Origin of the sequence: Marinobacter shunpengi, assembly GCF_045449695.1 — a bacterium.
In the GTDB taxonomy this organism is placed as follows: domain Bacteria; phylum Pseudomonadota; class Gammaproteobacteria; order Pseudomonadales; family Oleiphilaceae; genus Marinobacter.
Window position 1 is genome coordinate 112819 of the sequence record NZ_JBJJKZ010000005.1, and the last position, 106698, is coordinate 219516.

Here is a 106698-nt window from a genome sequence, read left to right on the forward strand (position 1 = left end):
GCCGGTGACCGCCAGGCGGTAGCCGCACTCCTCGGGCGACAGCTTGGGCCAGAGAAAGCCCGGCGTATCATACAGCAGGATGTTGTCGGGCAGCTTGATGGCCTGCTGGGCCCGGGTGACCGCCGGCTCGTTACCGGTCTTCGCCACCGGGCGGCCCGCCAGGGTATTGATCAGGGTGGACTTGCCCACGTTGGGAATGCCCAGGATCATGATGCGCAGGGCCCGGGTGTCGCGGATGCTGTCCGGCACCATCTGCTGGGCAAGCTTGAGAATCGCCAGGGCCTCGTCACGGTGGTTGTGGCTCAGGGTGACGGCCCGTATGCCTTTTTCCTGTTCCAGCCAACGTTGCCACTGTGCGGTGATGTCCGGGTCCGCCAGGTCGCGCTTGTTGAGCACCTTGATGACCGGGGTCTCTCCCCGCAGTGCCGGTACCATCGGATTTTCGCTGCTGAAGGGAATGCGCGCGTCCAGGACCTCGATGATCAGGTCCATTTGCGGCATGACCTGTTTGATCTCCTTGCGGGCCTTGTGCATGTGGCCTGGAAACCAGTTGATGGCCATGGTCTGAGCTCCTGGCGTGATTTGGCGGTTTGGGTGGTTTGCTGGTCTGGATTGTGACAGGGCGCCATTATGGCGGGGAATAAAGAATTTTTCACATTTCTCTGAAAGTCGCTCGTGACGGGGCCTGGAGCAATGTGTCCAGTATATATGTCGTCTTTGACGCTGGTTGCGGGGTGAATTCCGAGGTTGATTTCTTTAGGGTGAGCATGTTCCGATGCGACATCGACATCAGATTAAGAAAGTTACCACGGAGAAATACATGACCTTGATTCGTAACCTTGCCGTAGCACTGATTGCCCTGACCTTTGCGGGTTTCGCCGCGGCGCAGCAGCAGGACCAGGTATCCCAACTGGCCCAGATGGTAGGACTCAGTGATGAGCAGCAGTCAGAAATTCGCGGCATCATGGAAGAAACCCAGGGTGAGCTCCAGGAACTCCAGGCAGAGGCAAGGGAGATCCAGCAGCAGCTCCAGGCGCAGATTGGTCCCGACTATGACGAGGCCACCATCCGCGAAGACGCCGCCCGCCTGGGTGAGCTGAACGGTGAGATGACTGCACTGTCCACCCTGATGCAGGCTCGCATCGACAGCGTGTTCACCGAGGAGCAGCGTAACACCCTGGAAGAGCGCATGCGCCAGATGCAGCAACAGCAGCAGCAAATGCAGCAGCAGATGCAACAGCGCCAGATGCAGCAGCAACAGGGCGGCGGCATGCAGTAAGGCCCCGCCATTGCCCGGACAGTCCTGTTCGGACACAAAAAACCGCACCGCCCCTCCGGGCCGTGCGGTTTTTTTGTGGCAGTCTGGTGGTGTTCCTGGGCTAGTGTCCCGGCGCATTCCTTGCCGCCGGGGCGATGGCTGTTATGGGAGGTTTCCCTCAGGTCCGAAGGGTTTGACCAGCAGGATCAGCCGGGGTAGCAGCATCAGCGCGCCCATCAGGGCCATGAACATGGCGAAGCCGGTGAACAGCCCGAAATAGATGGTGGGCAGAAAGTTGGACAGTACCAGGATCGAGAAGCCGATGATGATGGTCAGGGTAGTGTAGGACATGGCCCGGCCAATGCTCTGGTGGCAACGGTGCATGGTGGCGATGTAGTCCCGGTCCTTTTCGAACTCCACCCGGAACCGGTGAATGTAGTGGATGGTGTCGTCCACGGCGATGCCCACGGTAATAGCGGCCACGGTGATGGTCATCATGTCCAGCGGTATACCCAGCCAGCCCATCAGCCCCAGCACCGAGCCGGCGGCCAGCAGGTTGGGAGCAATGCCCACCAGGGCCAGTGTCAGGGACCGGAACAGCGCCAGGAACATCAGGCTGATGGCCAGGAACACGATGCCCAGGGTGCGGATCTGGGAATCGAACAGGCTTTGCAGCATGTTGTTGTACATCACCGTCATGCCGGTGAACAGCAACTGGTCCTCTTCGAACCCGAGTTCGCCGGTCAGGTGGTTGCGGATTTCCTTCAGCAGCCCATCCCGGCGCAGTTCGGGCAGGGAGTCGATCAGGCGCACGCTGATCCGGGCCTGGTGATGCTCCTCGTTGACGTAGGGGGTCAGCAGGATCGGTTTCAGATCGTCCGGCAGGAACGCCGGTACGAAGGCTACCTGCATGGCGTCCAGGGAGTCGCCACCATTCACATCGGCCAGCAGGCGCAGGGTGGTGGTGATGGACAGTACCTTGCCGGTTTCCGGCAGGCTGGCCAGGTACTCGTGCACCTGCTCCAGGCGCTGCAGTTTCTGCCAGGTAAACCAGGTGTCCCGCAGGTCGCCGCCCTCACAGTCGTCCACGAAGGGGTCGCAGTCGCTGACGAAAGGATCGGTCTGGGACTCCTCCGGCCGCTGCAGGTCGGTAATCACGATATCCAGGGGCGTGGTGCCCCCCAGCTTGCGGTCGATCACCAGCATGCCCTGGTGGATCTCCGTGTCGGACTTGAAGTAGTCGATAAAGCTGTTCTCCACCGACAGGCGGGCCATGCCGGCCACGCAAAGTACCGCCAGCACCAGGGAGCCGATCAGCACGGTGCCGCCGAAGCGCTCGGTGACACGTGCGAAGGCATCCGTCACCGGCAGGCTGCCAGGGGCGAGCTGGCGGGGAGTCGGGTCCGGCAGCAGTGATACCAGCACCGGAAACATCAGGAAGCTGATGGCGAAGGCCAGGGCCAGTCCCAGGGTCATCATCCAGCCGAAGTCGATCACCGGGCGTATGCCGCTGAACGTGAGCGAGCCAAAGGCCACCATGGTGGTCAGTGCCATGTAGAAACACGGCTTGACCATGGCCGCCAGGGTGTCCCGCAGGTGCTGTTTCTGGTCCTGGTCCGGGTTCTCCTGCTGGAACTCCCGGTAGCGCACCATCAGGTGGATGGTCAGCGACAGGGTCATGATCAGCAGCAGTGACACGAAGTTGGAGGAAATGACGGTCACCGGCCACTGCATCCAGCCCAGGTAGCCGGACACCAGCCAGACCGTGAGGCCGCAGCAGAGGATGGGGACCACAACCCACTGCCAGCGGCGGAAGATCACCACCAGGGTCAGTAGCAGGAACACCAGAACGCCAACACCGAAGGTGGACAGGTCGTTCTGGATAAAGCGGATCATGTCCGAGGCGATCATGGGCACGCCACCCAGGTGAATCTCCGCCTGATCCCGGTACTGGTCGAGGATGGCGCGGACATCGGCAATGGTCTGTGCCCGCTCCGCTTCCAGGCGCTCCAGCAGGGCAGTGAAATCATCCGATACCCGCTCCAGTTCCCGGGCCTGTTCCTCGTCCAGCTTTCCGGCCCGCTCCAGTTCCCTCAGTTCATTGCGTCGGAACAGCAGGTCGAAGTACTCGTCCGGGGTGGGCAGGTTCACCTGGATGGCGGTGGTGCTGGCGTCCTCGCTGATCAGCATGTTGGGGTAGAGGGGATTGGATAGCAGGGATTCCCGCGCCCGGTCCAGGGGCACATCGTTCTCGTCCAGGGTCAGTATTTCCGATTCCACCGTGTCCAGGGTGAGGTCGGGGCTGTGCAGTAGGGGGACGTTGAGGATGCTGTTGGTGGAGCCCACGGGCTCCAGGTCAGCGAGGTCATTACGCAGGTGGCGCAGGGTGTCGATGGCGTCCCGGGCGAATAACGCATCATGGGGCCGGTACGTCACCACCAGGAAGTCGTCGGAGGCACCAAAACGCTGGTTGACCGTGCGGTAGTCCTCCAGGGCGCTGTCGTTTTCCAGTACCAGGGACTCGGCGGAGGCATCCAGGCGGAACTGGTGCAGTTTCAGGCTGGCCACCAGCAGCACCAGGGCAAACAGCGCCAGGGTGATCCAGGGGTGCGTCAGTACGAGCCGGTCATAGAACCGATAGAGGGAACGCATGAGGTAAGCAGACTCCATTGCAATAAGGACACGCGAAGTCTGCCACAGTGATCACAAAATTGTGAAAAATCCCGTTAAATTAACTGGCTTCTGTTACCGACACCGCCCCGATATCACCCGCTACTGAACGCGGACCTGACGGGATACCTGCTCCAGCGAGTCGATCAGTTGCTTGAGGCGCTTGCCCATCTCGGCACTGGCGGCCAGTTCCCGGACCATGGTCTCGGTGGTCTCGCGGATGGCCTGGACATCCGCCAGTACTGCGTCCGTGCCGGCGGTCTGGTCGGCGGACACGCTGGCGATCTCGGCGTTGGTGTGGTCGATGCGACCGACCATGCCCTTGATGTCCTCCAGGGCCTGACGGCCCTCCATGGCCTCGTTGACGCAACGTGAGGCATCCGTGGAACTGGTGGTCATCTGGTCCACGGCGGCTTCCATCGCCTGTAGCAGGCGGTCGATGGTGCCCTGGATCTGGTCGGTGGAATCCTGGACCCGCTGGGCCAGCTTGCGCACCTCATCCGCCACCACCGCAAAGCCCCGCCCCTGCTCACCGGCCCGCGCCGCTTCGATGGCGGCGTTCAGTGCCAACAGGTTGGTCTGCTCGGCAATGCCCTTGATCTCGGTTACCGCCTGGCGGATTTCCTGGCTGTTGTTGGCCAGGGCCTGGACCGAAGTGGCGGAGCTGTCGATGGCCCCGGACAGGGTCTGGATGGACTCGGCACTGCGGGCCACCCGGGCGCTGCCGTCCACGGCGGCCCGGTTGGCTTCGTGGGACAGGGTGTTGGCGATGCCCGCCTGCTCGGCAATGCCGGAGAAGCTCTGCAGCATGGCTTCCACCACCTGGGCGGAGCGTTCGGCGCCCTGCTGCTGGCGGGTCAGTTCATCACGCCGGCGTTCGGCGGCGGCAGTGAGTTCCCGCACCTCGCCATGCAGCCGGCTGATAGCCTCCAGCATACCGCTGACCACATCGCCGGTGCGCTGCTGCATGGCGTTGAAGGCTTCCGCCATCTCACCGATCTCGTCGGTGGAATCCACCAGCGCCCGCTCGCTGAGGTTACCGGACATCTGCACGGATACCATGGTTTTCTTCAGGCGGTGGACGTGACGCTCAATGAACGAGATCAGCAGTTGGGAGCCGGCCATCTCCAGTAGCATCAGCAACGCCACGATACCCGCATAGGCCGGGGCGGTTTCCATGAAGACATCCCCGAATGTCTGCCCCGTCAGGGTGGCGGTGTTGTGCATGGCATAGAGCACCAGCAGGCACATCACTGCGAAAACCACAATGTTCAGCAGCCAGAATTTGTATTTGAGACGGGCGTTTTTCAGCAGAGTCAGCATGTTCAACCTGTTGTCGGGTGGTGTCCGCCCGTCGTGTCGGGCGACCCTGGTAACGGGGCAGCGGATAACCATAGCAGCAAACGATGAAAGCCTGATTGCCCTGGATCAGATAAGGAATCAGGTTTCACAAAGTCTTACAAAAAACTTGTCGGCCGGGGCAGAAAAAAATTGAGGGTGATCAGCGAAATATCGGGGAAGGCAGCGGGCAGGCGCCCGCTGCCGAGTCAGGGAACTCAGTCTACCTGGCGGACCGGGATGGCGCTGGTGTCCCGGGGCACCGCCGGAACCGCCAGGCCCAGGTTGTTCTTCTCGAACACCCGGTCGGCCCGGTAGCTGGAACGCACCATGGGGCCGGAGGGGACTTCCATGAAGCCCTTTTCCAGGCCGATGTCCCGGTAGTGGTTGAACTCCTCCGGGGTGACATACCGTTCCACTGGCAGGTGGTTCGGTGTCGGGCGCAGGTACTGACCCAGGGTGAGGATGTCCACGCCGATGGCGCGCAGGTCATCCATGGTTTGCAGGATCTCCTCCTCGGTCTCGCCCAGGCCGAGCATCAGGCTGGTCTTGGTGAGCACGTCGGGGCGATGCTGCTTGGCGTGCTCCAGCACGCTCAGGGTCTTCTCATAGCCGGCCCGGGGATCTCGCACCCGGCGGGTCAGGCGGCGTACGGTTTCCACGTTCTGGGCGAAGACATCCAGTCCGGAATCCACCACCCGCTCCACGTGGGGCATGACGGCATCGAAATCCGGGGTCAGGGCCTCTACCGCCACTTCCGGCGTGCGCGCCTTGATGGCAGCCACGCAGGCGGCATAGTGGGCGGCGCCGCCGTCGTCCAGGTCGTCCCGGTCCACCGAGGTCAGCACGATATAGCGCAGGCCCATGAGTTCCACCGACTTGGCGGTGTTCTCCGGCTCCTCGTGATCGAGCCATCCCTTTGGGTTGCCGGTATCTACCGCACAGAACTTGCAGGCCCGGGTGCAGACGGAACCCATCACCATGATGGTGGCGGTGCCGTTGTTCCAGCACTCGCCGATATTGGGACAGTGGGATTCCTCGCAGACCGTGCTGAGGCGATGCTCATTGACGTTGCGCTTGACCGCCTCATAGCGTTCGCCGCCCGGCATGCGCGCACGTAACCATTTCGGTTTACGTTGCACGGGGGTATCCGAGTTGGCGGATTTCTTGACGCCGTCCTTGATGGCTGAGAATCCGTGTTCGTTACGGAACTTGGAGCCGCTGGTAATGCGGGGCTTGGCGCTGTCGCTCATGGCAAGCGGAGTCTCTGTGGGATGGGTGTATATGACAAGGTTAAGGGCACCAATCCATGGATACAAGCAAGATAGGGGAAATCCCGGTTGCCACTTTGGTCGATCACCCGGAGGTGCAGCGCTGTTGTGCCGCCAGTTCCTCGAGGCTTTCCAGCCAGCGATCAAGCCTGTCGATATCCAGGGCCGAGGCATACAGCCCCTGCTTGGTCCGCCGCCACAGAATATCCTCGGCGGTCACCGCCCATTCGTGGCGTACCAGGTACTGGACTTCCCGCTCATAGAGTGTGCCCAGGAAGTGGTGCCCCAGGTCCCGCAGGCTTTCGCTGGCCCCCAGCAGGCGGTAGCTGTCGGTGCCATAGCATCGGACCAGGCGCGAGGCGAGCTTGTCCGGTAGCCATGGGTAACGGGCTGTCAGGTCGTCCCGGAGCTGCGGTTGGGTTTCGAAATCGCCGCCGGGCAGAACAGCGGTGCGTGTCCAGCGCCCCGAGGCCTGGGGGAAGTACAGGCACAGTTTATCGGTGGCGGCCTCGCTTAGCTTGCGGAAGGTGGTGAGCTTGCCGCCGAATACCGACAGCAGGGGCGTTTTCCCCCGGGGGGCGTCCACCTCGAAGGAGTAGTCCCGGGAGGCCTTCTGGGCGCTTTCCTCCTCGTCGTCCATCAGGGGGCGCACGCCGGAATAGGACCAGACTACATCCTTTGACGTGAGCTGGTGCCGGAAGTAGTGGTTAACGATATCGAGCAGGTAGCGGGTTTCCTCATCGGATATGGCGGCCTCCGAGGGGTTGCCCTCATAGTCCACGTCGGTGGTGCCCACCAGCGAGAAATCGTCCTCGTAGGGAATAACGAAGACAATACGCTGGTCCTCGTTCTGCAGGATATAGGCCTCGGAGTCCCGATTCAGGCGGGGCACCACGATATGGCTGCCCTTCACCATACGGATCATGCGCGGTGCCTGCTGTCCCAGGGTGGAGTCGAACAGGCTGCTGACCCAGGGGCCGGCGGCGTTCACCAGGGCCTTGCTGCTCACCACCCGGGAATCCCCGGTGCGGGTGTCCTGCAGGGTGACCTGCCAGGATTCCGGCCTCCGCTCGGCCCGGACACAACGGGTGCGGGTGAGCACCGTGGCACCCAGTTCCTCCGCCTTGCGGGCGGTGAGCACCACCAGCCGGGCATCGTCCACCCAGCCGTCGGAATACTCGAAACCGCGGGTGATCTCCGGTTTCAGGGGATCAGCCGGGGTGAAGGTGACCGAACGGGAGGCGGGCAGGCGCTCGCGCTTGGCCAGGTGATCGTAAAGGAACAGTCCGGCGCGGATCATCCAGGCCGGGCGCAGGTGGGGCTGATGGGGCAGCCGGAAGCGCAGGGGCCACATGATATGGGGCGCGTTGGCGAGCAGCGATTCCCGTTCCGCCAGGGCCTGCCGGACCAGGCGGAACTCGTAGTGCTCCAGGTAGCGCAGCCCGCCATGGATCAACTTGCTGCTGCGGCTCGAGGTGGCGGACGCCAGGTCATTCATCTCGCACAGCAGCACTTTCAGTCCCCGGCCCGCCGCATCCATGGCGATTCCGGTGCCGTTGACGCCACCTCCCACCACCACGACGTCATAGTTCCCTGTTTTGCCGGTCATCTCTGTGTCCCCGCTGACTGGTCCGTCTCAACGTTTAACAGTATGGGAAAGGCGCCGGTATTCGTAAAGGAAAAACAGGGAAAACAAACGAAAATTTCAGCAAACTGTCATACCACGTGCAGTGCAACCTGGTGCTCCTGCAGCAAATGACGGATTTCCTCCGGCGGGGACCGGTCGGTAAAGACGTGGTTGGCCTGGGTAATGGTGCCCAGCCGCACCATGGCGTTGCGTCCGAACTTGGTGTGGTCCGCGGCCAGGAGTACCTGGCTGGCGTTGCCGATTATGGCCTGGGCCACCCGAACCTCCCGGTAGTCGAAGTCCAGCAGCGAGCCGTCGTCGTGAATGCCGCTGATGCCGATAATACCGAAGTCCATGCGGAACTGGTTGATGAAGTCCCGGGTGGCCTCGCCCACGATGCCGCCATCCCGGTTACGCACCTCGCCGCCGGCGATAATGATGGTGAAATCCTCCCGGGCGGACAGGATCGATGCCACATGCAGGTTGTTGGTCACCACCTTCAGGTTGTTGCGGACCAGGAGGGCACGGGCAATGGTCTCGGTGGTGGTGCCGATATTGATAAACAGCGAGGCGTTGTCCGGGATCATCTCCACCAGGGCGGCAGCAATACGTTCCTTGGCCTCCAGCTCCATGATCTTGCGGGCCTGGTAGGCGGTGTTGACGGTGCTGGAGTCGATACCGGCGCCACCGTGGTGACGGCGTACCCGGTTCTGGCCGGCCAGCTCGTTGAGATCCCGACGGATGGTCTGGGGGGTGACCTGGAAGTGATCCACCAGTTGTTCCGTGGTCACGAACCCCTGTTGGCGAATCAGTTCCAGGATCTGGTCCTGCCGCTGATGCTGTGGCATGTGGTCTCCGGATGTTCGTCATCGAAAAGTCATGAAAGCGTCGGGAGTATAGCCCAATAAGGGCATGATGACGTTAATTCAGTGTGTTAACCGTGAGGGGCAGCGCGGCATTGCCCGTACTGTCTGTTATTCGCCGAGGATGCGCTGATTGTTTGCGAACATACGAACCCTGTACTAGAAACAATAGGATCGTTCACCGAAAACCGGACTCACCCCGGTGGTGAGCATGACGAAAAGGAAAGCAGGCGGAACACTCCAACCTGCATAAGAACAAGTAAGGAAACCGGATGTCGCTGCAACTGGAGAATATCTCCCGTGCCGTGGACGGCGTGGATTATATCCGTGATGCGAACCTGACCTTCGAGGCGGGCTCGTTCAACGTTCTGCTGGGGCGCACCCTGGCGGGCAAGACCTCTCTCATGCGCCTGATGGCCGGGCTGGACCGGCCCGATGCCGGGCGCCTGCTCTATAACAGCAAGGATGTGACAGGGCAGAGCGTGCAGAAACGCAATGTCTCGATGATCTACCAGCAGTTCATCAACTATCCGAACCTGACGGTGCATGAGAATATCGCCTCGCCGCTGCGTCTGGCCCGCATGGACCGTAGCGAGATCGACCGCCGTGTGCGGGAGACCGCCGCCATGCTGCGCATCGACAACCTGCTGGAGCGCTACCCACTGGAACTGTCCGGCGGCCAGCAGCAGCGTACCGCCATGGCCCGGGCGCTGGTCAAGGACGCCACCCTGATCCTGTTCGACGAGCCGCTGGTGAACCTGGACTACAAACTGCGTGAGGAGCTGCGGTCCGAGCTTCGACACCTGTTCCGGGAGCGCCAGTGCATTGCCGTCTACGCCACCACGGAGGCCAACGAGGCCCTGGCCCTGGGCGGCACCACCACGTTGCTCCATGAAGGGCGGGTGATCCAGACCGGGCCGGTGGCGGATGTCTACCGGCGACCGGTAAATACCCTGGCGGCGGAGCTGTTCAGTGAGCCACCCATGAACCTGATGCCCGGTCGGGTCAGCAACCGCAATGTCAGCTTTGATGACATCAGCAGCCATAGCCTGACCCGGGAGCTGGAAGGCCTGCCGGAGGGGGATTACCTGTTCGGCGTGCGCCCCAGCCACGTCGGGCTGGCACCGGCCAGTGACGATGACCTGAAGATCGACATGGAAGTGGAGCTGGGGGAAATCAGCGGCTCGGAAACCTTCCTGCATGTCCGCAACCGGGAACTGGAGATGGTGATTCAGGAACTGGGCGTTCACGCCTACCATCCGGGAGATAACGTGCAGGTCTATCTGCCCATGAACCGGCTGTTCGTGTTTGACCAGCAACATGCGCTGGTCCACACGCCAACGGATACGGGAGGTCTGAATGGCTGAGATCTCCCTGACTGCCATGGCCCACAGCTATAGCCGGGCCCCGTCCGGGCCGGACGACTATGCCATCCGGCACCTGGACCATGTCTGGCAGAAGGGCGGCGCCTACGCCCTGCTTGGCCCGTCCGGCTGTGGCAAGAGCACCATGCTCAACATTATCTCCGGGCTGCTGGCGCCCTCCGAGGGGGAAGTGCTGTTTGATGGCAAGCGGGTCAATGACCTTTCGCCCCGGGACCGCAACATCGCCCAGGTGTTCCAGTTCCCGGTGGTGTACGACTCTATGACGGTGTTCGACAACCTGGCGTTTCCCCTGCGTAACAGCAAGGTGCCGAAAGCCCGGATCCGTGAACGGGTGGAAGAGATCGCCGGCGTGCTGGAGCTGGAAAACCTGCTCGGTCGCAAGGCCCGCAACCTGACCGCCGACGAGAAGCAGAAGGTCTCCATGGGCCGGGGGCTGGTGCGGGAGGATGTGTCCGCGATCCTGTTCGATGAACCGCTGACGGTGATCGACCCCCAGCTCAAATGGAAACTGCGCCGCAAGCTCAAACAGATCCATGAGCAATTCGATATCACCATGATCTATGTCACCCATGACCAGTTGGAGGCCTCCACCTTCGCGGACAAGATCGCGGTGATGTACGAGGGGCGAATCGTGCAGTTCGGCACGCCCACGGAGCTGTTCGAGAACCCCAACCACACCTTTGTCGGTTTCTTCATTGGCAGCCCGGGCATGAACCTGATGCCGGTCGGTCGCTCCGGTGACGGCGTCCGGTTCGGGCAGACGGACATCCCACTGTCGGCGGACCTGTGTGATCGGCTGAAGGGGCTGGACACCGACAACCTCAAGCTGGGCATCCGGCCGGAGTTCGTGGAACTGGCGGAACCGGGGCAGGGTGCTCATGCCGCCGTGGTGGAGGACGTGGAGGACCTGGGTACCTATCAGATCCTCAGCGCCCGACTGGAGGAGCAGACCCTGAAAGTGCGACTGCCTGAAGACACCCGGGTGGAACGGGGTCAGACCGTCCACCTGCATTTTCCGACCCGGTGGCTGAAACTCTACGCCGACGAGTACCTGGTGGAGGAGGCGTCATGAGCAAGATACCGGATAATCGTGCCTGGTGGCTGGTGCTGCCGGTATTCCTGCTGGTGGCGTTTTCCGCCCTGGTGCCGCTGATGACGGTGGTGAACTACTCGGTGCAGGATATCTTCGGCCCCGGCAATGCCTACTATGTGGGCACGGAATGGTTCCGGGATGTGCTGCGGGATGAGTATCTGCGGGAATCGCTGTATCGGCAGATAGGCTTCTCGGCGGCGGTGCTGGCCATCGAGATTCCCCTGGGCATCGGGATCGCCCTGATGATGCCCAAGGGTGGCATCCGCGCCTCCCTGTGCCTGATCCTGCTGGCGATTCCCCTGCTGATCCCCTGGAACGTGGTGGGTACCATCTGGCAGATCTTCGCCCGGGGTGATATCGGTCTGTTCGGCTGGGGGCTCAATGAGCTGGGGTTCAACTACAACTACACCGGCGACCCGGTGGATGCCTGGCTGACGGTGCTACTAATGGATGTATGGCACTGGACGCCCCTGGTGGCTCTGCTGTGCTACTCCGGTCTGCGGGCCATTCCGGAAGCCTTCTACCAGGCGGCGGAGATTGACCGGGCGTCTCGCTGGGCGGTGTTCCGGTACATCCAGCTACCGCGCCTGCGCAATGTGCTGGTGATTGCGGTGCTGCTGCGGTTCATGGACAGCTTCATGATCTACACCGAGCCCTTCGTGCTCACCGGTGGTGGGCCGGGCAGTTCCACCACCTTCCTGAGCCAGACCCTGACCACCATGGCGGTGGGGCAGTTTGACCTGGGGCGGGCCGCCGCCTTCTCGCTGGTGTACTTCCTGATCGTGCTGCTGGTGTCGTGGCTGTTCTTCACCGCCATCACCCACATGGACAAGGACCGGTAGGAGGCCGTCATGAAGCAGAGAGTTCGCTCAAAAGGGGTTGGCATCACGGTTTTTATCGTGCTGCTGATGACTCCCATTTACTGGTTGCTGAACATGTCGTTCAAGACCAACCAGGAAATCCTCAGCGGCCTGACCCTGTGGCCCCATAACTTCACCCTGGATAACTACCGGGTGATCTTCACCGACCCGAGCTGGTACTCGGGCTATATCAACTCCATGATCTACGTGGTCATGAACATGGGGATCACCCTGGTGGTGGCGCTGCCGGCGGCCTACGCCTTCAGTCGCTACCGTTTCCTGGGGGACAAGCACCTGTTCTTCTGGCTGCTGAGCAACCGCATGGCACCGCCGGCGGTGTTCCTGCTGCCGTTCTTCCAGCTTTATTCGTCCATCGGCCTGTTCGATACCCATATCGCGGTGGCCCTGGCCCACTGCCTGTTCAACGTGCCCCTGGCGGTGTGGATCCTGGAGGGGTTCATGTCCGGGGTGCCCCGGGAGTACGACGAGATGGCGTACATCGACGGTTACTCCTTCCCCCGGTTCTTCGTGAAGATCTTCATGCCCATGATCCGCTCGGGTATTGGTGTCACCGCCTTCTTCATTTTCATGTTCTCCTGGGTGGAACTGTTGCTGGCACGCACGCTCACCTCCGTGGACGCCCAGCCCATCGCCGCCATCATGACGCGAACGATCGGCGCCAGCGGCATCGACTGGGGTGTGCTGGCGGCCGCCGGGGTGCTCACCATCCTGCCCGGCGTGCTGGTGGTCTGGTTCGTGCGCAACCATGTGGCCCGGGGCTTTGCCCTGGGGCGTGTGTAAGGGGGGCTTATGCTGGACTGGATGAACTGGACCCAACCCGTTGCCATTTTCTTCGCTGTTATCGCCGGCATCCTGGTGGTGATGTCGGTGTTCGAGATCGTTTCCCCCTGCGTCGAGCGCAAGGGTTTCCTGCCCATCGCCACCACCCGTGGCGACCGCCTGTTTATCGGGCTGTTGTCCGCCGCCTATATCCACCTGGTGTTCCTGGGGGTCAGTGAGGTGTCCCTGTGGATTGCCCTGGCGGTGTCGGTGGTGTGGGGGCTGGTGCTGTTGCGGTGGGGGTGAAACGGCCATGGATCAACCGGTTTCAGGGAGGATGAACGAATAGACAGGAACGCAGACGAACAGGTCCCCGTGACCAGTCAGATCGACAGGACGATATATCGTCGTCACTGCCAACAATAACCATCCGGCCCGATTCCCAGGGGGTCGGAGCAAAGGAAGAGACGAGGTTGGATATGTTGAACAACAAGAAAGATCCGCGACTGCTGCTCCTTGGTGCCGCACTGATGGCGTTAGGAGCAGGCTTCACCGGGTCGGTCAGCGCCGACCAGTATGAAGATGCCGCCCGCAAGTGGGCGAAGGAGTTCTCCACCTCCACCCTGAGCGAAGAACAGCGGCTGGAAGAGCTGATGTGGTTCGCCAGGGCGGCGGAGGATTTCCGGGGTATGGATATCAATGTGGTGTCGGAGACCATCGCCACCCACGAATACGAGGCCAGCCGGTTGGCACAGGCATTCCGGGAGATCACCGGCATCAACCTGACCCATAACCTGATCCAGGAAGGGGACGTCATCGAGAAATTGCAGACCCAGATGCAGTCGGGCCGCAATATCTACGATGCCTACGTTAACGACTCCGACCTGATTGGTACCCACTGGCGCTACGGCAAGGTGGTGCCCATTTCCGACATGATGGAGAACGAGGCAAAGGACTACACCCTGCCAACCCTGGACCTGGACGATTTTATCGGCCTGGATTTCACTACCGCGCCGGATGGCAAACTGTACCAGTTGCCCGATCAGCAGTTCGCCAACCTGTACTGGTTCCGGGCGGACTGGTTCGAGCGGGAGGACCTGAAGGAACAGTTCAAGGACATCTACGGCTATGAGCTGGGCGTGCCGGTGAACTGGTCCGCCTATGAGGACATCGCCGAGTTCTTCACCGTACACGTCAAGGAGATTGACGGCGAACGGGTCTACGGCCACATGGATTACGGCAAGAAGGATCCCTCCCTTGGCTGGCGCTTTACCGATGCCTGGTTCTCCATGGCCGGTGCCGGCGACAAGGGGTTGCCCAACGGCCTGCCGGTGGACGAGTGGGGTATCCGGGTGGAAGACTGTCATCCGGTGGGTTCCAGCGTGACCCGGGGTGGCGCGGTGAATGGTCCGGCGGCGGTCTACGCCACCACCAAGTACCTGGACTGGATGGAGAAGTACGCCCCGCCGGAGGCTCCGGGCATGACCTTCTCCGAGGCAGGGCCGGTGCCGGCACAGGGAAACATCGCCCAGCAGATCTTCTGGTACACCGCCTTTACCGCCAGCATGATCGAAGAAGGCCTGCCGGTGGTGAACGAGGACGGTACCCCGAAATGGCGCATGGCGCCGTCGCCCCACGGTCCCTACTGGGAAGAGGGCATGAAGCTGGGTTATCAGGACGTGGGTTCCTGGACCTTCTTTGACTCCACCCCCGAGGAGCGTCGCCTGGCGGCCTGGCTGTACGCGCAGTTCACCGTGGCCAAGACGGTGTCCCTGGAGAAGACCCTCAAGGGCCTGACCCCGATCCGCGAGTCTGATATCAACTCCCAGGCCATGACCGATGCGGCCCCCAGGCTGGGCGGTCTGGTGGAGTTCTATCGCAGTCCGGCCCGGGTCCAGTGGAGCCCCACCGGCACCAACGTACCGGACTATCCGAAGCTGGCCCAGCTCTGGTGGCAGTATATCTCCCAGGCCGCCAGTGGCGAGGCGACTCCCCAGGAAGCCCTGGACGGCCTGGCGGAAGCCCAGGACAACATCATGATGCGCCTGGAGCGGGCCAAGGTCATGGAGACCTGCGGGCCACGGCTGAACGAGGAAAGGGAGGCCGAGTACTGGCTGGACCAGAACGGCGCACCCAAGCCCAAGCTGGAGAATGAGAAACCCCAGGGCGAAACTGTGCCTTATGATGAGCTGGTCAAGAGCTGGCAGGAAGCAAGGGAGAGTTGATCGGAAAGCTGCTCAGACTGTTAAACCATTGAGGGGCGCATTGTGCGCCCCTTTTTTATGATGGCCAATGGACTTGCCAGGATTTCCGTGGTGCAATGCCGACCATTGCGGTTGGTGCTGACAGGCGTCAGGTTGACCGACCCCCATGGATGTTGTCTGTCTCGACGCCGGAGAGTTATGAAGTCCAGCCTGGTAGGCCTGTTATTGTTGCTGTCGGCATGCCTTGTATCCACGCCTGTGTTGGCGGCGGAATTCCGTGTGGCGGTGAGCGAGAATGCGTCGGATATCATCCGCGTGGAGAACGGTGAGTTGGCGGGAATTGCGGCGCCGATCTATCAGTGCGTGTTCGGTGGCACAGGGTTTGATTTCTCGTTTGTGCAGTTACCGCTGGTCCGTAGCCTGTTCCACCTGGAGAACGGCGAAATCGCGGTGGCCATGCCGCTGGCAAGTTCACCGGATCGTGACCGGTACGGCGTCTTTCCCGGTAACCTCATCGATATCAGGTACCTGCTCCTGTCCTTCCGGGAATTACCGCCAATGGAGGAGGCCGGTGACCTGCTCTATGTGTTGCCCAGGGGGCATCTTGGGGCGCGCTTTGTGGAAAGTGTCCGGACAAGAAGGATTGAGGTGAGCTCCTGGCAGCAGGTGTTCACCATGCTCAAATTGGGCCGGGCGGACTTCACTATCGTGCCCCAGGTAATACTGCCGGACATCCTCCGGGAGGTGGATGAGCCCTTATATACCCAGCCTGCGGGCTCCGTTCCCTCCTCCCTCTATGTGTCCCGGGCTTTCCTGGACACCGGGCTTGAACAGCGACTTGCCGAGAGTATCGACACCTGCCGCGTGCGGTTCGAGGATGAGATACGGCAGAAACAGCGTATGTCCGGGTATCCGGAGGAGGCGTTGCAGTCGCAGGATGACCCGGAGGGATAGGTCGGGAGGAGGCCGCTGGCCCCTCCCGGTTGCTGACTAGCCGGCGGCCTGCAGAGCCTGGTCGATATCGGCAATGATATCGTCCACATGCTCGATGCCGATGGACAGCCGCACCAGGTCCTCGCTCACCCCCGCACTGCGCAGTTCATCCGCATTGAGTTGCCGATGGGTGGTGGTGGCCGGATGGCAGGCCAGGGACTTGGCGTCGCCAATGTTCACCAGCCGGTAGATCAGTTGCAGCGCGTCGATAAACTTCGCCCCCGCGTCGCGACCCCCCTGGATACCAAAGCTCAGGATGCCCGAAGCCTTGCCACCACAGATTTTGTCGCAGGTGGCCTTATACGGGCTGCCGGGCAGGGCAGCGTAGTTGACCCACTCCACCTTGGGGTGATCCTGCAGGTACTGGGCAACCTTCTCGGCATTCTCGCAGTGCCGCTCCATGCGCAGGGCCAGGGTTTCCAGGCCCTGCATGATCAGGAACGAATTGAACGGCGACAGGGCACTGCCGGTGTTGCGCAGGGGCACCACCCGGCAGCGGCCGATAAACGCCGCCTCGCCCAGGGCTTCCGTGTAGACCACGCCATGGTAGGAGGGATCCGGCTCATTGAGCATGGGGAACTTGTCGGCGCTGGCCTTCCAGTCGAACTTGCCGGAATCCACCACCACGCCGGCCACGGTGGTGCCATGGCCGCCAATGTACTTGGTCAGGGAATGCACCACGATATCCGCACCATGCTCGAACGGGCGGCACAGGAAGGGGGTGGCCACGGTGTTGTCCACGATCAGCGGAATGCCGTGTTTGTGGGCGATCTCGGCCCATTTCTGGATGTCCACCACGTTGCCCGCCGGGTTACCGATGGACTCGCAGAACAGGGCGCGGGTCTGGTCGTCGATGGCCTTTTCGATGGCGTCATAATCATCGTGGGCCACCATACGGCAGTTGATACCCTGGTTGGGCAGGGAATGGGCAAACAGGTTGTAGGTGCCGCCGTAAAGCTGGGCGGTACTGACAATGTTGTTGCCAACGGTGCAGATGGTCTGCAGGGCGTAGGTGATGGCCGCCATGCCGGAAGCCACCGCCAGCGCGCCCACACCGCCTTCGAGCTGCGCCATGCGTTCCTCCAGCACCCCGTTGGTGGGGTTCATGATGCGGGTGTAGATGTTGCCCTGCACCTTCAGGTCAAACAGGTCCGCGCCGTGCTGGGTGTCGTCAAAGGTATAGGATGTGGTCTGGTAGATGGGGGTCGTCGCGGCGTGGGTCGTGGGGTCGCCGCTGAAGCCTGCGTGCAGTGCCAGGGTTTCTGGTTTCATGTTGGTTGACTCCTTTATTGGTTTTTTTGGTGTCTGGGCATTAGCCGGATGGTGGAAGAGTATGGCACAGAAATAGTGCTCCATGAGACGACGATGGGCGCCATTGCATCGTAGAACCGGTTGTCTTGCTCACGTATAGTGACCAATGAATTCGGGATTGTCCGATTCAAACAAAAACAATGTCAGGAGTACCCCCAAAATGAAAAACACGTCCATTGGCGTGGGACTGGCCGTTCTGGGTCTGGTCTCACCGTTGTCCGCCCAGGCCACTGATCTCAGGTTCGCCTCGGGTTATCCCCAGGGCAGTATCACCAGCGATGCCCTCGGTGTCTTTGAAAGCCGTCTGGATGAGTTGTCCGGTGGTGAACTCGGTGCCCGGGTGTTCGAGCTGTCGCTACTGAACCTGCGGGAGACACCCTCAGGCATCCGCGATGGCATGGCCGACATGGGTGTGGTGCTGACGCCCTATTTCCCTGGCAATTTCGCCCACACCAATATGGTGGCGGAAGTGTCCATGTCCATCGAGCTGACGGAGGGCGGTTCCGACCAGGCCGGGCTCGTCTACACCGGCGCCATGTCCGAGTTCATCTTCCTGAACTGCGAGGAATGCCGTGACGAGTTCGCGGCCCAGAACCAGCTGTTCCTTGGCAGTGCCGCCACGCCTCCCTATTCCCTGCTGTGCCGGGAGAAGGTGGACAGCCTGGAGGCCCTTGAAGGCAAGAACCTGCGTACTTCGGGCGCACAGTGGGCCCGGTGGGCGGAATCAGTGGGTGCCAACCCCATCACCATGTCGGTCAATGAAATCTACGAAGGCCTGAGCCAGGGTGTGGTGGACTGTTCTGTCCAGTCCACCTCGGAGTTGTCGGTGTTCAACCTGTTCGAAGTGGTGGACGACATTACCGTGAACTACCCCAGCGGCGTATTCAGCGGGGTCGGCTCGGCCAACATCAACCTGGATACCTGGCGCTCGCTCTCCGAGGCCCAGCGCAAGGCCCTGCTGGAGGCCACGGCCATATTGTCGGCCGAGTTCAGTTGGGGCTATGAGCAGGGTGCTGTCGACAACGAGGAAACCGCCCGGGAGCAGGGCATTGGCATCACCCAGGCGACAGACGCCATGAACGCGGATAACCGCGAGTTCATCAAGACCGACCTGAAAACCATTGCCCAGGGCTATTCCGAGCGCTACGGCATCGAAAACGCCGAAGCCCGGATTGAGACCTTCCGTGAGTTGCTCAGCAAATGGCGTGGGCTGATCGACGATGTCCAGACCAGTGAGGAACTGGCGGACATCTACTGGAAGGAAGTGTTCTCCAAGGTTGATGCCGGCCAGTACGGTCTTTAAAGCGCTGATGGGGCCATCCGATAAAGGATGGCCCCATCAGCGTCAGCCGGTGGCCGGCTCCCGGTCCGGGAAGATCGTGTCGTAGGCCCAGGTAAAGACAAAGGCATAGACCAGGTAGAAGAGCACGAAGGCGACATCAACGATCAGTGCCTCCAGCAGGCCAATATCCATCCACCAGGCGATGATGGGCAGGAAGGCCAGCATCAGCCCCAGCTCGAAACTGATGGCATGGAGGAAGCGCATGCCCAGGGACTTATGGGTGGACCCCGTCCATCGCTTCAGTCCGTGGTCGAACATCAGGTTGAACAGATAGTTCCAGACGGTCGCCATGGTGGCGCCAATCACGCCCAGTACACCAGTCTTACCGGTATCAAAGCCGAAGGCCGCAGCGGCCAGGGGTACGGATAGCAGCAGGCCGATCACCTCGAAGGAAACGGCCTGGCGGATTCTGTCTCTGGTGGTTCTCATGGTTGGGAAAAATCAGAAAACGGGTCGTCCCGCGTTCAGGTCCCGGTATGGGTGGGGTCGTCCCCAATGACTGCATAGTTTGTCCAAGTATACTGAGCAGGCTACCTGTCATCCATCAGAAGGAACCACGATATCGGCCAGGGGGTTATCCCTGTCATTCCTGGTCCCGATCGGACCTTGAGACATAGCCGGAGGCCGGCATGAGAGGCTCGTGGAGCCGAAAATGTTTCAAAGAACTTGGATCCTGTTGAGGGTGGGGCTAAGGTTTGAAGCAAATGGCAAAAGCCCATCAATCGCCTTTAACGTGGGGGATAGAACAGCTTGCAGAAAAAACCGGTTGTACATCTTCCCCGAAAACGTCCGCGACAGGACCGGGCCAGGTTCACGGTTCAGGTTATCTATGATGGCTTTGTGAGGATCTGGTGCAGGCAGGGGCCCCAGGCGGTCACCACACGGGCGATTGCAGAGGAAACGGGCTTTGCGGTAGGCACCATTTACGAGTACTTCCCAAACACTACGGCGCTACTGTCGGGGTATGTCCGGCACTGTATAGAGTGGGATATTGAACGGCTCAGGACCAGGGATCAGCAGCAGCGCGATGCAGCCTGGACGGAGCGATTGTTTGACGTTGTGAGGGTAACGGCGGGGGCTGACCCGGAAGCCCCTTACCTGGATCGCGCCATGCTTCTGCAGGAAGGGCAGATAGCCCTGGAGACACATCACCGCCGGGCCTTCGAAAGGCTGTCGGATACCTGGATTGAGATTGTGTCTGGCTGGCCTGACCTGGCCAGCCCGCCCGCCCCTGAAGTCATTCGAACCCTGTTCACCATGGTATGGGGGGCCCGACGCTATCGCCTGCTGGCCCAGGTGGAAGCCCGGGAGCTCGGCGACTGGCTGGACTCAACGTATGACATGTGCCTGAGCCTGATCGGAGCCCCCACCGATCAGGGCAGGACCACGAATGACCCTCATCGGGCCCCACCCTGTTGTGGCATAAACGCCCGATAACCTGCGCGGCCTCTTCCAGACCGTCGCTGAAGCACAGGCTCACCCAGGGGGCGTCCGGATTGCTCAGGGCCTGGATGAACTCCGCCTGCCTGGCGTCCATGGCCGTCAGTACGGCACGTCCACCCAGCTCCCTGACCCGCTTGCGGTAGTGAGGTGCGGCGAAGAAGAAACGGGTCTTGTGATTGGTGTCGTCAATACTTTCATAATTGAATTCCAGGTTGGATGACGATCCTGCATAACAATCGTGCACCAGGTTGCTGCCAAAGTGCTGGTGAATATGCTCTCTCAAGTGACTGTCGCCCGAGAAATCGATGTAAAGAGTGGGGCTGTCGGCATCGATCGACGACAGTTCATCATAGGTAGCGACTGACGGGTAGCAATCCAGTCTTTCGACAAAGGCCCGGTTTCTGTCCGAGGTCAGTCCGATGATCCGGGCATCGGTATTCCCCTGGATGCAGAACGCCGAGCCGAACGCCGTTTTGCTGGAGGCGCTGGAAATGACGATCTGGCGGGCGCCGAAAAAGCCGTTGTCCATCAGGTAATCTGAAAGCATGTACGAGGTGAGGAACAGCGGGCGCAGCAGAATCCGGTAATCGCTTTCCGGAGCGCTGGTATCGGTGCCACCACAGTTGGTGTAGTAGTTGTACGCTGCCGGCAGACCCTGGCGATGGTCTGATACCTCGACAAAGCCCCGCGGGGTGACCTTGTCGATGACGAGCTTCAGGTGCGTGGCCATCGGATAGTATCCAAAGTACCGGTCTCCCACCCGGACGCCATCGGTTGTCGAGGCGATGACGCGGCCAATACCCCATACGGGCATGTGCCCCCAGTCATCCTGGCCGGTGGGGAAGAACTTCCAGTACTCCATGGCATCCCCGAAAGCCGCATAGGTAATGTTGTTCGTTGTCAGGCCAAAGCGCTCAAGTCTGATGATGGCTTCACCCTCGCTTAACTCCGCCTCCATTTGACCGTCCTCGATTCGGCTCTCATGCAGTTGCTCCTTGTGGGTGAGCAACCGCTGAAAGGTCATGGTTTCTGATTGGGTTTGGGAAGTCATGGTCGCAAGCTCTCTTAAACAATGGGCGAGAAGCTATGTTAGCAACGGGCGCCGGCGGGATGGTTCAGGTTTGCAGGTCCTTGAATGGCGAGGCCGGGCGCCCGATTCCTCGGGCACAGGGAGGGGCGTGTTCAGGTTTGGTCAAGGCGCGATGGTGGCTTTTCCGGGTATCTGCTCAAGACTGGGGTGGCTTGGGGCGGTGCATCTGGAACTTCTGGGCGGCACCCACGGTAAAGTAGTCCGCCGGCCCGCCACCGCGAAGCACCGGCTCCGCTGCGGCGGTATCATAGATGCCATCGCGGATCAGGTGCCGGGCGATATGCACGCCAACCACTTCGCCGAATACCATCCAGGTGTCCGCCTTCCGCCCATCGGCACCGGCAAGCTGGAGTACCTGGGACGTACGGCACTCCAGCGCCACCGGACTCTCCGCCACATGGGGCACGGAAATCACCCGGGAGGGCTTGGGTGTCAGGCCGCCCAGGGTGAACTCATCCACCTCCGGCCCCACCTGGGCACAGGTTTCGTTCATGGCCTCACTGAGGGAGCGGGTGACCAGATTCCAGCAGAACTCGCCAGTGGCCTCGGCATTCCGCACCGAATCCTTATAGCCGATACTGGAAAAGCCAACAATGGGCGGGTGATAGTTGAAGGCATTGAAGAAACTGTAGGGGGCGAGGTTCAGCACGCCGTTACCGTCCCGGGACGAGATCCACCCGATGGGACGTGGCGCCACCAGGGCATTGAAGGGATCATGGGCCAGGCCGTGCCCGTTGGCCGGTTCGTAGAAATGGATATCCTCATTCATAAAGCGCACCTGAATGTGACTGGAAATTCTGTAAGTATTCGATAGGCAGGCCAATTCCGATCAACCAGCCATATACTCCCTCTCCCCAACGAGGGACCAGCGAAGCGCAGAACAGCCGCAGGCTGGCCCGAAGGGTGAGGGCCAAAGGCCCGAATAATGGGTCGGGGAGAGGGGGAGCGCCCGCCGGGCGCCTGAGAGCATAATAGGAGACTTAGCCCTTACTCCTTAGATCAGCAACAGAATGGCGGCCTGATCGGGCAAAAAACAACCGCTCAGACATGACCGAGCAACCCAAGCACACCAAAGATAATCAGGTACCCCGCCACGATGTAGTTCAGCAGGCGAGGGAAGATCAGGATACCAATGCCGGCGGCGAGACTGATCAGGGGCGCGAGTTCCAGGTGAAGTGTCATAGTGGTTGAGTCCTGTTGTAGTGGCCCGGGGCCTGCTCGTCATCTACCAATGCAGGCCAGGCTGGAGTTACGGAGAATCCGAAAAGCTCCGCTATAGCCTAGCAAAACAATCGACTATGGACAGTCGGGCTGGAAACAGTCGTTCCTTCCTGGCCATAATCCAGAAATGGACCATGATATCCGGGCACCATCGGACAAGGCAGGCCATCTAGGAGAACCATGACCTCACAAGACGACAGCCAGATCACTAACAAGCAGCGCGAGGCTGCCCTGAGGCGGCTGGAGCGTTTCAGCACGGTCATGGACAGCGCCGTCCGTATCCCGTTTACCCGTATCGACGTTGGGGTAGAGGCCGTGATCGGGCTGATCCCGGTGATAGGCGACGCCGCCGGTCTCGTGCTCTCCAGCTATGTCCTCACGGAAGCCCACCGCATGGGCGCCAGCCGAAGGGTGAAGGCCCATATGATCAAGAACATCGCGATCGACGCGGTGGTCGGTAGCGTTCCGCTGCTGGGGGATGCGTTTGATGTGTTCTACAAGGCCAATATCCGTAATACCCGGTTGCTCAGGGAGGAGTTGGAGCGGCATGCTGGCGGAGGCCGGACCTGAAGAGGGCCCGATCAGACCTTTCCCTCACCGGTCGAGCGATTGCCGTCTAGTAATCAGATTCCCTGGGACGAGGAACGACCGGGCACACATCAAAGGCCTCGGCCTTTGTGCTGCCGTTTGCGTTTTTATAGGGCGCGAAACAGTCGTGGGATCTTTGATAGCGTTCCATGGCCTGCTCATACCGGGCCTCCCGCTCGGCCGGCGTGGCGTTTTCCGGCAGAGGGGGTAGGGGTGGCAGCTTAAGCTTACCGGTGGTGTTTGAGGTTAGCCGTTCTTCCTGGGATTCCGTAGGCTCCGCCTCGCGGCTTCTGTTGCCCTCAGCGGTGCTCTCAGCGGCTTCATGGATACTGTCTGCTATCGCTTCCGCTGCTTCCCTGTCGGCCTGGCTCGGGGCCGTGCCAGAGAGTTCCACGGAGTCAGCCTTGTCCCTCAGATGGGCCGGGACTTCATCGCTGAAGTGGACGTTTCCATCCTCGTCGGTCCACTGATAGATCTGTGCGGTTGCCTGAGAGGTGATGAGAAGGGCGGTAACAGCCAAAGCTCCACAGGGTATCCAGACATTCATGGCATCATCCTTGATTGCTTCTGAAGGGTTAACGATGTTGCTGCCGGGGCCGATAGATCGCGGCCCGCAGGTACGACTATTTTTAGCGCATGTTGGGATTGGTTACAAATCGAGAGGTGGGATCGCTCTGGTCAAACCGACTTCATCGGTTCAACTTCGGCCAGCCAGGTATTAAAAAGCCCGACTCTTGCGAGCCGGGCTTTTCGAATACTGGTAGCAAGGGGCGGAGTCGAACCGCCGACCCAAGCATTATGAGAGCCATGTATACCGGTCGATTTCGATCAATAAGCCTCCAAAACAGAGCGTTAACACCTCTCCAAGTAACAAAGACGGACTATAAAAGACTGTCTGGTGGCCAAGTGGTCAAGCGTTCGACGACGACGCGATTTACTCGTTTTATTACTAGTTTATTGATCAATTTCTGTTATGCAGTCATCGATGATATTGGAGATGAAGTCGCCTCTATATATTCTGGCGCCTCTTGCATTAACTGCTTCTTTTGCGAATCCGAAATATTTCACTTGATCAGATGGTATTGATTCTATCTCGATATTTGCAAAATACTTTCTATTATTATTCTCTATCTCAAGTAGAAATCTCTGCAGTCTTTCAATATCAATCTGCTCTAATTCATATTTTGAAAATTCAACCAATAATGTAAAGGCGTTTGATTTTGTGAGCCAGTAGCTGGTTTTATCGAGCTCAAGGGAGCTATATATTCTTATGGCTCTTGTTATAGCGTTTGTTATCTGCTCTTGTGGCTCAAAGCTACTGTTGTATTTTTCTATGTAATCCGTAACTTTGCTGTTCCTTATAAAGTACTCTGATTCAATTAGTGTGGAAACAAGTGTCATGACGAACTGCAGGTCGTTCATTCTTTTGACGTCGTAATCAGAGAAAATCTCGCTTTCGCTAAAGAATTGTAAGATGAAATTTCTTTCTCTGCTGTTAATGGTTGTGTCGGTGTCTTCAATGCTAGGTTGATAATCAGCATCCACCAACTGTTTGCAGTACATTATAAACTCGCTATCTCCATATTGCGCGTTTATTTTTTCAATGGCGTTTAGTGAGTACTCTGTGTTGTTTATTCTCTTAAAGATGTCTTTTATTATTTCAATATCCATATTTTTGAGGTCTCTCACGGATATAAAATAATTTAGAAACATCTTCTTTTCGTCAGTGTTTAGTGAGGAAAATGCCTTTATTTTGTTCTGGTTTTTGAAGTCACCTTGGGATTTTATGTAATCCACGATCGTTGAGAGACGCTGCTGTCCATCTACAACAACTTCACATGATTTTATTGTTGTGACATCCATCTCCGAGCTTGCGATGTAGACCTCGGGGAAAGGATAGTTTTTCAATATTGTTTCTATGAAATGAAATTTATGCTGCTTTTTCCAGACAAGTTTTCTTTGAAAATCAGGTGAAAGTATTAAGGACTTGGACTCAATTTTGTTATATATTTCTATTATCTTGACGTTTGTTGAAGGTATGCTTTCGAGTAAATCTTTCATGTTTATGCCATTAAGTTTAGAGATAGGTTGAAAATATTGTTTCTATGATATTTCTCGAAGAAATACCAGGATTTGTATATACCTATATTTACTTCTCGTCTATATTTTCTCTCTAGTTCTCTTTTGGTTTTCTCAATTTCAGGGGAGATCTCATAACCATCTGGGAGTAGTTTTGGAACTATCCATCCTTTTAATACATACTTTGCTATCTGATTTCGGTCTCTAGGATCAATTGCAGATTGTAGGTAACAGTCGGTATGGTCGTATAGGCTTACTAATTGATCATCAAAAAGCCGTCCTGATACTATGGCTACATCTAAATCTGATTTTGGTTTGCTATTATCTTCATTAAAGTCATGGTCGAATTTTTTGAAGAGGTAAAGGCTTGATCCAGGACGATCTGGTTTAATGCTGAACCCCAATTTACCTGAGCCCACAAGTACAATATCTCTAATGTGTACGTTCAAGCTTTTTGCAATATCTCGCTTGAAGTGGAATTCTTCATTTATGTCGAAGTGAGCTCTAAAGAAATAACTTTCCCCGTCAATTAAATGTCTTTGAACAACTTCATCTTCTGGTTTGGTCTTGCAGTCTTCGATGAAGTGGTCAAAATAATTTGCCCGATTCTCTGTGTTTGCTGCCATATATTTGTATAGTTGTTTATTTATTTATATTTAGTTCTGCGCCTTTATTGGAGCCATATTTTAATTGCTGCATTTGTGATTGCTATCCCTCGGCGTGACTGTTTAACTTTGATTTCACTTCATCATATTCAGGACTGGTTTGTCCTACCTCTGGCGCTATTTCCCCGCTGACTAGCCAAAGGCTGTACTCGGGGAACAGTTTTACCACAGCTTCAATTTCTTCTGCGCCGAGCCTACTGTGCTCACTTTTGATGTTCTGCCAACGATACCGCTTGATGCCGGTCCTTTCCTCAAACCAGACGGTCGTTCTCTGACGGTTAAAAAGACTAATCAAACGTTCTCGAATCATAGGTAAATTCAAATACTCATTCATTATGAATGAGTAAATATGATCTTTTGTGCCCGTTTATAGACGTTTTTGACCAATGACCATGATAAACGACCAACTAGCAGAACGCATCAAAGACCTGAATTGGCTGAAACTGCAGGAGATTCGCCTTAATCCAGTTGATCTTGCGGTCTAGGTTCCTTGAATCTCTGGCGAAGCGATCAAATGCGCCTGGAATGGGCGGAGTTAACCTGCGGGCGTCACCGTCTTAACATTCTGCACACCGATCTCGGTCATCACTTCAAGGACCTTCGGCATCTCGGCCACGCTTTCACCGGACAGCTGGATAGTCACGGTTTCCGGTTCTCCAAAATTATCCCTGATGACCGCCGCAGCGCGCTGGGTCTCGGAAAAATCGACCTCTACGTCATCAATCAGGAAGGTAAACCCCTCCACCTGTCGTATTTCAAGGAAATTGGCCTGTGCCTGGCCTGGGTCACTTGCGGGAACGAAATCGATCTCGTAGAAGGAGGCCATATCCTGGCAGTTCCACGGTGCGCTGGTGACATCTTCGATCCCTTCCTTGATATAGGGGTAGACGTCAGCGTAATTGCCAATGGTAGTCCGGCCCGCGATTACCGTTTTGACCTCGTCCGTCTCCAGGTCTTCTTCAAGGTTCTCGTAGATGGCCTTCTCGACGTCCGAAAGCCACATGCCCTCATACTCATTTCTCAAGTACGTAGGGTCGAAGGCATCGCATAGGGTATCCGCATCGGTCGTCAGCTGATCTTCTGAGCCACATGCGGAGAGCATCGTGAAGGAAAACGCCAGACAGAGAGTAAACGGTGTTCTGTAAGTTCCTCTCTTCATGACTGATCGCCTGAGATCTCACGATTAAAGTCGATGAAGGACCTGACGATCTTCTCAAAACTATCTTTCAGCGATTCGGGATTGCTCCTGACTTCACGGACGATGGTCATGGCCTCTGTTGAACTGACCGTTACGCCGGAATCCCGAAACATTTCCAGGAACTGCGTGGCGACACCCGCCGCCGCTCCTGGGTTGGACCAGTCTATTTTCTGGATCTCATCGACAAGGGGCTTATGCTTGCTTTTGACGGCTTCGAGGTAGCCCTCGGGAAGGTTGATGGCTGATTTGATAAAGCCAGTACAGAGTATGGTAAATATCGCACTCCAGGCGGTAAATGGCCTGGGAGATACCGTTGCCTTGCCGGCAAGGGCTCCCGCGAGCTGACCCCTGGTTTTTTCGTCACTGGCGACACGATCCAGGGTATTGGCCACTAGCCTTTCACTATCAACTTGCAGCTGCGAAGTAACGAATTGTTCAAGCTTCTCATGCAAAGTCGGCGCGAGTTCTTTGATGCGTTCTCGTTCACTAAGAATCGTTTCCGCCAGTTCCTTCGATGAGCTCATTTTCGATCTGGCCTGCGCACTGGAAACCAGAACGTCTGAACCAACCACCATGATCAACGCCGGTATGCTGGCCGCCGAGATGACTCCCATTATGAAGTACATCTCGTACTTCACTATTGTCTTAATCAGTGACGTTTTTTTCGAAACCTGATAAGCCAACTCTCCGTTGGTTATGTCATAGGCAAAACTATTGAGGTCCTGGATGAAAAAATTGTAGTTATCTGCTCTGCCAGGGGACACTCTGAGGAAGATTACTGAATCGCAGGAAATCTCGTAGATAACACGTTTATCCCCATGCCATGCATGTACTTGTCCGGCTTTCAGGGTGAATTCAGGCAGTTTCCAGCCAAGTTGGTTCGTTGGCCTCATGACCTGTTCATTGTGATCGTCGAAGGGGCGATACTTGTTGATATCTGCCGTAATGTTTCTTGGGAGGGTAGGGCTGATAGCGTGTTGGTTGCAGGCTCTGACCAAAGCCCAGCTTCCGTCTGGCTGCCGTTGCAGCTCGTGAATCCTTTCCATGTGAGCCTCCTAGCCCAGTCTTTTCCCTTAGGGAAGTGCGACAGTGATAGAGCGGGGCAGATGTCCTGACGACTGCTCCATAACACCACAGGTCGTCAGCTTACCAATCATCCGCAAGGTGCGCCACTGGCAAGCAGGGAGGCGGGATAGACCGCAAAGAGTAGTGAAAGCGGGGTTAGTCTTGCTGTCGACATGTCCGTCCGGGCTTTTCGGTGCCGGTAGCAAGGGGCGCAGCATTCAGGCCTGGCGGCCTTCACCTTTTGGGCCGTCGTCGCGTTGCTCCGGTCGACCCGCCTGCCTCGGTTCCACTCCATCTATCGGGCATTAAAAAAGCCCGACTCTTGCGAGCCGGGCTTTTCGAATACTGGTAGCAAGGGGCGGAGTCGAACCGCCGACCCCAGCATTATGAGTGCTGCCAGCCCTTATAAGCAACTGTTTTTATTAGACCAAAGCCGGACGCCCTCGCCCACATATCCCTATAGCTGCGCATTGATGCTCATCGTGTGTCCGCAAAATGCCCACAGTGATCTCCCGAGGCGTGTATGATCTTCGACCACGCGCCGACCAAGGATACCCATGATCATCACCGCCGTCATGCTCCAAGAAATGGAACAAGCCATCGCTCCGGATGCTGAGGCCCAGGTCCGAATTTATCCGGCCGGCTGCGATATTCGAGTGTCATGGAACGGAGGCCTGAGCGAGCTCAACAAGAACATCGCCTTTCAACAAATCGGTGACGTGAACAATATCAGCAACGAGAGGATGCAGGCAGCATGGCAGCGGCTGATCCGGCACTTCCAGGATGTGAAAAACCGATCGCCAAATTCCCCGGAGTAACCCCACGAAACAGGATCGCAGGATTTGAACTTGTGAGGCGGGTGTTTCAGGGGGTGTCTGCGTAGAAAATTCAGCCAGTTACGACATTTTTACCCCCTGAATTACGCTCGCTCACACGAGTTTTGTGCTGGATTTTGTGCTAGCGACATCAATTCCCGCCACCTCCAAGCCCCATCTCCTTGAGCGCGGGCGGATGATGTACTCGCGTAGTTTTACTGGCATATTAAGGGAGCACCTGCCGATCAGGCGGGTTATCCCAAGTTCGCCCCGGATCAGTAACGGGGCCATCAGATACATAGTTAACTGACAGGCCAGCCAGAACTACATTCCCAGTATATGTGTCGTTGCCTGACGTGCCGACCCTGGAAAACTGAACGATAAGGCACTCGCTGTCATTGGACACGGGTGCGTTAATCGTCATACTTACTTTCTGTATGCTGTCCACGGCAGAAATGTCTACTGTCATTAGGCCAGAGCTGATCAGCCCGCCTCCAAAGCCCTGCGCTTCAGGCTTCACCATAACGGCAGATTCAAGTACGGCGTCCTGCCCGGCGGTTCCGCCATCCGCATAAATTAGCGCATCAATGGAGACGATATCGCCTTCTGACCATTTTCTCAGCAGCGGGGAAGGTATGGCTATTTTACCGTCCTGAGCATCGGCAAATGAAATGCCCGCCCCTGCGCTACCGCCAACGATTGCTGGTGACGGCGTTCCGGTGACGACAACGGATGAAATAGGATTGACGGATAAGCTATCCGACATTGCATATCGGAACGTCTCGTAGCGCGACCCGTCATTCCTGTCGAACACGAAATAATCAATTATCGCGTTTCCATCAAGCACTACATCAGAGGGCTCAGAGTTGATGTAGCCGATTGAGTTTCGTGAGTTCACATTCCCCTTAACTGTGCCGTTAAGGTAGCCGACATGGTTTTTCCTCGACGGCCTTGGCTGAGTCCCTAAGTCCCCATCAAACAACAGGCCGTACCCAGATCCTCCGGACTGAACGCCGACATCCACTTTCGCGAAATAGCCGCCATCGTGGTCACCGATGCGCACACCATAACCATTAGCGCCGCCAATACAATTCAAATATTCTGCGTAAGTTCTGGTTGTCCCGATGCTTCCGGTTTCATCCCTGATATCGAGGCCAATACTGTTAATGCAAGCCTCGTTTGATCCCGCCTGATAAGCGTAATATTCGATATGGTTATTGGCAGCAAGGGCATTGTTTCCATCTGTGATTCGAAAGCCGGCCACTGTGCATCGCTCAGCCCAAAAGTAAAAATAACAATCTCTGATGGAGCGAGCCCTTACACCATAATTTAGCGTATTTTCCCCTTTTACGGTGAGCCCATCGATACCCGCTCCATGAATTGTTTCTCCATCCGTTTCCGCCTCGAATAAAATAAGCGTGCCAACAAAGTTACCTATTAAAGCTGTTGTTGGGTTAGAAGGCTGAGAAGCTGTCGTGTCAACTGACCCAAAACCATCACCGGTTAAAATAGATCCATTTTTTACAATTACACCAGAGCTGAATACATAATCGTTCCCCGAGAACCTTAATCTTCCACCTAGCCCTCTGATGTACATATAGTCAAGGGCAGCCTGAGTGCCCACACTTGCATCGCCCCCTTCGGCTGCACCGAACCAGTCAGCACATATGCCCCCGGACGGAGTGATGCCGTCATAAATACGCTGGGCATAGTTGCCATTATTCAGGACGACGTTAATGCCTTCTTCTGGATCACTGGGCGGGGTGCCAGTCTTAACCACAAACGTCCCAGACCGCCCGCCTTCCTCAAGGCTGAACTGATACCCAGAGGAAACGTCATAGGTTTTCATTTCAGTGCGAGATGGAACTCGATGAACGGAGCCGTTCACCATTAACGCACCCCCGGGCTGGAAGAGTTCCTGCCTCAGATTGGCGTCACCAACCGAGACAAACGCCCCGCCTTCGGGCATGCCGGCACCGGTAGTGGTGTACGGCAATTCAGTGTTAGCCGCAGCGCGCCAGAACTCGCCAGACTCCCGGATGATCTGGTTATAGGCGGCCACTTCAATGCCCGCGGCGTAATCGCCCAGAAGCTCGTAACCGCTGCTGACCAGAAATTGGTCAAAATCTGACTGCCTTTGCGCCTGATCGCTATCAAAATCCGCCTCCATCCCCGCCCAGCTCTTGCGCTTTTTCCCGAGGCGGTCGGTGTACGCCGGTTCCTCACCCTGCACCAGGTTGTCCGCGACAGTGGCGGTGTCGTAAAGATCACGCGGGTCTGCAGAGCCCAGGGGATTGCCAGTGTTGTACTTCATGCTTTTACTCCAGGCACAAGGAATCGCACGGCAGCCGGTGGGGCCGTGGTCGATCAGTTGTTGAGGGGTGTTGGCTAAGCCGGGGGTGTTGCGTCGTCGTCTGCGTAGACGCGGTCGTCGTAATTGGTGGCCGATACCGAGACCGATCGCGGGCCGCTGGGGCGGATCTCGGTTATCAGGGCCGGCCAGCTCCAGCGCTCGCTGGTGCCGAAGAACACGTGGGGCGGTTCCTGTTTCAGGCTGATCTCTGGCCAGGGCTCCGGTATGTCAGCAAGGATCTCGTCGGCGCTATCCCCCTGGTAAGCGGTGAAGGGTCCCACGGTGTAACCTTCGGGGTCCCGATAGGCCACAACATGGGTCTGGCCATCAAACCATTCCAGGGGCTCGCTGACGGTTATCCGGGCACCGTAGGCACTGTCGGGCTCTATGGACTCCATGATGGACACGGCGCCGAAACCGGGCACATCGTCCAGCAGAGGAACGTATGACAGATAGGAACTGTTCAGGGCATCCAGTTCGGTGGAGAACGAATACTCATAACGGCGATAACGCTGGGCCCGGCGCCGGCGCATACCGATTCGCCAGGCACGTGTCCTGTCCGTCACGCCATCCAACTTCACCTTGTCCAGCTTGATGCCCTGGTCCCCGGGCAGGAAACACTTCACGGTCTCGGTGGTCCAGGTGTCGGCCTTGGTGTACTCCACCTCCACGCCGTCGGTCTCGTCTGGGGTTGGTCCGGTAAAATTGCGCTGGAGCGGGGCAGTCATGTTCTCCGGGCTGTAGCCCTGCTCAAACGTAGTCCGCGGCTCCTCCCGCACAGGCACGATCGCACCGGTGTCGATGGTGGCCACGGCAAACCCCGCCCGCAGTATGGTGTCCAGGGCTTCCTTCGCGGTCAGGTCGTTGAACACATAGTCGAAGTAATCACCGCGGGCATTCCATATGTCATCCAGCCTCTCAAACTCATCGATGTCGATCTGATCGTCATCGTATTCCAGGGACCTGGCGACATAGCACGCGGCCCTCGCTATCGATCGTGTAGCGGTCGGCGTTCCGCCAGCGACCGGTGGCAGTTTGCGTACAGGCTCCAGGTTGATCCGATTGTTCGACTGGCTGCCTATCTCATCGGTGCCCAGGATCGTTACAGCCATCACGGTGATGCCCGGGTAACTGGTGACCGTGGGCAAACGTGCCCGCAGGGCGGTGCACTCGAGGCGGTCCAGCGATGTCACGGCGACGGACTCTCCACCCACTCGCCCGAGAAGTACTTCCGGTCGAATGGCTGACGGAAGATCTACTCCAAACGTCCACCCAAGCTGGTCACGGGTTTGCCCGGATACTACTTCGTCCTGGACGTTCCACGTGGTCCCACCGATTTCCCGCCACTCTATGCGGATGGTGCGTGACCGGGGATCGATATCCTCACCATCAACAATCCCCAGACCTTGAACGGCGAAGATGTCGATCTCAAAGCGGTCTGTCACCTCACCATCAGGGCATGCGGCGTAGGGCCCGGCCTTAAACCCCACCATGGTGTCCGGGTCCCAGGCTATGTCGAAGTTGGACGAACCGTCGGTCAACGTTGGCAATACGGACCAGTCAGGATCTGGGTCGCCGTTTGTAAGGACGCGCTCAACGTCGATACTGCTGCCACTGTTCACCGACGTTATCCGGTACCGGGTTCCGGCCTTGTCGATTTCCATGGTTGACGTGGTGGCGGGCAGATCGTTAACCGGATCACCGCCGGTGGTCTCCAGGGTAAGCTCTGTTTTACCGGCATTCAGGGATTCAACAACGTACTGGCCGTCCGGCAGGCTGAGGCCAACACCTGCCACAACATCCACGGTTAGGCCAACCTCAAGGTGCTGGAAGTTCCCGGTGATGGGATCGCTAAGCATGGGGTCAGGGTTCTCGGTTGAGGTGACCACCTGCCTCATCCTCACCGCCCCCTCAACACCCGGGGCCCAATATTCACCAGTGTCGATGCTGCTGATTGTCTGGCCAGAGGATACGCCGGCATCGTCGTATGTTCGGCCAGACTCGGTAACGCCTTTCAGGCGTATGCCGGTGCTGGACTCGGTGGAGCCAACCTCTGGCGCGTTGTACCAGTTCTCGTGGTGGGGCAGTCCGGACAGATCTTCGCCGGGCTCGAACAACTGGTAGCTCACGCCGTCCAGATCGCTGATCGGCGTCTCGCCGATCTGGACGGTATCTGGGTCTACATCATATGACCCAACACCGACTGACAGCAGAAGGCGTAACACCTGGGTGGTGGTGTCTGCGTAGAACCGACGCGGCTGGTTCAGGTAGTCCGGATAGCGAATGTAACGACCAAACAGCTCCGGGACGCCTTCACCGAGGCGGGCGGTATTGGCCCGGGCATCAGCGGGGCTGATTTGCTGGCCCTGCCGACCTGATCCGCCTTGGCCTGGGATGCCGGGAGTGAACAGGCCGGTCAGCGCATCGAAGGCCGCCACGTTGAGGGCGAACACAGGAAAGACGGCACCAAGAATGCCGCCGAACGCATCACCACGGGGAGTCACCCGAAAATCCACCACGTCTCTTTGGCGGATCGTCACACAGGACCATTCGGCAGGCGGCACCACCCGGCCGTTCACCGTGCAACTGACGGGCTGCTGGGCGCCAGGACGATAATAGTCCCCGGCCCACCACATTAACCACTGCTCGATCGTCATGCCATGGTCGTGGTAAACCTCCTCAGGATCACCTGGCATAATGCTCGGGTAGACGTTAATCGTCATAGTAGAGAACTCTCAGAAACCGGTGCTCGAATGCGCGGACGGTGACCAGCCTCGGGCCGTGGTCGGCGCCGCCAGGTTCGTTGGTCTCCAGGATCATTGGGCGCTGGTCCACCTGCACCACAATGGCTATGTGTGTACATAGTCGTCCACGCCAGGCCGTGGCAATGACGCCAGGTCGAACAGACGCCTGGTGGTAACGCACGGCCTCCGCCTGCACGGCCTGGGTCAGGGCCCGTTTGTTGGTGCCCTCCACCGCGCCATGCGCCGGCATCCAGGGTTTTCCGAACAGGTGCACCCGGGCCAGGCGGGTAAGGCCATAGCAGTCAGCACCCTGGGCGGTGCGGCCGTCCGGGCGGTAAGGGACCGCCAGCAAGTCATCCAGCGTCATATGTATCTCAGCCCTGGGGCGAATTCCGCCGTATACCGCAGACGCGGCCAGTGGTAGTTCAGCAGGTCAAAGTACCCGGCCTCCACCTGGAACATCACACCTTCAAAGCTGCCGCCCCGCAGTGTCATCTTGTAGGGCCGCTTGGCAGGGGCGGTCAGGTCCGTGTGCAGGTATTCCCGGTAAATGACCGGCACCTCGGCGGCCGCCTCCAGGGCAGCGTCCACGGCCTCCTGGGCCTGCCCGGTTACCCCGGCGATGGCAAAGCCCAGCGTCTGCAGGCCGGAGGTATCCTTGGACGGCTCCCGGTAGTCGAAGGGCCCAGCAACGAAGGTCACAGTCTCGCCATCTTCGGTGGTTGCCTCCAGGTCCTCGAAGGCCCCCACTATCCGGATGGTGTCCATGCCCGGTACCGCAATCTCCAGAGTCGGCAAAAGGATCTGGTCAGTGGGCGCACTGGCATAGACTCGTTCCAGCAGGCTCATGGCTCGGGCCACTCCCGGTTGATAGCCAGATCGATGATGCTGGAGCCGGCGACAAACTCCCGACCGTAGTCCCACCACAGTTCCGGCAGGATCGGGCGCTCGTAGATCTCCAGGCGGCACTCGAAGCGCCAGAGGTTGCGACCGGTGAGGGTGGGGCCGGAGTACATTTCGGTGAACCGGCAGACATACGGCTTATAGCCCATGGGGCTTTTCAGGGTGGCGTTGAACCAGGCGGCGCCGTCGTCTACGTCATAGGTAAACCAGGCCTCAAATATCTGGGCCTGAGCCTGATCCAACAGCAGGGCGGCGGGAGCCATCGACGGCACGCTGCGGAAGGCCCGACGTTGACGGGCCCGGCCACTGGCCATCTCGGTGCGGACGAACGTACTGACGTGATCCAGGCCATACCCGGTTCTCAGGAAACAGCCGCACTCCGGCGGAAAGTCGATATCCGTTGTAATCATCGGCCCTGCCTCTTGAGTCCGTATACTTGCTCCAGCGCCTTCGCTCGCGGCCCTCTGCCATAGATGTCACTGACAAAGACGTTCGTACTCTCCCGGCCCTCGCTATCGACGGTGGTTTCCGTCTGGCCGGCGCGTTGTTTGTTCTCGATGACGTTAACCGTCGTGCCGCCGGTTCCTCCATTGCTGTTCTTGTCGATCCGGTCCAGGGTGGCATCGAGCTTGGCGCTGGTTTCCTGCGTGGTTACCCGCTCACCCTTTTTCAGGTTCCAGGTGCCGTCTTGAGGGACGGACATGATGCCGTCGTGGGCCTGGCCGTCCAGGTTCAGGCTGATTGACTGGATGTTACCGATGATGCCGGCAGTGGCCGCAGCTACCGAAGCCATAGCGGCCAGGTTGGCGGGCCATGGATTGGCGGCTGCCTGGGCAATGCCTGATTGGATGGCAACGGCAGACTGGGCAATGGCCGCCGCCTTCTGGGCCGTGAACAAGGTTTTGTAGAGGTCCGACTGTTCGCCGGCGAAGGTGGCTGTTACATCGGAAAGGTTGCCAAGGAGGCTTTCTGCCGATGCCAACTGGGCTTGTTGGCGAGCGGATTCTATCTGAAGAAGCTTGTCCTGGTGCTCCTGCTCAATCTGGCGCTCCTGCTCATTCCATTGCTCGGCCAGGTCGGCCCGGTCCTCTCGGTACTGAGCAAGCATGTCCAGTTGGGTTTGGTGCCATTCCTCCAGACGCTCCCTTTCTTCGTCGATCTTGTTCAACTCGCTGAACGGACCGCCGATCTCGGGGGATATGCCAGAAAAATCAGGGGAGTCCTGAAATGCTGCGGCGGCGACACGGGAATAGTCCTGCTCAGTGGCCTCGTCCACGGCGTCCAGTAGATCCAGGCGTTCGCGAAGCTGGCTTGACAGCAGTTCTTCCTCGGTCTGAAGGTCCCGGACAAGATCGCGATAATCCCTCATCATTTCAGCGGCCTTCTTTGCCGCTTCCTCCTCAGCCTCCGCAGCAGCCTTGGATGCCTCCCTAGCCGCGAACCCAGTGCGGGGGATCGAATCTCCCGTAACCTCAAGCTCAGGAAGCGCAATAGCCCCAACATCCGGCGCGGACCTGGCGGCGTTGTTCGCCATACGGTCCTGCGCTTCGGCGATCTGACGCTCAAGCCTGGCTATCTCCGTCCGGATTTCATCCTCGTCATAGAGCTTGACCACGCCATCCTTACCGAAGAACCTTAGCCGCTCTGTCGGGTTCTCCAGGATTCGACGAAATCCCTCCAGCTCCTCCTGCAAACGAACCACATCGTCTGCAGCAGCTCCGGCTGTGAGGGCCGCCAGCTCTTCTGCGAGGAACTGTGTGACCTCGATGGCGCCCTTGATTGTCTGAACTGCGGCATTAACAGAGGTCACAACGGCCCCGCCCAAATCCTGTGCCGCTTCAATGGTCTGCGGGTCGGTCAGTATTTCGATCAGATCATTGATTGCCGGGATGGCCGCCAGCACAACCTCGTTCTTCATGCCCGTTGCGGCGGCCGTCAGCTCATCCATTCCCCTGGTGATTGTTTCCAGCTGCTCGAACTCAAGATCGGAGAAGACGTTTCCGGTGCGCTCTGCTTCATCACCCAGGCGCTCCATCTCGGCGCCGCCGTCACGCAGCAGTGGGATAAGCAACGAGGCATCCGACGCGATCGCCTCCATGTAGAAGGTCATATCCTTCTGGGAGACGTTGGCTTTCTGGAGGCTGTCGAAGTAGAGCTGGAGGGCTTCCGGACCGGACAGGCGGGCAAATTCGTCAGCGGTGACACCGACGAGAGGGGCGATGTTTTCGAAGAAGTCGGCCATGGGGCCGCCGCCGGTCTGGATGAAGTCGCCAACCCGGTCGTTGGTGTCCTTGAGAATGTCGGCAACCTTCTCCTGTTCCAGGTTGTACCGACTGGCAGCATACGTAATGCGCTGGAACTGCTGGGTGCTGGCGTCGGAGAGCTCGGCGAAGTTGCGGATCTCCCGGGCGCCTTCGGCCGTGGATGTCACCAGGGCCGCCATACCTGTGACGCCGGCAGCGGTGGCGGCCGTCAGGGCCGCGCCGATCTGGTTGGAATATTTCTCGATCTGCTTGGCGGTCTGCTGGGACTTCCGAGAGGCCTGGTCCATGCCCTGGGTGAACCCGCCAACCTTGGCGACCAGGTCCAGCGTCAATGTGCCAAGCGACTTTGATGCCATGCTTTTCTCCAGGCATTAAAAAACCCCGCCGGAGCGGGGTTCTTCAACGGATTTCTGTTGGGGTCACTAGCCCTGGAATTGGACCAGCTTCTTGGCCTCGTAGTCGTTTGTCTGGAGGCTCACTTTGCCGCCGTCGGAAAATTCCAGATCGGCGAAGTACTTCTTTGTGGAATAGAAGGAACCGGCAATCGCTATCGCGATACCAATGCCCCACCCAATGGGTCCGAACGGAATTCCCAGGAGGAAGCCCAGGAGGACCGCGCCGATGATGGCCCCGATCAAACCGAATTTCCGCTCTCCTTCCTGTCGGACATTCACCGACGTCACATCAGCAGATTGGTAGTCCGCCTTCCTGTCACCAATCACTTCCAGGTATTTGCCACTGAATCGGGCTTTCCCGCTCAGGCCAAAACTGCCACCTACGATTTTCATACACAGCGTCCTCCTTCCCTGGAAATCTAGCACTTTCAGTGCCAGACCTCCATGGCACGTTCCAGAGAGATCGGAGGCTCGTCATGGTGCGGGGCGAAGTCGTAGAAGCTGAACGGCTGGGTGTCCTTCTTCCTGTTGACGTTGGACAGGATGGTGGCCACCAGGGCGCCGGCACGTTCGATGTGCTGGTTTGGGTTGAGGCTGCCGCGTCGTTTGCGATAAGCCGCCCAGGCCAGGAACTCGACGTAGGGCATCCGCTGCTTTGCCTCTGTGATGGTTCGGCCGCCGATTCCATTCATGACCAGCTCGTGCCAGAGCTCGTCTTCGTCGTTCAGCTCTCCGGCTTTCCCAGGTCGTTCACCTCGGAGATAACGCGCAACAGGGCATAGACCAGATTTCCATCCAGCGGGCCGCGTTCCGGGTCGGCGTCACCGGTGATGTCCTCCGGCGTGAACACCTGCTTGCCCTTATCGTCACAGATGCAGGCAGCGATCCGGCTGGCTGTGAGGTCGCTTTTGTTCTTGTGCGCCTCAATCTCCGACATGGCGGATTGATAGGACAGCCGCCGCACGTAGGTGGTGGCGGTCAGCTTCTTGCCTCCCTGCTTCCAGGTTATTTCCTTCTCCACCGGGGCGCCGGTGAAGGCGCCCATCTCGCTGAGTGATTCAATGCTCAGGTTCATTAAGTGGTTACCTTCTTGATCCACTGGGAGCCGCCGGAACGCTGGATGGTGGCCTGCGTGGTAACGACGGCGTTCTGCTGGAAGTCGAACGGGAAGTCCGACACGTAGCCTTCCATGATGAACCAGGTGCGGTTCGTCGGAAGGTCGAAGTCACCGGAGCTGTCCACGGTCGGATAGCCCGACGGGTCCGGGTTGCCTTCTGCATCCTTCGGGCCATCAGACCAGCCGATTGCCCACTTCAGGGTGGGGCTGGGGTTGGAGTTGGCCAGGCCATGCAGGGTGATGTGGCTGTCGTTCTCCGGGTCGGCGTTCAGGCCCAGGGTGGCCTGACCGGGAGTACGCAGGCCCGCCTTGTAGGAACGGTCCGCGTCCTCGAGGCAGGTATCCTCAACCTGGTCCGCCGGGTTACCGCCGGGGTTGAAGCTGGTGGCGCATTCTACCCGGACAACACCGACTGATTCGGCATCCGGGTTGAGGAAGAACACCTGGGTGCCCTGTGTCAGCTTGCTCATTGCTATGTCCTCTTCATGGGAACGTGCCGCCTCACGGCGGGATTGGAATAGGGCGCCCTATAGAGCGTCGTCTCGACGAGTCCAGGGCATAAAAAAGCCCGGGCAGTGCGGGCGTTGTGGGTTATCGGGGTGTCCACCAGTCCAGGTCGAAACTGTACCGGTAGTGGTTTGTCTCATCGTCCCGGCCATCGCCCCGCCAGCCAGTGATATGGGCGTGACCTTCCAGTGCATCCCGGAGCGCCTGGGCCGTAGACCGGGCATCGCTGGCCGTATCGGCGTAGACATCCACCTGCAGCATGAACAGGTCCATGTCCGGACGCTGTCCCAGGTAGTTCTCGGGGCCTCCGGATACCGTCTGCCAGACGGCGTAGGGCAGCGTGACACCCTGGGGCGCCTCACCGAACGGGAACAGGCGGGTAGGCACTGTGCCCAGCAGGTTAGTAACCGCCGCGTTGCCGGCGCAGATCTGGAAGATTGGTGGGAACATCAGGATGCCTGCCTATTCGCCCGCCGGATCGCCCGGGCCAGGGCCTTTTCGTACTGGTTGATGAACTCGGATGCAGCGGCCTCCGCCGCCTGGGTGGCCGCTGGACGCATGAAAGGCTTGGCCGCCATGTTCTCGGTGCCGAACTCCAGCAGGCGCCAGTACCAGGTATCACCGCCCGGGTTCGTCTTGTCGCCATCGGTCTGGTAGGTCTGGCCAGCCCTGCCGGCCCGGACGTTGGCCCGGGTGTTGGCGTAGCTGCGGGCACCCCCGCGGACGCCGATGCGGAACATCAGGTCGCCGGTGCGCTTGAAGGTCCGTCCGGACCAGCGGATGGCTATGTTCTCGGCGATGTCTTCCTCGGTGTTCGGGTCGTCCAGACGCCTGGCGTTGGCCTGGGCCTGTTTCTGGATGACCTGGGCCGCCTTGCGCAGGGCGAACCGACCGCCCTTGCGCTTCATGTCATAGCTGACGGTGTTCAGGGTGTTCAGCAGTCCGTCCAGACCAGTCAGCTCGAAGTCGACTCCGTCTGCCATAGCTTTGGTACCCACGGTAGATTCACGCCCCAGGGGCGGGGCTTCCCATGAAAACAGACCACATCCGCCCCGGGCGGCAGGCCTCGGCGGCAATTCACCTTGTAGCTGACCACCCGGTCGGGTATCAGATCCTGCCACCGGGCCGGGGCCAGCACCTCGGCCAGGAATCCCTGGTCACCAATGCCACCCCGGCCCCGCTTGCGGGCCATGTGGCCGGCGGGGTCCGCCAGCCATCGCTCCCACACCTGAGCCTTATCCGCCTCGGCGATGTACATCAGGCCGCTGGCCGGGCGGGCCGGCCAGTAGAAGTCGCTGAGCATGGTGGTCTGGCCTACGGCCTCGAACTCCGCCAGGTCACCGATGATCACGGTGTCCAGGTCAATGTAGAGCAGGTCCCCCGGGATGGCCTCGGGCTCGAACAGGGCCAGCTTGGCCCACCACTTCGGCCAGGGGTGACGCAGCGGGATTGTCTCCACGCCTGGCACCGGTGCGTCACTCAGGCATTTCAGGCCGGGCACCTGCCGGGCCAGCCACTGGACATGCGCCGGCGTGTACTCGCCCCCGGACCGGAGGACGCAAATTCGTGTAACCATCAGCCCCGGGTCCACAGCCCCGGGTCTATCCACTCCCGGGCCACATCCTCATCAAACGGGACGCCCAGGGCTTCGAATGCCGGCAGTATCCGGCTGAAGTCTCCGGACACGAATTCGTCCGGCCACACGTCGATGGTGTTGGGGATCTCCGCCATCCGGCGCCAGGCAGTGTCCACGGCCTGAGGGCGCATACTGAAGTGGGCCCGGGCCCGGCTGTCGATGATCTTCTCTCGCTTGCGGTAGCAGCAGACCACCACGGGGTCGAACTGGCTGAACAAGGGCCACCATTCCGGGCCGGCCTTCACTGCCCACTGGTCCGGGCTGCCATAGCGTTCGAGCCATTGTTGCCACCCGCTGGCATTCCGGGGCGAATGGTAGCCAGCCCCCTTCTGTTTGGTGAACTCGCTCTCGAAGAATCCCCGGGGGTTGATCCGGCTGGGCTTCATGCAGGGCCCGAACCACAGGCCATGCTGCGCAAACAGGCCGGCGGTCATGCTGGTGCCGGAGCGTGAGGCACCGGTGATAAAAAGCGGCCGCCTATGCACGGGCCCGACTCCTTCCTGGGGTGAATTGCTGCAGGGCCTGCTCGAGGGACATCCTCGGCCACTCATCAATGGCGGTGGCCCGGCTGGCGTTGATGATCTCGCAGTGTTTCAGCCGGCGGGCCAACTGGGCGAAGTGCCGGGGAAAATTCGGCAGGCTGACGCAGTTTCCGAGACCCCGGGGATGATCCCCGTGCCAGTGGCGTTTGCCGCCCGTGTACTGGCAGTCGTAACCCAGCAGGATGATCCGGCGAGCTCCGAAGTATTCCGCCAGACCAATCGCGCCGGCGCCGGAGTTTCCGCCGAGGTTGTTAATGATCTTCTGGGCACCCGGGGCCGAATTGCGGGCGGTGGTGTACCTATCGCCCTTGAACTCTTTGGCTACCTGGTGGTGATACTGACGCCACCAGGCTGCATCCATGGCGAACAACACGTCCGCCCAGGGCGCCATTCGGAAGGTGGTATTTGTCACGACTACCCGTCGGTCATCGCCAGCATCGCGCCAGCTCTTCACGCGCTCAGCGTCAGCGCGAGTAAGGGATGGGCCCGATGCCATGCAGATCACGGTCATGCCGGTCCAGTTCACTTTTCCTCCGGGCATAAAAAACCCCGGCGGATGCCAGGGCTAGAAATGAAAAACCGGAGAAAGTCGGGGCTTGGGATTGGGTTACTTGTCAAGCACCCGTTTTAGGACTTTGATCTCCGGGGCCGGCTCATCGGCATTCTCGTTATAGAAGTGAAGGACAGAAATGCCCTCAGAAATAATCAACTGTTCGTTTATGGACCGGATGGCTTCCTTCAACTCCTGTGATTCATCCTCATGCTCGTTGAGCGCGCGCTTATATAGGTCGAGATCAATTTGCGCGGTTCCATCTAGATGCTCGCAATCATTGATCAACTTCCGAAATGACTCAGATATATCCATTGCTATCGCTCCACAGATATCTGTATCTCGGCAGCATACACCGATAATCCATCACTAACATCTGCGCGGTAGAGATTTTTACGTGTTTCAGTCCAGTGTCCAACCCCAGGAATAAGCCCTTCAATCATTCGCCGTCATTGACGCCCTCACTGCATGGGATTGTCACGTATTCCAGCCCGCTGTCCGGGTCCTGGAGGAATCCTTCAGGGTTGTAGATCCGGCCCTTGTGGACAATCCGCATAGTGGCCACCAGACCCTCCCGGTACCGGATAGTGATTCGGGCGGAAATCTCTGACTGGTTGGCCTGGGACTGCATGAACTCCCGAACGCTCAGAGGTTCGATGGCTGCCGGTACCGATGCCCACTCGGTGACCCAGGTGTTGGTCATGGCACCAGTGTTCGGGTCCTGTACCTCTTCCCGTTTCTGAATATCGATCCGGTGGCGAAGCCGGCCTGCCGAAATGCCCATCAGTAAACACCCTCCGGCCTTTCCTCCCAGCGGGCCCGGAATACGCCTCTGGTGGCGCCTGTGGCTGTCATTCGGAAATAGTAGGTGTCTGGCGCCACTCCCCGCTCGTCGCCTTGACTGGCGTCCACGGTGCTGGCGAAATTGGCGTTGTCCGCTGCCTTATTCAAAAGCACATCCAGCAGCAGCCCTCCCGAGTGTGTCCCTCCGGCGTCCAGGTCAACCTGGTGCTGGTAGGCCGGCATAGGCCTGCTGCTCATGTTGTTTCGGTTGAATATGGGCAGCGGATCGTCAAAGGTCCCGCCTTCGGTACCGCCAGCTATGGTTTCAATTCGGATTTCACCGGCCACCAGGTTTGCGGTCAGGCCAAACAGAATCACGTTGATAGGCACCGTGGCGCGGACCACTATGGATTCCCCGTCGGCCATGTCTAATTCCAGAAATGTCCGGAACTCGCGACCGGCAAAGAAACCGGTCTGGGCCACGTCCACGCGCAATCGTCGATTCGGGCCGCTACCGCCATCAGTCATTATGTCCAGCGGAGGGCTGGCCAGGAATCTCGGGGCATGGGTTCCGTCACCCATATCCACCATCCGCCAGATCGGTCGAAGAATTCTGGATACGATATCAGTCATTACGCACAGGCCGGATCACGGAGTGGATAGAGCAGGGCAACCACAGACCGGGGCAGGTACCCATAGCCGTAGGTGATCTGGGCTGCGCCACCGATGGGGTCTTCCACCAGGCCCTCAGGATTCTTGTACATCTCAGCGGTGAGGATCATGGTCGCAGCCTTCACCCTGAACGGGACAACAGGCACCTCGTTGCTGTCCACAGGAACCTGGCCGCTACTGTCCAGGAAACTATCGGCGGCGCTCTTGAGATAGCCCAGAACTGCCTCACTGGCAGCACGGGCCAGCAGGTCGATAAGGGCGTCATCATCGTCATGATCCATACGGATCTGCGCCTTGGCGTCCTCCAGAGTGATGAGCATGGTCATCAGTATTTGCCCCCGTCCGGCAGCATCTTGGTCAGGTCCCGGCCGGCGCGTCCGTCCCGGCCATCCTTGCCCTTAGGCCCCTGCTCACCCTGCTTGCCTGGGCGGCCATGCTTCACGGCAAGGCGCCAGTCATCGGTGGTCCCCGGCTTACCGTCCGGGGTTCCCTTCTGGGCAATCCAGAACGACCCGCCGAAGGACACGCCGTCGCCTTTCTCGTAGTCCTCATCCGGTCGGTAAACGCCGCGGTCAATGACGATGGGCATGGAGAACAATTCGCCGGCGGAGTCACCGCTGGAGCGCTGGACGTTCACCTTGAAGGTGCGGTCATCAACCGGGGTTACCTCGATGTCCTTCACGCCATCAACGATGCACTCCCAGCCCCGCATTCCTTGGGTGGTGGAGTGGGAGCGCCACAGGCCACCGGCGTGAGTGGCGTAGGTTCCGCGGGGATAGGATTTTTCCGGGTCGATGTCGGGCAGGATGTCGATATCCACCGCATCCCGGCCCGGCTCGCCGTCCTTCGGCACTTCGACGCTTTCCATGGCTTTGGCCACGGCCTCGTCGACCATTCGCTGCACGTCCTCGACGGGAACGCTTTCACCGTCTTTGCCGTCCTGGGGTGCTGGGATTTCGACGCTTTCCATGGCCTTGGCCACGGCCTCGTCGACCATGCGTTGCACGTCTTCCACGGAGACGCTTTCACCGTCTTTACCGTCCTCGGGCGCAGGGATTTCGGCGATGACCTCCGTGACCATCTGCCGAATGACTTCGGGATCTGCATCCTTGCCATCGGCAGGCTTTTCGATCAGCTCCGAGACCTCGCGAGCGATATCGTCGAGGGCAGGGACCACGATTCTGTCAATGCGCTTTCCCAACTCCCGGTCTCGATCGTCCAGCAGCTGCTTAAACTCATCACGCAGGTCAGAGGTGGCCTTCGAGACGAAGTCCTTCAGGACCGGTGCCAGCGCCTTGGCCTGGGCCTGCAGATCACTGAGTTTCACTGGACAGCTCCTTTTCCAATATCATGGCCAGCATGCGGGCCTCGTCGTCTGGATCGTCGTCTTCGGGCGGCTCAGCCGGAACCGGTGAGTTGCCGGATCCGGAGCTGAACGGATCTTCCTGCGCATCCCTGCGGGCCAGCGCCTCAAGGCTGTAGTTCTGCTGCTGCAGGTAGACAGTGTCACCGCCCTCCAGTGGCTTCAGATTCATCCGCTTGCGGGCCTCGTTCGGGGCGTAGATGCCACCCTCGACACCGTCGCGCAGCGTCTTGATCTTGGTGGCCGAATCCATCCGGAACAGCGCGTCCAGGTCCAGCTCAATCCGCGTGGATTCAGATATGGCAAGGCCGTTCTTCAGGGACAGCTCCATGGACTCGATGTGCACCTGGAGGCACTGGCTGTAATAGCCCTGGGTCAGCGCCTCGATGTTGTTGTAGGTCGGCATGTCACCGACGCCCACTTTGTAGGCCGGTACGTCGAACGCGGTGCAAACCGCCTCCGCCGTCCACTTCAACTGCTCGATCAGTTGCGCATCGGTGGAGTTCATGCGCATCTGTTCGAAGCTCAGTCCGTCACCCAGAACGGCCACCTTTCCGGAGTTCTGTCCGGTGTAGTTTGCATCCCAGTGAGACTTCAACCGGGCCGCCGTCTCATCGGAGATAGCGCCCGGGGCGGTAAGCACGCCACCAGGTTGTGCACCGTTATCGAAGAACTTCTTGGAATCGTTCTGGATCTTGATGCCCTGGCTGGCCGCCAGCCCCGAGGCAAACAAAGGGGAAATGCCCACCAGCGGGTGGAACAGGCAATTCATCCGGTCGTGGATGATCTCGCTGGCCGGTACCGTGACGCTGCTCTCTTCTTGACCATTCAGGTTGTCCTGGCCGAGCTGGTAGAACACAGAGCCGTCCGGTGAAACCAGAACCTGAACGCGCTCCGGGTCCAGGATATAGAGCTCTCTAACAGTGTTGCCGTTATCGCGCCCCTTTAGGGCGTAAGTGTTCCCTCGAATCAGCTTGGAGGTGATCCACCATTCCTTGAACTGGATATGGTTCTGGTACCGGTTTGGCCGGGCCAGAAGTGGGGAGACGTCCCGATCTGTAACCTCCTGCCAGATGCCGTCACTGTTCAGTCGCTGGATGGTGGGCCGGAGCTTGCCGATGTCGCTGGATATCAGGCTGATGCAGGAGTAGACCGCCGGGTAGGCGAGGACCGAATCGATGGTCCACTCGTCGTTGTTCTGCCAGGCGCCGGCGTAGGGCTCACGAACCCACGGCCACCAGCCACCACGGTTGTCCACCGGGGCCATGTAGGACTTGCTGAAGGCGCTGGTCAGTGCTGACAGTACCGACTTATTCGCCACGGGATACCCCACGCATGATCAGGAACGAAAACAGAAGGCAGCAGCAGGCGCCAGATATAAGAGCCCAGGGCAGGCCATAGAGAAGGTAAACGCCGGCCACCAGCAGTGACGCGCCAGAAAGTCCAAACAGCAGTATCCAGGTGATCGCAGCCTGCAGGACCATCATCACTGCATCGGAGAATCGGCGGTTCTGGCTCATCAGCTCACTCAGGTTTGATCAGGGCTTCGATATCGGCTTTGACGATGCGGCCGCCCTTTCCGGTACCGGTGACGGTGGTCAGGTCAATCCCGTTCTCGTCCGCCAGCTTCTTCACCGCGTCGGATGTTGCGGGAGCGGTGGCCGCCGGCGGTGCCGGAGGTTGCTGGCCCTTGGTGTTGGTCGGAGCCATTTCCCGGGTCAGGTAGCGGCCGGTCGGGTCCTCGATGACCTCGGCATGACCGATTGCCACCAGGGCCTTGGTTTCAACGTGGTTCGCCAGGAATTCCTGGCCAGCCTTGGACGGCCCGGCCTTGGCCAGGTACCGCAGTCGGATGTTCTTCATGGTGCCTCCGGATCAAGGGAGGGCCCGCCGGAACGGGCCCTCACCGGTTCAAGTGAAAGCCACCCGATCAGGAGGCCGGCTCACCCCAGTTCACACCGGAAATCAGCGCGACAGCGGATTCGCGGCGCTTCTTCCAGTTGATCCAGCGTTCGGCACGGATCGCCACGCTGTTGGTCTGGAACATCGAGACCATGCTGGTGGCGGTGCCGCTGGAGCTGTTGTTGGTGGGGTTGTCCAGCATCTGCAGGGATGCTTCCCGGGAGGCGTCGATCACGACGTTGCCGTCATCCGCCAGCCAGATATCGCTGGCATTGGCCAGGACGACGAAGTGGCCGTTGGAGTCCGCGGGGACATACTCGGACACGATGACCGGCAGGCCCTCGAAGCTACCACCCATCATGGTGATTTCCGGGAACTCCTTCTGACCCAGCGCATTGCGCATCAGGGACAGGCTGAGCGCCGTGGTCGCGGACATGATCCAGACGCCGGCGGCGGGCGTGATGTTGGAGGCGATGAACTTCTGCATCGCCGCACCAACGTCCACCCGGATGGCGTCGGCATCATTGCCGCTGGAGACAACCGGGGTGACGCCGTTGGTCACCGATGCCGGTGAAACGTCGGCCACGGCAGCCTTGTCCGGATCGATGAAGTCGGTATCCAGGCGCTCGATGAGGGCGCCGGCCAGGGAGTCTCGGACCAGGGCTTCAGCGGATGGGTTGCTGAACCGCATCAGCTCCTCGGTCAGTACTGCAATGTTGGCCACCTTGGCGTAGCCCAGGTAGGCATCATTGAAGTCGAACTTGGTCAGCGGCTTCGGAGCGCCCTGGCCAACCCAGTAACCGCTACCACCAGAGGTCTGGCCACGGATATGGACGTTGAAGGGAATGGCCCGGAGGGCCGGGATTCCCTCGGCACCGAACTTCCCCAGGATGGTCTGGGGACGCAGGTAGTCCACAAAGTCTCCGGCGAACTGGTTGTACTCAACCAGCGGCAGGGCCCAGGTGGAGTCGGTAGTGGTACCAGCCTCGACGGCCGCCTTCAGGGTGGTGTTGATGCGCTCGTTCTGCGGGAATCGCTTCTCCGCGATAGAGCGTGCGGTGGCCAGGTCACCCTTGGCCGCACCCAGGCACATGGCGAACCGGGCGAACTCGATACCCGGGGCCAGCTTCTCGGTGACCTTGGCGGTGGCCGGGCTGCGCTCCTGCATGCGGCTGCGGTCGTCGACCGGCTCGGCCTTCTCCTTGTTGGTCTCCTGCAACTCCCGAAGGCGCTTCAGGTGGTCGTCGGTGGCCTTCACCTCGCCCTGGAGGGTGTCGTACTCCTCGGTTTCGGCCTCGTCCAGGGTCCGACCTTCTTCGCCGGCCTTCTCCATGATCTCCGCCATCTGGGCCGCCTTGGCCTGGCGAGTGGCTTCAAAGCCTTTGATCTGCTCTTCGATGTTCATGTCTCGGCCCTCCCGGGGCTTCGGTGGTTCAAAGGATTTCGTTTTCGGTGCCGAAGCGCCGGCGGTATTTTCCAGTCGCACGATGCTGTGCTTTTCACGGCCAGACGCGGCCCTTTGCACGGTGTCGTAGGACTTGATGGAACTGATGGTGGCTTCCGCGTTTGCGGGGATGGTGACGGCTGACAGTTCAAGCCAGTCCCACTTCAGGAAGTGGATGCCGCCGTTATCCATGAAGGTGTATTCGATGGGCCGGAAACCGATGGAGAGACCGCGGACCAGCTCATGTTTCAGGGATTGCCAGGCCTCATCGAGGCGGGCAGCCAATCCGGGCGGCGAGTCGACCTGCGCAATCGTGCCGGTCACCTCAATGCCCTTGTCCGTCATCTTGGCGGAGGTGATCTTGCCGATCGGGGACATCCGGTCATGCTGCCAAAGCAGCGGGATCGGCAGATCAAACTGGGCGCCATCCGGCTCAACGATGTCATCCATCCGGTCGGTGGACGGCGTGGTGGCGATACCGGTGAACTCCCGCTTTTCGTCATCCAGGGCCTTGACCGTGATGACGCTGTATACGCGGTCGGTTTGCTCCGCCAGCTTTTCGAGGTTCAGGGCTGGATCCATTTCGGGTTCTCCATAAACGAGAAAACCCGCTCGGGGCGGGTTGTTGGGTGGCTGCTCAGATCAGACGAACAGCATCTGGTATTCGGGTTCTTTCTCGGGCTCTTCCGATATCGCGATGCCGTAGGCCATCAGCAGCGCGGCCATGTCATCGATCTTGTCCGCTGACCGCTTCTTGTCCGGGGCCATGTTCAGGTTCTGGTCCCGGCGGGCCACGATGTTGGAGGCGCACCAGTTCAGGAGCGGGTCGCCACCATGGACCAGGTTGCCGGCGATGTAGTCCCGCTCCAGGGCCTGCATGGCCGGGTGATAGGACTTCGGGCCCTGGACGAACTCAATCATTGGTATCTCGGCCTCCACCAGTCGGTTGACCAGGTCTGAGGCGTTCCACTTGTCGTAGGCCACCTGCTGGACGTTGAAGTCCTCACAGATCGCGACAACGTCTTCCTCTATGACGGCGTAGTCGGTGACGTTGCCGGCGGTCTGCTTGAGCAGTCCGGTCTCTACCCAGGACTGGTAGGGAACCGTTCCCCGCTCTGTCCGGTAGGCCACGGCGCTTTCAGGGGCCCACCGCCAGCCGTAGGTGTACTTGGTGCCGTTAACATCCCACACCAGCCGGAACGCGCAGATATCCGTGGTGGACGCCAGGTCCAGGCCGCCGTGGCAGGGGTAGTCCCGCAGCCAGTCCAGGTCGAACTCGCCGTCGCAGGCCTGCCACTTGGTCAGGTCAATCCAGCCGTCGGCAGTGGAAGCCGGGCGGTTCAGCCGCTTTATCCGGAACTCCGCCAGCTTCGACGGCATCTGACGGGCCTCGATGGCCTCCTTCCGAATGGCCGCCAGCAGATGCGGATTCACATCCATTAGCGGGTTGGCCTTGACCCAGGCCGATTCGTCGAACTCGTCGTCGGCCTCGATGCCGTTTGTCTTGTCTTCCTCGTCCACCGCGTAGAACACCACCAGGAAGTGGTCTGCGGTGTTCTCGAAGACGCCGGACAGTAGCCGTTTGGCAAACATTCGGATCTCAGCCCAGGGCCCCGGGTTCGTGTAACCCTCGGTCGTGGTGTAGAGCCAGAGCGGGTTGTACCTGGCACCTGCTGCCGAGGTCAGAACGTTCAGTAGGTCCGCCGTCTTGTGGGCATGAATCTCGTCCAGCGCGACATGGGACGGGTTGAGACCGTCCTGGGTGCTGGCCTTGGCGTGCAGTGCCTTGAAGCTGGAGTTGGTTTCGAACCGGGTGATCGACTTGGCCCAGGTCTCCAGGCCGAAGGCCTCGCGCAGGTCAGGCGTCTTGTCGACCATGGCCTTTGCCACCTTAAAGATGATGGAGGCCTGGTCGTAGGTGGTGGCCGCGCTGATCACCTGAGCGCCTTCCTCGGGCTCGCAGCACAGGCAGTAGTTCATGATTCCAGCGCTAAGCGTGGACTTGGCGTTCTTCCGGGCCACGGCGAACAGGGCAGAGGTATAGCGCCGGGGATAGAACTTGTTGTCCTTATCCCAGCCTTCGACCTTAATCGCTTCCCGCTTCCGGAACCCGAACAGCTGAACCAGGAAGAAGATGTGTGACGGGTGCAGGACAATCGTGGGAGTGTCCCACTTGCCCTCAACGTGCGGCATCTTCTCCAGGAAGTCGCACGGATCTGTCGCGTGCCAGTTGTCGAAGAAGAATGGGCAGCTCTTCTTCCGGGCCCGCTTCAAGTCATCCAGGAACCGTTGCGCCGCTTCCCGAATCAGCCGGCCATGCCGCTTCCGCTTTTTATCGCGAACCGCCTTACGGGCGTAGTCCTTCGCGATCTTGACGTAGTCACGCTCCACGCTTGCCGTTGTTTCCGAATTTGTTGCCCTTGGATTTCTCCTGGCCGGCGCTGACCTTGGCCCGACTGGCCGGCGTCATGCCGAATTCTGAGAACAGGGCCTTGAGTGCAGTGGTTTCAGCGGCGGTAGACTCAATCTCGGCCTTTGCCTTGCGCCGGAAGCACTGCCACTGGAAACAGAGTTGCTCGAGGGAGAACAGGTCGACCACCTGCAGGACCCGGGCGGCCACCAGCTGCCGGCCAATGTTGTTCCACATTTCGGCGCCATCGGTGTTCAGGTACTGCGGTGGATCGGGAAAATCGTCCACCAGGTCATATTCAGGGGCGTCCGGAACCTCTCGATCCGGCCGATCCGTCCCAGCCAACACCTTGAGGTTCGGAGCCGTCGGCTTCCGTCCTCTCGCCACTTTTCAAACCCTCAAATTTTCAAATCCTAATTTTGACCGTGCAAAAAAAAGGCTGGGGGGGCGGTGTCAGAGACAAAGGCCCTAGACTTTCGACCCACCCCCCGCCCTTCGGGATTCTTGCCCCGTTTTGGTGCGGTCGCAGTCCTGGCAGATCGTCTGCAGGTTGCTGTCGGCATCGGTGCCACCCTCGGCGGTCGGGATCCTGTGGTCACACACGCCGTGCCGTGGGCCATGGAGCTCCACCGGAGTCAGCCGGCCATCGCCCAGGCAGATCTGGCACAGATACTTGTCCCGCTCGAAGATGCGGCGCCGGCGGGTCCGCCACTTGCTACCACCACGACCACGACCCCAGCGGGTGGCACCTGGTGGCTGGTGCCTGTCTGTGTCCGGCTGCCTGGGCTTATGCGTCCCTGGTCGACTAGGCACCCTCTTCCTCGGCCATGTAGTGATCCAGCATCGCGGCACAGTGGCTGCCATATGACGGCGTCTCACCGTTATCCTTCTCACGCTGATGACGCAAGACAGCGGCTGATGTGTGCTCAAACTTCTCCGGGTTGTTCGTGTACTCATCCATCCAGCGATTGAATGCTGCTGCTACCTTTGCTTTATTCATGCCTACTTCCTCGGTGTGTCGTCCAGGTAGGTCGTCGCCCCGGCGCCATCGTCCTCATCCAACTGAGTCATCGCATCGACCAGCGCCATGTTGCTTTCAGCCAGGGCGTCGATTGCCTGCGTCTGCCGCTCGATCGCTTTAACCAATGGAGCGACATCACTATGCACTTGAGCGTCGAGTCCATGCTCGACTACCAACACGTCATAACTGAGATCATCAATCAGCCTTTCGGCGTGCGCTCTGAGATGGCACATCATCTCCTGAGTCAGGTACTGCTGGGGCTTCAGTACGATTAAAGGTCTTGCTGGCTCGCTCACGGGCTATCCTCGTCCATTTCCGAATCCAGGCCCGGCGCTTCTCACATCCCGCGCAGGCCATTACTTGACCGGTTCATTCCAGGAGTGCATCAGTTGGCCTCATCGATTGGCCGCTCATTCCATGCCCGGATGTCAGCCTTATCACCCTCGCAAGCCATGGCCGCAGCCTTGAGTTTCTCAGCCCAGATAGGGCACTGGTCAATTCTCTGAGGTGGAGCCGGTAGCGTCCTCGGTACCAGGTACTGTTCTGGCACCAAGTCCTTCCTGTACTCGGTTCGGGTCAGCCACTGTGTTGATTCGCATCCGCTTATAAACAGCATCAGGCCACAAATACTCAGGACCGCTACAAGGCGCATCTTTCACCAACTCCTCCAGCTCGCTCTCGGTGGCGGCCAGCTGATCGCTCAATCTTTTCTCACGCTTGGACCGGATAACCGCCTGCTGATCACGCCAGCGGATATCCGCCTCCAGCTGTTCAATCTGGGCCCGGTTCTTTTCGTTAGTAACCTTGGCCTGATCCATCGCCTGCATCAGATTGGCATTGTCCTCTAGGAGTGATTGCCGGTCTGACCAGAGCCACCAGAAAGCCAGAGAAACCACCACAACCAGAGTTGCAAAGATTGGCAGCGCATAGGCGGTCAACTTGGCTCTGGCTACTTTCAGAATCATTTGCTCACCTTGCCGGCCCAGGCTTCAGCCGCGTTGTTGCCGAAGTAGCTAACGATGAGGGTTGCGCTGATCCCGTAAGACCAACCAATAACCACGCCCATCACAGGCACGGTTTCGGGCCTCAGGAGTTCGAGCAGAACCCAGAGAGGCGTTTGGATGGCCGCCCACCACATTCCTGCGTAGTAGCCGCGGCGGCGATGCTTCCACCAACGGGAAGGGTTAGGGTGTTCAGTATCCACCAGACTGGTTCTCAAGCAGCCGGTCTATCTTGGTGTTGATCATGCGCAGGTCTGTCTTGAGCTCGTCGAACTTCTTCTCGGTACGATCCTGCTCCGCCATGTTCATCTGCTGCATGTGGCGGTAGTTCAGCTCAAGGTTGCTGATCCTGGTGTTCTGCTCTGCCAGGAACCAAAGACCGCCAACAACGACCACCACAGTGGTCAGGACGTGAATCAGATCAACACCCTTATTGATATGCCAGCCTCTGCGATCCTCAGTCATGTTCTTTTGCTCTGAGTTGGGGCTGTACTGCTGGTCACCAGCCATTGCTCACGGGTGCTCCATGATGAAAGGTCGAATGTCGATCTCCCACTCGTCCTGGCCGGCGAGGGCGGACATCAGCTTATCGAAGGCATCCTGAGAGCTCGTCACGGCCTGCTTCTCGCTGATGATGCCGAATCCAAGGCCGGGGGCAATGCAGCCCTCCAACTGATCAGGCCAGTTGGCCGGGTGGAGCATGATGTAGGAACGGCCCGGAACATTTACCACTTCCCAGCCTTCCAGGTACTTGCCGCCTGTGGATCGCTCAACGACGCCAGAACGACGCATGCGCAGCGTGTAAACGCCGTCAGGGATACAGGACTCACGGCGCTTGTTGCCTTCCCAGGGGCGCTCGCAGGTGAACAGCTCGGTGCCGTCAGGAAGTTCCAGACGACCGAACGTCCCGTCCGGCGCATAACAGAAGCGGGTCAGGCGGAGAGCGGCAGGCATCAGGGGAATCCAGGCAATAAAAAACCCGCCAGCTCCGAGGGGAGGGCGGGTTTTAGGGAAGATTTTCACAAGTTACCAGTCAGTGTACTTGCTGGACCCCTGATGTCAATAGAGGCGTCAGGCCGCTTCCTGGTGGCGGTAACCCAGCAGGCCCTCAAGGGCGCAATATCCCTTCGTTACCCGGCGCTGGAACACCTTAACCGTGCACTTCAGGTACTCCGCGCACGCCCGGTCATCCCAGTGGATCTCGTGGCGCTGTTCGGTGAATGGGTCGATGGCCACCCGGGTCCTGTTCCGGTACCACCGGTCTACGCATAACGCCTCCACCTGCAGCGGCGAGCGCCTGGCCATGCCCGCCAGCCGGTCAAAAGCCCGGGCGAACTCATCCGGCATCCGGCGCAGGCGTATCTTGTCGATCTTGTCCACCAGCACGCAGAACCCCCTGAAACCGGAGCTGCCCGGCGGGTCTCCCTCGAACTCGGCCCACAGCCCCATTATGGACCGGCCCTCATGGGCAATGGCGTCGATGGTATCCAAACCCTGGATGTACGCCAGGAACCGATCCACCTCCCGCTGGGCCTCCTCTCTCGCCCGCACTTGGTCTGCTGTCTTGCGGTTCTGCTCTGCCATTACGCCGCCCCTTTTATTGTCACCACTTCCAGATCCACCAGCACACGCCAGGTCCGCATCTGGGCCCGGCGCAGGTACCAGTTTTCGTACTCCGCCTCCATGGGTGGCCACTTGGCCCGGCCGTCTATGACTGAATGGCAGGCGTCGCAGGCAAAGCAGGCGGACAGGTCGTCTGACTTGCGGGCAATGCCATGGCTCTCGTCTGGCAGGTGGGCCAGAACCGTGGTCGACCAGTCCCCGCTGCACACACCCACGATCTGCAGGGTGCATGCCTGGCCCCGCGCAGCTTCCCGGATCCGCTTCGATCTAATCGGCGTTGTCTTCTGCAGCATTCTCAATCCCCGTGATACTTCATGCCCATGGGCCCGCGGCCCCGTGTCTCGCCATAACCACGCCCGGAGCTGTCGTCGGCCTTGCTGTCCGCAAAACGTCGCCTCAGCCTTCGGTTGTCCTCCATGGCCTTGCCCAGCCAAAGACGGAGCTGCACGACTAGGTCTTCTACCGCCAGTGCCTGGCCCGTTTCCTTGCAGACCACTCCGCCAGCATTGCAGTCAGGGCAGGGCATCTCGTAGAAAACGCCCTTGGTGACGCCTCGACCATGGCAGCCCGGGCACTTCTTCAAGGGGCGAGCCTGCTGGCGGAACTCCGGACCTGATCGACTCTTCAACTCACGTTCTCCCGGTAAAGGTCAGGAAGGTGTTCCCGCATAGCTTCCTCAATCGACTCCTGACGAACCCTCTCTTCAAACAGCGTGCGAGCGTGGATGAGCCCACGATTCATGACCATGATCTTTTCGTGCTCACTCAGGGACGGCGTTGAGTTGATATCCAGGGTCATGCTGGTTGTTCCATCGATTCGGTCCGCAATCCAGCGGACAGCCCATGCGATCCGGGCCCGCAACCGCTTGTCGATATCAGCGGCTCCAGCACGGTCCAGGGCGTGGAACTTCCACCAGTAGGTGCCCGTGAACGACGAGAAATACCTGATACGAATGCTCACGCCGAACCCCCAACGAGCTTCTTCAGATCCCCCAAACGCTTCAGCGCATCCTTGCGAGTGGTACGCCGCAGGTTTGTCCCGCTCGGGGCCTGCCGGTAGCACGACCGGTCGCAGTTGGTGCAGTTGCACTCAGGTTGCTTTTGGGCCTTCATGACACATCTCCCAGCCGCTTGGTGTCGTTATCCACCGCCAGCTCCAGGAACCGCTCGGTATTCCCGTGGTGGATCCGGACCAGGCCCTGGTCACCGCCGCCCTGGTAAACCATGCGGGCCCGCTCCCGGTCACCCACCAGTGCCGGCTGATCCTTTGCCCGGCCACGGAGGAATTCCGCATGCTGGCTGTTCTCGTGCTCGCTGGTGCCTATCAGCTTGCGTGGGAAGCTGTCCGGTGGGCTGGTCGTGAAGCCCTGGTAGAGCTTCAGGAACGCGTTTTTCAGGAACGGGTATTCCTTGTCATCGGTGAGGGCGACTTTCTGCCAGCCGCCCAGGCGCTCAATGGCCGCGTGGATCTTCGGATCATCGAACACCACAGACCGGTAGTTGCCCACGCATCTGACGGCATAATCGAGCTTGGCCCAGGCCTCACCGCTGGCGGACTGGCTGCTGCCCTGGAGCAGGCGCACGATATCCGCCGGCTTCGGTGGGTACTGGCCGGTGTCCGGGTTGGTGATGTGCCGGGCCAGGGCCCGCTCGATGTCATCCAACGAGAAGGCGATGAGAGACTGGAAAACCATGTACACCACCCTCGCTTCCGGGCTGCGGCCGTATACTTCATGGGCCTGGGCCCACAGGTCGCCGAACGCTTCCAGGTCATGGGTGTTCATAGGTCACTCCCTGCCGGCTGGCCGTGCGCTGCTCGTGGATTCTGCGGAGCTCGGCGGCCCGGTCGCTGCCTTGCTGGCTCGGTGCTTTGCGATGCTCAGTCCTGAACTGCAAGACCAGCCGGGACCACTTCTCGCGGAGTTTGTCGGGGCTCTGAATGTTTGCTGCCCAGAAGTCGTGCTGTCGGCACCACTCGTACAGTCGTCGGATGTGCCGGTGCTCACGGCCGTCCTGGTCTCGCATTAGCCGGATGGTGTTTGCCCAGCGGGAGAAGTTCGGCTTTCGGGGTTTGTCCTTGCCGAGCTGTTCCGCCAGCTGGTCCCACATCCACACCGCCAGGTCCAGATCTTCCTGGGTGCCCCAGAACCGTCCGTTCTCGATAGCGGCGTCTGGCCTGGAGGTGGCCGGCTGCTCGCTTTTGGCCTTGGATTCGTCAGGGGCGGCAGAAGCGTCCGACCGATCAGGTCCGGACGTTCTCTCTGCCGTAATCTCTGGAGTAGTCTCTGTAGTAGTCTCTGTAATAGATTGGCGCTTTCCGCCATCACTGTCTGGCGGTTCCGTGCAATCTTGTTTGGCGCTTTCCGCCATTCTGGTTGCACCATCTGTACAAACTTGATTGGCGCTTTCCGCCAAACTGTTGTTTTCATTGGGTGTGCATTCTTGTTTGGCGTTTTCCGCCATTCTGGATGACAGCGCTTCCAGGGCGGCCTCCAGAGCCTCAACGTTCACACGGAAATGCAGCCGGGCCGGAACCCCTTTGCGATGCTCTTCCAGGAACCCGGCCTCGGTCAGGCGCCGGCGGGCAGTCTCCTGCTCGCGCCTGGTCATGCCGGTCTCGTCCTGCCATTCCTTCTGCGACTTGTAGAACCAGCCATCAGCGGCCCGGGTCCTCGCCCTCCAGTAAAGCGCCTGGGACAGCATCATGGCGCCACACATCCCGAGACCCAGGTCCACAAAGGCGCGGTTAAACGCGATGGGGCGAGCCATTATGTCGATGATGCTCATGCCGCCTTGTCCTCGTTGTCGAAAAGCCCGTGGGTGAACCGTCCGTCCCAGTCCTTCCGCATATGGAGTTTTCCCTGTTCGTACTGGGTATAGAGCCACTTGGCCCCTTTCTGGGTCAGAACCACCTTCTCGCAGGGTCGTCCCTCGCCGTTCTGGTAACGGCGCTCTGTGAACAGCTTGTCGCGGTAGGCTGCGGCGCTGCGGTAACCGTGCGGGGTGCTTAGGACGCGCTTTCGATCAACCAGAAGTTCATAAACCCGCTTCAGGTTCACGCCGTTGAGCATCCGGCAGAATTCAACAGGGGTCATGCCGGCCTTCAGGTTCTCGGCCAGGTCGTTGCAGACGGCGTTGAGGCGGTCGGTTTCCTGCCGGTAGTGGTTTACCTGGCTGTTCAGGTCCTCGATCACCACCCGGGCGTGGGGGCTCAGGTTCTCGATCCACGCCGGCGCACCCTGCTGTTGCTCCAGCTCATTCAGGCGCTTGATGACCTTGTGACGGAGAGGGATGCTGTAGCCGGTGACCAGGGTCTCCGTGAGCTCCTTGTCCAGGTGGAAGCAGGTGGTGTACCCCCGGCTATCCCGGTCTTCATGGACATGGCCCAGATCTGGACCATCCGCCAGCACGTCCAACATAGCCCGTATATCGCGGATCACATGCTTGTGCTGCTTACCGGTGAGTTCCGCAATCTCGCGGCTGCTCATGGTCAGCTGGGTATTGTTGCTCGGAATCAGATCAGTCATACTTACCTCACTCTCTGATTACCCGCCGAGGTGCTCCAACACCGTTTGAGGCGGGTTTTCTCGTTCTAGGCCTGCGGCCCCGTTGCTGAAATCACCACACGCACACCGCCACGGCGTACAGGGTGATCCCGCCTTAATACCGGATGCGTCCGGAAATTCTCGTCGTCGATACCCAGGGCATCCGCTAGCCCGTCACGACCGGCCTTGAATGCAGCCACCACGTTGTCATCGTCACGGCGCTGCCGGTTGGGTGGGTGGAAGTCCAGGAATACATGGATCGGGTTGCCGGCGGCCACCTGGTCACGAAGGGCCTGCACATCCCATTGATTGATCTGCATGGCCTCGTGGGTGAACATCCTGCAGTTCTGCCGGTACCGCTTTCCCACCCGGTGCTTATTACGCCAGTGCGCCCGGCTGTTCGGGCTAAGCACCTTATCCGGCCAGGGCAGTACCACGGTCATCCTGCTAGGCGGCGGCGCCGCCCCATGTGCCAGCTGTCGATCGTCCTCACCGGGTCCCAGTAACAGGCGGATACCGCTCGGCGCCTCCGCCAGTCGGGTCACCCTGTCGTTGTAGGTCGGTCCCGATCTGACATACTCCGTCCACTCTGGCAGGCTATTGCCGGTTGGTTTGTCCATGGGTTCTCCCATTCCTGCTCCGCCTCCTGAGTTCAAAAACCGTCCTTACGTGACATGTCACGTTTTCGCGCAGTGAATCCGGGCACTCCGCCAGCCGCCGCTTCCTGTCCTCCCTGGTCTCGCCGGCGGCTACGTAGGCATTCCATTGCCCGAGGCTGGCGCTGTCCGGCTTCATACCTCCGATCGTCAGTCCGCAGCTACGCTGATCGGGTCTGCGTCAAGGTTCAGGGGCTGGTCAGCCACGAAGTACTTCAAGCCGCTCAAACCGATGAAGGCGTCCGTTTCTGCGTCGAAGAAGAAGGCCTCGCCGCTGTTACACCCGCCGGTGTAATAGACGCCGTCCAAACCGGGTGAGGCCATCTTCATGTCACCTGACCATTCACCAAGGTCAGCCCGCTCCTTTCTCTGCGGAGGGGTGAGAAGGGCGCACTCTGTAACCGGGCGGGTCTGGGCGACGTAGTAGCCAATGACGTTTCCGGTGTCCGCCAGAACGTAGACGTAGAACAGCTTCTGGGGTGCATCCATTCTCTCGATCCACTTGGCCACAGCTTCTCGGGTGAGGAAGTTGTTGACCTTGGGAACCGGCACTGCCGCCTGGGCACGCTGCATTACCCGCTCCTGCTCAGCCTGGCCTTTCTCCGAGCTCGATGGCTCACTAGTTGCCGGGCAACCGGCCAGGGCCAGCCCCACGAGAACAACAACGGCGATACTAGTCAGTTGACGCATATGGTTTGCTCCTGCTTCGGGTCGATATGGCGAGGAAGGTCCTCACCGAGAAAGCGAGCTCGCGTGTACACTTTGCGAGCATCGGCGTTATAGCGGTGGATATTCCGTTGGCGCTGGGCTTCGATTCCCGCGATGTTGGCCCGGTACCGGGATCGATCATCTTCCGGGGCGCTGGCCATGGCCGACTGTTGGGCCGCAAGGGAGGCCTCGTTGCCCTGGATTACGGCGCACAGGTCAAAGAAGTGTTCGTAGTTGGCGATCCGGCTGGGTGCCGACTCGATCTGGACCTCTGCCTCCGCCTTACCTTTGATGGGGGCCGTTAGGTACATCCAGGCCCAACCGCCGAGAGTCATGATCATCAGAATGACGACCACCATGATCCCAATAAGCACGTTTCGCCCCATGGGCACTTCCTCCGTTCTCGTTTATGGAAGCAGGGGCCGGATTTGCACCGACGACCTCCAGGTTATGAGCCTGGCGAGCTGCTACTGCTCCACCCTGCTGTGAACCGCATTCGAGGAGGGCTCTGCTGACGCAGGAGCGGGACTGCCCTGGTCATCCTTGGCTGAGGGAACAGAGCCCTCCCGAATGCGGACTGCTTGCGGCAGTCAGTCGGCGTGATCACCTGGGGCGGCGGAGGTCGGAACCTTCGGCTCACGCTGCTGGCGTTCTATCGCCGGTACCCAAACACCGGCTGCAACGATCGGCACATGGGCCCAGGGCCCGGCCAGCTTTACCGGCTGCTTCTGGTGGCGCTGCAGCTCGCGCACTCCCCGTCATCCTGTATATCCATCCACCACCCATTAACCGGGTATCCGCCAGCGACGGATCCGGTTTAATACCCACCCTCAGGCGGCCTTGACGGGCTTATCGCTCAACTCGGACCCGAGCCGCTTCTGATACAGCGCATCAATCGCCAAAGCCGTGCGTTCAAGAGGCTGAGAATGCTTGCCTCTCGCAATTCGCCAAATGGTTGGCTGAGGGATGCCGGACTCTTTCGCCATGGCGGTGAAAGAGAGGCCCGATTCCTCAAGAGCTTTAATTTTCTGGAGCGTCGTCATGGCTTTCATAGAAAGCAATATACGCCAACGTATACATTCGGGCAATACGTCGGCGTTGCTACCACGCAAATATACGCCCGCGTATGATTATCGAATGGAGACTATCTACTCAGAATGGCTCAGAAAACTGATGGATAAGCGAGGCATTAGCCAATACAAGCTGGCCAGCTTGTCTGGAGTGCCTCAGCCGACTATCCAAAGAATTCTGAGCGGCGAAAGCAAGAACCCGAAGGCAGACACGCTAAGTAAGCTTTCACGCGCACTAGGATCGGATGACTTTGATGACAGATACGACCTATCTCGTGGTGAAACTTCGGTCCCGCCAGAACTTAATTCCCTCCTGTCAGAGGCATCACCCAGGTCGTATAAGCAACTGATGAAGATCGCTGAGGCGGCAGCCAATGGACGCCTCACCGAAGATGACGTCAATCTCCTGAACGCTATTGCAGAAAGGATTGCCAACAAGGAGTAATCGTATGGAGCCGATTGGTTATGCGACGCTTTATACGCAACCACGGCAACTGACTGGCCTGGGGAACATTTCCGAGATATGGATTGCCGACGCCCTCAGCCATGAGGGCGATGTCCGCCTGTACATTAAGCGAGCCACCAACCCGGAAATTCTTGCCGAGTGCCTTTCTGCACTACTGGCCCGCCAGCTTGATTTACCATCACCCAGGGTCTTCGTCGTCGCCGATCCCGAGCGGCTTATCGACGGAGACCTGTTTGTTGGTAGCGAGGACGCTGGCTCACCGTCCATAAAGCAACGACTGGAAAGTGGTGACCCCGCCGTGGAAAAGGTCCTCCGGAAATGGGAGAAGCTCCACCAGTTGACGCTGTTCGACGAGTGGATAGCGAACCCCGACCGGAACCTGGGGAATTTGCTATGGGGCGGAGGTGACGACTGGAACCTGATCGATCACGCCTATTCACTATGGTCTGCCATGGATGAGCCGAGACCGAGACACCCGGTGACGAACAAGTTCGCGGAAATCGTAAAGGCCTTCGAGGGGGATCTGGGCCCAGCGCGACTAAGGAGGGAGTGGGCCGAGTTCGGCCCCAGGTGCGAGGAGATCGACCACACAGAGATCCAAACGGCGTCGCAATGTGAACGCTTTGGAATGTCGGAACGCAGTGAAAATACGCTATCATGTCTGAAAGATCGGCTTAACCAGATGCCGAACCTCATTGCACGACACGGCGACCAAATGGATCTGCTGCCATGAACACGAGCGCTTCCCCATTTCCCGAGTTACCCGCTTACCAGGCTGATGGCATGGCCATCTTCATGGAGCCCGTGGCCGGGTCAGGCGAGCGGCTTTGTGTTGCGGTTGCCGCCCAGGGGGTTGATCGTGCCTTCGAGGTAGTGACCGTCGTTCGGGACTCCACCGCGAAGTGCATGTTGGGCGAGGCTGGCCCGAAGTTCATGGATATGATTGGCCTGGTCGTCGACAGCCTGCAGGGTCACCTGAAAAGCGGTAACCCCTTGTCAGCTTGGGCACCCCCTATGAGTGGTGTTACGTCCGGGCCGGTTCAGGCTGGGCGGGTAGCGGACCTCACGGTGATGCTGCGGACCATGGCCCGGAATAGTGCCTTCCTGGCCAGGATGTCAGACTTCGCCGCAGATGCGGAAGAATTCGAAACGCCAGCTCCGGACCGTTGGATTACCCAGGTGAAGGATGTGATGGCCATTCGCCACCCGAAGCTGGTGCGAAATTTCACCAGGAAGCTGCAACTGTACACCGGGGGCGCGCCCACCAATTTCGACTATGTTGGCACCAGCTACGTCGCTCAGTTGTCGAGGATTATCCCTGGTAATGGCCTGTCTACCTACAACCGAATTGCGAAGGCAAAGATGTGGGAGCTGATTTCTCTCAGGGATAAGGGCCACACGGGCCTGTTCCAACTCGATGACTTCGAGCTGATCCTGTATCGCCCACAAAAGAGTGACCCTAGCTTCAGTGAAAGCGAGATCGCAAGGGTCTACGAGGTCTTCCACGAACTGGAGGAGGAGGCCGATAAACAGGAGCTACGTGTTCATGGGGTGTCCAGCCCCGAAAGCGCGGTGGATTGTATCCTTAAAGGCGAGGCCGCCTGATCGTACGCGCCTACACCAACTTTATCCTCCCTTAACCCGCCACTGAGCGGGTTTTTTGTTTCCTTAATTACCTCTCTAAGCCAATCCAGAAGAAAATTTCGAGCCTATGTATACGCAGACGTATTGACTTAATAAATACGCGGACGTATATTTGCCTCATGTTCTTTTTGGGGAGGCGAGAAATGCCACGCAAGTTGTACTTCGAACGAATGGAAGCCGAGCTGGCGGACCGTGAGGTTCTGCCGGAGCGTCGGGGCCTGGTCCTGGAATGTGCGGCTGCCGGCATGACCAACAAGGAAATTGCCCGGGCCCTGGGTATCAGCATCGATACCGTGGCGTGGCACCTGGGCGAGCTGATGGATCAGTTCCACGCCCGTACCCGGCAGGACCTAGTCAGCCAGGGTTGGATGCACGGCATCCTGCAGGCCCGCAGGGCAGTCATCACCACCGCGTTTGTTCTGGCCGTGTTCGCCAGCTTCCCCATGGCCCGTACCCGGGTCACCCGAGTTAACACCACACGTCCGGTGGCCAGCGCTATGCGACTGGGCCGCCACGAAATCGCCGGGCTTTACGCCTGATGCATCAACAGAAGGACATAACCATGGATCGTTTTACCGACAACGGCGACAACACCATCACCGACACCCAGACCGGGCTGACCTGGACGAAAAACACCATCGCCAGCGATGTCACCCACGAGCAAGCGGAGAAGGCAGTGGCCGATCTGGGCGGCGAGTGGCGCCTGCCCACCATCCAGGAGTTGTTCACCCTGGTGGATCACAGCAGGCACTTGCCGGCCATCAACACCGAGGTTTTTCCGGACACCGAGAGTGACTGGTACTGGAGCAGCACCGAGGCTTCCTTCTCCGCGTCTGCCCGCTGGGTGGTCTATTTCGGCTACGGCGATGTCGGCGGCTTCCCCCGCACGCACGACGCCTGCGTGCGTGCGGTGCGTGCCGGTCAGTAGTTTTTGCCTATCTGGTCAGTCAACAAAAGGAGAGCACCCATGGCAACGCTCACCATCGAATTGCCTGAGAACGTCACCCAGGGGCAGATGATCGCCATGCTGGAGACCATCAACTGTGACCTGCGCCTGGCAGGGGATGGCCGGAACTACAAGGCCCATCCACGCAAGACAGGCCGGAGGGTCACCGGGGACGCCCTGGAGCAGGTGGCCCGGGACTACCGGGAGGCCTGGGGACACGAGGGCGGGTACATCGTCCTGTGTGACGGGGTGCCCGTGGCCTGGAAACGGTTCCTGGACGGCGCGTCCAGTTGGGAGCCTGGCTGCATTGCCATCGATGAGGACGGCCGCAAGTGGGTAGCCGCCGGCGGTGACGAGAATCGCGGGGCACTGCGGTGGGACGCCCTCGGCGAACCGGGCAATGTGGCCCGTCTTCCGGCCCGGCTCCGGACAGTTCCGACCCGAGGATCCAGTGGCCCGGGCGCTGCGTGAGCCCCGGGGACATTTACTGATAGGGAGATCGACCATGACGGACGCACTGAATGCCAAAGTTCGGCACCTGGTGGGCATTGCCCGGGCAGCGAACCTCCGGGTCCTGGCGGCCAAGCGCCTCGGGTTCCGCCACCCGGGCGCCGAGTTCCTCCGGTCCAAGGCGATTATGGATGCCCGGCTTCTCCGGCGTGACGCCGGCGGGAGTTCTGGCAACAGCCTGAAGATGTCCCTGGCCCGGCTGGCGGACCTCACCTGTGAAATAGACGAGGAAAAGAATCGGCTGCCTGAGCAGTACCGGTACAACTTCGAGCAGGTGGTGGAGGGCACCCACGACTACATCAAGGCCATTGCGGAATACCACGGCCTGACGATCTACATGGAACAGCGGGAGGCCGCGCCTCATGAAAAACAAACTCACTGACCTGAACAACCATCTGTTCGCTCAGCTTGAGAGGCTTAACGACGAGGAACTGGCCGGGGAAGAGCTGAAGGAAGAGATCATGCGTAGTCGGGCGATCACCGGGGTTAGCAAGGAAATCGTCTCCAATGCCCGCCTGGTCCTCGATGCCGAGCAATACAAGCGGGAAAACGGGCTGGAGGAAGGGCCGGCCATGCTGGAGCAGGGCAATGGCGACGCCTAAGCCATGGACTCCCCAGGCTGACGCCTGGCTTCGGGAGCTGTATCCGGACCACAACAACCGGGAGATCGCTCGCCTTATGGGCCGGACCTACTCGGCAATCAAAAACCGGGGCACGGTCCTGGGATTGAAGAAGTCACCGGAGTACCTGGAGCGAGAGAAGCCCGGATGCTTCCGGAAGGGGGAGGCGTCGTGGAACAAGGGCAAGAGTTACATCCCCGGCGGGCGAGGGGCCGAGTACCGCTTTGGCCCCGGGCACAGACCGCATACCTGGGTACCGGTGGGAACCGAGGCCGTACATAGCGACGGCTACCTGAAGCGAAAGGTCAGTGACGACCCGAATATGCCCAGCCGGCACAACTGGCGAATGGTTCACGTCCTCAAGTGGGAGGAATACCACGGGCGCCCGGTACCGGACGGCTACCTGGTCCGGATGAAAGACGGCGGGAAGCGCAACTTCTCCAGGGAGAATCTCGCCCTGGTGAGCAGGGCAGAGAACGCAATCATGAACAAGTTCTTCGCTATGAAACATCCACCAGAGGGCGGCTTCGATGTCCTGCTGAATCTGGCCAGGATCAAGATAGCGACAAAAAAACGACAGAAAGCAGCGTGAGCTGCAATCACAGTAGAGGACCTAACCATGAAACACCTCAACATCCAGACCCCGGAAAAAGCCATCCGGATCGACCTGGCTGGGGACGACATGTCCATCATCGTCAGCCCGGACCAGGTGCCGGCCAGCGAGCCCGCCCTCGAATGGAGTCACACGCTCCTGGACGGCGAAACGGCAACCCTTGAGGAAGCCGAGGAAGCAGTAGCCAACCTCGGAAAAGGCTGGCGCCTGCCCACACGGCAGGAGCTGGAATCCCTGCTGGATCTTACGCGCCATGATCCGGCAATTGATACGGAAAGGTTCCCGGATACCCAAAGCTGCCGCTACTGGACCAGTACACCCTGCGCCTGGAATACGTCTGCCCGCTGGGTGGTCAGTTTCGGCCTCGGCAATGTCCACGGCGGCCACCGCGGCGACCTCGCCTGCGTGCGTGCGGTGCGTGCCGGTCAGTAGTTTTTGCCATTTGAGGTGATGCCATGACAAACGCCCGACTCCCCGACATAGCCCGTAAGGCCGAACGACTGCTGGTGGATATCGAAACAGCCGTCCGGACCTTCACTCGGTACCACAAGTACACCCTGGGCAGCGACCTTCGCACCCAGGCGATGACCGTGGTGCGCATGTGCCACCGGGCATGGCGGGACCGGGCACGTCAGGCACACTGGGTGGCAGAGCTGATATGGGCCATTGATGAACTCAAGCTGTCCCTGCAACTGGGCAGCCAGTTGAGGGCCTTCAAGAATTTTCGCCAGTTCGAGTCCCTGATCCGGGCCGCCGAGGAAGTCGGGCGGTGTGCCGGGGGCTGGAAGCGTCAGATGCACCACAAGAGCCAGAATCCGACGAACCAGGTTTCGCCGGAGCGTGCTCAGATACTGAGTGGCCGGGCCGCCTCCGGAACACACAAGGGGGCCAAGCCATGACGAATCCGTGCTACCAGAAAGGATGCCCGGACCAGTCGCAAGGGCCCGGCAAAACGTCTGCCCGCTGGGTGGTCAATTTCAACAACGGCAATGTCAACGACAACCACCGCAACAACAACGCCTGCGTGCGTGCGGTGCGTGCCGGTGAGTATCAGGGTGAGGGGCCGGTCACACTGAAGGCCCTGCACGACGCCTGGCAAGCGGCCAGAAAAGGCAAGAAGCCCAGCCAGAACCAGATGGCCTTCGACGGTCGCTGGATTGATGGCCTGCTGAACCTGCAACAACGGATTAACACCCACACCTGGAAGCCGGGGCCCAGCGCCTGCTTTGTCGCAGCCAGGCCCAAGGCCCGGGAGATCCACGCGCCGGACTTCGCAGACCGGGTTGTCCACCACTGGCTGGTACCACAGCTGGAGGCGATATGGGAGCCGGCCTTCATCCACGACAGCTACGCCAACCGCACCGGCAAGGGCAGCCACGCCGCCGTCCGCCGGCTGAAGCGGTTCGTTCGCCAGGTGGACAGTGGCCAGGGTGGCGGCTGGTACCTCCAGCTGGACATCCACAACTTCTTCAATTCCATCCACCGGCCCACCCTGTGGGCCATGCTCAAGAAACGGTTCGCACGCACCAGCGCCACACCGGAACTCATGCGGGCCACCCATGCCCTGCTTCGACGGCCACCCTTAAGCGCGGGTGTCGTTAACCACAGCCGGCCTGACGAGCGGGCCACGGTGCCACCCCACAAGCGCCTTGAGAATTCCGCCCCGGGCTGCGGCCTGCCGATCGGCAACCTCAGTTCCCAGTTTTTCGCCAACGTCTACCTGGACATGCTCGACCAGTTCGTGAAGCACACCCTCAAGGCAAAGCGGTACCTGCGCTATGTGGATGACTTTGTCCTGGTACACCCCGACCGCCACCAGCTGGCCGAATGGCAGGAAGAGATAGAGCAGTTCATTGCCAGCGAGCTCCGACTGAAGCTGAAACCGGACATCCGCCTTCGTCGCCTCGAGGACGGTATCGACTTCTTGGGCTACATCGTCCGCCCGAAATACACGCTGGTCCGCCGGCGGGTGCTCGCCCATGCCCGGGAGACCCTGGGTAACTGGGAACAGCAGCACGTGAAGCACGACCACATCCATGCCACCCCGGCAGAGCTCCGCAACATCCAGGCGACGGTGGCCAGCCTGAAGGGCCACCTGAAGCACGCCAATAACTGGCGATTACAGCAGGCCCTGATCAGGCGATACCCATGGCTGCCAGCAGTCACCACACGGCGACGGTTTCACCACCGCCTGGAGGGAAGGCGGCTGAAGTTGGCAATCCACGCAACCAATTACAGGCAGGGAGAGGTCACACCATGCTGACTTACGACGCAGAGAGAGCCACAAAACTCACCGGCACGTCCGCCAGCGATTGCGAGATATCGATCATGAACGGGGCAGAGACGCACCCGGTGGAAACGCTGGTAGAAGTGGCAAACGCCCTTCATCACCTGAACCTCAAGGGCTGGGAGAGAAAGTCTCACCGGCAGGCTTTGGTGAAGGCGGGACGGAAAGCGCTGAAGAAGCTGGAGAGTATGTGATGGCCATGACCGATGCAGAGCGCAAACGCCGGCAGCGGGAGCGGCAGAAGGGGAGGGGCCTTCAGACCAGCCCCTTCACCATGGACCTGACCAGGGTAGAGCGGGAAAACATCAACGAGGCAGCGGACGCCCGCGGCTTCGAGGACCGGACCGAGTACCTGCTGAATCTGGTTTACATCGACCGTGACAAGTCACGGAAAGAAAACGTATGCAGCTACCCGAAATGCAAATGCCCGTTCGATAAGGGCCCGGACAACAAGTGCCTGCGAGGCATGCCGAACCCGGAGGATCTATGAGCAAATTGACGACACCAACCTTGTGCATTTACCACGGCAATTGTGCCGACGGATTTGGTGCAGCATTCGCAGTCTGGCTCCGGTACGGGCACAACGTCCAGTACGTGGCAGGGAATTACGGCCAGACCCCGCCGGACTGCACCGGTCATGACGTGCTGCTGGTGGACTTCTCTTACAAGCTCCCTGAGCTGGAGCTGATCCTGGAACAGGCCAAGTCGGTCACCATCCTGGACCACCACAAGACAGCGGAAGCCGATATCCAACCCCTGCTGGATAGTGGTCGGGTCATGGGCGAGTTCGATATGAATCGGTCAGGTGCCGCCCTGGCATGGGACTGGTGTTACCCGGACGAAGACCGGCCCCGCCTGATCGAGCACATTCAGGACCGTGACCTCTGGCGTTTCTACATGGTTGGCACCCGAGAGATCGGCTCCGTCCTGTTCTCCTACGAACAGGAGTTCGGTATCTGGCTGCGAATCATGAACGACCTCGAGGACGACGAGGTCCGCCAGCAGGTCATCCAGGTAGGCGAGGCCCTGCAGCGTAAGCATATGAAGGACGTCCGGGAAATGGTGCGCCTGACCAGCCGGCGCATGCTGATCTGTGGGTACTCGGTACCGGTGGCCAACGTGCCGTACATCTTCGCGTCTGACGCCGGCAACCTGATGGCCCAGGGCAATCCTTTCGCGGCCACCTATGTGGACACCGAGTCCGGACGGAAATTCAGCCTGCGTTCGAAGGAAGACGGCATCGATGTCAGCGAGATCGCCAAACGCTTTGGTGGTGGTGGCCATGCCCGCGCTGCTGGCTTCCAGGCGCCCATTGGCTGGGAAGGCTGTGCCGGCGACGAGGCCAACCATAAAGAACTCCTTACTGGTTCGGACCATGTTGTTGAGGCCAACAAGATGGTCGCCGGAGAAGTGACGGTTATGGGGCACATCAGGGATGAAGAAGGCGAAGAGTACCGCAATGCTCTGTTGGTTCAGTTCCCAACCATGGACGAGTGCAAAGAGGCTATCGAGTCCGGTCGCTGCACGTTCACGATTTTCGGGAGCTGATCATGAACCAGATCGAACTGATAGAGCGGCCCAGGCCGCCAGCACCGGCCAATCCGCCAGCAGGGCACTACCGGGACCGGTACGGAATCCGGGAGCTTATGCAGCCCATCCTGCCCAAGGCAGTGGGCGCAATCATGGAAGCCCTGAAGCGCGGGCCAATGGGACGGCGAGAGCTCCACCTTATGTCCTGCCCGTACCTGAATTCGCACACCCTGGGAAAGCACCTGGACATGCTGAGCCAACAGGGGTTCGTGATCGTGACACACAACTTCAACCGCCAGCTGTGGGAAGAGCCCGTGGTTTATTCGCTGGCAGGGAGTGATAACCGATGAGTAACGATATTGAGCGGGAAGCGTTTGAGGCTGAAATGGGCCGGATTTTCAAGCTTGATGATGAGACGCTACGGAAGCTTCCAAGTCAGCGCGTTATGGACGAGAAAGGGACAGAGGTATACGAGGGGTGGGAAGACGAAGAAGCAGCCAGAACCTTCTCTGTCGCGTGGCAAGTGTGGAAAGCAGCCCGTGCCCAGCCGTCTGGCGGTATCCCGGAGGGCAGCAAATACGCCTGCCAGAACTGCGAAACGGAATGGGAGAACCCTGCCAATCCTGGTCAGGTATGTGACGCATGTCTGGAGGCCCGCACCCATAGCGAAGGGGAGGCGGAGCCGTTCGGATACATCAGTCGGACCGGGTTCGATAGCTTGCGGTCAGGCGAAGATGAATATGCCCCATGTTTCCGGGCTGACCTGTGCGGGGAATGGATAAACCGGGTTCCCCTCTACACCCACCCCAGCGCCGGGGCAGTGCCGGATTTTGACGCTGTAGTGAGTCCGGCAATCCTGAAATGGGCAAAAGGTGACAATGAACTACTCGTCCGTCGCATATGGGACGAGGTCAGGCGCGCCCTGCTCACCGCCGCACCTACCGCCCATGTGGAGGGTGGCGGGGTGCCGGAGGAGAAGACAGCGGAGCGAGTTGTGAGGGCTTTCTGGCGTCGGATATACCCATACCGCAACAACTACGGAAAGGAGCTGCCGGATGATTGCCCGGTGGAGTTCGTGGCCAACATGGCAACCGCTCTTTGCGCTTTGACCGTTACCCACAACGGCGAACAGGGCGGGGAGTGGTTTGACGCCTCCGGAACCTCCGGCAACCTGCCCGAGATCGGTCAACCTGTCATGGGTTATCACCCGGCCTGGGTAGACGAAGACTTCTGCAAAGACGGAATTCGGGAGTGCTTCCTGTTCGGGGATGGCTCCGAATGGCAAAGCGCCCGTTGGGATGGGTATAGCGATCAGTGGATTGTTGAGGACGGGGCTCCCGCCCTGTGGCATCCACACCCCAACCCACCAACCGAGCGGGAGGGGGAGTGATGCTTAACGCTTATAGCTTCCACGATGGCGAACCGTTCGACGGCGCAGTCCTGGTATTCGCTCCCAGCTTCCGAGAAGCCAAGAAGATCGCGTACCCGGCTGTCCGCTCGTGGACCGACTGCGACTTTATCGATGTTACTGGCCACCGAATCTGGAATGACGCCTGGCTGAAGGCCAACGCTGCCGATCAAAACAAGTTGGCTGCTGATGAACCGCATGTCATCGACAACCCGCCAACCTGCAACGGTTGCGAGCTTTGGCACGACGAACTGGACGCCTCCGGCTATTGCGAGAGCTGCGCCGAGGAACGGGAGGAAGTGGCGTGAGTTTACCCTATGAAAACGCCACCAGCGGTGACAAGGCCCTGGGTGAGATCCAGAAGATACTGCGCGGGTTTGGCTGTCAGAAGTTCGGCAGCATGGTGGACGACGAGGAGCAGAGCCTGACAGTTCAGTTCCAGCATCGCGGGAAGATGGTCAGCGTGAAGGCCAGCTTCGCCGGGTACGCCGCCGCCTGGCTGAAAGAGCACCCCTACAGCAACCGGATGAGGAAGACCAGGCAGGAGCATGAGCGCCAGGCTTACGACAAGGCCAGCGTGGCGGTGTACTCCATTCTCAGGGACTGGATTAAAGGCCAAGTCATGGCCATCGAAACCGGCATTCTGTCATTTGAAGGAGCATTCCTCGGGCAGATCCTATTGCCCGATGGCCAGACCGTTCTGGACTATGCCGAGCGGCAGGACCTGCTACCTGGGCCTGGAGGTGATCATGACTGAAACACCTGAAACCATCTACCTGATCCCGGGTGAGTGCGACGGGGAACCCTGCATGGTCTGGTGCGACGACCCGGCACCGTCACCGGATCACGACCCCGATGAGGCCGTGAAATACATCCGGGCGGATGTGGCCGCCCAGGAGAGCGCAGAGTGGAAGTAACGATCCAGCCACGAATCCTTCGCGCCGGCCAGGCACCGGCGTACTGCGGAATGGGCAGGGATGTGTTCAACCGGGAAATCCGGCCTTACGTCAGGACGATAGAGATTGGTGACCAGGGCATCGGGTTCGACCGGCTTGAACTGGACGCCGCCCTGGACGAGTATATCTCTCGGCGAGGGCGTGCTCCGGCCCAACAATGGAGCAATGCAACATGCAAAAAAGCGGGAACGGTCTCCGCCTTCGCGGTGGAGTCTGGCACATCGAGAAACGACTTAACGGACGGAGGATTCGAGAAAGCACTGGATCGGCTGACCGGGTAGAAGCTGAGCAGTACCTGGTCAGACGCCTCGAGGAGATTCGGCAGGCATCGGTCTACGGCGTCAGGCCAAATCGGATCTGGCGGGCAGCAGCTCTGCGGTATGTTCGTGAGCACTCCCACAAGCGCAGTATCAAGCGGGATGTCCAGGACCTGAAAGCCCTGGATCCGTACATCGGGAAGCTACCGCTGAACCAGATCCATTCCGGTACCCTGCAGTCATTCATCCAGGGCAGGAAGGAGGCCGGGGTGAAATCTGGAACGGTGAACCGGTCTCTGGCCGTGGCCAGGCGTATCCTGAGGTTGTGCGCGGAGCTGTGGCGGGATGAGTACGGGATGACGTGGCTGGAGACGGCCCCGATGATCCCGGACGTGGACTGGCATGACTCACGGGCGCCGGCGCCAATCACCTGGGCGGAGCAGGGAAGGCTGTTCCAGGAACTGCCGGAACACCTCAAGGACCTGGCCGAGTTCTCAGTGCACACCGGTTGTCGCGAGAGCGAAGTCTGTGCCCTGAAGTGGGAGTGGGAGGTATCCCTGCCGGACAACGGCTTCGGGTTCATCCTGCCCGCCAGCGTGACGAAGAACGCCTGTGACCGGCTGGTGGTCCTGAACACAACAGCGAGAGCCGTGGTAAACCGCCAGCGAGGGAAGCACGAACACCAGGTGTTCACGTTCCAGGGACGCGAGGTGTTGTCGATCTACAACAACGCGTGGAGGAAGGGCCGGAAGAAAGCAGGCCTCACCCATGTGCGCGGGCACGATCTTCGGCACACGTTCGGCAGGAGGCTGAGGTCAGCCGGCGTCAACGAGGAAACCCGGGCGGAACTGCTCGGGCATAAACGGGGATCGGTCACCACCCACTACTCAGCCGCGGAGGTGGCGGAGCTGGTGAATGCGGTGGAGCTGATCGCTGAAAAACGAGGACCGGATTCCGACGGCGTTGCCGTGGTGAAATTCCGGCATGGGCACAAAATGCCCACAGCAGAAAAAAGAAAGGCCGCTGAGTAAGCGGCCAAACGTTGAGAATACTGGTAGCAAGGGGCGGAGTCGAACCGCCGACCCCAGCATTATGAGTGCTGTGCTCTAACCAACTGAGCTACCTTGCCATTTCGGTTGGGAATACGTCCCAAACGAGGCGCGTATTTTCAGTATTTGCGCCTGTTCTGTCAAGGCTTCCGGGGTAGTTTTTTCCCGGAAGTTACACGTTAAAACGGAAGTGGATGACGTCGCCGTCCTGGACGATGTATTCCTTGCCTTCCAGTCGCCATTTGCCAGCGTCCTTGGCGCCCAGTTCGCCGTTGTACTGGACGTAGTCGTCGTAGCTGACGATTTCCGCGCGGATGAAGCCCCGCTCGAAGTCGGTGTGGATCACGCCGGCGGCCTGGGGGGCGGTGGCGCCGATGCGTACGGTCCAGGCGCGGACTTCCTTTTCACCGGCGGTGAAGTAGGTCTGCAGTCCCAGCAGCTTGTAGCCGGCACGGATCACGCGGTCCAGGCCCGGCTCTTCCATGCCCATTTCATCCAGGAACATGGCCTTCTCGTCGTCTTCCAGTTCGGCGATCTCGGCCTCGATCTTGTTGCAGATGGGCACGACCACCGCGTTCTCTTCGGCGGCAATCGCCATCACCTGGTCCAGGTGCGGGTTGTTCTCGAAGCCGTCTTCGCTGACGTTGGCGATGTACATGGTGGGCTTGACGGTGAGCAGGCACAGCTCGCGGATCAGGGCCATCTGGTCGTTGTCCAGGTTCATGCCGCGCACCGGCTTGCCTTCGTTCAGTACCGGCAGCAACTGCTCGAACATCTCAAGCTGGGCCTTGGCGGTTTTGTCGCCGCTCTTGGCGACGCGCTGGACCCGCTTGATGGCTTTCTCGACGGTGTCCAGGTCGGCCAGGGCGAGTTCGGTATTGATGATCTCGATGTCGGACGCCGGGTCGATCTTGTTGGCCACGTGGATGACGTTTTCGTCCTCGAAGCAGCGCACCACGTGGGCGATGGCGTCGGTCTGGCGGATGTTGGCCAGGAACTGGTTACCCAGGCCCTCACCCTTGGAGGCGCCTTCCACCAGGCCGGCAATGTCCACGAACTCCATGGTGGTGGGGATCACCTTCTGGGGCTTTACGATCTCCGCCAGCTTGTTCAGGCGCGGGTCCGGCATGGGCACCACACCGGCGTTGGGCTCGATGGTGCAGAACGGGAAGTTCTCGGCGCCGATTTCCGCCTTGGTCAGTGCGTTGAAGAGTGTCGATTTGCCGACGTTGGGCAGGCCGACAATGCCGCAATTGAATCCCATGGAATGCCTCTGGTGGAACGAAAATGTGTGCGCGGATTATACCGGGGAGCGTTAGCAGGTGCGAGGGCCAGACTACACATGGCGCCTTGTGATCTGGGGTGGGTTGCGGTTGTGAGTAGAACGTACGATGGGGCAGTGTAGCGAAACCAAACAAATTGTGCCGAGTGCCCGCCGCTGTTATCTTTCTTCACCAGAACTTGCGGTTTGCTCCCAGGTTAAGCGGTATAAATTTAGTGTCGGGGAATCAGGAGTTTTCCCCTTTCTCACAAAAGGACTACGAACATGAGTTCTCAAGGAACGAGAAAAATCGAGTTGTCACATCTGCGACAAATTTGGCCTGCCTCGTCTGTTAGCGACAAAACCCTCAAAAAGGTTGCACAAGAATGCACCGTATCCATGGTGCTATGTAAGATCGATACAGAGTTTTGAGCGGCTCATTTCTTCGCCCAAGTTCGCAAAGAAACTGGGGGTAATTTCCGTTTGGAAGAGAGCCTTTACTATAGCCCATCTGCGCTGAAGGCCACTTTTGGCTATTACATGAAGCATCCTCAGGAAGCCGACCAACACGGATACGACAGGAATCTAGGCAAGAAAGCAGATGAACAGGCAATTGCCAACAGGGCTTATGCCAATCGAATAGGGAATGGTCCAGTTGCTTCTGGTGACGGTTGGAAATATCGGGGGCGAGGTATGATTCAACTGACTGGCCGTTCCAATTACCTCCAGGCTCAGGCTACCCATAATAGGTTATGGCAGACTCCGGTCGACTTCGTTTCAAATCCAGATTTTCTGTTTCAGCCGAAGTATGCAGTAAGAACCGCTCTCATATTCTGGCTTGATCATCAGCTTTATTCTTATGCAGATAATGGGATTTCTCGAGCCGTGTCAGATTCTATTACCGCCGTGATCAATAAGAACACCAATACCTACAGGGAGCGGCATAATCTGCTGGAGAGAATGATCCTTACAGGAGTTTTCAAAGGTGTTTTCTGATCGTGTGAAGGTGATGCTCTTTAGTCTTTTTCTTTCAGTCGCTTCCGCTCAAGCCTTGGGGGCCAGCTTGGTTGCTCGGTTAGAACTTGTCGAGGCGGATCAGTACCGGTTGACTGTACTGGATCGAGCCAGCCTGGAAGTCGGTTCCTACGTTCTGTCATTCGGCGATAAGGCTTTCTTGTATTCAGAGCAGTCTGAACGTCTTGAATGTCGAAATGAAACGTTCGATGTTTTTCGCGTTCATGGATTTCAGGGTGAGACCGACAACTATCATCGCCGAGAGCACTTTCTGGTATTCGGGGTGGAGGGCGAGCTAAGGGCGTATCTGGCGATTCCTGACTCTGTGGTTAATGAATCCGGTTTCTTGACTGAAGGGGGGCAGGTTCGACCAGCGATTTGTCCAAAGATCGTCTTCTCCAGTGAATACAGATGGCCGAACCCCGAAAAGGAATCCCCTGATGCTCCAGGGGGAGCGGGTTTGTTGAGGATAGAGGGGCACGAATATCTGTTGTACTTTTCGGGGCTCTCCAGTCCGAAAATCCCGGTGCAGGCTGATGGTGGGGCCGAGTTGAAGTTGATGGATTCCCGCAGATTCGAGTGTGGTGGCAGGCGTTTGGTGGCGGTGCCGGTGATGTTCAACCTTCCAGCACAGGGTGGTACGCACTTTTATCGTTACTTTATCTTCCATGATAAAGGCAGGGCCCTCCAGGCAGAAGGAATGATGACGGCGTCGGATACCGTTGCGTGTGCGGAGATATGTGCCAGGATCGATGCTCTGGATCCTGTGGAGGCATTATGAGTGGTTCTGGTGGAGGGTGATGGCTCACCGAGTCGCTATTCAGCAGGCCTGAAGCTGTGCAGCCGGTTCATGGCGGCGGGAAGTTTGCCGTTGGCGGCATCCGGCAGCACACGGATGATCTCATCAATGACGGCGTTCAGCTCCTCGGTTTCCCGCTTGCCCAGGCGGCCCAGTACGTAACCGGTGACCTGGCGGCTGTCGCCGGGGTGGCCGATGCCGATGCGCAGTCGCTGGAAGCTGTTGGTGCCCAGGTGGGCGATGGTGTCCCGCAGACCGTTGTGGCCGCCATGGCCGCCGCCTTTCTTGAGTTTGGCGGTGCCGGGGGGCAGGTCCAGTTCGTCGTGGGCGACGAGGATCTGTTCCGGGGCGATCTTGAAGAAATCCGCCAGGGCCTTGATGGACAGGCCGCTGCGATTCATGAAAGTAGAGGGATTTAACAGGTGCAGGTCCAGGCCCTGCCAGTGGATGCGGGCGTAAAGCCCGTGGTACTTCCTTTCGGGGCGGAGCGTCTGGCCCGCTTCACGGGCCAGCGCTTCGACGAACAGGGCGCCGGCGTTATGGCGGGTATTCTCGTAGTCGGCCCCGGGATTACCGAGACCCACAACCATGACGATATCCTGTGCCATAGACGCCAACTCCCCGGACAGGGATTACTCCTTGTCTTCGCCGGCTTCCTCGCCGCCTTCTTCGTCTTCGTCGTCAACCTTGGCGCCACGGGGCAGGTGTACGGACGCAACCGCCTGGTCGTAATCTTCACCGTGCTGCAGGGCAGCGGAGCGAACGCCTTTCGGCATCTTCAGATCACTCAGGTGGATGGTCTGATCCAGTTCCAGGTCCATCACGTCGATTTCGATGAACTCGGGCAGGTCCTGGGGCAGACAGATCACTTCCACTTCGTTCAGCTGGTGGGAGATGATACCGCCCTGCAGCTTGACGACCGGAGCCTTGTCTTCGTTCAGGAAGTGCAGCGGTACGTTGACGTGGATCTCGTGGTCCTTGTCGACGCGCTGGAAGTCAGCGTGGGTCAGGATCGGCTTGTACGGGTGGCGCTGCAGATCCTTCAGGATGACGCTTTCTTTCTTGCCCTGAAGATCGATGGTCAGGATGTGGGAGAAGAAGGCCTCGTTTTCCAGGTCTTTCTTCAGTTCGTTGTGCCAGATGGCGATGGGCGTAGCTTCCTTGTTGCCACCGTAGATGATGGCAGGAATTTTACGCTCCTCGCGACGCAGGCGGCGGCTCGCACCTTTCCCCTGGTCATCGCGAGGAAATGCTTCGATCACGAAATCCTTCTTGGACATGGTCATTACCTCGTTCGATCATCCGCCGGGCCCGCGACCAGGCTTGCGACGGTGATGTCAGTGAAGCCGGATTTGTTCCGGCGCTTAAAGCAGAACTGGAGCCCCGTCAGACAGGGCTCCAGTTCCGGATACGTCAGATGTTCTCTGTTCGTCTGGCGTTACGACTGGCTCAGACGTTCTCGAACATGGCGCTGATGGATTCTTCGTTGCTGACGCGACGAATGGACTCTGCCAGCAGGCCTGCCATTCCGAGGGGGCGGATTCTATCACAATTCTTCGCCTTGTCACCCAGCGGGATGGTGTCACAAACCACTAGTTCGTCCAGTTGCGACGCATTGATGTTGTCAATGGCCGGGCCGGACAGCACCGGGTGGGTGATATAGGCGACCACCCGCGAGGCGCCGTGCTCCTTGAGGGCATTGGCGGCCTTGCACAGGGTGCCGGCGGTATCGACGATGTCATCCACCAGGATGCAGGTCTTGTCTTTCACATCACCGATGATGTGCATGACCTGGGACACATTGGCCTTGGGGCGACGTTTGTCGATGATGGCCAGGTCGGCATCGTCCAGGCGCTTGGCCACGGCGCGGGCGCGAACCACGCCACCCACGTCCGGCGATACCACGATAAAGTTGTCGAAGCGCTGCTTCTCGATGTCCTCGAGCATGACCGGGGTGGCGTAGATGTTGTCCACCGGGATGTCGAAGAAGCCCTGGATCTGGTCGGCGTGCAGGTCAACGGTCAGTACCCGGTCCACACCGATAGAGGAAATCATATCCGCCACGACCTTCGCGCTGATCGCCACCCGCGTGGAGCGTACCCGGCGATCCTGGCGTGCATACCCGTAATAGGGGATAACCGCGGTGATGCGCGTGGCGGAAGCGCGGCGCAGGGCGTCGGCCATCACGATCAGTTCCATCAGGTTATCGTTGGTGGGGTAGCAGGTGGGCTGGATGATGAAGACGTCGTGGCCGCGGACGTTCTCGTTGATCTCGACGGTGGTCTCACCGTCACTGAAGCGGCCTACGTTAGCCTGTCCCATGGGAATATGAAGTTTCTGGGCAATCGCCTTGGCCAGATCAGGATTGGCGTTGCCGGCGAAAATCATCAACTTGGACACGGCGGTATCCTTCTGTAACTCAGCGTTGGATTCAGAGGACGAGGAAGAAAGGTGGCTGGGGTGGCAGGATTCGAACCTGCGCATGACGGGATCAAAACCCGTTGCCTTACCACTTGGCGACACCCCAGTATCGTGCTGCTCTTTCGGCATCATGTCAGCTCTGTCAGCTTTTTGTGAAGAGGTGAAAGGTTCACCCCTCTAGCTACGAACCCCGTGATGCCGGTAGGTCTTTCAGCCCAAACAGTCCGGGCTTCAGCTTCTGTTGGGAAACGTCCAAAGACGCAAGCCCCGGTTCCGGTTAATCTTGCGGGTCCGAATGTGCTCAGCCAGTCCAGGCTAATTTTTACCTCTGGATACAGTTGCTTAACTACATCCTCACAATCGTTTCGGTACCCCGAGGCGTCTCCCTCAAAAGCGGGCGCTATTGTGATTCGAGGGGTATTTCTTGTCAACCCTGGATTCGAAAAAATTTCCCCGGTGCTGATCTCAACGTCCGGTTTTAATACAACAAACCAGTCTTCCGGTGGTGAGGCGGGGGTGAGCTTCTCTCCCACGCCTTCACCGAGCGCCGCCTTCCCACGGACGAACACCGGCACATCGGCTCCCAGGGTCAGGCCCAGATCCGCCAGCCGGTCTTCCGGCCATCCGGTCTGCCACAGGTGGTTCAGGCCGACCAGGGTGGTGGCTGCATTGGAGCTGCCGCCGCCCAGGCCACCCCCCATGGGCAATTGCTTGTCCAGTGTGATGTCCGCACCAAGGGTGGTGCCTGACACTTCCTGCAGGCGCTCAGCGGCGCGGACGATCAGGTTCTGGTCCCGGGGGACTCCGTCGATGTCCGGTTGCAGATTGATGGCACCGTCGTCCCGCAGCTTGAAGGTGAGGGTGTCGCCGAACTCCAGGAACTGGAACAGGGTCTGCAACTCATGATAGCCGTCGTCCCGGCGACCGGTGATGTGCAGGAACAGGTTGAGCTTGGCCGGCGAGGGCAGGGTGATGTCGTTCATTCGGTGGTCTGCTTCTTTACTGGCCATCACGGTCGGTCTGCCAGGATGACACCACCAGGCGTACCAGTTTCTCGCCCTTGCGGGCGGTCAGGCGGGCCGGCAATGCCGGTTGGCTGTCGACGAAGTCACGCCAGCGTTCGTAGCGAATGGTCCAGCCCAGTTGCTCAAGCTGGGCCAGATCGCCCTGGGGGTCGAACGCCAGCCGGAAGTCACCCTCCGGTGACGGCAGGCCCCGTACCCACCACACCAGGGCGTCGATGGGCAGTTCCCAGCCGGTAGCGGCGTAGATCAGGCCCTGGGGGTCGCTGGAGGAATAGGTTTCGCCATCGGGCAGTTCCATCCGGATGAACCCCGGCGAGCCTTCCAGCCGGGTGCTGCCCATGCCCAGGAAGCTGGAGGACAGGGACAGTTCATAGTGCTCATGGTCCTGTACCCACTGGTTGATCACGGCGGAGGCGCTGTCCTCCGGCTGGCGGACGGCGAGCTTGCCCGTCAGTTGCCACTGGCTGAAGTTCTGCAGGCTGGCCTGTCGCTGGGCCCAGTCCGCCGGTGGCTGTTCGGTAAGGCCTGCCGGCAGGGGTTCCTGGCGAACGGTGGCGCAGGCACCCAGGCCCAGGGCCAGTGCCAGTATGAGGAAGGGCTTCCAGCAGGTGGTCATGGGAGTGGTCACAGGTCGTCAATGTCCAGTCGGTCGAGGGTTTCCAGGAGCAGTTCATGGTCCGGATCGTCGTCCAGGGCCCGTTCCCAGATCACGCGGGCCTGGGCCTTCTGGTCGGTTTGCCAGAGTACTTCGCCATAGTGGGCGGCAATTTCCGGGTCGGGGTAGATCTCGTAGGCCCTGCGGAGGTACTCCAGTGCCCCCTCGGTATCCCCCTGGCGAAAGAGTACCCAGCCCATACTGTCCAGGATGGCGGGATTCTGCGGTTCCAGGGCGAGGGCTTTTTCTATATGGGAGCGGGCCTCGGACAGGCGTTCGGTGTGGACTGTCAGCACATAGCCCAGGGCATTCAGGGCGGTGGAGTTGTCCGGCGCCAGTTCCACCATGGTGTTGAGGTCGGCCAGGGCCTGGTCGATGTTATCCAGCTTTTCATGACTCATGGAGCGGGCATACAGCAGGCTCTGGTTTTCGGGGTAGGCGGCCAGGGCCTCGTTGGCGGCTTCCACAGCCATGTCGTGCCGGTCCAGTGACTGTAACAGGTTAACTTCCGCCAGCCAGAGATTGGCGGCGTCATCGGGGTTGGCTTCCCGCACCGAGCGGATCTGTTCCAGGGCGGCATCCAGGTCGCCGTCCCGGGCCCTCAGTTCCGCTGCCCGGGAGAGGGCCGGATAATAGTGGGAGCCTTCCGTCACCTGTTCATACAGGGTGATGGCTTTGTCGTTGTCACCTTCCTGCTCGGCTACCTGCCCCAGGTAATAGTAGGCCTGGCTGCTGTACTGACGGCTGCGGGTCAGGCGTTCAAGCTGTTCCCGCGCCAGGTCAAGCTCGCCGTTCTCAATGGCTACCAGGGCCCAGGACAGGCGCAGGCCGGGTTCGTCGGGGAAGCGTTCCGCCAGGCGGGCGAACTCATCCTGGGCGGCGCGCAGCTCGTCTTCGTTCACCAGTATCCGGGCGTACAGGGTGCCAAGCTGGCGGTTGTCCGGGTAACGCCGGGAACTCGTTTGCAGGTGTTGCAGTGCCTCGCTGGTACGGCCCAGGTCGTAGAGCACTTCGCCCTGCAATACCAGGGCGGGCTGGAACTCGGGGTCCTGTTCCAGCAGCGGTGCCAGGGTGTCCAGGGCCGCCTGCGGTGAGCCGGTGAGGTCCTGGAGCAGGGCGTTGCTGTAGCGGATTTCCTCGTTGTCCGGATGGCGCTCCTGCAATTCGTCGAACAGTCGCAGCAGCTCCTGTTGTTGGTCCGCCGGTAGCCGTGGCGCCATGGCAGCCAGGCTGTCAAAGTTGGCATCGCCACCCAGGTTGAGGATCTGCTCCAGTTCGGTGAGGGTGGCCTCCATGTCGCCATCCCGCAGGGACTGGATAGCAGCGGCGCGGCGGGCGTCCTGGCTGTAGGGGGCGGCTTCGATCCAGGTGTTGGTCAGGGTGCGTGTTGCCTCCTGGCTGTTCAGGGACTCGGCAATCAGCAGCGCCCGGCGGATAACACCGGTGTCCCCGGTCTGGCGCGCCGCTTCCACATAGTTGGCCAGGGTGACGTCGTACTGGCCCCGCTGGGCGGCGATCTCGCCAGTCAGCAGCAGGTAGAGTTCCTCAGGCCGGAAGGAGCGTTCGGCGACGGGTTCCTCTGCGACCGGTTCCACTTCGGTGACGGTTTCCTGCGGTTCGGCGGGCTCTGCCGGGGCTGGCGCTTCCCGGTCCATGCTGGCACAACCGGTGAAGGCGAGAAGGCTGATGGCGAGATACAGGGCTTTTCTTGGCATTGGGCTTCCTGACGTCTTGGGCATGGACACGCTACCTGTGCCGCTGATTGGAGAACCTGGGAGTCTGCGCGGCAGAAATCGCGCGGACTCCCAGGGGGTTCTCCCGGCCTATGATGGCATAAGCCGTTGTTGTGCCCAAGTCACCGGAGTCGCACCCGGGTAACGGGATAAGGGGATATACCGTCAGCACTGGGTGGCAGTAGCCCGGTTGCGCCGGTAAAATACGGTTATTCATGAGTCTGCGTCGGCACACTCGTTCCGGCTACGGAGTTTCCGCGTTCACTATGGCATTGATCACACTGGGCATTAACCATCGCACGGCGCCGCTGGAGATCCGCGAGCGGGTCGCCTTTACGCCCGAGCGCATGCCGGATGCGTTCCGTGAACTGCAACTGGCCACCGGTGCCAGCGAGGCGGCCATCCTGTCCACCTGCAATCGCACCGAGCTGTACCTGGCCGGTGACGACGACTGCGGCCCGGCGGTATTGCGGTGGCTGGCCGGTTTCCACCAGGTGGCGGCGTCAGATCTGGAGAACTCCATCTATGTCCACCGGGACAGTGATGCCGTACGTCATGTCATGCGCGTGGCGGCGGGGCTGGATTCCATGGTACTGGGTGAACCCCAGATCCTCGGGCAGTTGAAGGATGCCTATGCCCTGGCCCGGGAGCATGGCGCCAGCGGCTCGTTCCTGTCCCGGCTGTTCGAGCATACCTTTTCGGTGGCCAAGCGGGTGCGCACGGAAACCGCCATTGGCGAGAACCCGGTGTCGGTGGCCTATGCCGCTGTCAGCATGGCCCACCACATCTTCTCCGACCTGTCCCGCAACCGGGCGCTGCTGATCGGCGCCGGCAAGACCATCGAACTGGTGGCCCGGCACTTGTCGGATGCAGGTGTGAAAGATTTCATCGTGGCCAACCGTACGGTGGAGCGGGCCCAGGCCCTGGCGGAGGCCCATGGGGGCCACGGCATTGTGCTGTCGGAGATTCCGGACCACCTGCAGGATGTGGATATCATCATTTCCTCCACCGCAAGCCCGCTGCCCATCCTGGGCAAGGGGGCCGTGGAGCGAACCCTGAAGAAGCGCAAGCACCGCCCCTACTTCATGGTGGATATCGCCGTGCCCCGGGATATCGAACCGGAGGTGGCCAGTCTGGCGGATGTCTACCTGTACACGGTGGACGACCTGCGCCACGTGATCGAGGAGAATCTGCGTTCCCGGGAAGGTGCCGCGAAGGAGGCCGAGAACCTGATCATCTCCGGTACCCAGGACTTCCTCAGTCAGATCCGGGCGCTGGATGCGGTCTCCACCCTTAAACAGTACCGCCAGCGGGCCGAAGACCTGCGGGACCAGGAAGTGGCCAAGGCCGTGAAGGCCCTGAACAACGGCAACGATCCGGAAACCGTCCTCCGTGGCCTCGCCCGGGGCCTCACCAACAAGTTACTGCATGAACCTTCGGTCCAGGTGCGCAAGGCATCCGCCGAAGGGCGTCCCGAGGTGGCCGAGTGGCTGCGTGAACTGCACCAACTGGAAGCCGTGGATCCACGGGACGCCCCCATTACACTGGAAAAACTATGAAAGCATCCATTCAGGCCCGCCTCGAACAGTTGGTTGACCGCTTCGAGGAGGTCAGCGCGTTGCTGAGCGATCAGGGCGTGATTGCCGACCAGAAACAGTTCCGGGAATTGTCCAAGGAATTCGCCGAAATCGAACCCGTCGTCCATTGCTTCCAGGCCTGGCGTCGTACCCTGGACGACCTGGCCACCGCCGAGGAGCTTGCCCGCGAAGGGGATGCGGACATGCGGGAGATGGCGGAAGAGGAAATCGACACCGCCCGCGCCAGGCGCGACGAGCTGGACGAGGAACTGCAGCGCCTGATGCTGCCCAAAGACCCGGACGACGGCAAGAACGTGTTCCTGGAAATCCGCGCCGGTACCGGCGGTGATGAAGCAGCCCTGTTCGCCGGCGACCTGTTCCGCATGTACAGCCGCTACGCCGAAACCCGCAAATGGCAGGTGGAAGTGATCAGCGCCAGTGAGGGAGAACACGGCGGCTACAAGGAAATCATCAGCCGGGTGACCGGTGATGGCGTATACGGCGCGCTGAAGTTCGAGTCCGGCGCCCACCGGGTGCAGCGGGTGCCGGAAACCGAATCCCAGGGCCGCATCCATACCTCCGCCTGTACCGTGGCGGTAATGCCGGAAGCGGACGAGGCCGAGGCCATCGAGATCAACAAGAACGATCTGCGGGTGGACACCTTCCGGGCGTCCGGTGCCGGTGGCCAGCACGTCAACAAGACGGATTCGGCGATCCGTATTACCCATATTCCCACCGGCATCGTGGTGGAGTGTCAGGAAGAGCGTTCCCAGCACAAGAACCGGTCCAAGGCCATGAGCTTCCTGCAGTCCCGCCTGAAGAACATCGAGGCGGAAAAACAGGCCCAGACCCAGGCCGCCACCCGCAAGAGCCTGGTGGGCAGCGGCGACCGTTCCGAACGCATCCGCACCTATAACTTTCCGCAGGGGCGGGTGACGGACCACCGGATTAACCTGACCCTGTATAAGCTGGACGAGGTGATTGCCGGCGACCTGGCCCCGGTGCTGGGCCCCCTGCAACAGGAACACCAGGCCGACCTGCTGGCCAGCCTGTCGGATGAGTGAGCAGCCACTGACCTGCGGACAGGCGCTGGCCGGGGCGGTCGACCGTATTGGCGGCGAGTCACCCCGGCTGGATGCGGAGTTGCTGCTGGCGGAGGTCACGGGCTGGAACCGCAGCCGCTTCCGGGCCTTTCCAGAGGCGCAACTGACCCCCGACCAACAGGCGGGCTTCTGGCAACGGGTTGAACGGCGGGCGTCCGGCGAGCCGGTGGCCCATATCCTCGGCCACCAGGATTTCTGGACGCTTACCCTGGAAGTTACCCCTGATACCCTGATTCCCCGACCGGATACCGAGTGCCTGGTGGAAGCGGCCCTGTCACTGCCCCTGCCGGAGAAGGTGCGGATGGTGGATCTGGGCACCGGCACCGGCGCCATCGCCCTGGCGCTGAAGAGCGAGAAGCCAGACTGGCTGGTGCTGGCAACCGACTGCGTACCAGAAGCCGTGGCCCTGGCCAGACGCAATGCCGAGCGCTGTGGACTACCGGTGTCTGTCATCCAGAGTCACTGGTTCGAGGGTCTGGGGCATCAACCTTTCGACCTGATCATTTCCAATCCCCCTTATATAGAGGAAGGCGATCACCATCTGCACGAGGGCGATGTCCGTTTCGAGCCGGCTTCCGCCCTCACGTCCGGCCCCGACGGCCTGGATGCGATCCGTCACCTGGTGGCGGAAAGTCAGCACTGGCTTACCCCGGGTGGCTGGCTGGTACTGGAACATGGTTACAATCAGGGCGAAGCGGTCCGCGATCTGTTCCGGCAGGTCGGACACTCCGGGATCGAAACGCGGCGGGATTATGGTGGCAATGACCGGTTGACCCTCGGTCGTCGATAGACGGGAGCACTTTCATGCTGAACGATGACGAACTCCTCCGATACAGCCGACAACTGCTACTTCCCCGCTTCGACGTGGAGGGCCAGCTTGCGCTGAAACAGGCCAAGGTCCTGGTGGTGGGCTGCGGTGGCCTGGGATGTCCGGTTGCCCTCTACCTGGGTGCCGCCGGCGTGGGCAACCTGGTGCTGGCGGATGACGACCGGGTGGAGCTGGCCAACCTCCAGCGCCAGGTGGCATTCGACCAGTCCGCGATCGACCGGCACAAGGCGGAGGCCCTGGCGGACCGGGTTCGGGCCATCAATCCGGAGATTTCGGTAACGGCCCACATTGGGCGGCTGGAGGGTGATGCCCTGGCAGCCAGAGTGGCGGATGTGGATCTGGTGCTGGACTGCACGGACAATTTCAATACCCGCTTTGCCCTGAACCGGGCTTGCGTGGCCGCCAGGGTCCCGCTGGTGTCCGGGGCCGCCATCCGGGGCGAGGGTCAGGTGTCGGTCTACGACTCGCGGGATGAAGTGAGCCCCTGCTATCACTGCCTTTACCCGGAGCAGGGCAATGAGGACCTGACCTGTTCGGAGGCGGGGGTAATCGGTCCGCTAGTGGGCATGATCGGCGCCACCCAGGCCATGGAGGCCATCAAGGTGTTATCGGGGAAGGGGCGGCCCCTTGTGGGTCGGTTGCTGATTCTGGATGCCTGGCAGATGGAGTGGCGGGAGATGAAGCTGGCCCGGGATCCTGGGTGTCCAGTTTGTTCTTGAGTCTTTTAGCTTTCTAATTCGCGGCAGCAGCGAATAGCACCCAAGATATCAGCCTGTGAGGTGAGGACCTTTTCCGGGACCTTCAAAAACAGGGACGTTTTTGAAGAGCCTCCATGGATGGATTCACGGCGTGTCCCGGAAAAGGTCATCGCCTTGCAGGCCTGGCATGGAGTTCCAGTCTTGCAGGACTGGCAGCTAGGGGGCAGGGCACGCGGGGCGATATCTTTTTCCGGGACACGCCCGGCAAGTACGTCCATGTAGGGCTCGACGAACGCCGTCCCTGGCGTTCGACGGTCCCGGAAAAAGCTCTCACCCCACGCGCTTCGGGCTGAGGTGCTATTCGCTGGCGGGTTATTCGGCTTTCTTTATAGATTGAAACCGCGCAATAGCCTCCTTCCGACTCTCTTTCAGATCCACGATGGGTCTGGGGTAACCCTTCGGAATCACGCCACCTGAGCCGGGGTTGTGAATCCGTTTTGCATCGAGATCCTTCAACTCCGGCACCCAACGCCGGATAAAGTCCCCCGTCGGATCAAACCGCTCGCTCTGGGTGACCGGATTGAACACCCGGAAATAGGGCGCCGCATCCGTGCCGGTGGACGCACTCCACTGCCAGCCGCCATTGTTGGACGCCAGGAACCCATCCACCAGATTCTGCATGAACCAGGCCTCACCCTGGCGCCAGTCGATAAACAGATTCTTGGTCAGGAACATCGCCGTCACCATCCGCAAGCGATTGTGCATCCAGCCGGTTTCCCGCAACTGGCGCATGGCTGCATCCACCAGGGGAATACCGGTGCGGCCTTCCTTCCAGGCCTCGAAATGCTCGCCGGTGGGGTTCCAGTGCAATGCCTCCGTCTCCGGCTTGAACGCCTTGTGCATGCTGACCCGGGGGTAGTGGTACAGGATGTGGATATAGAAGTCCCTCCAGGCAATCTCATTCACCCAGGTACTGAACCCCTCCTGATTGCCGCCTTGCCCCTGGGCTTGCCGGGCGGCCAGCAGGCACTGGCGACCGGAGAGAGTGCCGACTGCAAGATAGGGGGACAGTTTGCTGGTGCCGTCGACGGCGGGAAAGTCCCGCTCGGCCTTATAGTCTCCGCAACGCTCATCCAGAAACTGGTCGAGCTGGTCATGGGCCGACTGCTCGTCCGGTTTGGCCAGGGCCGGCGGGGGAGTGCCAAAGCCCAGGTCCTGGGCCGTGGCGGTGTAGGGTGACCACTCCACCGAGGCGCCAACCGGTTTCGGAACAGGGAGTATGGTCGGAGACGTTTCCTCCACCCACTGGCGCCAGCGGCGGGAGAACGGTGTGAACACCGAATAGGGCTCGTCCTGGCCGGTGCGGATGCTTCCAACTGGGGCGACTGTCTGGTCACGGTACTTGCAGACGTCAATGTCCGATTTCCGGAGGACATCCCGCACGGACCGGTCCCGGCGGCGCTCGTTGATGCCGTACTCTTCATTGAAACGCAGTTGGCGGATGCCATGCTGGTGGCAGTGGTCCTCCAGGGCCCGGACGCTGGCGGCGAAATCGTCGCACTTGATGACCTCCAGCGGAATGCCGAGCCCGGCCAGTTGCCGGCCGACGTCACCCAGCAGGCCCAGCAACAGTTGCACCTTCGCAGGCGACCAGTCGTGCTGTCGCCATTGACCTGGAGTTACGATAAACAGGGCCCGTACCGGCTCATCTCGCTGGCACGCGGCAGTCAGAGCGGGGTTGTCGGCGAGTCGCAGATCATTGCGGAACCAGACCAGTTGGGTCATGAGGCAGTCCTGAGATGGTGTTGGAGAATGAGATCGGCTCTCCTATATTCGCCGCATTGCCGCAGCTGGATTATAGTGAATGTAGATTGTTGATTCATTGATGGTTCTTCGTCGGCAATTATGCGTATTGAGTGCATACCCATTGCCGCTTCTAATGCGCCTGTCCGACGGGTAGGCCTGAGCTGGCTATCACCAACAGGGAGCAAAACACGATGCCCGGAAATACACCGTCCAAACAACGCCCCGGGGAAGGTGTCAGCAAACGGGTTCCCCTGGGCTGGCGCGAATGGCTGGCCCTGCCCGAACTGGATATTTCCCGGATCAAGGCAAAAGTGGACACCGGCGCCCGCACCTCCTGCCTGCACACCTTCCGCACCGAACCCTACACAGTGGACGGGCAGCGGCGGGTGAAGTTCTGGGTACACCCCGAGCAGCATAACCTGCACAAGGTGGTGGAGTGCGATGCCGCCGTGATCGACGAGCGGCCGGTGACCGACTCCGGTGGCCACAAGGAGCTGCGCATGGTCATCGAGACCCGGGTACAGGTGGGCGAACTGAGCTGGCCTATTGAAATGACCCTGACCAATCGTGACACCATGCGTTTTCGTATGCTGCTGGGACGCACGGCCATGGCCGGCCGTTGCACCGTCATGCCTGAAGCCTCTTACCTGGCCGGAGATCCGGTACTAAGGAATGATGAATGAAGATAGCGATTCTCTCCCGCAACCGGCACCTGTACTCCACACGTCGCCTGGTGGAAGAGGGCATCAACCGTGGCCACGAGGTGCGTGTTATTGATGCGCTGCACTGCTCCATGAACATCACCTCGGCCAAGCCACAGATCCACTATCACGAAGAAGTTCTGGAGGACTTTGACGTCGTCATCCCGCGAATCGGCGCGTCGGTCACCTTCTACGGCACGGCGGTACTGCGCCAGTTCGAGATGATGGGCGTTTTCCCGGTAAATGAGTCTGTCGCGATTTCCCGCTCCCGGGACAAGCTTCGCTCCCTGCAGTTGCTGGCCCGTAAAGGTGTGGGCATGCCCGTGACCGGCTTCGCCAATAAACCGGACAACGTACCGGAACTGCTCAAAATGGTGGGCGGTGCCCCAGTGGTGATCAAGCTGCTGCAGGGCACCCAGGGCATCGGCGTGGTGCTGGCGGAAACCCGCAAGGCGGCGGAAAGTGTCATTGAGGCCTTCATGGGCCTGAAGGCGGACATCCTGGTGCAGGAGTTCATAAAGGAGGCTGGCGGGGCGGACATCCGCTGCTTCGTGATCGGCGACAAGGTGATCGCCGCCATGAAACGCCAGGGCGCTGAGGGCGAATTCCGCTCCAACCTGCACCGGGGCGGCACCGCCTCGCTGGTACGGATCACCCCGGAAGAACGACGCACCGCCATCATGGCCGCCAAATCCATGGGTCTGAACGTGGCCGGCGTCGACCTGCTGCGCTCCTCCCGTGGCCCGCTGGTGATGGAGGTGAACTCCTCCCCGGGCCTGGAAGGCATCGAGAATGCCACCGGCAAGAACGTGGCAGGTATGATCATCAACTGGACCGAACGCAACCAGAAGCCCTGGAAAACCGGCACCAAAGGGGGCAGGGGATAACGCCCGCTGGCTGACAGTCCCCAATCCGAATACCGGCTCTACCGATCAACAAGAAGGACAACAACCCCATGGCCCGCGCCCCATTTGTCATAGCGGACACGGAAATCAAGGCGGGCACCCGGCAGACCGTCGAGGTGCCCGTTGCCAAGCTCTACACCCATACACCGCTACACATCCCGGTGGAAGTGGTCCATGGCCGTCGGGACGGACCAGTGCTGATGGTTTGCGGCGCCATCCACGGCGACGAGATCAATGGCGTCGAAATCGTACGCCGGGTATTGAAGAACTCTGCCCTGCGGCACCTGCGGGGCACCCTGGTGGCGGTGCCCATCGTTAACATCTTCGGCTTCGTGCAACGCACCCGCTACCTGCCGGACCGCCGCGACCTGAACCGCTGCTTCCCGGGCAGCGAAAGCGGCTCCCTCGGTGGCCGCATCGCCTACCTGCTGCGCACGCAGATCATGGAAAAGGTCACCCACATCATCGACCTGCATACCGGCGCCATCCACCGCTTCAACCTGCCGCAGATCCGCGCCGAACTGAAGAACCCGGAAACCGTCCGCATGGCCGAAGCCTTCGGCGCCCCGATCATCCTCAATGCCAGCCTGCGCGAAGGTAGCCTGCGGGCGTATGCCGATTCCCAGGACATCCCGGTTATCACCTTTGAAGGCGGCGAAGCCCTGCGGTTCGACGATGTGGTGATCAGCAGCGGGGTGAAAGGCGTGGTCCGTGTCATGCGTGCCCTGGAAATGGTCCCCAGCAAGAAAGGCCCGAAAGCCCCACGCAAGCGCTCGGAGACCGCCGCCATGTCCACCTGGGTACGGGCGGATCTCGACGGCATCATGCGACCGGTGGCCCGCCTGGGCCAGAAAGTCCGCAAGGGACAGCGCCTGGCGATGGTGGCTGACCCGTTCGGTGAGACCGAGGTGAGTATACTGTCACCCATCTCCGGCATCGTTATCTGCGTCAATAACCTGCCGCTGGTAAACGAAGGCGAGGCCATCTACCACGTGGCCCGCTTCGACGAGCTGGGCGAGGCGGAAAAGGCCATGGACTACTTCCGCTCCTCACTGGATCCGGAAGTGACCGAGGCGGTGTTGCCGGTGCATCCTTGGGATAATGACCCCAAGTAGATCTTTGGTTTTCCGACAAGACTACAGCCGTGGGGTAAACCGGGATGCTTGATCGGCTGGAGTGGCGGGGTAGGATTTCGTAGCAGCGCCATGGATGGCGCGGAGCAAGGTCGGTCCATGGAGGGACCGTGAATTGCGGCGGAGAAAGCCTCCCCCGGCACTCCAGCCAGCCCCCAGTGTCCAATCCTGTATAGTGATAGTTCCGCAAAGGTACGGAAGGGGAGCCAAAATGATCTGGGACCAGACCACCATCCAGCTTCAGGAATACCCGAGAGGCGTCCACCTCATCACCAACGAGGTTCTCTCAAACGGGCCGGAACTGGTTAACTGCCAGGTCGGCCTGTTGCACCTGTTCATCCAGCACACCTCCGCCTCCCTGGCCATCAACGAAAACGCCGATCCCGACGTACGTGGCGACGTCGAACGCCACCTCAACGTCATGGTGCCGGAAAACGCGCCCCACTATGAACACACCCTGGAAGGCCCTGACGACATGCCCGCCCACATCAAAAGCATCCTCGTGGGCACCAGCCTTACCATCCCCGTCAGCGATGGCCACCTGGCACTGGGCACCTGGCAGGGTATCTACCTCTGCGAACACCGTAACCGTGGTGGCGGCCGACGCATCGTGGCGACCCTGCAGGGGCGCTGGTAAAAGCCGCCGGGGGTTGAGGTAGAATGACGCCTCGCCATGAGAGGAGGCAGTACCGTGGCCCAGCAACACCGCCCAACAAGAACAACACCCACCAGGCGCCAGCGCCTGGCCATGAAACTCATCAACCTGGCCGGCTGGCGGGTCCCTCCGTTTCCGGACGTGGACAGGGCCATCGTCGTGGGCGGCCCCCACACCTCCAACTGGGACGGTGTTATCGGCCTTACCGCCGCCGTTGCCCTGGGCCTGAACGCCCACTTCCTGATCAAGCACAGCGCCTTCAAGGGGCCGCTGGGGTGGTTGCTGCGTAAACTGGGTGGTATTCCCGTGGATCGCAGCAGGGCCGGTGGCGTGGTGGGGCAGGCTATTGAAACCCTCCGGCAGAGCGACCGCCTGATCCTCGTCGTGGCCCCTGAGGGCACCCGCAGCAACGCCCGCCAGTGGAAGACCGGATTCCACCACATCGCCCGGCAAGCGGGGGTGCCCATCGTGGTCACCGTGGCGGACTACGGCACCCGCGAACTGCGGTTTCCGCTGGTCCTGCAGCCTACCGACGATCTGGAAGCAGACCTGGAACAACTCTACCAGTGCTTTGCCAGCGTCACCCCGAAACACCCTGACAAACTGTCCGATCCGGTCAGGGAGAGATTTCAGGCCCGTCATCGGCAGTAGGCGGCAGATTCTCAAAGTGTGACGAGGTTTGCATTCCTCATGCGTGCCAATCCGTACTATTCCCGGGTTCGTTACACGGACGTCATACAACCAACTCAAGGAGATTCAAGAGTGAACGTGAATAAACCGGTTTCCCTCATTGGCGGTATCGTTGCCTCCCTGATGCTGGCCAACAGCGCCCAGGCCAGTTGCGACATGGCCGTCGTTGGTCATATGTACCTCTCCTACGTCAGGCAGATCACCCTGGAAGAAAGCCCGGCGGAAGCCTACAAGGCCGTCAAGGCGGATCTGCAGGCCCTGGCCGACGACCAGAAAGTGGAGAACTTCTCCATCACCTCGTCAGACATGTCCGTCAGTGCCGGCGGCTACAGCCGTGGGCTTAACCTGCATATTTCCGTGGGTGCCCAGATGGCACCTAACGCGGATGTCATCGATGCCTTCTTCCGGGAAACCCAGCCGGAAAGCTTCTCCTACTCCGAATCCGTGTGCATGGGTTACGGTGAGGACGAAGAGGCGGAAGAAACCGCAGACTCCTAGACCCTCTGATCAGTCCAACAGTCAGGAGCCGGCACCTGCGGGTGCCGGCGAACCGCTCATGACCCGACCAGCCGTTCCGGCAGAGCAAGCCTACCTGGCGGCCCTCGACCTTGAAGCCGAGGGCCGTACCGATGAGGCATTGGCCGCCTACCAGTCGGTCATTGATCACCATGGCCAGTCGCTGTGGTCCGATGCTGCTACCCAGGCCATGGATCGCATTGCCGGGGGTGTTCCCCTGAGCATCCGGTTGAGTGAGGCCCGGGTACCTTTCTACAAACGCTTCACCCGTCCATTGTCATTCCGGCATGCCCTGGTCACGGCCTTGATCGTGATTATCCAGTCAGCGGTAACGGGCCCGCCCGTTGCCGGGAGTTGGCTCGTTCTGGTGTCCATGCAACTCGATCCTGTTCCATTCATTTATATGGTGGGTGGTATTCCCGCCACGGTGTCGGGGGTGTTGTTCGCCGCCTGGATTCTGCGTTACTGCCATCTGAGAGGTTATATGCCTGAACATGTGGTACCTGCTGGCATGATTTGCGGTGCCATTGGCGTGGTTTTTTCCTATTGGGTGCTGTGGTTGATGACGACCGGCAACGCGCTGCCTGCGTGGGCTGTCATGTTCCTGGTAATCCATGGCCTGGCTGGTGGTGCATTCACGGGCTGGCTGGGGGCAAAGCTGGTCTGGTACCGGATGGACCGGGACGCTCCACCATACCCGGTTTAGAATACTGGACGACGCCCCCGGAAATCATTAGCCTACGATCTTTATCGTATGCATCTTATATCTACACAATTTATCAGGGAGGATGAACCGTGGCGTCACCCATTGCCAAGGGTAAGCAGATCGGCGGTCGGGCCGGTGAAAAGCTCAAGGACATGGACCACCACGACCTGGTCAAGTCCGGCTTCTGGATATCCCAGATGTTCGTGGTGGCGGCCACCATCATCGGCGTCTACCTGGCCGCCCACGCAGGCCTCAAGCAGGCTATTATCTTCGACAGCCTGACGAGCCAGGAATCCAGCTACTACCTGCGCAAGTCCCTCCACGACGAGCTGGCGGACAACGTGGCTGCACTGCATGCCTATAATGACGATACCCTTTCCCGCAGTCCGCCCCAGTCGGAGCTGGAGAATAACCGGCCGGTGTTGTCCAGGTTCGTCTGGGACACCATGCGCTATTCCCCCAATACCTTCGAAATTCCCAGTCCGTTCCTCACCGGTGCCCGACGGTTTCACCTGAAGGCGGACGAGATTGTCCGCAAGGCCGAGGGACGGGTGTATGGCGCAGGCTATGCGTCGCAGCAACTGACGGCCCTGCTGGACGACGTGGAGGCAAACCTGCTGCCGAACCTGCGGGATAACCATGAAGCCCTGGCAGCGGACCTGGCCGCCCAGGGTATCGATGTCACGGTTCTCAAGGAGACAGAGTAGATGAGCGCCAAGAAGTACTGCCCCACCTGTGAACGCCAGCCACTGGAGGAACATGACTTCCACGGGGAAGAGGTGGATGTGTGTCGCCAGTGCCAGGGTGTGTGGTTCGAGAAGAGTGACCTGGACAACCTCATCGCCGCCAAGTGCGACCAGGTGGAGGAAGCCGATTACACCGACAACCTGGGTGAACACCAGCGCCAGGCCCGGTGCGACTGCCCGGACTGTGGCAAGCGCATGCAGGTGTTCCATTTGCTGGAGGAATACCACCTGGACCTGCGGGTTTGCGTTGCCTGCTCCGGTGCCTGGGCCACCCGGGAGACCGTGTCCCAGGTGGTCAACTCCTCGGCCATCAAGCATGCCCTGGAAGACATGAACCGCAATATCTCCTGGAAGACCTGGGTGTTCGAGTTCCTGTCCCGCATGCCGGTGGAGTATAACGTCAAGGCCCGCCGAACCCCCTGGGTTACCTGGACACTCATCATCGTCAACGTCCTGATATTCATGGGGTATGCGTTCGACAACCAGGCTACCTGGCAGGTGATCGAGCAGTTCGCCATGACTCCCTCCGACATCCAGGCCGGCGAGAACCTGTGGACCCTGATCACCGCCACCTTCCTGCACGGGGGCTGGCTGCACCTGGCCGGCAACATGTACTTCCTGTGGCTGACCGGTGACAACCTGGAAGATGCCCTGGGCCACTGGCCGTTCCTGCTGCTCTACCTGTTGTGCGGTGTCCTCGCCGGCCTGGTGAGCGTGCTGGCGAACCTGGGCGGTACCATCCCCTCGGTGGGCGCCAGCGGGGCGATTGCCGGGCTGTTCGGCATGTACCTGATGTGGTACCCCAATGCCAGCCTGACCTTCATGTTCTTCTTCTGGCAGAAGAAACTGGCTCCGGTCTGGTACTTTGCCCTGTGGCTGGGCCTGAACTTCCTGGGCATGGTCCTGGGGGAGCAGGGCGTCGACTACTGGGCCCACATCGGCGGCTTCGCGGCGGGGCTGGCCATTGGTGCGGCCATGCGTGGCTATGTCTGGCGGTCGAACCCGTTGCTGGCCCATCTGGCCGGGCCGGAGGTCCAGGTACGGCGATAGCAGCGGGTCCGCCTGTCGCCATCCATTCGCCAGCGCCGGTTGGACAAACCACCAAGCGTAGTCAATAGTTCCCTACAGGTAGTGAAGATCGGTCAACTGTCCAGTCTTCACCGCCTGCTACCTGACACTACAAGAACAAAAGGATCGCTCCGCCCCGGTGGTTTGCCGAAACGGGGGAGTGAGGGAGATATGGACTATGCAACTTCTTACCCGCCTGACGGCTGTCGGGCTAGTGGGCCTGTGCGCCCTGTCGGCACAGGCCGACACCGCCGATGGCATCGATACCGCCGCCATTGTCGCCAATGACCGCACCACGGAAAACTGGCCAAGCTACGGCCTTAACTACGCGGAAACGCGCTTTTCCCGACTCGACCAGATCAACGCCGATAACGTGGGCAAGCTGGGGCTGGCCTGGTCCTATGACCTGAAGTCCCGCCGGGGCGTGGAAGCCACGCCGCTGGTGGTGGACGGGGTCATGTACGTGACCGCCTCCTGGTCCGTGGTCCATGCCCTTGATGCGGCCACCGGCGAAGCCCTCTGGACCTACGATCCCCAGGTGCCGCGGGAATGGGCGGTCAAGGGCTGCTGCGACGTGGTCAACCGGGGCGTGGCCATCCACGACGGCAAGGTCTTCGTGGGGGCCTTTGACGGCTACCTTCATGCCATCGACGCCGCCACCGGCGAGCGCCTGTGGAAGGTGGATACCCTTATCGACCGCGACAAGCCCTATACCATCACTGGCGCGCCGAGGGTGATCAATGGACGGGTGATCATTGGTAATGGCGGCGCCGAGTATGGCGTGCGGGGCTACCTCACCGCCTATGACGCCAAGACCGGCGAACAGGCCTGGCGCTGGTTCTCGGTGCCGGGCAATCCGGACGAGCCGTTCGAGAATGAGAGCATGAAACGGGCCGCCGAGACCTGGGACCCCGCCGGCAAGTGGTGGGAAGAAGGAGGCGGTGGCACCATGTGGGATTCCATGGCCTACGACCCGGAGCTGGACCTGCTGTATGTGGGGACCGGCAACGGCACTCCCTGGAACCGGCTGCAACGCAGTCCCGCCGGTGGCGACAACCTCTACCTCGCCTCCGTGGTGGCCCTGGACCCGGACACCGGCGAGTACCAGTGGCATTACCAGCACACCCCGGGGGATTCCTGGGATTACACCTCGACCCAGCATATTATCCTGGCGGACCTTGAGATCGACGGCGAAAAGCGCAAGGTGCTGATGCAGGCGCCTAAGAACGGCTTTTTCTTCGTCATTGACCGCACCAACGGTGAGTTTATTTCGGCGGAACCCTTCGTGCAGGTGAACTGGGCCGAGGGCTATGACGAGGACGGCCGCCCCATCGAAGTGGCGGGTGCCCGCTCACGCACCGATCCCTGGGAAACCATTCCGTCTCCCTACGGTGCCCACAACTGGCACCCCATGTCCTTCAACCCGGAAACCGGTCTGGTCTATATCCCGGCCCAGGGGGTTCCCCTGGTGGTGCAGAACAACCCGGGCTACGAGTACAACAAGCCGACGCCGGGCAGCCCCAACGCCGGGCTGGGCTGGAACACCGGGTATTTCTTTGCCAATGTGGCGCCGGAGGCAACGCCCTTCGGCACCCTGCTGGCCTGGGACCCGGTGAAGCAGGAGGAAGCCTGGCGTGCGGAGTACGTCTCGCCCTGGAATGGCGGCACCCTGTCCACCGCCGGCGACCTGGTGTTCCAGGGCACCGCCGATGGCCGCTTTATCGCCTATAACGCCCGCACCGGTGACCTGCTCTGGCAGACGCCCGTAGGGTCCGGTGTGGTGGCGGCACCCTCCACCTGGGAACATGACGGAGAGCAGTATGTGTCCGTTGCCGTCGGCTGGGGCGGTGTCTACGGTATCACCCAGCGTGCCACGGACACCGTGGGTCCGGGCCGGGTGTTCACCTTCCGGCTGGAAGGGGACGCGGACATGCCGGAATCCATGGTGCTGCGCCAGCCCGGGGAGCTGTTGCAGGGCGTGAGCTACAATCCGGACGATGTGGCGCCCGGTGGTGCACTGTATATGACCAACTGCCTGCTCTGTCATGGTGTACCGGCGGTCAATAACGGTGGCAACCTGCCCAACCTGGGGTATTCGCACCCGGCGATGATCCGCAATATCGAGGATATCGTCTTCACCGATGCCCGCAAGGTTTTGGGAATGCCCAACTTCAAGGGCGAATTGACTGAGCGTGAGCTGGAGCAGATCGTGGCCTTTATCCAGGGTTCCGCCGATGCCGCCCGGGCGGCCATGGCGGAGCAGGAGAAAGCTGCCGCATCGGATAACTGATAGTCACTTCATAACACCCGTTTCTGGTGCACCTCGTGAGTGCGCCAGAAACGGGCCTGCCCGTAACTGGTGCGCCCCTCCGCACCCGATAATGCCCCTGCCATTCGTTAACTGCACGGTTTCAGGGAATTTTCTCCTGTTGGAACTGTTCTTGCAGAACGGTGAATGTCTTAGAAAACCGGTTACGGCTGCTGGCAATGGTGTCACCGCTGAAGAATACGACGCTTGCCAGCGTCTCCGTAACAGCCTGCGAGCCCTTCAGCGTGACCCATCCCGCCGCCCGACCGGAGCAAGTTCATCCGTTGACAGGGCAGGTTTATGTCAGAACAGGCATTTCGATTCTTTTCCTTCCAGGGACGCACGCGAATCCTCCACCTTAGCTGGGTGGCGTTCTTTATCAGCTTCCTGGTGTGGTTCAACCATGCGCCCCTGATGTCCGCCATTCGCGAGCAGTTCGGGCTGTCCACCTCGGAGGTCAATACCCTCCTGCTGTTGAACGTGGCACTCACCATTCCCGCCAGGATCCTGATCGGCATGGCGGTGGACGCCCTCGGCCCCCGCCGGGTCTACAGCCTGGTGCTGGTGCTGTCCGGCCTGTTCTGTCTCGCCTTTGCCATGGCCGACTCCTTTGCCCAGCTTGCCGTGACCCGTTTCCTGCTGGGCTTTGTGGGCGCCGGCTTCGTGGTCGGTATTCGCCTGATCAGCGAGTGGTATCCAGCCCGGGAAGTCGGGTTTGCCGAGGGCATCTATGGTGGCTGGGGCAACTTTGGCGCCGCCTTCGCGGCCCTGTCCCTGCCCACCGTCGCGCTGATGTTCGGCGGTGATGACGGCTGGCGCTACGCCATCGGCAGTACCGGGGTGATCGCCATCCTGTATGCCGGTGTCTTCTATCATCAGGTGCGGGATACCCCGAAAGGCTCCACCTACTTCAAGCCCAAGAAGGGTGGTGCCATGGAGGTGACCTCCAAGAGCGATTTCCTGCTCTATTCCATAATGAATCTGCCGCTGTTTCTGGCCCTGGCGCTGATCGTCTGGCAACTCAGCCCGGCCCGCCTGGGACTGCTGGGGGATATCACGTCCCTGGCTCTGTACGGGGTGGTGCTGGTGATGGCGGCCGTGCAGTTCCTGCGAATCTGGCAGGTGAATGGCCATGTCTTCTCCCAGCCGGTGCCGGAGTTCGACCGCTACCCCTTCAAGCAGGTGGCCCTGCTCAACCTGGTGTACATGGCGGCGTTCGGCTCGGAACTGGCCGTGGTGTCCATGCTGCCACTGTTCTTCCTGGACACCTTCGACATCTCGCCTCTGATGGCCGGCGCCCTGGGCGGCACCTTTGCCCTGATGAACCTGATTGCCCGCCCCGGCGGCGGTTACATCGCTGACCGCTTCGGGCGCAAGTTCACCACTGGCCTGATGCTGCTGGGTATCTGTATCGGCTATGGCCTGATGTCCCGCATCGATGGCAGTTGGCCGTTGCCCATGGCGGTGGCCCTGGTGGTGGTCTGCTCGCTGTTTGTGCAGGGGGCCTGCGGTGCGGTCTATGCCTCGGTGCCTCTGGTCAAGCGCCGGCTGACCGGGCAGGTGGCCGGCATGACCGGCGCCTACGGTAACGTGGGCGGTGTGGCGTTCCTGGTGGTGCTGGCCATGGTGACACCGGCCCAGTTCTTCCTGGTGCTCGGGGGCATCGCCTTCCTGATCCTGGTCATGGTCTCCGTGTTCATGGAGGAGCCTGGCCCCCAGACCAGCGAGGTCATGCCCGACGGCACTGTTCGAATGATCGAGGTACCCTGATGGACCTGGTCTCCATGCGCCCGGACAAACCAGCGGAAAAACCGGTGCAGCCGGAACGGATGCTGGTACGCTGCGGCCAGTACACGGATGCCGGGCGCAAGCCGGACAATCAGGACTGCCTGGGGGCCCTGGTCCCGGAAGGGGAGGCCCTGCGCATGAAAGGCATGGCGGCGGCGGTGGCCGATGGGGTCAGTGCCGCCGAAGCGGGCCGGGAAGCGGCGGAGGCCTGCGTACGGGGCTTTATCAGCGACTACTACAGTACCCCGGATTCCTGGACCGTGGAAACCTCCGCCAGCCGCGTGCTGGGGGCGCTCAACCGCTGGCTCCATGGCCGTGGTCACCAGCGCCACGGGGATACCTCGGCCCTGGTCACCACCTTCTCGGCGGTGGTGATCCGCAACCGCATGGCCTACCTCTTCCATATCGGCGACAGTCGCATCAGCCTGGTGCGGGACGGTTGCCTGGAACGCCTGACCCGGGATCACCATGCCGCCATCGGCAACCAGCGTTTTGCCCTGTCCCGGGCCATGGGGGTCGAGCTCAACGTGGAGATCGACGTACACCGGGTCGCCCTCAAGTCCGGTGACCGCCTGCTGATGACCACCGACGGCATCCACGGCGTTCTGGATGACCGTGCCATGGTGCGGTTCGGGGGCCACGGGGATCCGGAGCAGGCGGCGGAAAGCCTGGGCAAGGCCGCCTATCGCCGTGGCAGCGACGACAACCTGAGCGCCCTGGTGTTGGTGGTGGACGAGCTGCCCCGGGAGGATCTGGCCTCCCACTACGAACGCCTCACCAATCTGCCGTTTCCGCCCCTGCTCAAGCCGGACCAGGTGCTGGATGGCTACCGGATCATCCGCGAGATCCATGCCAGCACCCGCACCCAGGTGTACCTGGCGGAACCGACGGATGGCGGTGGTAAGGTAATCCTGAAGACACCGTCCCCCAACTACGTGGATGACCCGGCCTATATCGACCGTTTCCTGAACGAGATCTGGGTCAGCCGCCGGGTGAGCAGCCCCCATGTGGTGCAGGGGCTGGCGCTACCGGAAGACCGGCAGTGCCTGTATGCCCTCACCGAGCATGTGCAGGGCCAGACATTGCGGGAGTGGATGCAGGACAACCCCAACCCGTCCCTGGCCACGGTACGGGACCTGATCCGGCAGGTGGCCCTGGGCCTGCGGGCCCTGCACCGGCTGGAAATGGTGCACCAGGACCTGAAGCCGGAGAACATCATGATCGACCAGCGGGGCACCGCCAAGCTGATTGACCTGGGCTCGGTGCGCATCCGGGGGGTGGAGCAGATTGCCGGACCCTGGGCCAATGGCGCCTGGGCGGGCACCGCCAGTTACGCGGCCCCCGAGTGCCTGGATGGCCAGCCGGGTACACCGGCGTCGGACCGTTATTCCCTGGGTGTGATTGCCTACGAGATGCTGACCGGGGCACTACCCGGCCAGCCGCCGGACCGCCCCGGGGGCCGGCGGCGCACCGGTTATCGCAGTGCCCGGGAGATCAACCCGGAAATCCCGCCCTGGGTGGATGCCTGCCTGGGCAAGGCGGTCTCCGAACGGGTGGGCAACCGCTACCAGGCCCTGTCCGAGTTCCTGCAGGACCTGGAGCACCCCAACCCGAAACTGCTGCCGTCCTCCAGCCCGCCACTGATCGAGCGGGTACCGTCGGATACCTGGTGTTTCGTGGCCACCCTGTCGCTGCTGCTGAACCTGGTGTTATTGATGGTGCTCTATCAGACCTGGCCCTGAGCCTTGCCAGAGTGTGCCGGACTATCCATTGACCAGTGCCTGGCCGGTCAGGTGATGATCTATGACCGCCAGTAGCTGCCGGGTGGCGTGGGTCAGGCTGCCATCGTTGTGTATGGTGGCGAACCGGTGTTCCAGCCGGGCCGGCAGGCGGCGGGAGCGTGCGATGCGGGCGTCGATCTCGTCCGCGCTTTCCCGCCCCCGGTCCGGTCACCACACGGTATTACGCGACGGTGGCCACCCGTTGCTGGCTCTTGCGGCTGTACCAGCAGAGCACCACGCCGCCGGCCATCAGCGCGGAGGTGATGGCGAAGGCCCGGCTGAAGCCTCCCATGGATTCCACGATCACCCCGGCGGCGGCCGGGCCGACCAACTGGCCAATGGCGAAGAACAGGGTCACGAAGCTGACCGCCACCGGTGCCAGTCTTGGATGTACGGTTTCGGTGGATGCTGCCAGCACGGAGGTGAAAAGCCCGGACACGCAAAGGCCCATGACGATGTAATGCACGGCGAAGGCGGGCAGGGTGGGAGATACCACCGGCAGGGCCATGGCGAGGGAGCAGGCACCCATGGACATGACCAGGGAATTGGAGCGCCCCAGTCGGTCCGACACCCAGCCCCACAACGGCCCGGCTACCAGGCCCAGCAGCCCCATGGCGGCGGCCAGCCGACCGGCGACCAGCGACGGGATGCCGGACTCCAGGGCGTAGCTGTACATGAAGATGGTCTGCACGATATAGGTCAGGCCCACGATGCCGTAGATCAGCCCGACATTGATCACGTGGGGATTGCGATAGACCCCCGACCGGGCCGCCGGTACCGGGTCCGACGAGCTACCGCTACCTCCGCCCTGGGGCGGGTTGCGCAGGAACAGCCCCACCACCACGCCGGCAACTACGGCGAAGGCGCCGAACACGCCCCACACCATGCGCCAGCCCTGATCCGGCCAGGTGGTGGTGAGCCAGGGCACCAGAGCACCCGCCAGAAACAGGCCGAGGCCGACACCACCGTTGGCAAAGCCGATCACCGCGCCGCGCTTTTCCGGATACCAGCTTCCCAATAGTGAAATCAGCGGGGTGTAACCGAACGCGGTGCCAAAACCCAGCAGTGCCATCAAGGCCATACTCAGCCAGTAGTTGTCGGACAGTGCCAGCCCGGTGAAGCCGGTCGCCGCGAAGCACAGGCCGATAAAGATGGCCTGCTTGCCCCCGTAGCGGGAGGCAAAGACGCCTGCCACCATCAGCATGGTCAGATAGCCCAGGGCGGTGACCGTGCCCAGGTTGGCCCCTTCGGCATAGTCCAGGCCGAGTCCTTCCAGCATGCCGGGCATCACCAGGCCATAGGCCAGGCGGGCGAAGACCACCAGGGTAATGGTGCACAGCATGCCAATGGCAACCATCAGCAACAGAGGGGGACGGGTCGACTCATTCATGGGGGTTGGCTTTATCTTATTAGTAGACTATCTAAAAGTAAGTGAATCAGCACCACGGGTCAATGAGGGGCTGTCGGGGCCGGCGGAAAAGCCTATGAACTCCCTTGAACTGTCGGTTTCTGTCCACAAGCTGAAAGTTAGAGACCGCGCAAAAGGGGACAGCCATGGACTTGCCGATACCAAACCGCACAGAGGCCGGTCGTGAACTGGCCGCCGCGCTTGCCGCCGGGCCCGGCGGCCCTCCACCCCTGGTGCTGGCCCTGCCCCGGGGCGGGGTGCCGGTGGCGGCGCCGATTGCCGAGCGCCTGGAGGCGCCGCTGGACCTGATGGTGGTCCGCAAGCTGGGCTTTCCCGGCCACGAGGAATTTGCCATGGGGGCGATTGCCAGCGGCGGGGTGCGGATCATGAATGATGCCATGCTGCATCGCCAGCCGGTGTCACAGCAGGTCATCGACCGGGTGGCCCGGTCCGAACTGGCGGAACTGGAACGCCGGGAAAGGACATACCGGGGTGACCGGCCGGCGCCGGACCTGGTCGGGCGTCCCGTGATTCTGGTGGACGATGGCCTTGCCACCGGGGCCACCATGCGTGCCGCTATCCGTGCCTGCCGGGAGCAGGGCGCCACCTCGGTGTGCGTCGCGGTGCCGGTGGGTCCGCCCGATACCGTGGCGCAACTGCGCGGGGAGGCGGATGAGGTGGTGTGCCTGGCCACACCGGAACCGTTTGCGGCGATTGGCGAGTGGTACCGGGTCTTCGATCAGACCGGCGACGACGAAGTCCTGCAGTTGCTGGAGTCGGCCTGGCAGCGGGAAGGGCCGTAGCTTCTCTGTCCACGTTCAGGCGGTTTGTGAGAGCGGTCGTCCGGCTCCTGCATCGGATCGGCAGGATCCTGCTGGCGGGTATGGTTTATGCTGACTGACAGCACTTTACTGCGAACGGGAGATTGCCATGGCAAACGAACAACGTCACCTGCTGGTGGAAGGCCATGTACAGGGGGTTTCCTTCCGCGCCTATACCGAACAGAGGGCCAGCGAACTGGGCCTTGAAGGCTATGTAAGAAATCTGCCCGATGGCCGTGTGGAAGTGGTGGCCGAAGGTCCGGAAGACCACTTGCAGGCGCTGGAGGACTGGTGCTGGCAGGGGCCGCCCGCGGCCAGGGTCAGCCTGGTGAGGTCCGAGGCCCGGCCCGCCAGTGGCGGCTTCAGCGGTTTTTACATCCGCTGAAGCCGGTCTTCCATCTGGTTAGCGGTGGCTACAGGTTGGCCTCGGCGAATTCGGCCAAGACCGATCGTGGCACGCCCTGCAGGTGTACATGGGCACCATGGCGGAAGCCCTTGAAGCGCTCCGTCATGTAGGTCAGGCCTGAACTGAGGGCGCTCAGGTAGGGGGTATCGATCTGCGCCAGGTTGCCCAGGCAGATCACCTTGGAGCCATTGCCGGCCCGGGTGATGATGGTCTTGATCTGGTGCGGCGTCAGGTTCTGGCTCTCGTCGATGATGATCAGGCTGTGCTGGAAGCTGCGGCCACGGATGTAGTTCATGGACTTGAAGTGCAGGGGCACCTTGCTGAGGATGTAGTCCACGCTGGCGGTCATGTTCTCGTCGTCCTCGTGGAGAGCTTCGAGGTTGTCCACGATGGCCCCCAGCCAGGGCTCCATCTTTTCCGCCTCGGTACCGGGCAGGAAGCCGATGTCCTCATCCAGGCCCTGGGTGGACCGGGTGGCGATAATGCGCTTGTAGGCCTTGCTGGCCACGGTCATCTCGATGCAGGCGGCCAGCGCCAGGATGGTCTTGCCGGAGCCGGCGGAGCCGGTCAGGTTCACCAGGTGCACCTCCGGGTCCAGCAACAGGTTCAGGGCCATGGCCTGGTAGATATCCCGGGGCACCAGGCCCCAGACTTCCTCGTCCATCAGGTCCTGGTGGTGCATGTCCTGCAGTACCAGGGTGTCCTCGTCCACATCCACCACCTTGCCGATAAAGCCCTGCTGGTCGATCACGAACTCGTTGATGTTCAGCTTCGACAGTTCCCCTTCACGCTTGAGGAGGTGTTCGGTGACCGCCTCCCGCTGCACGGTTTCCACCTTCTGGATCTTGTCCCAGAAGGAGTTGGGGAACTCATGGTAGCCCTTGGGCAACAGGTCGATATCGTCCAGCAACTGGTCGTTGTGGTAGTCCTGGGCCTCGACCCCGAAGCCCCGGGCCTTCAGTCGCATGTTGATGTCTTTGCTGACCAGGATGATGTCCCGGGACTTGAAGCGGGACTGCAGCTCCGCCAGGGTGTTGATGATCTTGTTGTCATTCAGGTGCTCCGGCAGGGAATGGTTGCCGGTGTGTCCGGTGCTCATGAGAATGGACAGGGTGCCCAGCGGCTTCGCCTTCTTCGCCCGCACGATGGGTACGCCCTTCTCGATATCCTTGGGGCTGGCATCCCCCAGCAACTTGTCGATATTGCGGATGGCCTGACGGCAGTCCGCGGCAACCGCCTGCTTGCCGGACTTGAGACTGTCGAGCTCTTCCAGGACCGTCATCGGCAGGATGACATCGTGTTCTTCGAAATTGAGGAGGGCGTTGGGATCGTGAATCAGGACGTTGGTGTCGAGAACGTACATTTTTCGGCGAGCTTGCGATGCTCTGGGCATAGGGCGCGATACCTCTCTGGCAGGCGTCTAGCAGGTTCAAACCCCCGTGGCAGCGTCGGGTTCAGTCACCGTCGGCACAGCGCCGGGTCAGGGATTTGTCGGATATGAGTTTCAGCATGTCGTAAGTGGTTATGATTCCCGTAATTTTCTTGTCCTTTCTGACGAAGATCCGATGCAGGTGTTCTCCCATCATGATATCCGCAATGTCTCTTACCGGCGTCGTCTCGTCAACCGAAAACACTTGCGGCGTCATGATATCGCGAACTTCCACCGGTAATCGGGTCATCTCTTCCAGGAAGGCCATGCGCAGCCGGCGCACTTCCCGCTGCTCCTCGGGGGTCAGTCGGGCCCAGGCCCTGGGCTTGCGGTCCGACGACCAGCGGAATTCGGCGATGTCCTTGAGGGTGGCAATGCCGACAATGTCACCGTGATCGTCCGCCACGGGGCTACCGGTGATTTCGTGTTCGGTGAGAAAGCGCGCAAGGTGATCCATGGTCCAGGATTCCGGAACTGCCTTCACGCTGGGGGTCATGATGTCGCGGGCAAGAACGGTCATGGGGTCCCTGTATCCTTCTGGCGCCTGCCATGCGCCGGTGATTACCGGCCCGGCCACTTCGGCCGGGCCAGCGGGTTATCGGTGTTCGGGCAGGGTGACGTTCAGCTCGAGAACCGAGCAGTCATCATTCCGGTCCACCTCCACCTGAACCATATCATCCTCAATCTGGACGTATTTGCGGATAACCGCAAGCAATTCCTGCTGGAGCTGGGGCAGGTAGTCGGGCTGATCCCGTTTGCCCCGCTCGTGGGCCACGATGATCTGCAGGCGCTCCTTGGCAACGCTGGCCGACCCGGTGTTCCTGCGGGACCGGAAGTAGTCGAGGAAGCTCATCCTGTTTACCCCTTGAACATCCGTGCGAAAAAGCCTTTCTTCTGGAGGTTCATGAAGCGGTGTTCCCGCTCCTCGCCCAGAAGCCGTGCGACGGCATCGTCATAGGCCTGACCGGCATCACTCTGATCTTCCAGGATGACCGGGGTGCCCTGGTTGGAGGCGTTGAGCACCACCTGGGATTCCGGGATCACGCCCAGCAGGGGAATGGCCAGGATTTCCTCAACGTCCGCCACCGAGAGCATTTCGCCTTTTTCCACCCGCTCCGGGTTGTAACGGGTCAGCAGCAGGTGTTCCTTCACAGGATCCTGGCCCATCTCCGCACGGCGGGACTTGCTCTGCAGGATACCCAGGATACGGTCGGAGTCCCGCACCGAGGAAACCTCGGGGTTGGTGACCACAACGGCCTCATCGGCATAGTACAGCGCCATCAGGGCGCCATGCTCGATACCCGCCGGCGAGTCGCAGACAATATAGTCGAAGGTTTCCGACAGCTCGTTGAGGATCTTTTCCACGCCATCCTTGGTGAGGGCTTCCTTCTCCCGGGTCTGGGAGGCGGGCAGGATGTAGAGACTTTCGACCCGCTTGTCGCGGATCAGGGCCTGGTTGAGGGAGGCATCCCCCTGGATGACGTTAACAAAGTCATACACCACCCGGCGCTCACAGTTCATGATCAGGTCGAGGTTGCGCAGGCCAACGTCGAAATCTATCACCACTGTCTTGTGGCCACGGCGGGCCAGGCCGGTACTGATGGAGGCGCTGGTGGTGGTCTTGCCAACCCCGCCCTTTCCTGATGTGACAACAATGATTCTAGCCAAGGTTGCGATCCTGTGTGCTGATAATGGGTTTCCGGGATTGTCGCCCCTCAGGAACGTTCCAGCGGTGTCACCACCAGCAGGTCGTCCCTGAGCTGGACCTGCGCGGCGGCTTTCCAGCCCGATTCCTGCAGGTCTTCCGAGATTTTATAGTGACCGGCGATGGACACAAGCTCTGCTTCCAGAGACTGGCAGAATACCCGGGCGCTTTCCAGCCCGTGAACCCCGGCCAGTGCCCGGCCACGCAGGGGCCCGTAGACGTGGATGTTACCTGCCGCCAGCACTTCTGCGCCAGCCTGTACGGGTGCCAGGATGATTAAATCCCCTTCAGGAGCGTACACCTGCTGGCCTGAGCGCACCGGTTGGGATACCACCCGGGCCGCGACAGGTTCCACCGG

Annotated in this window: 127 protein-coding genes, 4 tRNA genes and 1 pseudogene (2 of these 132 cut by a window edge); 53 read left to right on the top strand and 79 right to left on the bottom strand. The window is 60.2% G+C overall.

The window, feature by feature from the left end; all coding sequences use genetic code 11:
* A protein-coding gene (ylqF, locus tag ACJO2E_RS02215) for a ribosome biogenesis GTPase YlqF (protein WP_406961419.1) crosses the window boundary here: on the bottom strand, positions 1-561 show its 5' portion. It extends 360 nt beyond the left edge of the window; only the first 561 of its 921 coding nucleotides appear in the window; the start codon lies at positions 559-561; the stop codon falls past the left edge of the window.
* 259 nt (positions 562-820) lie between these two features.
* Between ylqF and ACJO2E_RS02220 the strand changes: the two genes are divergently transcribed.
* On the top strand, positions 821-1279 hold the full coding sequence (locus ACJO2E_RS02220; protein ID WP_406961421.1) for a Spy/CpxP family protein refolding chaperone: 459 nt from the start codon (positions 821-823) through the stop codon (positions 1277-1279).
* 141 nt (positions 1280-1420) lie between these two features.
* Here ACJO2E_RS02220 and ACJO2E_RS02225 read toward each other — a convergent pair whose 3' ends face one another.
* From ACJO2E_RS02225 to ACJO2E_RS02245, 5 genes are all read right to left on the bottom strand, one after another.
* On the bottom strand, positions 1421-3910 hold the full coding sequence (locus tag ACJO2E_RS02225) for an efflux RND transporter permease subunit (protein WP_406961422.1): 2490 nt from the start codon (positions 3908-3910) through the stop codon (positions 1421-1423).
* A gap of 120 nt (positions 3911-4030) precedes the next feature.
* Entirely contained in the window at positions 4031-5251 is a 1221-nt protein-coding gene (locus ACJO2E_RS02230) for a methyl-accepting chemotaxis protein (protein WP_406961424.1), read from the bottom strand.
* Positions 5252-5484: 233 nt separating this feature from the next.
* The gene (lipA, locus tag ACJO2E_RS02235; RefSeq protein ID WP_406961426.1) at positions 5485-6519 is read right to left on the bottom strand and encodes a lipoyl synthase; all 1035 of its coding nucleotides are present in this window, start codon (positions 6517-6519) and stop codon (positions 5485-5487) included.
* A gap of 103 nt (positions 6520-6622) precedes the next feature.
* Positions 6623-8146 (bottom strand): glycerol-3-phosphate dehydrogenase, encoded by a 1524-nt coding sequence (glpD, locus tag ACJO2E_RS02240; protein WP_406961428.1) that lies wholly within the window; start codon positions 8144-8146, stop codon positions 6623-6625.
* Positions 8147-8253: 107 nt separating this feature from the next.
* Positions 8254-9012 carry a DeoR/GlpR family transcriptional regulator gene (locus ACJO2E_RS02245; RefSeq protein WP_406961430.1) on the bottom strand — a complete coding sequence of 253 codons (759 nt, stop codon included), beginning with the start codon at positions 9010-9012 and terminating at the stop codon, positions 8254-8256.
* 287 nt (positions 9013-9299) lie between these two features.
* On the opposite strand from ACJO2E_RS02245, the gene ACJO2E_RS02250 reads away from it, so the two are divergent.
* The 7 genes from ACJO2E_RS02250 to ACJO2E_RS02280 all read left to right on the top strand — a co-directional run bounded on the left by ACJO2E_RS02250 (position 9300) and on the right by ACJO2E_RS02280 (position 16303).
* Complete coding sequence (locus ACJO2E_RS02250) at positions 9300-10394, top strand: ABC transporter ATP-binding protein (RefSeq protein ID WP_406961432.1); 1095 nt, start codon at positions 9300-9302, stop codon at positions 10392-10394.
* Positions 10387-11484, top strand: coding sequence for an ABC transporter ATP-binding protein (locus tag ACJO2E_RS02255; protein ID WP_406961434.1), 1098 nt, complete (start codon positions 10387-10389; stop codon positions 11482-11484). Before ACJO2E_RS02250 ends, ACJO2E_RS02255 begins: the two co-directional genes overlap by 8 nt.
* The gene (locus tag ACJO2E_RS02260; protein ID WP_406961436.1) at positions 11481-12347 is read left to right on the top strand and encodes a carbohydrate ABC transporter permease; all 867 of its coding nucleotides are present in this window, start codon (positions 11481-11483) and stop codon (positions 12345-12347) included. Before ACJO2E_RS02255 ends, ACJO2E_RS02260 begins: the two co-directional genes overlap by 4 nt.
* A 9-nt stretch (positions 12348-12356) precedes the next feature.
* The gene (locus ACJO2E_RS02265; RefSeq protein WP_406961438.1) at positions 12357-13166 is read left to right on the top strand and encodes a carbohydrate ABC transporter permease; all 810 of its coding nucleotides are present in this window, start codon (positions 12357-12359) and stop codon (positions 13164-13166) included.
* A gap of 9 nt (positions 13167-13175) precedes the next feature.
* Entirely contained in the window at positions 13176-13451 is a 276-nt protein-coding gene (locus ACJO2E_RS02270; RefSeq protein ID WP_406961440.1) for a DUF2160 domain-containing protein, read from the top strand.
* 173 nt (positions 13452-13624) lie between these two features.
* Positions 13625-15370, top strand: coding sequence for an ABC transporter substrate-binding protein (locus ACJO2E_RS02275; RefSeq protein WP_406961442.1), 1746 nt, complete (start codon positions 13625-13627; stop codon positions 15368-15370).
* Between the two features lie 177 nt (positions 15371-15547).
* Positions 15548-16303 carry a transporter substrate-binding domain-containing protein gene (locus tag ACJO2E_RS02280; RefSeq protein WP_406961444.1) on the top strand — a complete coding sequence of 252 codons (756 nt, stop codon included), beginning with the start codon at positions 15548-15550 and terminating at the stop codon, positions 16301-16303.
* A 36-nt stretch (positions 16304-16339) separates the two neighbouring features.
* Here ACJO2E_RS02280 and ACJO2E_RS02285 read toward each other — a convergent pair whose 3' ends face one another.
* Positions 16340-17614 (bottom strand): O-acetylhomoserine aminocarboxypropyltransferase/cysteine synthase family protein, encoded by a 1275-nt coding sequence (locus tag ACJO2E_RS02285; RefSeq protein WP_406961446.1) that lies wholly within the window; start codon positions 17612-17614, stop codon positions 16340-16342.
* Positions 17615-17813: 199 nt separating this feature from the next.
* Here ACJO2E_RS02285 and ACJO2E_RS02290 point away from each other — a divergent pair, with 199 nt between their 5' ends.
* A complete protein-coding gene (locus ACJO2E_RS02290; RefSeq protein WP_406961448.1) occupies positions 17814-18956 on the top strand; it encodes a C4-dicarboxylate TRAP transporter substrate-binding protein in 1143 nt (380 codons plus the stop codon).
* Between the two features lie 42 nt (positions 18957-18998).
* Here the strand turns inward: ACJO2E_RS02290 and ACJO2E_RS02295 are convergent, their stop codons facing one another.
* Complete coding sequence (locus tag ACJO2E_RS02295; protein ID WP_406961450.1) at positions 18999-19424, bottom strand: PACE efflux transporter; 426 nt, start codon at positions 19422-19424, stop codon at positions 18999-19001.
* A gap of 411 nt (positions 19425-19835) precedes the next feature.
* Here ACJO2E_RS02295 and ACJO2E_RS02300 point away from each other — a divergent pair.
* Positions 19836-19940, top strand: a pseudogene (locus ACJO2E_RS02300) (helix-turn-helix domain-containing protein); the annotation flags it as partial.
* Positions 19941-20247: 307 nt separating this feature from the next.
* Here the strand turns inward: ACJO2E_RS02300 and ACJO2E_RS02305 are convergent.
* From ACJO2E_RS02305 to ACJO2E_RS02315, 3 genes are all read right to left on the bottom strand, one after another.
* Positions 20248-21489, bottom strand: coding sequence for a DUF2855 family protein (locus tag ACJO2E_RS02305; RefSeq protein WP_406961452.1), 1242 nt, complete (start codon positions 21487-21489; stop codon positions 20248-20250).
* 175 nt (positions 21490-21664) lie between these two features.
* Entirely contained in the window at positions 21665-22297 is a 633-nt protein-coding gene (locus tag ACJO2E_RS02310; RefSeq protein ID WP_406961454.1) for a flavin reductase family protein, read from the bottom strand.
* 272 nt (positions 22298-22569) lie between these two features.
* Complete coding sequence (locus ACJO2E_RS02315) at positions 22570-22710, bottom strand: DUF3096 domain-containing protein (protein WP_406961456.1); 141 nt, start codon at positions 22708-22710, stop codon at positions 22570-22572.
* A 219-nt stretch (positions 22711-22929) separates the two neighbouring features.
* Between ACJO2E_RS02315 and ACJO2E_RS02320 the strand changes: the two genes are divergently transcribed.
* The gene (locus ACJO2E_RS02320; protein ID WP_406961458.1) at positions 22930-23319 is read left to right on the top strand and encodes a DUF4112 domain-containing protein; all 390 of its coding nucleotides are present in this window, start codon (positions 22930-22932) and stop codon (positions 23317-23319) included.
* A gap of 46 nt (positions 23320-23365) precedes the next feature.
* Here ACJO2E_RS02320 and ACJO2E_RS02325 read toward each other — a convergent pair whose 3' ends face one another.
* From ACJO2E_RS02325 to ACJO2E_RS02350, 6 genes are all read right to left on the bottom strand, one after another.
* Positions 23366-23884 carry a DUF4124 domain-containing protein gene (locus ACJO2E_RS02325; RefSeq protein ID WP_406961460.1) on the bottom strand — a complete coding sequence of 173 codons (519 nt, stop codon included), beginning with the start codon at positions 23882-23884 and terminating at the stop codon, positions 23366-23368.
* Between the two features lie 407 nt (positions 23885-24291).
* Positions 24292-25398: a GmrSD restriction endonuclease domain-containing protein gene (locus ACJO2E_RS02330; RefSeq protein WP_406961462.1), complete on the bottom strand. Its 1107-nt coding sequence runs from the start codon at positions 25396-25398 to the stop codon at positions 24292-24294.
* A 2-nt stretch (positions 25399-25400) separates the two neighbouring features.
* Positions 25401-26042 carry a hypothetical protein gene (locus ACJO2E_RS02335; protein WP_406961464.1) on the bottom strand — a complete coding sequence of 214 codons (642 nt, stop codon included), beginning with the start codon at positions 26040-26042 and terminating at the stop codon, positions 25401-25403.
* A 574-nt stretch (positions 26043-26616) separates the two neighbouring features.
* Positions 26617-27240: a hypothetical protein gene (locus tag ACJO2E_RS02340; RefSeq protein ID WP_406961466.1), complete on the bottom strand. Its 624-nt coding sequence runs from the start codon at positions 27238-27240 to the stop codon at positions 26617-26619.
* Entirely contained in the window at positions 27237-28325 is a 1089-nt protein-coding gene (locus ACJO2E_RS02345; protein ID WP_406961468.1) for a hypothetical protein, read from the bottom strand. Before ACJO2E_RS02345 ends, ACJO2E_RS02340 begins: the two co-directional genes overlap by 4 nt.
* A 365-nt stretch (positions 28326-28690) precedes the next feature.
* Positions 28691-28792, bottom strand: a tRNA-Met gene (locus ACJO2E_RS02350).
* A 109-nt stretch (positions 28793-28901) separates the two neighbouring features.
* On the opposite strand from ACJO2E_RS02350, the gene ACJO2E_RS02355 reads away from it, so the two are divergent.
* Positions 28902-29162, top strand: coding sequence for a hypothetical protein (locus ACJO2E_RS02355; RefSeq protein ID WP_406961470.1), 261 nt, complete (start codon positions 28902-28904; stop codon positions 29160-29162).
* Between the two features lie 223 nt (positions 29163-29385).
* Here the strand turns inward: ACJO2E_RS02355 and ACJO2E_RS02360 are convergent, their stop codons facing one another.
* The 46 genes from ACJO2E_RS02360 to ACJO2E_RS02580 form a co-directional block, all read right to left on the bottom strand.
* The gene (locus tag ACJO2E_RS02360) at positions 29386-31473 is read right to left on the bottom strand and encodes a hypothetical protein (protein WP_406961472.1); all 2088 of its coding nucleotides are present in this window, start codon (positions 31471-31473) and stop codon (positions 29386-29388) included.
* Positions 31474-31547: 74 nt separating this feature from the next.
* On the bottom strand, positions 31548-34235 hold the full coding sequence (locus ACJO2E_RS02365; protein ID WP_406961474.1) for a host specificity factor TipJ family phage tail protein: 2688 nt from the start codon (positions 34233-34235) through the stop codon (positions 31548-31550).
* Positions 34225-34623 carry a hypothetical protein gene (locus ACJO2E_RS02370; RefSeq protein WP_406961476.1) on the bottom strand — a complete coding sequence of 133 codons (399 nt, stop codon included), beginning with the start codon at positions 34621-34623 and terminating at the stop codon, positions 34225-34227. Before ACJO2E_RS02370 ends, ACJO2E_RS02365 begins: the two co-directional genes overlap by 11 nt.
* The gene (locus ACJO2E_RS02375; RefSeq protein WP_406961478.1) at positions 34620-35105 is read right to left on the bottom strand and encodes a DUF1833 family protein; all 486 of its coding nucleotides are present in this window, start codon (positions 35103-35105) and stop codon (positions 34620-34622) included. The genes ACJO2E_RS02370 and ACJO2E_RS02375 overlap by 4 nt, the downstream gene beginning before the upstream one ends.
* A complete protein-coding gene (locus tag ACJO2E_RS02380) occupies positions 35102-35569 on the bottom strand; it encodes a hypothetical protein (protein WP_406961480.1) in 468 nt (155 codons plus the stop codon). Before ACJO2E_RS02380 ends, ACJO2E_RS02375 begins: the two co-directional genes overlap by 4 nt.
* Positions 35566-37779, bottom strand: a complete 2214-nt coding sequence (locus ACJO2E_RS02385) for a coiled-coil domain-containing protein (protein ID WP_406961482.1) — start codon at positions 37777-37779, stop codon at positions 35566-35568. The genes ACJO2E_RS02380 and ACJO2E_RS02385 overlap by 4 nt, the downstream gene beginning before the upstream one ends.
* A 66-nt stretch (positions 37780-37845) precedes the next feature.
* Positions 37846-38211: a hypothetical protein gene (locus ACJO2E_RS02390; protein ID WP_406961484.1), complete on the bottom strand. Its 366-nt coding sequence runs from the start codon at positions 38209-38211 to the stop codon at positions 37846-37848.
* A gap of 35 nt (positions 38212-38246) precedes the next feature.
* A complete protein-coding gene (locus tag ACJO2E_RS02395) occupies positions 38247-38510 on the bottom strand; it encodes a hypothetical protein (RefSeq protein ID WP_406961486.1) in 264 nt (87 codons plus the stop codon).
* Positions 38511-38542: 32 nt separating this feature from the next.
* A complete protein-coding gene (locus ACJO2E_RS02400; protein WP_406961488.1) occupies positions 38543-38893 on the bottom strand; it encodes a phage tail assembly chaperone family protein, TAC in 351 nt (116 codons plus the stop codon).
* A complete protein-coding gene (locus tag ACJO2E_RS02405) occupies positions 38893-39405 on the bottom strand; it encodes a phage tail tube protein (protein WP_406961489.1) in 513 nt (170 codons plus the stop codon). Before ACJO2E_RS02405 ends, ACJO2E_RS02400 begins: the two co-directional genes overlap by 1 nt.
* 121 nt (positions 39406-39526) lie before the next feature.
* The gene (locus tag ACJO2E_RS02410; RefSeq protein WP_406961491.1) at positions 39527-39892 is read right to left on the bottom strand and encodes a DUF3168 domain-containing protein; all 366 of its coding nucleotides are present in this window, start codon (positions 39890-39892) and stop codon (positions 39527-39529) included.
* A complete protein-coding gene (locus ACJO2E_RS02415) occupies positions 39892-40425 on the bottom strand; it encodes an HK97-gp10 family putative phage morphogenesis protein (protein ID WP_406961493.1) in 534 nt (177 codons plus the stop codon). The genes ACJO2E_RS02410 and ACJO2E_RS02415 overlap by 1 nt, the downstream gene beginning before the upstream one ends.
* Entirely contained in the window at positions 40398-41018 is a 621-nt protein-coding gene (locus ACJO2E_RS02420) for a hypothetical protein (protein WP_406961494.1), read from the bottom strand. The genes ACJO2E_RS02415 and ACJO2E_RS02420 overlap by 28 nt, the downstream gene beginning before the upstream one ends.
* On the bottom strand, positions 41018-41563 hold the full coding sequence (locus tag ACJO2E_RS02425) for a sulfotransferase family protein (RefSeq protein ID WP_406961496.1): 546 nt from the start codon (positions 41561-41563) through the stop codon (positions 41018-41020). The genes ACJO2E_RS02420 and ACJO2E_RS02425 overlap by 1 nt, the downstream gene beginning before the upstream one ends.
* A complete protein-coding gene (locus tag ACJO2E_RS02430; RefSeq protein ID WP_406961497.1) occupies positions 41556-42161 on the bottom strand; it encodes a motility associated factor glycosyltransferase family protein in 606 nt (201 codons plus the stop codon). The genes ACJO2E_RS02425 and ACJO2E_RS02430 overlap by 8 nt, the downstream gene beginning before the upstream one ends.
* Positions 42162-42227: 66 nt before the next feature.
* Positions 42228-42485 (bottom strand): hypothetical protein, encoded by a 258-nt coding sequence (locus tag ACJO2E_RS02435; RefSeq protein ID WP_406961499.1) that lies wholly within the window; start codon positions 42483-42485, stop codon positions 42228-42230.
* A gap of 124 nt (positions 42486-42609) precedes the next feature.
* A complete protein-coding gene (locus tag ACJO2E_RS02440) occupies positions 42610-42954 on the bottom strand; it encodes a phage head closure protein (protein WP_406961501.1) in 345 nt (114 codons plus the stop codon).
* Positions 42954-43535, bottom strand: coding sequence for a hypothetical protein (locus tag ACJO2E_RS02445; RefSeq protein WP_406961503.1), 582 nt, complete (start codon positions 43533-43535; stop codon positions 42954-42956). Before ACJO2E_RS02445 ends, ACJO2E_RS02440 begins: the two co-directional genes overlap by 1 nt.
* Positions 43536-43585: 50 nt before the next feature.
* Positions 43586-43951 (bottom strand): head-tail connector protein, encoded by a 366-nt coding sequence (locus ACJO2E_RS02450; RefSeq protein ID WP_406961505.1) that lies wholly within the window; start codon positions 43949-43951, stop codon positions 43586-43588.
* Positions 43951-44952: a phage portal protein gene (locus ACJO2E_RS02455; protein ID WP_406961507.1), complete on the bottom strand. Its 1002-nt coding sequence runs from the start codon at positions 44950-44952 to the stop codon at positions 43951-43953. The genes ACJO2E_RS02450 and ACJO2E_RS02455 overlap by 1 nt, the downstream gene beginning before the upstream one ends.
* Complete coding sequence (locus ACJO2E_RS02460) at positions 44939-46309, bottom strand: phage portal protein (protein ID WP_406961509.1); 1371 nt, start codon at positions 46307-46309, stop codon at positions 44939-44941. The genes ACJO2E_RS02455 and ACJO2E_RS02460 overlap by 14 nt, the downstream gene beginning before the upstream one ends.
* Positions 46299-46508, bottom strand: coding sequence for a hypothetical protein (locus ACJO2E_RS02465; RefSeq protein ID WP_406961511.1), 210 nt, complete (start codon positions 46506-46508; stop codon positions 46299-46301). Before ACJO2E_RS02465 ends, ACJO2E_RS02460 begins: the two co-directional genes overlap by 11 nt.
* 4 nt (positions 46509-46512) lie before the next feature.
* Complete coding sequence (locus ACJO2E_RS02470) at positions 46513-46851, bottom strand: E3 binding domain-containing protein (protein WP_406961513.1); 339 nt, start codon at positions 46849-46851, stop codon at positions 46513-46515.
* Between the two features lie 67 nt (positions 46852-46918).
* Positions 46919-48916, bottom strand: coding sequence for a phage major capsid protein (locus tag ACJO2E_RS02475; protein ID WP_406961514.1), 1998 nt, complete (start codon positions 48914-48916; stop codon positions 46919-46921).
* Between the two features lie 60 nt (positions 48917-48976).
* A complete protein-coding gene (locus ACJO2E_RS02480) occupies positions 48977-50725 on the bottom strand; it encodes a terminase large subunit (RefSeq protein ID WP_406961516.1) in 1749 nt (582 codons plus the stop codon).
* Positions 50715-51032 (bottom strand): hypothetical protein, encoded by a 318-nt coding sequence (locus tag ACJO2E_RS02485; protein ID WP_406961518.1) that lies wholly within the window; start codon positions 51030-51032, stop codon positions 50715-50717. Before ACJO2E_RS02485 ends, ACJO2E_RS02480 begins: the two co-directional genes overlap by 11 nt.
* A gap of 180 nt (positions 51033-51212) precedes the next feature.
* Positions 51213-51557 carry an HNH endonuclease gene (locus ACJO2E_RS02490; RefSeq protein ID WP_406961519.1) on the bottom strand — a complete coding sequence of 115 codons (345 nt, stop codon included), beginning with the start codon at positions 51555-51557 and terminating at the stop codon, positions 51213-51215.
* A complete protein-coding gene (locus ACJO2E_RS02495) occupies positions 51550-51744 on the bottom strand; it encodes a hypothetical protein (protein ID WP_406961521.1) in 195 nt (64 codons plus the stop codon). Before ACJO2E_RS02495 ends, ACJO2E_RS02490 begins: the two co-directional genes overlap by 8 nt.
* A 2-nt stretch (positions 51745-51746) precedes the next feature.
* The gene (locus ACJO2E_RS02500; RefSeq protein ID WP_406961522.1) at positions 51747-52061 is read right to left on the bottom strand and encodes a hypothetical protein; all 315 of its coding nucleotides are present in this window, start codon (positions 52059-52061) and stop codon (positions 51747-51749) included.
* Between the two features lie 89 nt (positions 52062-52150).
* On the bottom strand, positions 52151-52315 hold the full coding sequence (locus ACJO2E_RS20085) for a hypothetical protein (RefSeq protein WP_504362692.1): 165 nt from the start codon (positions 52313-52315) through the stop codon (positions 52151-52153).
* Positions 52260-52730 carry a hypothetical protein gene (locus tag ACJO2E_RS02505; RefSeq protein ID WP_406961523.1) on the bottom strand — a complete coding sequence of 157 codons (471 nt, stop codon included), beginning with the start codon at positions 52728-52730 and terminating at the stop codon, positions 52260-52262. The genes ACJO2E_RS20085 and ACJO2E_RS02505 overlap by 56 nt, the downstream gene beginning before the upstream one ends.
* On the bottom strand, positions 52727-52969 hold the full coding sequence (locus ACJO2E_RS02510) for a hypothetical protein (protein WP_406961525.1): 243 nt from the start codon (positions 52967-52969) through the stop codon (positions 52727-52729). The genes ACJO2E_RS02505 and ACJO2E_RS02510 overlap by 4 nt, the downstream gene beginning before the upstream one ends.
* On the bottom strand, positions 52959-53231 hold the full coding sequence (locus tag ACJO2E_RS02515) for a hypothetical protein (RefSeq protein WP_406961527.1): 273 nt from the start codon (positions 53229-53231) through the stop codon (positions 52959-52961). The genes ACJO2E_RS02510 and ACJO2E_RS02515 overlap by 11 nt, the downstream gene beginning before the upstream one ends.
* Before the next feature lie 48 nt (positions 53232-53279).
* The gene (locus ACJO2E_RS02520) at positions 53280-53720 is read right to left on the bottom strand and encodes a DUF5675 family protein (protein ID WP_406961529.1); all 441 of its coding nucleotides are present in this window, start codon (positions 53718-53720) and stop codon (positions 53280-53282) included.
* Between the two features lie 117 nt (positions 53721-53837).
* A complete protein-coding gene (locus ACJO2E_RS02525) occupies positions 53838-54350 on the bottom strand; it encodes a hypothetical protein (RefSeq protein WP_406961531.1) in 513 nt (170 codons plus the stop codon).
* Positions 54350-54682: a nuclease domain-containing protein gene (locus tag ACJO2E_RS02530; protein WP_406961532.1), complete on the bottom strand. Its 333-nt coding sequence runs from the start codon at positions 54680-54682 to the stop codon at positions 54350-54352. Before ACJO2E_RS02530 ends, ACJO2E_RS02525 begins: the two co-directional genes overlap by 1 nt.
* A gap of 2 nt (positions 54683-54684) precedes the next feature.
* Positions 54685-55017 (bottom strand): hypothetical protein, encoded by a 333-nt coding sequence (locus ACJO2E_RS02535; protein ID WP_406961534.1) that lies wholly within the window; start codon positions 55015-55017, stop codon positions 54685-54687.
* On the bottom strand, positions 55014-55349 hold the full coding sequence (locus tag ACJO2E_RS02540) for a hypothetical protein (protein ID WP_406961536.1): 336 nt from the start codon (positions 55347-55349) through the stop codon (positions 55014-55016). Before ACJO2E_RS02540 ends, ACJO2E_RS02535 begins: the two co-directional genes overlap by 4 nt.
* Before the next feature lie 148 nt (positions 55350-55497).
* On the bottom strand, positions 55498-56172 hold the full coding sequence (locus ACJO2E_RS02545) for a DUF6475 domain-containing protein (RefSeq protein ID WP_406961538.1): 675 nt from the start codon (positions 56170-56172) through the stop codon (positions 55498-55500).
* Complete coding sequence (locus ACJO2E_RS02550; RefSeq protein WP_406961540.1) at positions 56159-57175, bottom strand: phage replication protein O; 1017 nt, start codon at positions 57173-57175, stop codon at positions 56159-56161. The genes ACJO2E_RS02545 and ACJO2E_RS02550 overlap by 14 nt, the downstream gene beginning before the upstream one ends.
* On the bottom strand, positions 57172-57915 hold the full coding sequence (locus ACJO2E_RS02555) for a Rha family transcriptional regulator (protein WP_406961541.1): 744 nt from the start codon (positions 57913-57915) through the stop codon (positions 57172-57174). Before ACJO2E_RS02555 ends, ACJO2E_RS02550 begins: the two co-directional genes overlap by 4 nt.
* 65 nt (positions 57916-57980) lie before the next feature.
* Positions 57981-58553: a RusA family crossover junction endodeoxyribonuclease gene (locus ACJO2E_RS02560; RefSeq protein WP_406961543.1), complete on the bottom strand. Its 573-nt coding sequence runs from the start codon at positions 58551-58553 to the stop codon at positions 57981-57983.
* A gap of 186 nt (positions 58554-58739) precedes the next feature.
* A complete protein-coding gene (locus ACJO2E_RS02565) occupies positions 58740-59279 on the bottom strand; it encodes a hypothetical protein (protein ID WP_406961545.1) in 540 nt (179 codons plus the stop codon).
* On the bottom strand, positions 59267-59683 hold the full coding sequence (locus tag ACJO2E_RS02570; protein WP_406961547.1) for a hypothetical protein: 417 nt from the start codon (positions 59681-59683) through the stop codon (positions 59267-59269). Before ACJO2E_RS02570 ends, ACJO2E_RS02565 begins: the two co-directional genes overlap by 13 nt.
* Before the next feature lie 24 nt (positions 59684-59707).
* A tRNA-Met gene (locus ACJO2E_RS02575) sits at positions 59708-59782 on the bottom strand.
* A 345-nt stretch (positions 59783-60127) separates the two neighbouring features.
* The gene (locus ACJO2E_RS02580; protein WP_406961548.1) at positions 60128-60340 is read right to left on the bottom strand and encodes a helix-turn-helix domain-containing protein; all 213 of its coding nucleotides are present in this window, start codon (positions 60338-60340) and stop codon (positions 60128-60130) included.
* Between ACJO2E_RS02580 and ACJO2E_RS02585 the strand changes: the two genes are divergently transcribed.
* The 21 genes from ACJO2E_RS02585 to ACJO2E_RS02685 all read left to right on the top strand — a co-directional run bounded on the left by ACJO2E_RS02585 (position 60339) and on the right by ACJO2E_RS02685 (position 72635).
* Positions 60339-60812 (top strand): helix-turn-helix domain-containing protein, encoded by a 474-nt coding sequence (locus ACJO2E_RS02585; protein ID WP_406961550.1) that lies wholly within the window; start codon positions 60339-60341, stop codon positions 60810-60812. The two genes, ACJO2E_RS02580 and ACJO2E_RS02585, sit on opposite strands and share 2 nt — an antisense overlap.
* Positions 60813-60816: 4 nt before the next feature.
* Positions 60817-61566 carry a HipA family kinase gene (locus ACJO2E_RS02590; protein WP_406961552.1) on the top strand — a complete coding sequence of 250 codons (750 nt, stop codon included), beginning with the start codon at positions 60817-60819 and terminating at the stop codon, positions 61564-61566.
* Positions 61563-62438, top strand: coding sequence for a hypothetical protein (locus ACJO2E_RS02595; protein ID WP_406961553.1), 876 nt, complete (start codon positions 61563-61565; stop codon positions 62436-62438). Before ACJO2E_RS02590 ends, ACJO2E_RS02595 begins: the two co-directional genes overlap by 4 nt.
* A 182-nt stretch (positions 62439-62620) precedes the next feature.
* Complete coding sequence (locus tag ACJO2E_RS02600; RefSeq protein ID WP_406961555.1) at positions 62621-63016, top strand: helix-turn-helix domain-containing protein; 396 nt, start codon at positions 62621-62623, stop codon at positions 63014-63016.
* A gap of 23 nt (positions 63017-63039) precedes the next feature.
* Positions 63040-63405: an Lcl C-terminal domain-containing protein gene (locus ACJO2E_RS02605; RefSeq protein ID WP_406961556.1), complete on the top strand. Its 366-nt coding sequence runs from the start codon at positions 63040-63042 to the stop codon at positions 63403-63405.
* Positions 63406-63444: 39 nt separating this feature from the next.
* Complete coding sequence (locus ACJO2E_RS02610) at positions 63445-63894, top strand: hypothetical protein (protein ID WP_406961557.1); 450 nt, start codon at positions 63445-63447, stop codon at positions 63892-63894.
* Positions 63895-63928: 34 nt separating this feature from the next.
* Positions 63929-64315, top strand: coding sequence for a hypothetical protein (locus ACJO2E_RS02615; protein WP_406961559.1), 387 nt, complete (start codon positions 63929-63931; stop codon positions 64313-64315).
* Positions 64296-64535, top strand: coding sequence for a hypothetical protein (locus ACJO2E_RS02620; protein ID WP_406961561.1), 240 nt, complete (start codon positions 64296-64298; stop codon positions 64533-64535). Before ACJO2E_RS02615 ends, ACJO2E_RS02620 begins: the two co-directional genes overlap by 20 nt.
* Entirely contained in the window at positions 64522-65145 is a 624-nt protein-coding gene (locus ACJO2E_RS02625; RefSeq protein WP_406961563.1) for an HNH endonuclease signature motif containing protein, read from the top strand. The genes ACJO2E_RS02620 and ACJO2E_RS02625 overlap by 14 nt, the downstream gene beginning before the upstream one ends.
* 27 nt (positions 65146-65172) lie before the next feature.
* Entirely contained in the window at positions 65173-65598 is a 426-nt protein-coding gene (locus tag ACJO2E_RS02630; RefSeq protein WP_406961564.1) for an Lcl C-terminal domain-containing protein, read from the top strand.
* Between the two features lie 23 nt (positions 65599-65621).
* Positions 65622-66065: a four helix bundle protein gene (locus ACJO2E_RS02635; RefSeq protein ID WP_406961566.1), complete on the top strand. Its 444-nt coding sequence runs from the start codon at positions 65622-65624 to the stop codon at positions 66063-66065.
* Entirely contained in the window at positions 66062-67429 is a 1368-nt protein-coding gene (locus ACJO2E_RS02640) for an RNA-directed DNA polymerase (RefSeq protein ID WP_406961568.1), read from the top strand. Before ACJO2E_RS02635 ends, ACJO2E_RS02640 begins: the two co-directional genes overlap by 4 nt.
* Positions 67423-67647: a hypothetical protein gene (locus ACJO2E_RS02645; protein WP_406961570.1), complete on the top strand. Its 225-nt coding sequence runs from the start codon at positions 67423-67425 to the stop codon at positions 67645-67647. The genes ACJO2E_RS02640 and ACJO2E_RS02645 overlap by 7 nt, the downstream gene beginning before the upstream one ends.
* The gene (locus ACJO2E_RS02650; RefSeq protein WP_406961571.1) at positions 67647-67943 is read left to right on the top strand and encodes a hypothetical protein; all 297 of its coding nucleotides are present in this window, start codon (positions 67647-67649) and stop codon (positions 67941-67943) included. Before ACJO2E_RS02645 ends, ACJO2E_RS02650 begins: the two co-directional genes overlap by 1 nt.
* Entirely contained in the window at positions 67940-69001 is a 1062-nt protein-coding gene (locus tag ACJO2E_RS02655; protein WP_406961573.1) for a DHHA1 domain-containing protein, read from the top strand. Before ACJO2E_RS02650 ends, ACJO2E_RS02655 begins: the two co-directional genes overlap by 4 nt.
* Positions 69002-69003: 2 nt before the next feature.
* Entirely contained in the window at positions 69004-69333 is a 330-nt protein-coding gene (locus ACJO2E_RS02660) for a hypothetical protein (protein WP_406961575.1), read from the top strand.
* Positions 69330-70373: a hypothetical protein gene (locus tag ACJO2E_RS02665; RefSeq protein ID WP_406961577.1), complete on the top strand. Its 1044-nt coding sequence runs from the start codon at positions 69330-69332 to the stop codon at positions 70371-70373. Before ACJO2E_RS02660 ends, ACJO2E_RS02665 begins: the two co-directional genes overlap by 4 nt.
* Positions 70373-70699, top strand: a complete 327-nt coding sequence (locus tag ACJO2E_RS02670; RefSeq protein ID WP_406961579.1) for a hypothetical protein — start codon at positions 70373-70375, stop codon at positions 70697-70699. Before ACJO2E_RS02665 ends, ACJO2E_RS02670 begins: the two co-directional genes overlap by 1 nt.
* Complete coding sequence (locus ACJO2E_RS02675) at positions 70696-71148, top strand: hypothetical protein (RefSeq protein WP_406961581.1); 453 nt, start codon at positions 70696-70698, stop codon at positions 71146-71148. The genes ACJO2E_RS02670 and ACJO2E_RS02675 overlap by 4 nt, the downstream gene beginning before the upstream one ends.
* Positions 71141-71308, top strand: coding sequence for a hypothetical protein (locus ACJO2E_RS02680; protein WP_406961583.1), 168 nt, complete (start codon positions 71141-71143; stop codon positions 71306-71308). Before ACJO2E_RS02675 ends, ACJO2E_RS02680 begins: the two co-directional genes overlap by 8 nt.
* Positions 71309-71519: 211 nt before the next feature.
* A complete protein-coding gene (locus tag ACJO2E_RS02685) occupies positions 71520-72635 on the top strand; it encodes a tyrosine-type recombinase/integrase (protein ID WP_406961585.1) in 1116 nt (371 codons plus the stop codon).
* Between the two features lie 21 nt (positions 72636-72656).
* Here ACJO2E_RS02685 and ACJO2E_RS02690 read toward each other — a convergent pair.
* Both ACJO2E_RS02690 and ychF read right to left on the bottom strand, forming a co-directional pair.
* Positions 72657-72733, bottom strand: a tRNA-Met gene (locus tag ACJO2E_RS02690).
* 92 nt (positions 72734-72825) lie between these two features.
* Positions 72826-73917: a redox-regulated ATPase YchF gene (ychF, locus tag ACJO2E_RS02695; RefSeq protein WP_406961587.1), complete on the bottom strand. Its 1092-nt coding sequence runs from the start codon at positions 73915-73917 to the stop codon at positions 72826-72828.
* 480 nt (positions 73918-74397) lie between these two features.
* Here ychF and ACJO2E_RS02700 point away from each other — a divergent pair, with 480 nt between their 5' ends.
* Together ACJO2E_RS02700 and ACJO2E_RS02705 are read left to right on the top strand one after the other, a co-directional pair.
* Positions 74398-74910: a glycoside hydrolase family 19 protein gene (locus ACJO2E_RS02700; protein ID WP_406961589.1), complete on the top strand. Its 513-nt coding sequence runs from the start codon at positions 74398-74400 to the stop codon at positions 74908-74910.
* The gene (locus ACJO2E_RS02705; protein WP_406961591.1) at positions 74900-75709 is read left to right on the top strand and encodes a hypothetical protein; all 810 of its coding nucleotides are present in this window, start codon (positions 74900-74902) and stop codon (positions 75707-75709) included. Before ACJO2E_RS02700 ends, ACJO2E_RS02705 begins: the two co-directional genes overlap by 11 nt.
* Before the next feature lie 35 nt (positions 75710-75744).
* Here the strand turns inward: ACJO2E_RS02705 and pth are convergent, their stop codons facing one another.
* The 7 genes from pth to ACJO2E_RS02740 form a co-directional block, all read right to left on the bottom strand.
* Positions 75745-76335 carry an aminoacyl-tRNA hydrolase gene (gene pth / locus ACJO2E_RS02710; RefSeq protein WP_406961593.1) on the bottom strand — a complete coding sequence of 197 codons (591 nt, stop codon included), beginning with the start codon at positions 76333-76335 and terminating at the stop codon, positions 75745-75747.
* Between the two features lie 24 nt (positions 76336-76359).
* On the bottom strand, positions 76360-77007 hold the full coding sequence (locus ACJO2E_RS02715) for a 50S ribosomal protein L25/general stress protein Ctc (RefSeq protein ID WP_406961595.1): 648 nt from the start codon (positions 77005-77007) through the stop codon (positions 76360-76362).
* A gap of 169 nt (positions 77008-77176) precedes the next feature.
* Complete coding sequence (locus ACJO2E_RS02720) at positions 77177-78127, bottom strand: ribose-phosphate diphosphokinase (RefSeq protein WP_328188953.1); 951 nt, start codon at positions 78125-78127, stop codon at positions 77177-77179.
* Between the two features lie 52 nt (positions 78128-78179).
* Positions 78180-78254, bottom strand: a tRNA-Gln gene (locus ACJO2E_RS02725).
* A gap of 22 nt (positions 78255-78276) precedes the next feature.
* Positions 78277-79131 (bottom strand): 4-(cytidine 5'-diphospho)-2-C-methyl-D-erythritol kinase, encoded by an 855-nt coding sequence (ispE, locus tag ACJO2E_RS02730; RefSeq protein ID WP_406961597.1) that lies wholly within the window; start codon positions 79129-79131, stop codon positions 78277-78279.
* Between the two features lie 16 nt (positions 79132-79147).
* Positions 79148-79789: a lipoprotein insertase outer membrane protein LolB gene (gene lolB, locus ACJO2E_RS02735; RefSeq protein WP_406962367.1), complete on the bottom strand. Its 642-nt coding sequence runs from the start codon at positions 79787-79789 to the stop codon at positions 79148-79150.
* An 8-nt stretch (positions 79790-79797) separates the two neighbouring features.
* The gene (locus ACJO2E_RS02740; RefSeq protein WP_406961599.1) at positions 79798-81543 is read right to left on the bottom strand and encodes a tetratricopeptide repeat protein; all 1746 of its coding nucleotides are present in this window, start codon (positions 81541-81543) and stop codon (positions 79798-79800) included.
* Between the two features lie 284 nt (positions 81544-81827).
* Between ACJO2E_RS02740 and hemA the strand changes: the two genes are divergently transcribed.
* Genes hemA through ACJO2E_RS02760 form a run of 4 tightly spaced genes read left to right on the top strand, consistent with a single transcriptional unit; the run spans position 81828 to position 85789 of the window.
* The gene (gene hemA / locus ACJO2E_RS02745; RefSeq protein WP_406961601.1) at positions 81828-83120 is read left to right on the top strand and encodes a glutamyl-tRNA reductase; all 1293 of its coding nucleotides are present in this window, start codon (positions 81828-81830) and stop codon (positions 83118-83120) included.
* On the top strand, positions 83117-84202 hold the full coding sequence (gene prfA / locus ACJO2E_RS02750) for a peptide chain release factor 1 (RefSeq protein WP_406961603.1): 1086 nt from the start codon (positions 83117-83119) through the stop codon (positions 84200-84202). Before hemA ends, prfA begins: the two co-directional genes overlap by 4 nt.
* Entirely contained in the window at positions 84195-85031 is an 837-nt protein-coding gene (gene prmC / locus ACJO2E_RS02755) for a peptide chain release factor N(5)-glutamine methyltransferase (protein WP_406961605.1), read from the top strand. Before prfA ends, prmC begins: the two co-directional genes overlap by 8 nt.
* Before the next feature lie 14 nt (positions 85032-85045).
* The gene (locus ACJO2E_RS02760) at positions 85046-85789 is read left to right on the top strand and encodes a HesA/MoeB/ThiF family protein (protein WP_406961607.1); all 744 of its coding nucleotides are present in this window, start codon (positions 85046-85048) and stop codon (positions 85787-85789) included.
* 351 nt (positions 85790-86140) lie between these two features.
* Here the strand turns inward: ACJO2E_RS02760 and phrB are convergent, their stop codons facing one another.
* Positions 86141-87553: a deoxyribodipyrimidine photo-lyase gene (phrB, locus tag ACJO2E_RS02765; RefSeq protein WP_406961609.1), complete on the bottom strand. Its 1413-nt coding sequence runs from the start codon at positions 87551-87553 to the stop codon at positions 86141-86143.
* A gap of 212 nt (positions 87554-87765) precedes the next feature.
* Between phrB and ACJO2E_RS02770 the strand changes: the two genes are divergently transcribed.
* From ACJO2E_RS02770 to ACJO2E_RS02825, 12 genes are all read left to right on the top strand, one after another.
* On the top strand, positions 87766-88257 hold the full coding sequence (locus ACJO2E_RS02770) for an ATP-dependent zinc protease family protein (protein ID WP_406961611.1): 492 nt from the start codon (positions 87766-87768) through the stop codon (positions 88255-88257).
* Positions 88254-89162: a 30S ribosomal protein S6--L-glutamate ligase gene (rimK, locus tag ACJO2E_RS02775; protein ID WP_406961613.1), complete on the top strand. Its 909-nt coding sequence runs from the start codon at positions 88254-88256 to the stop codon at positions 89160-89162. Before ACJO2E_RS02770 ends, rimK begins: the two co-directional genes overlap by 4 nt.
* Positions 89163-89230: 68 nt before the next feature.
* Positions 89231-90295 (top strand): succinylglutamate desuccinylase/aspartoacylase family protein, encoded by a 1065-nt coding sequence (locus ACJO2E_RS02780; protein WP_406961615.1) that lies wholly within the window; start codon positions 89231-89233, stop codon positions 90293-90295.
* Between the two features lie 229 nt (positions 90296-90524).
* Positions 90525-90950, top strand: coding sequence for a secondary thiamine-phosphate synthase enzyme YjbQ (locus ACJO2E_RS02785; RefSeq protein ID WP_406961617.1), 426 nt, complete (start codon positions 90525-90527; stop codon positions 90948-90950).
* 54 nt (positions 90951-91004) lie between these two features.
* Positions 91005-91619 carry a lysophospholipid acyltransferase family protein gene (locus ACJO2E_RS02790; protein ID WP_406961618.1) on the top strand — a complete coding sequence of 205 codons (615 nt, stop codon included), beginning with the start codon at positions 91005-91007 and terminating at the stop codon, positions 91617-91619.
* Between the two features lie 111 nt (positions 91620-91730).
* Positions 91731-92156 carry a hypothetical protein gene (locus ACJO2E_RS02795; protein WP_406961620.1) on the top strand — a complete coding sequence of 142 codons (426 nt, stop codon included), beginning with the start codon at positions 91731-91733 and terminating at the stop codon, positions 92154-92156.
* Between the two features lie 58 nt (positions 92157-92214).
* On the top strand, positions 92215-92880 hold the full coding sequence (locus tag ACJO2E_RS02800; protein WP_406961622.1) for a hypothetical protein: 666 nt from the start codon (positions 92215-92217) through the stop codon (positions 92878-92880).
* An 89-nt stretch (positions 92881-92969) separates the two neighbouring features.
* Entirely contained in the window at positions 92970-93587 is a 618-nt protein-coding gene (locus tag ACJO2E_RS02805; RefSeq protein WP_406961624.1) for a hypothetical protein, read from the top strand.
* Positions 93588-94676 carry a rhomboid family intramembrane serine protease gene (locus tag ACJO2E_RS02810; RefSeq protein ID WP_406961626.1) on the top strand — a complete coding sequence of 363 codons (1089 nt, stop codon included), beginning with the start codon at positions 93588-93590 and terminating at the stop codon, positions 94674-94676.
* A gap of 196 nt (positions 94677-94872) precedes the next feature.
* Positions 94873-96984: a PQQ-dependent dehydrogenase, methanol/ethanol family gene (locus ACJO2E_RS02815; RefSeq protein ID WP_406961628.1), complete on the top strand. Its 2112-nt coding sequence runs from the start codon at positions 94873-94875 to the stop codon at positions 96982-96984.
* Between the two features lie 318 nt (positions 96985-97302).
* A complete protein-coding gene (locus ACJO2E_RS02820) occupies positions 97303-98772 on the top strand; it encodes an MFS transporter (RefSeq protein ID WP_406961630.1) in 1470 nt (489 codons plus the stop codon).
* Entirely contained in the window at positions 98772-100532 is a 1761-nt protein-coding gene (locus ACJO2E_RS02825) for a bifunctional protein-serine/threonine kinase/phosphatase (protein ID WP_406961632.1), read from the top strand. The genes ACJO2E_RS02820 and ACJO2E_RS02825 overlap by 1 nt, the downstream gene beginning before the upstream one ends.
* 220 nt (positions 100533-100752) lie before the next feature.
* On the opposite strand, the gene ACJO2E_RS02830 is transcribed toward ACJO2E_RS02825, so the two are convergent.
* Positions 100753-101961, bottom strand: coding sequence for an MFS transporter (locus ACJO2E_RS02830; protein ID WP_406961634.1), 1209 nt, complete (start codon positions 101959-101961; stop codon positions 100753-100755).
* 164 nt (positions 101962-102125) lie between these two features.
* Here ACJO2E_RS02830 and ACJO2E_RS02835 point away from each other — a divergent pair, with 164 nt between their 5' ends.
* Both ACJO2E_RS02835 and ACJO2E_RS02840 read left to right on the top strand, forming a co-directional pair.
* A complete protein-coding gene (locus ACJO2E_RS02835; RefSeq protein WP_406961636.1) occupies positions 102126-102782 on the top strand; it encodes a phosphoribosyltransferase in 657 nt (218 codons plus the stop codon).
* A gap of 127 nt (positions 102783-102909) precedes the next feature.
* Positions 102910-103185, top strand: coding sequence for an acylphosphatase (locus tag ACJO2E_RS02840; protein ID WP_406961638.1), 276 nt, complete (start codon positions 102910-102912; stop codon positions 103183-103185).
* 28 nt (positions 103186-103213) lie between these two features.
* On the opposite strand, the gene ACJO2E_RS02845 is transcribed toward ACJO2E_RS02840, so the two are convergent.
* The 5 genes from ACJO2E_RS02845 to minC form a co-directional block, all read right to left on the bottom strand.
* Positions 103214-104569: a PhoH family protein gene (locus ACJO2E_RS02845; protein WP_406961639.1), complete on the bottom strand. Its 1356-nt coding sequence runs from the start codon at positions 104567-104569 to the stop codon at positions 103214-103216.
* A gap of 91 nt (positions 104570-104660) precedes the next feature.
* Positions 104661-105155 carry a CBS domain-containing protein gene (locus ACJO2E_RS02850; RefSeq protein WP_328187059.1) on the bottom strand — a complete coding sequence of 165 codons (495 nt, stop codon included), beginning with the start codon at positions 105153-105155 and terminating at the stop codon, positions 104661-104663.
* A 75-nt stretch (positions 105156-105230) separates the two neighbouring features.
* A complete protein-coding gene (gene minE, locus ACJO2E_RS02855; protein ID WP_406961642.1) occupies positions 105231-105488 on the bottom strand; it encodes a cell division topological specificity factor MinE in 258 nt (85 codons plus the stop codon).
* 5 nt (positions 105489-105493) lie between these two features.
* Positions 105494-106303, bottom strand: coding sequence for a septum site-determining protein MinD (gene minD / locus ACJO2E_RS02860; RefSeq protein ID WP_406961644.1), 810 nt, complete (start codon positions 106301-106303; stop codon positions 105494-105496).
* A gap of 47 nt (positions 106304-106350) precedes the next feature.
* A protein-coding gene (gene minC, locus ACJO2E_RS02865) for a septum site-determining protein MinC (RefSeq protein WP_406961646.1) crosses the window boundary here: on the bottom strand, positions 106351-106698 show its 3' portion. Its footprint extends 396 nt past the window's final position; only the last 348 of its 744 coding nucleotides appear in the window; its start codon lies off the right edge, out of view — the gene reads right to left on this strand; the stop codon is at positions 106351-106353.

Excerpts from the sequence above, each read along its gene's own strand:
- ACJO2E_RS02630 (WP_406961564.1), top strand. The coding sequence starts at position 65,173 with ATGAAACACCTCAACATCCAGACCCCGGAAAAAGCCATCCGGATCGAC.
- ACJO2E_RS02295 (WP_406961450.1), bottom strand. The coding sequence starts at position 19,424 with ATGAGAACCACCAGAGACAGAATCCGCCAGGCCGTTTCCTTCGAGGTG.
- ACJO2E_RS02620 (WP_406961561.1), top strand. The coding sequence starts at position 64,296 with ATGAAAAACAAACTCACTGACCTGAACAACCATCTGTTCGCTCAGCTT.
- ACJO2E_RS02635 (WP_406961566.1), top strand. The coding sequence starts at position 65,622 with ATGACAAACGCCCGACTCCCCGACATAGCCCGTAAGGCCGAACGACTG.
- ACJO2E_RS02280 (WP_406961444.1), top strand. The coding sequence starts at position 15,548 with ATGAAGTCCAGCCTGGTAGGCCTGTTATTGTTGCTGTCGGCATGCCTT.
- ACJO2E_RS02590 (WP_406961552.1), top strand. The coding sequence starts at position 60,817 with ATGGAGCCGATTGGTTATGCGACGCTTTATACGCAACCACGGCAACTG.
- pth (WP_406961593.1), bottom strand. The coding sequence starts at position 76,335 with ATGGCACAGGATATCGTCATGGTTGTGGGTCTCGGTAATCCCGGGGCC.
- ACJO2E_RS02565 (WP_406961545.1), bottom strand. The coding sequence starts at position 59,279 with ATGCGTCAACTGACTAGTATCGCCGTTGTTGTTCTCGTGGGGCTGGCC.
- prfA (WP_406961603.1), top strand. The coding sequence starts at position 83,117 with ATGAAAGCATCCATTCAGGCCCGCCTCGAACAGTTGGTTGACCGCTTC.
- glpD (WP_406961428.1), bottom strand. The coding sequence starts at position 8,146 with ATGACCGGCAAAACAGGGAACTATGACGTCGTGGTGGTGGGAGGTGGC.
- ACJO2E_RS02405 (WP_406961489.1), bottom strand. The coding sequence starts at position 39,405 with ATGAGCAAGCTGACACAGGGCACCCAGGTGTTCTTCCTCAACCCGGAT.
- ACJO2E_RS02580 (WP_406961548.1), bottom strand. The coding sequence starts at position 60,340 with ATGACGACGCTCCAGAAAATTAAAGCTCTTGAGGAATCGGGCCTCTCT.
- ACJO2E_RS02370 (WP_406961476.1), bottom strand. The coding sequence starts at position 34,623 with ATGACGCTGGATGACTTGCTGGCGGTCCCTTACCGCCCGGACGGCCGC.
- ACJO2E_RS02360 (WP_406961472.1), bottom strand. The coding sequence starts at position 31,473 with ATGAAGTACAACACTGGCAATCCCCTGGGCTCTGCAGACCCGCGTGAT.
- ACJO2E_RS02605 (WP_406961556.1), top strand. The coding sequence starts at position 63,040 with ATGGATCGTTTTACCGACAACGGCGACAACACCATCACCGACACCCAG.
- ACJO2E_RS02465 (WP_406961511.1), bottom strand. The coding sequence starts at position 46,508 with ATGAGCCAGAACCGCCGATTCTCCGATGCAGTGATGATGGTCCTGCAG.
- ACJO2E_RS02440 (WP_406961501.1), bottom strand. The coding sequence starts at position 42,954 with ATGGGCATTTCGGCAGGCCGGCTTCGCCACCGGATCGATATTCAGAAA.
- ACJO2E_RS02570 (WP_406961547.1), bottom strand. The coding sequence starts at position 59,683 with ATGGGGCGAAACGTGCTTATTGGGATCATGGTGGTCGTCATTCTGATG.
- ACJO2E_RS02410 (WP_406961491.1), bottom strand. The coding sequence starts at position 39,892 with ATGTTCCCACCAATCTTCCAGATCTGCGCCGGCAACGCGGCGGTTACT.
- ACJO2E_RS02390 (WP_406961484.1), bottom strand. The coding sequence starts at position 38,211 with ATGAAAATCGTAGGTGGCAGTTTTGGCCTGAGCGGGAAAGCCCGATTC.
- ACJO2E_RS02555 (WP_406961541.1), bottom strand. The coding sequence starts at position 57,915 with ATGACTGATCTGATTCCGAGCAACAATACCCAGCTGACCATGAGCAGC.
- ACJO2E_RS02835 (WP_406961636.1), top strand. The coding sequence starts at position 102,126 with ATGGACTTGCCGATACCAAACCGCACAGAGGCCGGTCGTGAACTGGCC.
- ACJO2E_RS02275 (WP_406961442.1), top strand. The coding sequence starts at position 13,625 with ATGTTGAACAACAAGAAAGATCCGCGACTGCTGCTCCTTGGTGCCGCA.
- hemA (WP_406961601.1), top strand. The coding sequence starts at position 81,828 with ATGGCATTGATCACACTGGGCATTAACCATCGCACGGCGCCGCTGGAG.
- ACJO2E_RS02435 (WP_406961499.1), bottom strand. The coding sequence starts at position 42,485 with ATGGATATATCTGAGTCATTTCGGAAGTTGATCAATGATTGCGAGCAT.
- ACJO2E_RS02525 (WP_406961531.1), bottom strand. The coding sequence starts at position 54,350 with ATGGCAGAGCAGAACCGCAAGACAGCAGACCAAGTGCGGGCGAGAGAG.
- ACJO2E_RS02640 (WP_406961568.1), top strand. The coding sequence starts at position 66,062 with ATGACGAATCCGTGCTACCAGAAAGGATGCCCGGACCAGTCGCAAGGG.
- ACJO2E_RS02230 (WP_406961424.1), bottom strand. The coding sequence starts at position 5,251 with ATGCTGACTCTGCTGAAAAACGCCCGTCTCAAATACAAATTCTGGCTG.
- ACJO2E_RS02375 (WP_406961478.1), bottom strand. The coding sequence starts at position 35,105 with ATGAGCCTGCTGGAACGAGTCTATGCCAGTGCGCCCACTGACCAGATC.
- rimK (WP_406961613.1), top strand. The coding sequence starts at position 88,254 with ATGAAGATAGCGATTCTCTCCCGCAACCGGCACCTGTACTCCACACGT.
- ACJO2E_RS02840 (WP_406961638.1), top strand. The coding sequence starts at position 102,910 with ATGGCAAACGAACAACGTCACCTGCTGGTGGAAGGCCATGTACAGGGG.
- ACJO2E_RS02600 (WP_406961555.1), top strand. The coding sequence starts at position 62,621 with ATGCCACGCAAGTTGTACTTCGAACGAATGGAAGCCGAGCTGGCGGAC.
- ychF (WP_406961587.1), bottom strand. The coding sequence starts at position 73,917 with ATGGGATTCAATTGCGGCATTGTCGGCCTGCCCAACGTCGGCAAATCG.
- ACJO2E_RS02810 (WP_406961626.1), top strand. The coding sequence starts at position 93,588 with ATGAGCGCCAAGAAGTACTGCCCCACCTGTGAACGCCAGCCACTGGAG.
- ACJO2E_RS02290 (WP_406961448.1), top strand. The coding sequence starts at position 17,814 with ATGAAAAACACGTCCATTGGCGTGGGACTGGCCGTTCTGGGTCTGGTC.
- ACJO2E_RS02845 (WP_406961639.1), bottom strand. The coding sequence starts at position 104,569 with ATGTACGTTCTCGACACCAACGTCCTGATTCACGATCCCAACGCCCTC.
- ACJO2E_RS02330 (WP_406961462.1), bottom strand. The coding sequence starts at position 25,398 with ATGAAAGATTTACTCGAAAGCATACCTTCAACAAACGTCAAGATAATA.
- ACJO2E_RS02660 (WP_406961575.1), top strand. The coding sequence starts at position 69,004 with ATGAACCAGATCGAACTGATAGAGCGGCCCAGGCCGCCAGCACCGGCC.
- ACJO2E_RS02530 (WP_406961532.1), bottom strand. The coding sequence starts at position 54,682 with ATGCTGCAGAAGACAACGCCGATTAGATCGAAGCGGATCCGGGAAGCT.
- ACJO2E_RS02545 (WP_406961538.1), bottom strand. The coding sequence starts at position 56,172 with ATGAACACCCATGACCTGGAAGCGTTCGGCGACCTGTGGGCCCAGGCC.
- ACJO2E_RS02650 (WP_406961571.1), top strand. The coding sequence starts at position 67,647 with ATGGCCATGACCGATGCAGAGCGCAAACGCCGGCAGCGGGAGCGGCAG.
- ispE (WP_406961597.1), bottom strand. The coding sequence starts at position 79,131 with ATGAACGACATCACCCTGCCCTCGCCGGCCAAGCTCAACCTGTTCCTG.
- ACJO2E_RS02385 (WP_406961482.1), bottom strand. The coding sequence starts at position 37,779 with ATGGCATCAAAGTCGCTTGGCACATTGACGCTGGACCTGGTCGCCAAG.
- ACJO2E_RS02585 (WP_406961550.1), top strand. The coding sequence starts at position 60,339 with ATGGCTTTCATAGAAAGCAATATACGCCAACGTATACATTCGGGCAAT.
- ACJO2E_RS02225 (WP_406961422.1), bottom strand. The coding sequence starts at position 3,910 with ATGCGTTCCCTCTATCGGTTCTATGACCGGCTCGTACTGACGCACCCC.
- ACJO2E_RS02615 (WP_406961559.1), top strand. The coding sequence starts at position 63,929 with ATGACGGACGCACTGAATGCCAAAGTTCGGCACCTGGTGGGCATTGCC.
- lipA (WP_406961426.1), bottom strand. The coding sequence starts at position 6,519 with ATGAGCGACAGCGCCAAGCCCCGCATTACCAGCGGCTCCAAGTTCCGT.
- ACJO2E_RS02345 (WP_406961468.1), bottom strand. The coding sequence starts at position 28,325 with ATGGAAAGGATTCACGAGCTGCAACGGCAGCCAGACGGAAGCTGGGCT.
- ACJO2E_RS02760 (WP_406961607.1), top strand. The coding sequence starts at position 85,046 with ATGCTGAACGATGACGAACTCCTCCGATACAGCCGACAACTGCTACTT.
- minE (WP_406961642.1), bottom strand. The coding sequence starts at position 105,488 with ATGAGCTTCCTCGACTACTTCCGGTCCCGCAGGAACACCGGGTCGGCC.
- ACJO2E_RS02260 (WP_406961436.1), top strand. The coding sequence starts at position 11,481 with ATGAGCAAGATACCGGATAATCGTGCCTGGTGGCTGGTGCTGCCGGTA.
- ACJO2E_RS02365 (WP_406961474.1), bottom strand. The coding sequence starts at position 34,235 with ATGACGATTAACGTCTACCCGAGCATTATGCCAGGTGATCCTGAGGAG.
- ACJO2E_RS02220 (WP_406961421.1), top strand. The coding sequence starts at position 821 with ATGACCTTGATTCGTAACCTTGCCGTAGCACTGATTGCCCTGACCTTT.
- ACJO2E_RS02495 (WP_406961521.1), bottom strand. The coding sequence starts at position 51,744 with ATGAATAAAGCAAAGGTAGCAGCAGCATTCAATCGCTGGATGGATGAG.
- ACJO2E_RS02420 (WP_406961494.1), bottom strand. The coding sequence starts at position 41,018 with ATGGTTACACGAATTTGCGTCCTCCGGTCCGGGGGCGAGTACACGCCG.
- lolB (WP_406962367.1), bottom strand. The coding sequence starts at position 79,789 with ATGACCACCTGCTGGAAGCCCTTCCTCATACTGGCACTGGCCCTGGGC.
- ACJO2E_RS02785 (WP_406961617.1), top strand. The coding sequence starts at position 90,525 with ATGATCTGGGACCAGACCACCATCCAGCTTCAGGAATACCCGAGAGGC.
- ACJO2E_RS02815 (WP_406961628.1), top strand. The coding sequence starts at position 94,873 with ATGCAACTTCTTACCCGCCTGACGGCTGTCGGGCTAGTGGGCCTGTGC.
- ACJO2E_RS02645 (WP_406961570.1), top strand. The coding sequence starts at position 67,423 with ATGCTGACTTACGACGCAGAGAGAGCCACAAAACTCACCGGCACGTCC.
- ACJO2E_RS02715 (WP_406961595.1), bottom strand. The coding sequence starts at position 77,007 with ATGTCCAAGAAGGATTTCGTGATCGAAGCATTTCCTCGCGATGACCAG.
- ACJO2E_RS02665 (WP_406961577.1), top strand. The coding sequence starts at position 69,330 with ATGAGTAACGATATTGAGCGGGAAGCGTTTGAGGCTGAAATGGGCCGG.
- ACJO2E_RS02395 (WP_406961486.1), bottom strand. The coding sequence starts at position 38,510 with ATGAATGGAATCGGCGGCCGAACCATCACAGAGGCAAAGCAGCGGATG.
- ACJO2E_RS02780 (WP_406961615.1), top strand. The coding sequence starts at position 89,231 with ATGGCCCGCGCCCCATTTGTCATAGCGGACACGGAAATCAAGGCGGGC.
- ACJO2E_RS02450 (WP_406961505.1), bottom strand. The coding sequence starts at position 43,951 with ATGACCATGCTCATCACTCTGGAGGACGCCAAGGCGCAGATCCGTATG.
- ACJO2E_RS02670 (WP_406961579.1), top strand. The coding sequence starts at position 70,373 with ATGCTTAACGCTTATAGCTTCCACGATGGCGAACCGTTCGACGGCGCA.
- ACJO2E_RS02470 (WP_406961513.1), bottom strand. The coding sequence starts at position 46,851 with ATGAAGAACATCCGACTGCGGTACCTGGCCAAGGCCGGGCCGTCCAAG.
- ACJO2E_RS02625 (WP_406961563.1), top strand. The coding sequence starts at position 64,522 with ATGGCGACGCCTAAGCCATGGACTCCCCAGGCTGACGCCTGGCTTCGG.
- ACJO2E_RS02520 (WP_406961529.1), bottom strand. The coding sequence starts at position 53,720 with ATGCCTGCCGCTCTCCGCCTGACCCGCTTCTGTTATGCGCCGGACGGG.
- ACJO2E_RS02445 (WP_406961503.1), bottom strand. The coding sequence starts at position 43,535 with ATGGGTGACGGAACCCATGCCCCGAGATTCCTGGCCAGCCCTCCGCTG.
- ACJO2E_RS02685 (WP_406961585.1), top strand. The coding sequence starts at position 71,520 with ATGCAAAAAAGCGGGAACGGTCTCCGCCTTCGCGGTGGAGTCTGGCAC.
- prmC (WP_406961605.1), top strand. The coding sequence starts at position 84,195 with ATGAGTGAGCAGCCACTGACCTGCGGACAGGCGCTGGCCGGGGCGGTC.
- ACJO2E_RS02325 (WP_406961460.1), bottom strand. The coding sequence starts at position 23,884 with ATGAATGTCTGGATACCCTGTGGAGCTTTGGCTGTTACCGCCCTTCTC.
- ACJO2E_RS02820 (WP_406961630.1), top strand. The coding sequence starts at position 97,303 with ATGTCAGAACAGGCATTTCGATTCTTTTCCTTCCAGGGACGCACGCGA.
- ACJO2E_RS02550 (WP_406961540.1), bottom strand. The coding sequence starts at position 57,175 with ATGAGCATCATCGACATAATGGCTCGCCCCATCGCGTTTAACCGCGCC.
- phrB (WP_406961609.1), bottom strand. The coding sequence starts at position 87,553 with ATGACCCAACTGGTCTGGTTCCGCAATGATCTGCGACTCGCCGACAAC.
- ACJO2E_RS02740 (WP_406961599.1), bottom strand. The coding sequence starts at position 81,543 with ATGCCAAGAAAAGCCCTGTATCTCGCCATCAGCCTTCTCGCCTTCACC.
- ACJO2E_RS02655 (WP_406961573.1), top strand. The coding sequence starts at position 67,940 with ATGAGCAAATTGACGACACCAACCTTGTGCATTTACCACGGCAATTGT.
- ACJO2E_RS02415 (WP_406961493.1), bottom strand. The coding sequence starts at position 40,425 with ATGGCAGACGGAGTCGACTTCGAGCTGACTGGTCTGGACGGACTGCTG.
- ACJO2E_RS02270 (WP_406961440.1), top strand. The coding sequence starts at position 13,176 with ATGCTGGACTGGATGAACTGGACCCAACCCGTTGCCATTTTCTTCGCT.
- ACJO2E_RS02310 (WP_406961454.1), bottom strand. The coding sequence starts at position 22,297 with ATGAATGAGGATATCCATTTCTACGAACCGGCCAACGGGCACGGCCTG.
- ACJO2E_RS02285 (WP_406961446.1), bottom strand. The coding sequence starts at position 17,614 with ATGAAACCAGAAACCCTGGCACTGCACGCAGGCTTCAGCGGCGACCCC.
- ACJO2E_RS02380 (WP_406961480.1), bottom strand. The coding sequence starts at position 35,569 with ATGATTACAACGGATATCGACTTTCCGCCGGAGTGCGGCTGTTTCCTG.
- ACJO2E_RS02320 (WP_406961458.1), top strand. The coding sequence starts at position 22,930 with ATGACCTCACAAGACGACAGCCAGATCACTAACAAGCAGCGCGAGGCT.
- ACJO2E_RS02515 (WP_406961527.1), bottom strand. The coding sequence starts at position 53,231 with ATGACTGAGGATCGCAGAGGCTGGCATATCAATAAGGGTGTTGATCTG.
- ACJO2E_RS02560 (WP_406961543.1), bottom strand. The coding sequence starts at position 58,553 with ATGGACAAACCAACCGGCAATAGCCTGCCAGAGTGGACGGAGTATGTC.
- ACJO2E_RS02255 (WP_406961434.1), top strand. The coding sequence starts at position 10,387 with ATGGCTGAGATCTCCCTGACTGCCATGGCCCACAGCTATAGCCGGGCC.
- ACJO2E_RS02400 (WP_406961488.1), bottom strand. The coding sequence starts at position 38,893 with ATGAACCTGAGCATTGAATCACTCAGCGAGATGGGCGCCTTCACCGGC.
- ACJO2E_RS02250 (WP_406961432.1), top strand. The coding sequence starts at position 9,300 with ATGTCGCTGCAACTGGAGAATATCTCCCGTGCCGTGGACGGCGTGGAT.
- ACJO2E_RS02680 (WP_406961583.1), top strand. The coding sequence starts at position 71,141 with ATGACTGAAACACCTGAAACCATCTACCTGATCCCGGGTGAGTGCGAC.
- ACJO2E_RS02245 (WP_406961430.1), bottom strand. The coding sequence starts at position 9,012 with ATGCCACAGCATCAGCGGCAGGACCAGATCCTGGAACTGATTCGCCAA.
- ACJO2E_RS02850 (WP_328187059.1), bottom strand. The coding sequence starts at position 105,155 with ATGACCGTTCTTGCCCGCGACATCATGACCCCCAGCGTGAAGGCAGTT.
- ACJO2E_RS02265 (WP_406961438.1), top strand. The coding sequence starts at position 12,357 with ATGAAGCAGAGAGTTCGCTCAAAAGGGGTTGGCATCACGGTTTTTATC.
- ACJO2E_RS02505 (WP_406961523.1), bottom strand. The coding sequence starts at position 52,730 with ATGATTCTGAAAGTAGCCAGAGCCAAGTTGACCGCCTATGCGCTGCCA.
- ACJO2E_RS02595 (WP_406961553.1), top strand. The coding sequence starts at position 61,563 with ATGAACACGAGCGCTTCCCCATTTCCCGAGTTACCCGCTTACCAGGCT.
- ACJO2E_RS02340 (WP_406961466.1), bottom strand. The coding sequence starts at position 27,240 with ATGAAGAGAGGAACTTACAGAACACCGTTTACTCTCTGTCTGGCGTTT.
- ACJO2E_RS02830 (WP_406961634.1), bottom strand. The coding sequence starts at position 101,961 with ATGAATGAGTCGACCCGTCCCCCTCTGTTGCTGATGGTTGCCATTGGC.
- ACJO2E_RS02770 (WP_406961611.1), top strand. The coding sequence starts at position 87,766 with ATGCCCGGAAATACACCGTCCAAACAACGCCCCGGGGAAGGTGTCAGC.
- ACJO2E_RS02825 (WP_406961632.1), top strand. The coding sequence starts at position 98,772 with ATGGACCTGGTCTCCATGCGCCCGGACAAACCAGCGGAAAAACCGGTG.
- ACJO2E_RS02800 (WP_406961622.1), top strand. The coding sequence starts at position 92,215 with ATGACCCGACCAGCCGTTCCGGCAGAGCAAGCCTACCTGGCGGCCCTC.
- ACJO2E_RS02305 (WP_406961452.1), bottom strand. The coding sequence starts at position 21,489 with ATGACTTCCCAAACCCAATCAGAAACCATGACCTTTCAGCGGTTGCTC.
- ACJO2E_RS02430 (WP_406961497.1), bottom strand. The coding sequence starts at position 42,161 with ATGCCCGGAGGAAAAGTGAACTGGACCGGCATGACCGTGATCTGCATG.
- ACJO2E_RS02315 (WP_406961456.1), bottom strand. The coding sequence starts at position 22,710 with ATGACACTTCACCTGGAACTCGCGCCCCTGATCAGTCTCGCCGCCGGC.
- ACJO2E_RS02610 (WP_406961557.1), top strand. The coding sequence starts at position 63,445 with ATGGCAACGCTCACCATCGAATTGCCTGAGAACGTCACCCAGGGGCAG.
- ACJO2E_RS02335 (WP_406961464.1), bottom strand. The coding sequence starts at position 26,042 with ATGGCAGCAAACACAGAGAATCGGGCAAATTATTTTGACCACTTCATC.
- ACJO2E_RS02355 (WP_406961470.1), top strand. The coding sequence starts at position 28,902 with ATGATCATCACCGCCGTCATGCTCCAAGAAATGGAACAAGCCATCGCT.
- ACJO2E_RS02475 (WP_406961514.1), bottom strand. The coding sequence starts at position 48,916 with ATGGATCCAGCCCTGAACCTCGAAAAGCTGGCGGAGCAAACCGACCGC.